The sequence below is a fragment of the Gemmatimonadaceae bacterium genome, from assembly GCA_035606695.1.
Taxonomy (GTDB): Bacteria; Gemmatimonadota; Gemmatimonadetes; order Gemmatimonadales; family Gemmatimonadaceae; genus JAQBQB01.
This window is the reverse complement of sequence record DATNEW010000009.1, coordinates 1-115,343: the sequence shown is the minus strand read 5'-3', so window position 1 is coordinate 115,343 and position 115,343 is coordinate 1. Positions and strand designations below refer to the sequence as shown.

At 65.7% G+C, this 115,343-nt stretch carries 106 protein-coding genes (1 of these 106 running past the window's edge); 62 read left to right on the top strand and 44 right to left on the bottom strand.

Features of this window, described 5'->3' with window-relative positions:
- Positions 1-26 carry the 5' end (the start) of a bifunctional DNA-formamidopyrimidine glycosylase/DNA-(apurinic or apyrimidinic site) lyase gene (gene mutM, locus VN706_02915; protein ID HXT14555.1) on the bottom strand. It extends 751 nt beyond the left edge of the window, so only the first 26 of its 777 coding nucleotides appear in the window; the start codon lies at positions 24-26; the stop codon falls past the left edge of the window.
- 91 nt (positions 27-117) lie between these two features.
- On the opposite strand from mutM, the gene VN706_02910 reads away from it, so the two are divergent.
- The 5 genes from VN706_02910 (at position 118) to VN706_02890 (ending at position 4,632) form a co-directional block, all read left to right on the top strand.
- The gene (locus VN706_02910; GenBank protein HXT14554.1) at positions 118-1,089 is read left to right on the top strand and encodes a cation diffusion facilitator family transporter; all 972 of its coding nucleotides are present in this window, start codon (positions 118-120) and stop codon (positions 1,087-1,089) included.
- A gap of 105 nt (positions 1,090-1,194) precedes the next feature.
- Complete coding sequence (locus VN706_02905; GenBank protein ID HXT14553.1) at positions 1,195-1,983, top strand: hypothetical protein; 789 nt, start codon at positions 1,195-1,197, stop codon at positions 1,981-1,983.
- 307 nt (positions 1,984-2,290) lie between these two features.
- Positions 2,291-2,443: a hypothetical protein gene (locus tag VN706_02900; GenBank protein HXT14552.1), complete on the top strand. Its 153-nt coding sequence runs from the start codon at positions 2,291-2,293 to the stop codon at positions 2,441-2,443.
- 100 nt (positions 2,444-2,543) lie between these two features.
- Positions 2,544-3,644 (top strand): putative zinc-binding metallopeptidase, encoded by a 1,101-nt coding sequence (locus VN706_02895; GenBank protein HXT14551.1) that lies wholly within the window; start codon positions 2,544-2,546, stop codon positions 3,642-3,644.
- A 4-nt stretch (positions 3,645-3,648) separates the two neighbouring features.
- A complete protein-coding gene (locus VN706_02890; GenBank protein HXT14550.1) occupies positions 3,649-4,632 on the top strand; it encodes an ATP-grasp domain-containing protein in 984 nt (327 codons plus the stop codon).
- A 356-nt stretch (positions 4,633-4,988) separates the two neighbouring features.
- On the opposite strand, the gene VN706_02885 is transcribed toward VN706_02890, so the two are convergent.
- The gene (locus VN706_02885; protein HXT14549.1) at positions 4,989-6,359 is read right to left on the bottom strand and encodes a TldD/PmbA family protein; all 1,371 of its coding nucleotides are present in this window, start codon (positions 6,357-6,359) and stop codon (positions 4,989-4,991) included.
- Positions 6,356-7,993, bottom strand: a complete 1,638-nt coding sequence (locus VN706_02880; GenBank protein HXT14548.1) for a TldD/PmbA family protein — start codon at positions 7,991-7,993, stop codon at positions 6,356-6,358. The genes VN706_02885 and VN706_02880 overlap by 4 nt, the downstream gene beginning before the upstream one ends.
- 163 nt (positions 7,994-8,156) lie before the next feature.
- On the opposite strand from VN706_02880, the gene tdh reads away from it, so the two are divergent.
- The gene (tdh, locus tag VN706_02875) at positions 8,157-9,182 is read left to right on the top strand and encodes an L-threonine 3-dehydrogenase (GenBank protein HXT14547.1); all 1,026 of its coding nucleotides are present in this window, start codon (positions 8,157-8,159) and stop codon (positions 9,180-9,182) included.
- Between the two features lie 249 nt (positions 9,183-9,431).
- Positions 9,432-10,640, top strand: coding sequence for a glycine C-acetyltransferase (locus VN706_02870; protein ID HXT14546.1), 1,209 nt, complete (start codon positions 9,432-9,434; stop codon positions 10,638-10,640).
- Here the strand turns inward: VN706_02870 and VN706_02865 are convergent.
- Complete coding sequence (locus tag VN706_02865; protein HXT14545.1) at positions 10,618-10,965, bottom strand: hypothetical protein; 348 nt, start codon at positions 10,963-10,965, stop codon at positions 10,618-10,620. The genes VN706_02870 and VN706_02865 overlap by 23 nt on opposite strands.
- A 94-nt stretch (positions 10,966-11,059) precedes the next feature.
- Between VN706_02865 and VN706_02860 the strand changes: the two genes are divergently transcribed.
- Positions 11,060-11,725, top strand: a complete 666-nt coding sequence (locus tag VN706_02860) for a hypothetical protein (protein HXT14544.1) — start codon at positions 11,060-11,062, stop codon at positions 11,723-11,725.
- 13 nt (positions 11,726-11,738) lie between these two features.
- Here VN706_02860 and VN706_02855 read toward each other — a convergent pair whose 3' ends face one another.
- The 3 genes from VN706_02855 to VN706_02845 all read right to left on the bottom strand — a co-directional run bounded on the left by VN706_02855 (position 11,739) and on the right by VN706_02845 (position 14,842).
- Positions 11,739-12,413 carry a DNA-3-methyladenine glycosylase gene (locus VN706_02855; GenBank protein ID HXT14543.1) on the bottom strand — a complete coding sequence of 225 codons (675 nt, stop codon included), beginning with the start codon at positions 12,411-12,413 and terminating at the stop codon, positions 11,739-11,741.
- Positions 12,410-14,329, bottom strand: a complete 1,920-nt coding sequence (locus tag VN706_02850) for an NYN domain-containing protein (GenBank protein ID HXT14542.1) — start codon at positions 14,327-14,329, stop codon at positions 12,410-12,412. Before VN706_02850 ends, VN706_02855 begins: the two co-directional genes overlap by 4 nt.
- Before the next feature lie 90 nt (positions 14,330-14,419).
- The gene (locus tag VN706_02845; protein ID HXT14541.1) at positions 14,420-14,842 is read right to left on the bottom strand and encodes a secondary thiamine-phosphate synthase enzyme YjbQ; all 423 of its coding nucleotides are present in this window, start codon (positions 14,840-14,842) and stop codon (positions 14,420-14,422) included.
- A gap of 101 nt (positions 14,843-14,943) precedes the next feature.
- Between VN706_02845 and VN706_02840 the strand changes: the two genes are divergently transcribed.
- From VN706_02840 to VN706_02820, 5 genes are read left to right on the top strand one after another with little or no spacing between them, the layout of a single operon-like run.
- Positions 14,944-16,188, top strand: a complete 1,245-nt coding sequence (locus tag VN706_02840; protein ID HXT14540.1) for a HAMP domain-containing sensor histidine kinase — start codon at positions 14,944-14,946, stop codon at positions 16,186-16,188.
- The gene (locus VN706_02835) at positions 16,178-16,465 is read left to right on the top strand and encodes a hypothetical protein (GenBank protein ID HXT14539.1); all 288 of its coding nucleotides are present in this window, start codon (positions 16,178-16,180) and stop codon (positions 16,463-16,465) included. Before VN706_02840 ends, VN706_02835 begins: the two co-directional genes overlap by 11 nt.
- 18 nt (positions 16,466-16,483) lie before the next feature.
- Complete coding sequence (locus tag VN706_02830) at positions 16,484-17,872, top strand: sigma-54 dependent transcriptional regulator (protein HXT14538.1); 1,389 nt, start codon at positions 16,484-16,486, stop codon at positions 17,870-17,872.
- 22 nt (positions 17,873-17,894) lie between these two features.
- Entirely contained in the window at positions 17,895-19,628 is a 1,734-nt protein-coding gene (locus VN706_02825) for a hypothetical protein (protein HXT14537.1), read from the top strand.
- A 2-nt stretch (positions 19,629-19,630) separates the two neighbouring features.
- The gene (locus VN706_02820; GenBank protein HXT14536.1) at positions 19,631-20,284 is read left to right on the top strand and encodes a hypothetical protein; all 654 of its coding nucleotides are present in this window, start codon (positions 19,631-19,633) and stop codon (positions 20,282-20,284) included.
- Between the two features lie 205 nt (positions 20,285-20,489).
- On the opposite strand, the gene VN706_02815 is transcribed toward VN706_02820, so the two are convergent.
- The 4 genes from VN706_02815 to VN706_02800 all read right to left on the bottom strand — a co-directional run bounded on the left by VN706_02815 (position 20,490) and on the right by VN706_02800 (position 25,822).
- Positions 20,490-21,110, bottom strand: coding sequence for an HNH endonuclease (locus VN706_02815; GenBank protein ID HXT14535.1), 621 nt, complete (start codon positions 21,108-21,110; stop codon positions 20,490-20,492).
- A 76-nt stretch (positions 21,111-21,186) separates the two neighbouring features.
- Positions 21,187-22,539 (bottom strand): amidohydrolase family protein, encoded by a 1,353-nt coding sequence (locus VN706_02810; protein HXT14534.1) that lies wholly within the window; start codon positions 22,537-22,539, stop codon positions 21,187-21,189.
- Between the two features lie 5 nt (positions 22,540-22,544).
- Positions 22,545-23,306 carry a hypothetical protein gene (locus VN706_02805; protein ID HXT14533.1) on the bottom strand — a complete coding sequence of 254 codons (762 nt, stop codon included), beginning with the start codon at positions 23,304-23,306 and terminating at the stop codon, positions 22,545-22,547.
- Positions 23,307-23,326: 20 nt separating this feature from the next.
- Positions 23,327-25,822, bottom strand: a complete 2,496-nt coding sequence (locus tag VN706_02800) for a PBP1A family penicillin-binding protein (GenBank protein ID HXT14532.1) — start codon at positions 25,820-25,822, stop codon at positions 23,327-23,329.
- 147 nt (positions 25,823-25,969) lie between these two features.
- Between VN706_02800 and tyrS the strand changes: the two genes are divergently transcribed.
- Entirely contained in the window at positions 25,970-27,247 is a 1,278-nt protein-coding gene (gene tyrS, locus VN706_02795) for a tyrosine--tRNA ligase (protein HXT14531.1), read from the top strand.
- A gap of 98 nt (positions 27,248-27,345) precedes the next feature.
- On the opposite strand, the gene VN706_02790 is transcribed toward tyrS, so the two are convergent.
- From VN706_02790 to VN706_02765, 6 genes are all read right to left on the bottom strand, one after another.
- Positions 27,346-28,497, bottom strand: coding sequence for an aminotransferase class V-fold PLP-dependent enzyme (locus VN706_02790; protein ID HXT14530.1), 1,152 nt, complete (start codon positions 28,495-28,497; stop codon positions 27,346-27,348).
- Positions 28,494-29,375 carry an ABC transporter permease gene (locus VN706_02785; GenBank protein ID HXT14529.1) on the bottom strand — a complete coding sequence of 294 codons (882 nt, stop codon included), beginning with the start codon at positions 29,373-29,375 and terminating at the stop codon, positions 28,494-28,496. Before VN706_02785 ends, VN706_02790 begins: the two co-directional genes overlap by 4 nt.
- A gap of 2 nt (positions 29,376-29,377) precedes the next feature.
- Positions 29,378-30,343 (bottom strand): lysophospholipid acyltransferase family protein, encoded by a 966-nt coding sequence (locus tag VN706_02780; protein ID HXT14528.1) that lies wholly within the window; start codon positions 30,341-30,343, stop codon positions 29,378-29,380.
- An 11-nt stretch (positions 30,344-30,354) separates the two neighbouring features.
- Complete coding sequence (locus tag VN706_02775) at positions 30,355-31,452, bottom strand: glycosyltransferase family 4 protein (protein ID HXT14527.1); 1,098 nt, start codon at positions 31,450-31,452, stop codon at positions 30,355-30,357.
- A gap of 82 nt (positions 31,453-31,534) precedes the next feature.
- Positions 31,535-33,367 carry an ABC transporter transmembrane domain-containing protein gene (locus VN706_02770; protein ID HXT14526.1) on the bottom strand — a complete coding sequence of 611 codons (1,833 nt, stop codon included), beginning with the start codon at positions 33,365-33,367 and terminating at the stop codon, positions 31,535-31,537.
- 64 nt (positions 33,368-33,431) lie between these two features.
- Positions 33,432-34,994: a response regulator gene (locus VN706_02765; protein ID HXT14525.1), complete on the bottom strand. Its 1,563-nt coding sequence runs from the start codon at positions 34,992-34,994 to the stop codon at positions 33,432-33,434.
- Between the two features lie 102 nt (positions 34,995-35,096).
- On the opposite strand from VN706_02765, the gene VN706_02760 reads away from it, so the two are divergent.
- The 8 genes from VN706_02760 (at position 35,097) to VN706_02725 (ending at position 42,274) form a co-directional block, all read left to right on the top strand.
- The gene (locus VN706_02760) at positions 35,097-35,513 is read left to right on the top strand and encodes a hypothetical protein (protein ID HXT14524.1); all 417 of its coding nucleotides are present in this window, start codon (positions 35,097-35,099) and stop codon (positions 35,511-35,513) included.
- Between the two features lie 68 nt (positions 35,514-35,581).
- Positions 35,582-36,433, top strand: a complete 852-nt coding sequence (locus VN706_02755; protein ID HXT14523.1) for a DnaB-like helicase C-terminal domain-containing protein — start codon at positions 35,582-35,584, stop codon at positions 36,431-36,433.
- Positions 36,434-36,442: 9 nt separating this feature from the next.
- A complete protein-coding gene (locus VN706_02750) occupies positions 36,443-37,795 on the top strand; it encodes a tetratricopeptide repeat protein (GenBank protein HXT14522.1) in 1,353 nt (450 codons plus the stop codon).
- A gap of 7 nt (positions 37,796-37,802) precedes the next feature.
- On the top strand, positions 37,803-38,918 hold the full coding sequence (locus tag VN706_02745; protein HXT14521.1) for a hypothetical protein: 1,116 nt from the start codon (positions 37,803-37,805) through the stop codon (positions 38,916-38,918).
- Between the two features lie 141 nt (positions 38,919-39,059).
- Positions 39,060-39,806, top strand: a complete 747-nt coding sequence (locus VN706_02740) for a YebC/PmpR family DNA-binding transcriptional regulator (protein ID HXT14520.1) — start codon at positions 39,060-39,062, stop codon at positions 39,804-39,806.
- A gap of 21 nt (positions 39,807-39,827) precedes the next feature.
- A complete protein-coding gene (gene ruvC / locus VN706_02735) occupies positions 39,828-40,352 on the top strand; it encodes a crossover junction endodeoxyribonuclease RuvC (GenBank protein HXT14519.1) in 525 nt (174 codons plus the stop codon).
- Positions 40,349-40,954, top strand: a complete 606-nt coding sequence (gene ruvA / locus VN706_02730; GenBank protein HXT14518.1) for a Holliday junction branch migration protein RuvA — start codon at positions 40,349-40,351, stop codon at positions 40,952-40,954. The genes ruvC and ruvA overlap by 4 nt, the downstream gene beginning before the upstream one ends.
- Before the next feature lie 141 nt (positions 40,955-41,095).
- Positions 41,096-42,274 carry an aminotransferase class I/II-fold pyridoxal phosphate-dependent enzyme gene (locus VN706_02725; GenBank protein ID HXT14517.1) on the top strand — a complete coding sequence of 393 codons (1,179 nt, stop codon included), beginning with the start codon at positions 41,096-41,098 and terminating at the stop codon, positions 42,272-42,274.
- Positions 42,275-42,412: 138 nt separating this feature from the next.
- Here VN706_02725 and VN706_02720 read toward each other — a convergent pair whose 3' ends face one another.
- From VN706_02720 to VN706_02710, 3 genes are all read right to left on the bottom strand, one after another.
- Positions 42,413-43,135 carry a carboxypeptidase regulatory-like domain-containing protein gene (locus VN706_02720; GenBank protein HXT14516.1) on the bottom strand — a complete coding sequence of 241 codons (723 nt, stop codon included), beginning with the start codon at positions 43,133-43,135 and terminating at the stop codon, positions 42,413-42,415.
- 133 nt (positions 43,136-43,268) lie between these two features.
- Positions 43,269-44,546, bottom strand: a complete 1,278-nt coding sequence (gene traF, locus VN706_02715; GenBank protein HXT14515.1) for a conjugal transfer protein TraF — start codon at positions 44,544-44,546, stop codon at positions 43,269-43,271.
- Positions 44,543-45,592 carry a hypothetical protein gene (locus VN706_02710; protein ID HXT14514.1) on the bottom strand — a complete coding sequence of 350 codons (1,050 nt, stop codon included), beginning with the start codon at positions 45,590-45,592 and terminating at the stop codon, positions 44,543-44,545. Before VN706_02710 ends, traF begins: the two co-directional genes overlap by 4 nt.
- Before the next feature lie 196 nt (positions 45,593-45,788).
- Here VN706_02710 and ruvB point away from each other — a divergent pair, with 196 nt between their 5' ends.
- From ruvB to VN706_02645, 13 genes are all read left to right on the top strand, one after another.
- A complete protein-coding gene (gene ruvB / locus VN706_02705; GenBank protein HXT14513.1) occupies positions 45,789-46,814 on the top strand; it encodes a Holliday junction branch migration DNA helicase RuvB in 1,026 nt (341 codons plus the stop codon).
- A gap of 298 nt (positions 46,815-47,112) precedes the next feature.
- On the top strand, positions 47,113-48,150 hold the full coding sequence (queA, locus tag VN706_02700; GenBank protein HXT14512.1) for a tRNA preQ1(34) S-adenosylmethionine ribosyltransferase-isomerase QueA: 1,038 nt from the start codon (positions 47,113-47,115) through the stop codon (positions 48,148-48,150).
- Positions 48,151-48,193: 43 nt separating this feature from the next.
- Entirely contained in the window at positions 48,194-49,348 is a 1,155-nt protein-coding gene (gene tgt, locus VN706_02695; protein HXT14511.1) for a tRNA guanosine(34) transglycosylase Tgt, read from the top strand.
- Positions 49,345-49,731 carry a preprotein translocase subunit YajC gene (gene yajC, locus VN706_02690; GenBank protein ID HXT14510.1) on the top strand — a complete coding sequence of 129 codons (387 nt, stop codon included), beginning with the start codon at positions 49,345-49,347 and terminating at the stop codon, positions 49,729-49,731. Before tgt ends, yajC begins: the two co-directional genes overlap by 4 nt.
- On the top strand, positions 49,728-50,288 hold the full coding sequence (gene def / locus VN706_02685; protein ID HXT14509.1) for a peptide deformylase: 561 nt from the start codon (positions 49,728-49,730) through the stop codon (positions 50,286-50,288). The genes yajC and def overlap by 4 nt, the downstream gene beginning before the upstream one ends.
- Positions 50,289-51,227 (top strand): methionyl-tRNA formyltransferase, encoded by a 939-nt coding sequence (gene fmt / locus VN706_02680; GenBank protein ID HXT14508.1) that lies wholly within the window; start codon positions 50,289-50,291, stop codon positions 51,225-51,227.
- Positions 51,228-51,232: 5 nt separating this feature from the next.
- Positions 51,233-52,618, top strand: coding sequence for a 16S rRNA (cytosine(967)-C(5))-methyltransferase RsmB (gene rsmB / locus VN706_02675; protein ID HXT14507.1), 1,386 nt, complete (start codon positions 51,233-51,235; stop codon positions 52,616-52,618).
- 8 nt (positions 52,619-52,626) lie between these two features.
- The gene (locus tag VN706_02670) at positions 52,627-52,944 is read left to right on the top strand and encodes a PASTA domain-containing protein (protein HXT14506.1); all 318 of its coding nucleotides are present in this window, start codon (positions 52,627-52,629) and stop codon (positions 52,942-52,944) included.
- Positions 52,941-53,606 carry a ribulose-phosphate 3-epimerase gene (gene rpe, locus VN706_02665; GenBank protein HXT14505.1) on the top strand — a complete coding sequence of 222 codons (666 nt, stop codon included), beginning with the start codon at positions 52,941-52,943 and terminating at the stop codon, positions 53,604-53,606. Before VN706_02670 ends, rpe begins: the two co-directional genes overlap by 4 nt.
- Positions 53,603-54,193, top strand: a complete 591-nt coding sequence (locus tag VN706_02660; GenBank protein HXT14504.1) for a TlpA disulfide reductase family protein — start codon at positions 53,603-53,605, stop codon at positions 54,191-54,193. Before rpe ends, VN706_02660 begins: the two co-directional genes overlap by 4 nt.
- A gap of 27 nt (positions 54,194-54,220) precedes the next feature.
- Positions 54,221-54,922 (top strand): hypothetical protein, encoded by a 702-nt coding sequence (locus VN706_02655; GenBank protein HXT14503.1) that lies wholly within the window; start codon positions 54,221-54,223, stop codon positions 54,920-54,922.
- Positions 54,922-55,968, top strand: coding sequence for a tRNA (adenosine(37)-N6)-threonylcarbamoyltransferase complex transferase subunit TsaD (gene tsaD, locus VN706_02650; GenBank protein HXT14502.1), 1,047 nt, complete (start codon positions 54,922-54,924; stop codon positions 55,966-55,968). The genes VN706_02655 and tsaD overlap by 1 nt, the downstream gene beginning before the upstream one ends.
- Positions 55,965-56,825 (top strand): prolipoprotein diacylglyceryl transferase family protein, encoded by an 861-nt coding sequence (locus tag VN706_02645; GenBank protein HXT14501.1) that lies wholly within the window; start codon positions 55,965-55,967, stop codon positions 56,823-56,825. The genes tsaD and VN706_02645 overlap by 4 nt, the downstream gene beginning before the upstream one ends.
- Positions 56,826-57,074: 249 nt before the next feature.
- On the opposite strand, the gene VN706_02640 is transcribed toward VN706_02645, so the two are convergent.
- From VN706_02640 to VN706_02620, 5 genes are read right to left on the bottom strand one after another with little or no spacing between them, the layout of a single operon-like run.
- The gene (locus tag VN706_02640; protein ID HXT14500.1) at positions 57,075-59,270 is read right to left on the bottom strand and encodes an FTR1 family protein; all 2,196 of its coding nucleotides are present in this window, start codon (positions 59,268-59,270) and stop codon (positions 57,075-57,077) included.
- A 58-nt stretch (positions 59,271-59,328) separates the two neighbouring features.
- Positions 59,329-59,709, bottom strand: a complete 381-nt coding sequence (locus tag VN706_02635; GenBank protein HXT14499.1) for a holo-ACP synthase — start codon at positions 59,707-59,709, stop codon at positions 59,329-59,331.
- Complete coding sequence (locus VN706_02630) at positions 59,706-60,440, bottom strand: hypothetical protein (protein HXT14498.1); 735 nt, start codon at positions 60,438-60,440, stop codon at positions 59,706-59,708. The genes VN706_02635 and VN706_02630 overlap by 4 nt, the downstream gene beginning before the upstream one ends.
- 9 nt (positions 60,441-60,449) lie before the next feature.
- Positions 60,450-61,172, bottom strand: coding sequence for a haloacid dehalogenase-like hydrolase (locus VN706_02625; GenBank protein HXT14497.1), 723 nt, complete (start codon positions 61,170-61,172; stop codon positions 60,450-60,452).
- Positions 61,169-62,089 carry an EamA family transporter gene (locus VN706_02620; GenBank protein ID HXT14496.1) on the bottom strand — a complete coding sequence of 307 codons (921 nt, stop codon included), beginning with the start codon at positions 62,087-62,089 and terminating at the stop codon, positions 61,169-61,171. Before VN706_02620 ends, VN706_02625 begins: the two co-directional genes overlap by 4 nt.
- A gap of 44 nt (positions 62,090-62,133) precedes the next feature.
- Here VN706_02620 and VN706_02615 point away from each other — a divergent pair, with 44 nt between their 5' ends.
- Entirely contained in the window at positions 62,134-62,553 is a 420-nt protein-coding gene (locus VN706_02615; GenBank protein ID HXT14495.1) for a hypothetical protein, read from the top strand.
- Positions 62,554-62,691: 138 nt separating this feature from the next.
- Here the strand turns inward: VN706_02615 and VN706_02610 are convergent, their stop codons facing one another.
- From VN706_02610 to VN706_02575, 8 genes are read right to left on the bottom strand one after another with little or no spacing between them, the layout of a single operon-like run.
- Positions 62,692-63,495, bottom strand: a complete 804-nt coding sequence (locus tag VN706_02610; GenBank protein ID HXT14494.1) for an SH3 domain-containing C40 family peptidase — start codon at positions 63,493-63,495, stop codon at positions 62,692-62,694.
- Positions 63,485-64,474, bottom strand: a complete 990-nt coding sequence (locus tag VN706_02605) for a P1 family peptidase (protein ID HXT14493.1) — start codon at positions 64,472-64,474, stop codon at positions 63,485-63,487. The genes VN706_02610 and VN706_02605 overlap by 11 nt, the downstream gene beginning before the upstream one ends.
- Positions 64,471-64,671, bottom strand: a complete 201-nt coding sequence (locus tag VN706_02600) for a hypothetical protein (GenBank protein ID HXT14492.1) — start codon at positions 64,669-64,671, stop codon at positions 64,471-64,473. Before VN706_02600 ends, VN706_02605 begins: the two co-directional genes overlap by 4 nt.
- Before the next feature lie 45 nt (positions 64,672-64,716).
- Positions 64,717-67,536 carry a PAS domain S-box protein gene (locus tag VN706_02595; protein ID HXT14491.1) on the bottom strand — a complete coding sequence of 940 codons (2,820 nt, stop codon included), beginning with the start codon at positions 67,534-67,536 and terminating at the stop codon, positions 64,717-64,719.
- A 5-nt stretch (positions 67,537-67,541) separates the two neighbouring features.
- Positions 67,542-68,447, bottom strand: coding sequence for a diacylglycerol kinase family protein (locus tag VN706_02590; GenBank protein HXT14490.1), 906 nt, complete (start codon positions 68,445-68,447; stop codon positions 67,542-67,544).
- On the bottom strand, positions 68,435-73,000 hold the full coding sequence (locus tag VN706_02585; protein ID HXT14489.1) for a translocation/assembly module TamB domain-containing protein: 4,566 nt from the start codon (positions 72,998-73,000) through the stop codon (positions 68,435-68,437). The genes VN706_02590 and VN706_02585 overlap by 13 nt, the downstream gene beginning before the upstream one ends.
- Positions 73,001-73,003: 3 nt before the next feature.
- Positions 73,004-75,361, bottom strand: a complete 2,358-nt coding sequence (locus VN706_02580) for a BamA/TamA family outer membrane protein (protein ID HXT14488.1) — start codon at positions 75,359-75,361, stop codon at positions 73,004-73,006.
- Positions 75,358-75,600 carry a hypothetical protein gene (locus tag VN706_02575; GenBank protein HXT14487.1) on the bottom strand — a complete coding sequence of 81 codons (243 nt, stop codon included), beginning with the start codon at positions 75,598-75,600 and terminating at the stop codon, positions 75,358-75,360. Before VN706_02575 ends, VN706_02580 begins: the two co-directional genes overlap by 4 nt.
- Positions 75,601-75,665: 65 nt before the next feature.
- On the opposite strand from VN706_02575, the gene VN706_02570 reads away from it, so the two are divergent.
- Together VN706_02570 and VN706_02565 are read left to right on the top strand one after the other, a co-directional pair.
- Positions 75,666-77,252: an ABC transporter substrate-binding protein gene (locus VN706_02570; protein HXT14486.1), complete on the top strand. Its 1,587-nt coding sequence runs from the start codon at positions 75,666-75,668 to the stop codon at positions 77,250-77,252.
- A complete protein-coding gene (locus VN706_02565) occupies positions 77,249-78,169 on the top strand; it encodes an ABC transporter permease (GenBank protein ID HXT14485.1) in 921 nt (306 codons plus the stop codon). Before VN706_02570 ends, VN706_02565 begins: the two co-directional genes overlap by 4 nt.
- 173 nt (positions 78,170-78,342) lie before the next feature.
- Here the strand turns inward: VN706_02565 and VN706_02560 are convergent, their stop codons facing one another.
- Positions 78,343-78,681, bottom strand: a complete 339-nt coding sequence (locus VN706_02560) for a MazG nucleotide pyrophosphohydrolase domain-containing protein (GenBank protein ID HXT14484.1) — start codon at positions 78,679-78,681, stop codon at positions 78,343-78,345.
- A gap of 1 nt (position 78,682) precedes the next feature.
- Positions 78,683-79,702 (bottom strand): NAD(P)/FAD-dependent oxidoreductase, encoded by a 1,020-nt coding sequence (locus VN706_02555; GenBank protein ID HXT14483.1) that lies wholly within the window; start codon positions 79,700-79,702, stop codon positions 78,683-78,685.
- A 37-nt stretch (positions 79,703-79,739) separates the two neighbouring features.
- Here VN706_02555 and VN706_02550 point away from each other — a divergent pair, with 37 nt between their 5' ends.
- The 14 genes from VN706_02550 to VN706_02485 all read left to right on the top strand — a co-directional run bounded on the left by VN706_02550 (position 79,740) and on the right by VN706_02485 (position 95,221).
- Positions 79,740-80,405 (top strand): cob(I)yrinic acid a,c-diamide adenosyltransferase, encoded by a 666-nt coding sequence (locus tag VN706_02550; protein HXT14482.1) that lies wholly within the window; start codon positions 79,740-79,742, stop codon positions 80,403-80,405.
- Positions 80,402-81,475: a 3-dehydroquinate synthase gene (aroB, locus tag VN706_02545; GenBank protein HXT14481.1), complete on the top strand. Its 1,074-nt coding sequence runs from the start codon at positions 80,402-80,404 to the stop codon at positions 81,473-81,475. Before VN706_02550 ends, aroB begins: the two co-directional genes overlap by 4 nt.
- Positions 81,472-81,963 carry a 3D domain-containing protein gene (locus VN706_02540; protein ID HXT14480.1) on the top strand — a complete coding sequence of 164 codons (492 nt, stop codon included), beginning with the start codon at positions 81,472-81,474 and terminating at the stop codon, positions 81,961-81,963. The genes aroB and VN706_02540 overlap by 4 nt, the downstream gene beginning before the upstream one ends.
- A 58-nt stretch (positions 81,964-82,021) precedes the next feature.
- Positions 82,022-82,255 carry a hypothetical protein gene (locus VN706_02535; GenBank protein HXT14479.1) on the top strand — a complete coding sequence of 78 codons (234 nt, stop codon included), beginning with the start codon at positions 82,022-82,024 and terminating at the stop codon, positions 82,253-82,255.
- Positions 82,256-82,631: 376 nt separating this feature from the next.
- Positions 82,632-83,516: an RNA polymerase sigma factor RpoD/SigA gene (locus VN706_02530; GenBank protein ID HXT14478.1), complete on the top strand. Its 885-nt coding sequence runs from the start codon at positions 82,632-82,634 to the stop codon at positions 83,514-83,516.
- A 186-nt stretch (positions 83,517-83,702) separates the two neighbouring features.
- Positions 83,703-87,032, top strand: a complete 3,330-nt coding sequence (locus VN706_02525) for a PAS domain S-box protein (GenBank protein HXT14477.1) — start codon at positions 83,703-83,705, stop codon at positions 87,030-87,032.
- Positions 87,033-87,036: 4 nt separating this feature from the next.
- Complete coding sequence (locus VN706_02520) at positions 87,037-87,930, top strand: diacylglycerol kinase family protein (protein ID HXT14476.1); 894 nt, start codon at positions 87,037-87,039, stop codon at positions 87,928-87,930.
- Positions 87,931-87,961: 31 nt separating this feature from the next.
- Positions 87,962-89,416: an FAD-linked oxidase C-terminal domain-containing protein gene (locus tag VN706_02515; GenBank protein ID HXT14475.1), complete on the top strand. Its 1,455-nt coding sequence runs from the start codon at positions 87,962-87,964 to the stop codon at positions 89,414-89,416.
- Positions 89,383-90,561 carry an FAD-binding protein gene (locus VN706_02510; protein HXT14474.1) on the top strand — a complete coding sequence of 393 codons (1,179 nt, stop codon included), beginning with the start codon at positions 89,383-89,385 and terminating at the stop codon, positions 90,559-90,561. The genes VN706_02515 and VN706_02510 overlap by 34 nt, the downstream gene beginning before the upstream one ends.
- On the top strand, positions 90,558-91,844 hold the full coding sequence (locus VN706_02505) for a heterodisulfide reductase-related iron-sulfur binding cluster (protein ID HXT14473.1): 1,287 nt from the start codon (positions 90,558-90,560) through the stop codon (positions 91,842-91,844). Before VN706_02510 ends, VN706_02505 begins: the two co-directional genes overlap by 4 nt.
- A 45-nt stretch (positions 91,845-91,889) precedes the next feature.
- Positions 91,890-92,576, top strand: a complete 687-nt coding sequence (locus tag VN706_02500) for an HAD family phosphatase (protein ID HXT14472.1) — start codon at positions 91,890-91,892, stop codon at positions 92,574-92,576.
- Positions 92,573-93,607: a glycine cleavage T C-terminal barrel domain-containing protein gene (locus VN706_02495; protein HXT14471.1), complete on the top strand. Its 1,035-nt coding sequence runs from the start codon at positions 92,573-92,575 to the stop codon at positions 93,605-93,607. The genes VN706_02500 and VN706_02495 overlap by 4 nt, the downstream gene beginning before the upstream one ends.
- 7 nt (positions 93,608-93,614) lie before the next feature.
- Positions 93,615-94,640, top strand: coding sequence for an NAD-dependent epimerase/dehydratase family protein (locus tag VN706_02490; protein ID HXT14470.1), 1,026 nt, complete (start codon positions 93,615-93,617; stop codon positions 94,638-94,640).
- Positions 94,622-95,221, top strand: a complete 600-nt coding sequence (locus VN706_02485) for a DUF1802 family protein (GenBank protein ID HXT14469.1) — start codon at positions 94,622-94,624, stop codon at positions 95,219-95,221. Before VN706_02490 ends, VN706_02485 begins: the two co-directional genes overlap by 19 nt.
- A gap of 83 nt (positions 95,222-95,304) precedes the next feature.
- Here VN706_02485 and VN706_02480 read toward each other — a convergent pair whose 3' ends face one another.
- Positions 95,305-95,592, bottom strand: coding sequence for a hypothetical protein (locus VN706_02480; GenBank protein HXT14468.1), 288 nt, complete (start codon positions 95,590-95,592; stop codon positions 95,305-95,307).
- A gap of 271 nt (positions 95,593-95,863) precedes the next feature.
- On the opposite strand from VN706_02480, the gene VN706_02475 reads away from it, so the two are divergent.
- The 4 genes from VN706_02475 to VN706_02460 all read left to right on the top strand — a co-directional run bounded on the left by VN706_02475 (position 95,864) and on the right by VN706_02460 (position 100,704).
- Positions 95,864-97,966 carry a molybdopterin oxidoreductase family protein gene (locus tag VN706_02475; GenBank protein HXT14467.1) on the top strand — a complete coding sequence of 701 codons (2,103 nt, stop codon included), beginning with the start codon at positions 95,864-95,866 and terminating at the stop codon, positions 97,964-97,966.
- An 88-nt stretch (positions 97,967-98,054) separates the two neighbouring features.
- Positions 98,055-99,524, top strand: a complete 1,470-nt coding sequence (locus tag VN706_02470; GenBank protein HXT14466.1) for a magnesium chelatase — start codon at positions 98,055-98,057, stop codon at positions 99,522-99,524.
- On the top strand, positions 99,521-100,060 hold the full coding sequence (locus tag VN706_02465; GenBank protein HXT14465.1) for a GNAT family N-acetyltransferase: 540 nt from the start codon (positions 99,521-99,523) through the stop codon (positions 100,058-100,060). The genes VN706_02470 and VN706_02465 overlap by 4 nt, the downstream gene beginning before the upstream one ends.
- Positions 100,061-100,062: 2 nt before the next feature.
- Positions 100,063-100,704 (top strand): cytidylate kinase-like family protein, encoded by a 642-nt coding sequence (locus tag VN706_02460; protein HXT14464.1) that lies wholly within the window; start codon positions 100,063-100,065, stop codon positions 100,702-100,704.
- On the opposite strand, the gene VN706_02455 is transcribed toward VN706_02460, so the two are convergent.
- Positions 100,679-101,782, bottom strand: coding sequence for a hypothetical protein (locus VN706_02455; protein HXT14463.1), 1,104 nt, complete (start codon positions 101,780-101,782; stop codon positions 100,679-100,681). The genes VN706_02460 and VN706_02455 overlap by 26 nt on opposite strands.
- A 112-nt stretch (positions 101,783-101,894) precedes the next feature.
- Positions 101,895-103,148, bottom strand: a complete 1,254-nt coding sequence (locus VN706_02450) for an MFS transporter (protein HXT14462.1) — start codon at positions 103,146-103,148, stop codon at positions 101,895-101,897.
- 206 nt (positions 103,149-103,354) lie between these two features.
- Here VN706_02450 and VN706_02445 point away from each other — a divergent pair, with 206 nt between their 5' ends.
- Together VN706_02445 and VN706_02440 are read left to right on the top strand one after the other, a co-directional pair.
- Positions 103,355-104,635: a VWA domain-containing protein gene (locus VN706_02445; GenBank protein HXT14461.1), complete on the top strand. Its 1,281-nt coding sequence runs from the start codon at positions 103,355-103,357 to the stop codon at positions 104,633-104,635.
- Between the two features lie 53 nt (positions 104,636-104,688).
- Positions 104,689-105,546 carry a glycoside hydrolase domain-containing protein gene (locus VN706_02440; GenBank protein ID HXT14460.1) on the top strand — a complete coding sequence of 286 codons (858 nt, stop codon included), beginning with the start codon at positions 104,689-104,691 and terminating at the stop codon, positions 105,544-105,546.
- 73 nt (positions 105,547-105,619) lie between these two features.
- Here the strand turns inward: VN706_02440 and VN706_02435 are convergent, their stop codons facing one another.
- The 6 genes from VN706_02435 to VN706_02410 all read right to left on the bottom strand — a co-directional run bounded on the left by VN706_02435 (position 105,620) and on the right by VN706_02410 (position 112,040).
- The gene (locus tag VN706_02435; GenBank protein HXT14459.1) at positions 105,620-106,723 is read right to left on the bottom strand and encodes a hypothetical protein; all 1,104 of its coding nucleotides are present in this window, start codon (positions 106,721-106,723) and stop codon (positions 105,620-105,622) included.
- A gap of 40 nt (positions 106,724-106,763) precedes the next feature.
- A complete protein-coding gene (locus VN706_02430; protein HXT14458.1) occupies positions 106,764-107,756 on the bottom strand; it encodes a hypothetical protein in 993 nt (330 codons plus the stop codon).
- Between the two features lie 57 nt (positions 107,757-107,813).
- Positions 107,814-108,272, bottom strand: coding sequence for a hypothetical protein (locus tag VN706_02425; protein HXT14457.1), 459 nt, complete (start codon positions 108,270-108,272; stop codon positions 107,814-107,816).
- Positions 108,273-108,695: 423 nt separating this feature from the next.
- On the bottom strand, positions 108,696-109,661 hold the full coding sequence (locus tag VN706_02420) for a serine/threonine-protein kinase (protein HXT14456.1): 966 nt from the start codon (positions 109,659-109,661) through the stop codon (positions 108,696-108,698).
- A 39-nt stretch (positions 109,662-109,700) separates the two neighbouring features.
- Positions 109,701-110,693, bottom strand: a complete 993-nt coding sequence (locus tag VN706_02415; GenBank protein HXT14455.1) for a threonine/serine dehydratase — start codon at positions 110,691-110,693, stop codon at positions 109,701-109,703.
- An 18-nt stretch (positions 110,694-110,711) separates the two neighbouring features.
- Complete coding sequence (locus VN706_02410; protein HXT14454.1) at positions 110,712-112,040, bottom strand: copper resistance protein CopC; 1,329 nt, start codon at positions 112,038-112,040, stop codon at positions 110,712-110,714.
- 193 nt (positions 112,041-112,233) lie between these two features.
- Between VN706_02410 and VN706_02405 the strand changes: the two genes are divergently transcribed.
- The 4 genes from VN706_02405 to VN706_02390 form a co-directional block, all read left to right on the top strand.
- Complete coding sequence (locus VN706_02405) at positions 112,234-112,866, top strand: hypothetical protein (GenBank protein HXT14453.1); 633 nt, start codon at positions 112,234-112,236, stop codon at positions 112,864-112,866.
- Positions 112,863-113,579 (top strand): hypothetical protein, encoded by a 717-nt coding sequence (locus VN706_02400; protein HXT14452.1) that lies wholly within the window; start codon positions 112,863-112,865, stop codon positions 113,577-113,579. The genes VN706_02405 and VN706_02400 overlap by 4 nt, the downstream gene beginning before the upstream one ends.
- Positions 113,580-113,602: 23 nt before the next feature.
- A complete protein-coding gene (locus VN706_02395) occupies positions 113,603-113,923 on the top strand; it encodes a hypothetical protein (GenBank protein HXT14451.1) in 321 nt (106 codons plus the stop codon).
- Between the two features lie 134 nt (positions 113,924-114,057).
- Positions 114,058-115,343 (top strand): citrate synthase (locus tag VN706_02390; GenBank protein ID HXT14450.1); only part of this gene is annotated, 1,286 nt, incomplete at its 3' end.

Here is a 115,343-nt window from a genome sequence, read left to right as displayed (position 1 = left end):
CTTTCGACTTCCGGTAGCTCGGGCATTCACGCTCCGCACCGGCACGAGCTCGCGCTTCGTGCGCGTTCATGGTTTTCATGGTTGACCAGCGATTCACGACCCAACCAACTTGCACGCGTGGACTCCTCGACTCAATCGGGCGCGGCGCGACCGCGACGCGGCGGCAGCGGGAACGGCCATGGCAGTCATGGCAGCCATGGCAGCCATGGCAGCATCGGCGAAGTCTCCGCCGCGCTCCGCGCTCCCGGCGTTCGACGAACGCTCATCGTCGTTCTCGTCCTCAACGCTGTCGTCGCACTGATCAAGGTCATCATCGGGTTACGCACCGGCGCGCTCACCGTACTCGGTGCCGCGCTCGAGTCGGCGCTCGACATGCTGAACAATCTCATCGGCGTCATGCTCGTCGACGTCGCGGGCCGCGCACCGGACGAAGATCACCCCTACGGCCACGACAAGTTCGAAACACTCGGCGCCCTGGGCATCGTCGGCTTTCTGTCGATCTCGTGCTTCGAGCTGCTGCGCGAAGGCGTGACGGCGCTCATGTCGCGCCGCCCGCCGCATACGATTCATTCGATCGACGTCGCCGTCATCACGCTCACGCTCGCCGTGAACTTCTTCGTCGTCGCGTACGAGCGGCGGCGGGCGAAACAGCTTGCCAGCGCGTTTCTGCTCGCCGACGCCGCGCACACCGCGAGTGACATTCTCGTCACGCTGCTCGCGGTCGGTTCGTTGGCACTCTCGCGCGTTGGTTGGCCCGCGCTCGACGCGACGCTCGCCATCACGGTTGCGCTCATCATCGCGTGGAGCGGCTGGCAGATTCTTCGACAGTCGATTCCGATTCTCGTCGACGAGCGAGCGATCGATGCCGGCGAGCTGCGCGGTGTCGTGCTGGGCGTGCCCGAAATCCGCGACGTGCGCAACGTGCGCTCACGGTCGACCGCGTCGGGCCAGCTCTTCGCCGAAGTGACCATCGCCGTATCCGGTGCGACGCCGGTGGACGAAGCGCATCGGCTGGCGGATGCCGTCGAGGCGGCGATCGAGCGTGAGTTCGGTACATCGCAAGTCACGGTGCACATCGAACCGGATTAGCGATGGGCGATGGGCGATGGGCGATGGGCGTTGCGATATCCGGCCTTGCATCGTCGGGACCGAGATCTACCTTACGCTCCATCTCTCCACCTTTCCCGCGGTAGCATGGGCTCTTCTCAACGACCGACACGCTCGCTCCGGCACGAATACGAGCTGTTTGTCGAACAAGAAATAGAGAACTACAAAGAGTCGGTGCCGCGCAGCGTTCTCCTGTGCATCGGTGACGAGGCGGTCTCGTCGTTGTCCGCGCAGCCGCAGTTCGCGCTCACCGAGTTGCTCTTGTGCGAGGAAGTGGATCGCATCATCGTGCGCCGTCTGCGGCTGCCGACGTACGATTCGTGGCGCCGTCGCCGGTTGAAGCTCATCGACGAGCTCCGCCGTCCCGAGCATTGGGGACTTCGGCCCGACGACGTCCTGGTGCGGGCGTTCCCGCGGTCTTCGCAGGGCCAGGTGCTCGTCGCCGGCGCCAACGACGAAGTCTCGGCGCTCTATCTCGCGGCCAACGGCTGCGACGTCACGACCATCACGTCCGAGTTCGATACGGTCGAGCGGGTCATGCAGGCCGCGATCGGCGCCGGCCTCGCGGGGCGGGTGCACGCGCAGATCGGCGACCTGTCGTCCTGGACGCCGGAGCGTCCGCTCAATGCGGTGATCGTGAATCTGGCGGCGCTCGACGAGTTGTCGTCGGACGAACGGGCCCGCGTTATCGAGGTGCTGCAGAGTGCAACGCTCGACGGGGGCGTGCATCTGGTGCAGACGCTTGCCGCGTCGGGAAAGTCGACCGGCGCGCCGTTGCTCGACGAGCTGCGGACTCGGTATCGCGATTGGGAGGTGACGGTGGAGCGGGCGGATGGGCGAACGCGGACGTTCGTGGCACGGAAGGGGGCGGCCTGAGCTGTGTGTCGTTTTGACACAAGCGTGTCAAAATGCTTGTGTCATTTCACTACAGCGCCGGCGCATTCCGCCGGCGATTTGATTTTAAATAACTGAAATACAAGCACTTACAACGCGTGCCATTCCTGGCATCGTCAGTGCTTTAGCTCCCACGCGCGACAGCACATTGAACACGTTGAAGGCCGCACCGCGGAATACCACCCGGTGCACCAGCGTGGCCCGATGCGGCGAACCGTTCTCGTCGCCGGGCCACGCTTTTCAGCTCGGTTCATCTCCATTTCATCTCGACCTTTTCGTCATTCTATATATGAAGGCAAACGCGGCAAACATCACCAGCGAAGAACCGATCGGCATCGTCATCTCCCGCGGACCGCGCCAGGAGCACACCCCCATGGTGCTTGCGTACGTCTGGGGCCCGGCGCCCGAAGGCGACGACTCGCCGGACACCAAGGCGGCCTAGCCCTAAGCCGGCGCGTTCGCACTCCGTCGAAGCAGACAATCCCAGCCCCACCCCTGGCAGCCCGGCATCCTCGCCGGGCTTTCGCTTTTCACGCCCTTTCATGGGCTCGGTCCTTGCGCGCACGACGGTCGTGATCGGTGAAACGCGCGAAGCGGGCAAACGGGATTCGACCAGCGAAACCAGCGAAACCAGCGAAACCAGCGATGCCGACTGGGAACGCGAACGGGCCGCGCTGCTCGGGCGCAGGATCTCGGACCTGGGTCTGAGCATTCGCAACTCGCGCGTCGAGCATCTCGTCGACGCGCTCTACCGCGAGCTCGGCGCCAAGGACATCGCCTTTCGTCCGCCGGTCTACCTCAGCGATCAGTGGGGCTGCCCCGACGGCACGCCGCTCATCGGCGTTCCCTTCTACCTCGCCGACGAGCGCCTCGAGCGCATCGAGGCCGAGATGTCGGCGGGCGTCGAGGACGATGCCGAGGCGATGCGGTACATGCGCCACGAATGCGGGCATGCGATCAACTACGCGTTCAGCCTGTACGAGCGTCCCGAGTGGAAGGCGGCGTTCGGCTCATTCGCCAAACCGTATCGCGAGCGCTATCGCGCGGACCCCTTCTCCCGCAACTATGTCCGCCACATTCTCGGCTGGTACGCGCAAAAACATCCCGACGAGGACTTCGCCGAAACCTTTGCCGTATGGCTGACGCCGGATCTCGACTGGCGCCGCGAATACGCGGGCTGGCCGGCATTGAGTAAACTCGAATATGTCGACGCCGTGATGCGCGAGATCGGTTCGCTCTCTCCCGCCGCGCCGTCGCCGACCGACGACGATCTGCCGGTGGAGGCGATGCGCTATACCGTGGCCGACCACTACGCGGAAAACGAGGACCGGGCACCGATCGAGGACGATCGCCAATTCGACGGCGATTTGCGGCGCATCTTCCTCTCCACGCCCGAGGCGCCGAGTGGCGAAGAGGCGCGTTCGTTCGTGCACCGGCACTATCGGGAGATCGTGTCACGCATCGCGTACTGGACGAGCGAGCCGCCGAGCGTGGTGCGATCGTTCGTCGATCATCTCGCGCGGCGGGCAACGGACCTTGGCCTGCGCGTCGGCGGGCTCGAGGCCTCGACGCTCATCGAGCTGACGGCGTTCGGTACGGCGGTGGTGATGAATCACCGGCACACGCGGACGATGGGCCGATGACCTCATGAAGCTCGTGCTGCTGCACACCGCGGACGCGCTGGAACCGCCGGTCGACCCCGTGATCGAACAATTGACGTCCACGCTCGAATCGCTCGGCCATACGGTGGCGGCGATCGTCGTGGACAAGGACGTCGAGCCGGTGGTCGATGCGCTCAGGCGCGAGCGCCCGGAGCTCGTCATCAACATCGCCGAGTCGTTTGGCGGCAAGAGCGCGCTCGAATCGAACGTCGCGGCGCTGCTCAACCTGCTCGGGCTTCGGTACACGGGATCGAGCCCCGCGGGATTATTGCTGGCCGGCGACAAGACGCTCACGAAGAAGGTGCTTCGCTTTCACGGAATTCAAACACCGGAGTTCGCGACGTTGTATCGCGGCGCTGTGGATTGGGCGGGCAACCTGTCGTTTCCGGTGATCGTGAAACCGCCGCAGGAGGATGCATCGCTCGGCATCACGTCGGCGTCGGTGGTGCGGGAGATCAAGGATCTCTTCGCGCGCATCGACGAGTTACAGTCGGAGTACCAGCAGCCGGTGCTCGTCGAGCAGTTCATCGATGGGCGAGAGTTCTACGTCGGCGTGCTCGGCAACGTGAGCGCGGAAGCGCTGCCGGTGATCGAGTTGGATTTCAGCGGATTTCCGGCGGACAAGCCGCGCATCGCGAGTTGGGAAGCGAAGTGGGGCGACGACGGCGAGGGATCGGGTGCCGAGTATGCCGGCACGCGATCGATCTTTCCGAAGGGGCTCGACGCGGAGCTCGAGGCGCGAATGCAGACCGTTGCCGTCGAAGCGTTTCATGCGCTGCGGCTGCGCGACTATGCGCGCATCGATCTTCGGGTGGCGGCGAGCGGCGAGATCTATGTGATCGAGGTGAATCCCAACTGCTATCTCGAGCGGGAGAGTGAGTTCTCGCGCGCGGCGCGGCAGCATGGGCTGGCGTACGACGGGTTGATTGGGCGAATTGTGGAATTGGCGGCGGCGCGGTATGCGCGTTGAGCGACGGCGAAAACAAGAAAGCCGGCGATTGCTCGCCGGCTTTCTTGTTCTTACAACCTGCTACGCGCGACTAGCGACGGCTCTTCTTGGCCGACTTGCGTCCGCCCTTCTTCGCGCCGCGCTTGGCGCCGCCCTTCTTCGCGCCCTTTTTCGCGCTCTTACGACCCTTTTTTGCAGCCATGATGAAGATCTCCGTAATGGAGGTTCTTGCTCTCGGCCGATTCCCCGGTGAATCGGCGAGACGACGGTTTTTCAACCGTCGCTACACTCATCTCCGCGGAGACGAGTGAAGTCTTGTGAGTCATGCCTTCTCGCTACGGCGCTACGCACCTTCGCTCGAAGTACCGTTGGTACAGTCAGACCGCATCACTGAGGCTCGTAAAGTTGAAGTCTCGGACTTTCAACGGCGGAACTACAATCGCCTGGCCCGGCTCGCCCCCTTCGCTTGCGCTCACGCGCTCGGGAACGCCCATCGCTTCCAGGTTGTTCAGCATGAAGATCGGCGAATCGTTGAAGCGAAGATTCTTCACCGGCTTCGTGATCTTGCCGTTCTCGATCAGGAACGTTCCGTCGCGCGTCAGGCCGGTGTAGAGAATCGTGCGTTGATCCACCGGCCGTAGATACCAGAATCTAGTTACCAACAAACCACGTTGTGTCGAGCGAATCAAGTCCTCGAGCGATGCGGAGCCGCCGTTCATCCTGATCGAACCACCGGCTCCGGTCGGCGCGCGTCCGACTTTCTGCGCCCAATATCTATCATAGTCGAGGTTTTTCACAACACCATTTTCAATCCATACGACGCGTTGCGTCGGCAGTCCGTCACTACTGAATGGCGAACCCGCCACTTCCGGATCGAACGGATCGGACGTGATGGTCACGCGTTCGTCGACAACTTTCTGCCCGATTTTATTCTTTCCACCGGGCGATGAGAAGAACGAACGACCTTCGTCGGCCGCGCGAGCATTGAGCGCGCGCGCGATGAATTGCACGAGATTTCCCACGGCGGTGGGCTCGAACACGACGGTGTAGCGTCCGGGTTCGATTGCGACCGGATTCGTCGACGTGCGCGCTTTCGCCGTTGCGCGAGCGCCGAGTGCGGCAGCGTCGATGCGGCTCCAATCGTGATGCGTGGCGCCGGCCCAACCCGATCCGGTGCCGTCGGGTGTGCGCACGGTCGTCGTGAGCACCGAAGCCGTTGAGCGATTGTAGGCGAAGAGTCCTTTGCCGTTCGCGATCGCCTGTGCGCCGGTGATCGCCTCCATGAATCCCGTCGAGACGAGTCCAGCGGCCTTCGCGGGTTCGGTGATGCGCCTTACCGCTGTCGCGCGCGAGGCGGGATCGAGCGATGCGGTTGCATCGCTCCAATTGACGCCGGGTTGATACGTCTGCGGTCCGAGCTCGGGCATCGCCTCGGGATCTTCGGGACTGAGCTTGGCGACGCGTTCCGACATCTGAACCGCGGCGCGCAATCCGGCATCGTCGAGCTGATTCGTCGACGCCGATCCGCTGCGTTTGCCGAACTTGCTGATGACGTTGACGACGGAGTCGAACGCATCGCCGCCGGTGGAGATCTGATTCACCGCGAACCGCGTGTTGCTGACGTTGCTGCTCGTGATCAGCACGCGGGTCTCGTCCGCGCTCGCGAAGGACAGGGCTCGCTTGGCGATCGCCTCGCATTCCTCACGCGAGAGATAGCGCGCGCTGATCGCGAGAGAGCGAAGCGTCACGCGCTGCGTCCGGTGTTGATGACGTTCACGTTGCGAAAGCGAGTCACGGGTGCGCCGTGGCTCACCGCGTTCACCTGCACCGGTTGCCCCTTTGCATCGCCGAACGCGCCACCCAGGTGGTAGCTCTTCGCGCCGCCGATCATGTCGAGCGAGCCCCAGAATTCGGGCGTCCGCATTTGATACGCGACGTCCTTGAGCATTCCGGTGATCTTCCCGCCCTTGATCTCGTAGAACACCTGCCCGCCGAACTGCGCGTTGTAGCGTTGCTGGTCGATCGAGAACGAACCGTCGCCGATGATCGCGATGCCGCGATCCGTCGCCGCGATCAGATCGTCCCAGCCGAGATCCTTGTCGCCGGGGAGCAGCGACACGTTCGGCATGCGCTGGAATTGCACCGCCGCCCACGTCTGCGCGTACGAGCAGCCGTGCGACCGCGTGGGTATCCCGCGCTTCTTGTAATACCAATCGAGCCAGAGCGCCTGCTCGCGCGTCGTGTGATAATCGACGAACGTGCCGCGCTTGACGATGTCGAAGTCTTCCGGCTGAACGCCTTCGTCATCCCACCCGCAGGCGGAGAGCGAACCCTGCTGGGTGCGATCGCCGCGAATGTTCATCAACTCCGAACCATACTTGAGGGTGCCGAGCACTTTCTCGGGCGGCGCGACGAAGCTGGTGCCGGCGTAGTTCGCCTCGTAGCCCATCGCGCGATCGAGCTCGGTCGGATGCGCCACCGACTCGTGAATCGTGAGCCAGAGATGCGACGGGTGCAGCACGAGGTCGTAGCGCCCGACGTCCACCGACTTGGCGCTCAGCTTCTGCACGGCCTCGTCGGCCCAGCGCGAGGCATTCTCGACGAGCCTGGCGTCGCGCACGTGCTCGTAGCCCAAGCCACGTGGCGCGACGTCCACCGATTGCCGTGTGGCGAAGTCACCGTTCCCGGTAGCGGTGACCGTCATGGACGGCTCGGTGCGATAGATGACCTGAAACGTGAACGATCCGTCGGTCGAGGCGAACGTTTTTTCTTCGCGCAGGAAGAACATGCTCGAGCTGACGAAGCGAGCGCCTTTGACGGCGAGTGCCGCCTTGTTCGCGGCGAGCAGCAGTCCGACCTTGTCTTCGATCGCGACGTCGAATGGCTCGATCTCGATGGGGCTCTTCCACACGCCGTTCGCGACGACGGGCGCCGGCGCGAGCACGACGGGCCGCACGAGCGCCGAGCGATTGGCGCGTGCTTGAGCGACGGCTTGTTTCGCGACGCGAGAGACTTCCTCCCGCGTCAGATCGCGGCTCGCGGCGAAGCCCCACGATCCATTGACGAGTGTGCGCACGCCGAAGCCGTAGGTCTCGTTGTCGGCGATGCCGGCGACGCGTTGTTCGCGCGTGGAGACGTTCTGATTGCGATTGCGGACGAAGCGCACGTCGGCGTAATCGGCGCCGGCGCTCTTCGCCGCGTCCAGCGCCACGGCCGCGAGCTCTTTGATGTTGGGCTCGGCGGCGATCGGCGCTGCGTACGGATTGAGCGGGGAGACGAGAGAGTCGGCCGCATTGCGACCGGTGAGGAAGCTGCCGGCGAGACCTGCCATCGCCGCGGATGTCGACGCCGACTTGATGAACTCTCGTCGCGTTTGACCCACCAATTATCCTCGTGCGCGGAGATAATTACTCTCACGCGAATATAGGAACGGCGTAAATCACATGCAATAGACGAACCAGTGCATCGCGCATGCGCGCCGACGCGCCTAGCTTTGTGGTGCACCACGTCATCATCGTCGCAGCACCCATCGACAGGAGAGCAGCGTGAAAGCGCTGGTGAAAGCATCGGCCGCGCCCGGATTCGTGTTGCAGAACGTTCCCGAGCCGGCCATTCGTGACGACGAAGTCTTGATTCGCGTGAAACGCGCCGGCGTCTGCGGCACCGACGTGCACATCTACGAGTGGGACGCGTGGGCGCAAGGACGCGTCAAGCCGCCGACGATCATCGGTCATGAATTCGCCGGCGAAGTCGTGCAGGTCGGCAAACTCGTCACCGACGTTCGCGAAGGCGATCGGGTGACGGCCGAAGGACACATCGTCGATGGACGCTGCCTGCTCTGCCGCACCGGCAACTCGCACGTCTGTCCGCACACGAAGATCATCGGCGTCGATCGCGACGGATGTTTCGCTGAATACATCAATATGCCCGCAACGAACGTGTGGCATCTCGATGACAACGTTTCGTTCGACGTCGGCGGCATTCACGATCCGATGGGCAACGCCTTTCACACGGCGCTGACGGCGGACATTCCCGGGGCGACGGTGCTCGTCACCGGCTGCGGACCGATCGGCATCTTCGCCGTCGGCATCTGCAAGGCGGCTGGCGCGTCGCGCATCATCGCGTCCGACGTCAACGACACGCGACTGGCGCTGGCGAAGCGGATGGGCGCGAACGACATCGTGCATCCTGACGAAGCGGAAACCGTCGTCAAGCGGTACACCGACGGACTCGGCGTCGACGTCGTGCTCGAGATGTCGGGCGTGCCCGCCGCGGTGCACCAGGCGTTCGCGCTCGTCCGCGTCGGCGGCCGCGTGCAGATGCTCGGCATTCCCGCCAAGCCGATCGACATCGATTTCGCGACGGAGATCATCTTCAAAGGTCTGACGATCTACGGCGTGGTCGGCCGCCGCATGTACGACACGTGGCTGATGATGACGCGCTTTCTGCGCTCCGGCCAGTTCGATCCGACGCCCGTCATCACGCATCGTTTTCCGCTCGAGGCGGCCGATGAAGCGATGCGCGTGATCAAGTCGGGTGAGGCGGGCAAGGTCATTTTCGAAATTGCGTGAACGGCGGAAACAGCGGGCGCACGCTGACTAACGCTGACACGGCACGGGCTCACGCGAACAACACCAGAACACCAGAACACCAAAAGAAAAGAGAAAACGATGGCCCGTGCGCCCCGCATCTCGACCGGTCACACCCATTCTGGTCTTCGTCCGCGTTAGCCCGCGAAGTGTCCGCGTGAGTCCGCGTGCGCTCGGTTTTTTGTTTTCGCTATAGAATCCATAGTTTGCGTACACCACCGGAGCACACTCTTGGCACTCAACACCGAATTCACCAACGGCCTCGAGCAAGTCATCGATCAGCTCAAGGCCGATCGCGTCTACAAGCGGCTCAACTACCTCGACTCCCCGCAGTCGGCGCACGTGCAGATGGAAGGCCGCGGCGACATTCTCATTCTCTCGTCGAACAACTACCTCGGTCTTTCCGACGAACCGTCACTGATCGACGCGGGCATCGACGGATTGAAGAAGTGGGGTGCCGGAACCGCGAGCGTACGCTTCATCTGCGGCACCTACACCATCCATCGCGAGCTCGAGCACGCGCTCGCGCGGTTCGTCGGCACGGAGGCATCGCTCTCATTCGTCGCCTGCTGGAACGCCAACGAGGCCTTCACCGCCACGATCGCGCAGGAGGGAGACTTCATCATCTCCGACGCGCTCAATCACGCGTCGATCATCGACTCGATGCGCCTCGCCAAAGCGATCAGCAAATGCACGACCGGTGTGTACAAACACGCCGACATGGATGATCTGCGCGCGAGGCTCAACGAGCAAAAGAGCGCCAAGCGCCGCTTCATCTGGACGGACGGCGTGTTCTCGATGGAAGGCGCGATCGCCAAGTTGCCGGACATTCTTCAGATCGCGCGCGACACGAACTCGATCGTCGTCATGGACGACTCACATTCGACGGGCGTCCTCGGCAAGAACGGCCGCGGCACCGCGGAGCATTTTGGCGTGGTCGGCGAGGTCGACGTGATCACATCGACGCTCGGCAAGGCACTCGGCGGAGCGGCCGGTGGCTTCGTCGCCGGGTCGGCGGCAGTCGCCGATTATCTGACGCAGCGCGCGCGCCCGCAGCTCTTCTCCAATGCGCTGCCGACGACCGTGGCGGCGAGCGCGTTGCAGGCGGTGCGCTACGTCGAAGCGCATCCCGAGCGCGTGCAGAAGCTGCGCGACAACACGACATATTTCCGCGAGCAGATCATCGAAGCGGGATTCAAGCCACTGGCCGGCGAAACGCCGATCGTGCCGATCATCGTCGGTGAAACGGCGGCGGCCATTCAGATGAGCGACCTGCTGCTCGAGGAAGGCGTGTTCGTCACCGGGTTTGGATTTCCGGTGGTTCCGCAAGGCCAGGCGCGCGTGCGTTGCCAGATTTCAGCCGGCCACAGTCGCGACGATCTCGATCAGGCCATTCGCGCGTTCAAGAAAGTCGGCGCTACACTCGGCATCGTACGGTGATGATGAGCCGCTTGTAGCTGGCGACGTCGTCTCCGCCAATCTGTGAGACGACGGCGCCACAGCGGCCGCCTTGCAGCATCCACGGCACCAGCCACGTGTTCACGTCCGGCGAGAGGTGCCCCACCACGTCGCCGCCCGGCGCGTGCACCCAGACGTTCGGTTCGTCGGTGCCTTCAGGATCGGGCACGAGAATCAATTGATCGCCGGCGCGCAGTCGATGCAGCACATCCGTGCGCTGGCCGAAGACCGTCCCGTAGACGGGCGTCTCGAATTGGCGGCTTCCGGGGAGGATCGACGACATCACTCGCAATGTGAGGTGGATCACATGGCGATGGGAGGTGGGCGTGACCCTTTGGACCCTTTTTCGTCCGATTCAGAGAGCCGAAAGTTCGGCCCGCTTCTCATCGCCGAGGTTCCGAATGCGAACGATCCGTGCCCTGACGATCGCCACTGCGGTGGTCATGGTGCTTCCGACAATTGCTGCCGCGCAGGGCGGGCGTCAGTTCAGAGATTCGTGGTTCTGGGGTATCAAGGGCGGCGGCTTCACCTTCGCCGACTCCGCCCAGAACACGAAGAACGCGCCGATGGGCGGCGTCGAGTGGCTCATCACGCGGTCGCACGGCGGACTGTACATCTCGGCGGGCCAGGCCTTCTTCACGACACAGACGCTGACCCTTCACGATCCGCTTGCGCCGCAGGACAGCGGCTTTCGCGCGATCGACCTGAAGAATTTGCGGAAGGTGGACGTGGCGCTCATGGCGTTCCCGGGCGACCACATTCACTTCCATCCCTATGCCGGCGCCGGTTTGACGCTCGATGAGATCAGCAGTGCGGTGCCGCGCCCGCCGTTCGGCACGCCCGATCAGTTGGCGTTTGCCGACACCGTGATTCAGAACCAGAAGGTTGGCTTCACGCCGTTCTTCGTCGCCGGCGCGCAGTGGCGTCTCCGCTGGTTCTCGGTCTTCGGCCAAGGCACGGCCAATCCAGCGCAGAAGAGCTTTCTCCTCTACAACGGCAAGCCGTGGAACTTCACGTATGAATTCGGCCTGCGGTACAACGTCGGCACGTCGATCGATCGTTCGTAAGTTCTAAAGCGTTCTACCCTTCGCCCGCGCGTCGCTCGCCGAACACGCGCCGCGGGAAATGCGATGGTGTCTTCGACACGTACGCATTTCCCGTCACGAACCAACGCAGATGGTGCTCCGCCCACTGCGTGATGCCGATGCGCGGCGTGACGGTCACGTCGCGATCGGCCACGGGCGCTCCGGCGCGGATCACGAGCGGCGGACGCTGTAACGGCGCCCAATTGTGATCGCGCGTAATGCCCAGTGCGAGACACAACTTTCCCGGACCGTTCGTGAGGTCGACGTCGCGACGGACCTTTGGCCGGCGTCGCCGCATCAAGTCGATGCCCCGGACCGGCTCGATCGCACGCACGAGCACCGCGCTCGGCTGATGCTCGGCGCGCGTGACCGCGTTGAAGCACCAGTACATGCCGTAGATGAAGTACACGTACGCGATACCCGGCGGACCGTAAAGCGGCGCCGTTCGCGCGGTGCGGCCGGCGGCGGCATGGCACGCGAGATCCTCTTCGCCGAGGTAGGCTTCGGTCTCGACGATGCGTCCCGACGCCACGCCGTCCGGCGTCCGACACTCGAGCACGGTGCCGAGCAGGTCGCGGGCAACTTGCTCGGTGGGGCGATTATAAAACTCTGATGGCAGCGGCGGCGTGAGACGAGAACGCCGCGCTTTGGGCGCGGCGTTGCTCGTCATTCTTCCGTCGTGGCGCTCGCACCCTTCTTGGCTCGGGCGCGAGTCGCGGTCTTCTTCGCGCCGCCCCGTGCACCGCGTTTGGCTTTTGCAGCGGGTGCAACTGCCGTTTCCGCCGCAGGCGGCGGAGCTGGCGGAGGTGCCGCGGCCGCCGTCTTCTTTGCGCCGCCTCGTCCACGTCCGCCGCGACTGCGCTTGGAGGCGGACTCCGGTGAACGCGCGCCACCGTTGTCCGCGGCCGAAGGTTGCGGCGCCGGCGGAGTGGCCGCCGGCTCTTCGACGATGCCGACCGACAGCAAATCGGCTGGCGGCACGGCCAACCGACCGCGTCCGCCGCCTCCGCGCGCACCGCCGCCACGTGGTCCCATCCCCAGCCGCGGCTGCGGGATGGCGGGATTCGCGGCGGCCGATGCCGCCTTGATGGCCCGTTCGTTCGACGCGACCTGATCCGCCACCGATCCTGACTCGGCCGAACGACCGACCTCGAAATCGTCGCCGCGGCGGCGAAGGTCGATGATGTTCTCATCGTGCGCGTCCTTCAAGATGCGCACGAACATCCGGTCGCTGAGACTCTCGGAGTCGCGACCGAGCAGTTGACGCGCGCGACGGCGAACTTCGCTCGCGCGAACAGACTCTTCGCCACGAACGAGATCGTTCACCGTGCGGCGCACCAGATCGAACGCTTCAGCGCGCGTGAGGCGCTCGCCGCCAACACCCGCGCCGTCCGACGCGCGCGACGGCTCGGACGCGAGCTCGAGTTGCGCCGGCCGCGGAGCAGCAGCCACCGGCTCGGCAGCGACTTTGGACTCGTCGCGGCTCGCGTCGGGTTCCGAAGTTTCGCGCGCCGGCTGCTCGGCACGATCGGTTCGCTCGCCACGCTCCGGCGGGCGATCGCCGCGCTCCGGACGATCGCCACGATCGCGGCCGCGACCACCACGACCACGCCGGCTGCGGCGCGGCCCGCGTTCCTCTCGACCTTCACGCTCTTCGCGGCCTTCACGGCCCTCGCGCTCTTCGCTCGTTGTCGCCGACGTTTCGACCGCCAAATCTTCGGCGTCACCGCGCGGCGTTTGCATCGCGGTCGACGTGGACGGCGTCGTGCTGGGGATATCCACCTCGAGCTGCCCGTTATCGAGCTTCGTCACCGAGAGCAGGCCGCGATGCGCGGCCTCCTGGCAGAAGCGCGAGAACTTGGAGATGCCGAGGTTTTTTTCGTCGAACGTGGAGTCGATCTCCTGCATCACCTGCTTCAGGCGGTCGGAGCGCATGACGTCGTTGTTGCGCTTCATGCGCTGCACCGCTTCGGTGACGAGCTCCCACGGATCGTACTTGCGGGCATTCTGCTCGTCGTCGCTCGACTTCACGAGGCCGGCGAGGGCGTTGTAGCTGTAGTACTCGTCGCAGTTCTGCACGAGCAGATCGCTGGACGATTCGCGAATGCCGACGCCGATGACGTACTTGCCGTATTCCTTGAGCTTGATGACGAGGCTCGAAAAATCGGAGTCGCCGGAGAGCAGAATGAACGTGCCGATCTCGGGGCGGGTGAAGACGAGCTCGAGCGCGTCGATCGCCAGGCGGATGTCGGTGGCGTTCTTCTTGGACGCGCCGTACGCCGGGGCGAAAATGAGATCGATGGACGCTTCGGAAAGCGGCACGATGTACTGCGGATAGCGCCGCCAGTCGGCGTACGCCCGCTGCACGGCGACTTTGCCTTTGATGATCTCGGACGAGAGCAGACTGCGCAGCTCTTTTCCGAGATCGGAGCGAATCCCCATCGTGACGTTGTCGAAGTCGATGAGGAGGGCCGCGTTGGGGGCGTGGATCTGCACGCCGTACTGCTGTGCGCTGACAGCTTGCGGACCGCGGGCAATGAGGGCGCTGGCCGACCGTGTCGGCGTGCGCGAATGTCTAGAATTCATGCATGATTGGCTCTAAGGATCAGACTGGGGAATTTAGGCCCACCCTAAGCGTAAAGCGATGGGCGGCTGCGCTGGGCGATGAGCCCACCGCTATTCGCCCATGGCTTTCAATATCACCCGCTTCTTCCGCTGCCCGTCCCATTCGCCATAAAAGATGCGCTGCCACGGGCCAAGGTCGAGGCGCCCTGCCGTCACGGGGACGATCACCTCGTGGCCGATCGTCAACGAGCGCAAATGCGCGGCCGCGTTGTCTTCACCCGTGCCGGTATTGTGCCGGTAGCGCTCCGGATCCCACGGCGCGATCGACTGCTCGAGCCAATCGAGAATGTCCTGCCACAATCCCGGTTCGTGATCGTTGACGAACACCGATGCCGAGATGTGCATCGCGGAGACGAGCACCATACCTTCGCGAATGGCCGCCGAGGCGCGGCAGGCGTCGACCTGGTCGGTGATGTCGATGATTTCCTGCCGGCGCTTCGTCTCGAACGTGAGGTAATCCGTATGCGTTTTCATCGCGCGTGAAGGGCGGTGTGAGGGTGGTTGGCCGTGCGGCGGGCCCGTATGTTTGACTCGAAACCGCTGCCAGACGCCATGCGTACGGGAGGAGAGTCTACGTGAAGCGTGTCGGATTTCGCGGCCGCCTCTTTCTCATCCTGCTGGCCTTCGCGCTCATTCCGTCGGTGTTGATCTCGTCCGCGTGGAGCACCATGGGTTCGGTGGTGCTGCCCTTGGCGGGAGCGACCGCCGCGTGGGATAGTCTCACGGCGACGGGCGAGCGGGCAATCGCCGCGGCACGGAGTGCGCCGCTGACCGCGGAGGAACGTCGTGCCGTTGATGTCCACGAACAAAACCTGCGGCAAAGTCTGGTGATGTCCAGGCGCGCCGACTTCGTCTTTCACGAACTGGCGCGCAAGCTGGCGCTCGCGACCCTGTTCACCGTGCTGCTCATCGGTATCGTGGCGTCGCGCGTCGCCGGACATCTCAGCCGCAATTTGAGTCGCCCCCTTCAAGACCTCGTCGGATGGACGGAGCGCATCGGCCGCGGTGAACCGTTGCCGACGACGCCGCCGCGCCGCGGCGCGCCGGAGTTCGAGGTGCTGCGACGCGGGATGCGCGCCATGGCGAGTGAGCTCGAGCTCGGACGCGCGCGCGCCCTCGAGGCCGAACGGGCCGCCGCCCTGCGCGAGAGCGCACGCCAGGTCGCGCATGAACTAAAAAATCCGCTCACGCCGATTCGCTTCGCCGTCGACCGATTGCGCCGCGACGCGCCGCCCGAATTGAGCGAGACGGTCGAAGTGCTCGCGATCGAGTCGGAGCGCCTGGAGAACATGGCGCGCAGCTTCGCGCAGTTCGGCCGGCTGCCCGAAGGACCAAGTGCCGCGGTGGACGTCGGCGAGCTCGCGCGCTACACGGCGCGCACCGCGATTCCACCGACGCTCGCATCGAACGTGAGCGTCGGCGACGACGTGCCGATGATCGAAGGACATCACGACGCACTCGCGCGCGCGTTGACGAATGTGATTCTCAACGCTGTTGACGCATGCGCGGCGGACGGTCGCGTCGACGTGAGCGTTCGCAAGACATCGATGCCGGGCGAGCACGAGGCAGTGGAGATTGCGGTCGCGGACTCCGGGTGCGGCATTTCACCAGACCGGCTCGCGCGCATCTGGGATCCGTACGTGACGTCGAAGCCCGGCGGCACAGGACTCGGCCTCGCGATCGCGCGCCAGACCGTGCTCGCGCATCGCGGAATGGTCCAGGCGGAAAGCGCCGTCGGGCGCGGCACCACGATTCGATTTCTCTTGCCGGCGGCGACCGGCACCACCGGCACCAACGGGAGGCGGACGAATGGTGATTGACCCGATTTCGATTCCGATCGTCGCAATCTGCGCCGCGGCGGTCATTGCGATCTTCGCACCGCTCGCGCGCGCGTACGGCAAGCGTCTGGATCGCGTGGACACACGGCCGCCGGCGTTGCCCGCCGACGTCGCCATGCGCCTCGAGCGCATGGAACAGGCGCTCGACTCGATCGCGATCGAGGTCGAACGGATCTCGGAAGGCCAGCGCTTCACCACCAAGCTTTTAGCCGAACGGAACAACTCGGGGGGCTCGGGCGTACCGGAAGCGAAATCCTAAACGGAGCCCACCCGCTTCATGCCCAGCGTTCTGATCATCGACGACGAGCCGAACATCCGACGCATGGTTGGTGCGTTGCTGTCGGCGGAAGGGTACGAGGTACGCGACGCGCAGGACGGAGCCTCGGGTCTCGCACGCGCGACCGAGGCCGAGCCGGATGTGGTGCTGCTCGATTTGATGATGCCGGGCGACATGGACGGGATGGCGACGCTCGCCCGCGTGCGCGAGTCGGTGCCCGAGGTGCCGGTGATCATGATGAGCGGCCGCGCCGGATTGAGCGACGCGGTCAAAGCCACCAAACTCGGCGCCTTCAATTTTCTTGAAAAGCCGCTGAGTCCCGAGAGCGTGCTGCTCGCGCTGTCGTCGGCGATCGAGTTGCGCCAGGCGCGGCGCGAAGCAAAAGTGTTGCGCGCGGATCTCGGCTTGAGCGGCGAGATGATCGGCGACAGTCCCGCGATGCAGCAGGTGCGAGAGCTCATCGCGCGCGTGGCGCCGAGTGACGCGCGCGTCGTGGTCACGGGCGAATCCGGAACGGGCAAGGAGCTCGTCGCCGCGGCGATTCACCACGACAGCACGCGGCGCGAACGGCCGTTCGTGCGCGTCAACTGCGCGGCGATTCCCCGCGACCTGGTCGAGAGCGAGATGTTCGGCCACGAACGCGGCGCGTTCACGGGCGCGACCGATCGGCGCATTGGGCGGTTCGAGCTGGCGCATCGCGGGACGCTCTTCCTCGATGAAGTCGGCGATCTCGGCGCCGAGGCGCAGGCGAAGTTGTTGCGGGCGATCGAGGCGAAGGAGATCGAGCGCGTCGGCGGCGGGAAGCCGATCGCGGTCGACGTGCGCATCGTGTCGGCGACGAACAAGGATCTGACGCGGGCGGTGGCGGACGGATCGTTCCGTGAGGATTTGCTATTTAGACTCAATGTGATACCAATTCACATTCCTCCACTGCGCGAGCGGCCGAGCGACATTCCGGCCCTCGTGCGACACTTCTCCGCCCTGCACCGCATGCGCACCGGCCAGCCGCTGCCGGCGTGGACCGACGATGCGATCGCCGCGTTCACGCGCTACGGCTGGCCCGGCAACGTCCGCGAGCTCGCGAACATCATCGAGCGCCTGGCGATTCTGCACGCCGGCAAGATCGTGGACGACGCCGCGGTTGCCGCCGTGTTGCCGGTCGAACGCGCATCACGTAACAATCATACGCCGTCGCCGCTCGCCGATCCCGTCGCACTGGATCACTCCTTGAGCGACACGCTCGACGATTATGAGCGTTTACTCATTTCACGCGCGCTGTCGATGGCCGGCGGCAACGTCGCCGAGGCGGCGCGCCGGCTCAAGACCGATCGTCCGAATCTGTACCGCCGCATGCGCCGCCTGGGTATTGGCGTCGGCGCGGCGTCATGACCATTTCCTTTCGGGAGTTGTGATGCGCAAGTCGACGCTGTCCGGGCTGGCCGCGTTCGCATTCGCCGTCGCGGCCGCGATGCTCGCGCGGCCCGCCACGGCCCAGCAGGCGCCGAGCGCCGCGCAGGCACTCCCGCGGGACGTGCGTCGCGAGGTGGTCGAGCGCTGGAACGGGCCGAGCGAGCTGCGCGCGACCAGCCGCACGGAGATCGATTCGACGGAGCAAGTGCGCGGCGACGTGAGCGTGTTGCGCGGTCCGCTGATCATCGCCGGACACATCACCGGCAACGTTCTCGCCATCAACAGCGACGTGATTCTGCGGCCGGGCGCGCGCGTCGACGGCAACCTGCTGGTCGTCGGCGGCGACGTCGACGGCCGCAACGCGGCGCGCGTCGACGGCAGCATTCGTATCTACCGGCAGGAGCTGGCGTATCGCGAGGAGGGCAATCGCATCGTCGACGTGGGCGAGATCGCCGCGGCTGACGATGAGAAGTGGTGGAGACGCCTGGAGCGCCAGCGCAGGCAGGATTGGCACGACGTGTTTCGCATCGTGCAGGCGGGCCCCTACAATCGCGTCGAAGGGCTGCCGATCGCGTTCGGTCCCGCGCTCAACGATCCCACCGCGTGGGGCAGCATTCGCCTCGACGCGGCCGCGATCATTCGCACCGGCAGCACGTTCGACGACGAGCACGGCGACGTCGGTGACAAGATTCGCACCGAGCTGCGCTTTGGGCACGACTTCGGCATCGGCGTCGGGGGGCGCGCGTACAACGTCGTCGAACCGGTCGAATCGTGGCAGTTGAGCGATCTCGAAACCGCGCTGGCCGCGTTCGTCGCGCGCCGCGACTATCGCGACTACTACGAACGGCACGGCGGCAACGCGTACATGACGGTGTTCGGCGCACGCAATCTGAGCTTCACCGGCTCGTACGGCGAAGAGCGCTGGACCTCGCGCACGCTGCGGAATCCATTCACGATCTTCAACGGCGAGCGGCCGTGGCGCGCGAATCCGACCGTCGACGAAGGCCTGTTTCACATGGGCGACGTGTCGCTCCGCTTCGACACGCGCACCGACCCCGACGATCCGTGGTCGGGCTGGTACCTCAACACCGACATCGAGCACGGCCGCGGCACGTTCAGGAGCGTCGCGCCCACGTCGGAGCCGCGGAACGTCGATCTCGGCGTGAACAGCTACACGCGCGGCTTCTTCGACATGCGGCGGTACAATCGCCTCGGCCCCAGCGCGCAGCTCAACATGCGCGTGGTGCTCGGCGGCTGGCTCGGCGGCGATCCGCTGCCGCTCGAGCGGCGGCTGTCGGTGGACGGACCCGGTGCGCTGCCCGGATTCGGCTTTCGTGAATTCTCACGAGGCGCCGACGTCGGCACGTGCACGTCGGGCATCGGCATCGTGAATGGAACGCCGGCGGAATGCGATCGCATCGCGCTGGCGCAGATCGAGTATCGCGGCGATCTCAAGCTGGACTTCACGGGCGATTGGGAAGATTGGCCGAAGCACTATCGCTCGGCGCATGGGGACATCACCTGGGTGTTCTTCGCCGATGCGGGCCGAGGATGGAAGGTCGGGACGCCGGACGAAGTGCTGACGTATGCGAGCAACAGCTTTCCGTCGCTGTCGTCGTTTCGTTCGGACCTGGGGTTGGGTCTCGACATCGGCGGCGTGGGGATCTACGCGGCGAAGGCGCTGTCGTCCGCCGAACCGGTGAACTTCTTCGTTCGGCTGAGACATCGCTTCTGATCGTGCGATTCCTTCTCGCCGTCGCGACGGTCGCTCTCGTTGCATCACTGGGCCCGCGGTCGCTTCATGCGCAGCGGGTCGCGAGCGATGCGCGCCGGCTGGACATCGTCGTCAACCCGCCGGCCGCGCTGACCGAGGGGCCGACGATCGCGAGCGAGAATCTGCTCGGCGATCCGAAGACGCGCGAGCATCTGCGCAACGGATTTCCGGCGCGCGTGCATTATCGGCTCGAGCTGTGGAAGAAGGGACTGTTCGATGAGCCGAACGGCCGCGCGGATTGGGACGTGCTCGTGGCGTACGATCCGTCGTCGCAGTTGTATCTGGTGCGGCGGACGAGCGATCAGAACGTCGTGGAGAATTTCGGCGGGTTCGCGACGCTGACGTCGGCGGAGGCGCAGTTTGGGCGGCCGTTCCGGGTCGGATTGCATCCGACGAAATCAGGACGGTATTATTACAATTTAGTGATCGAGATCCAGACGCTGACCGAGTCGGATCTCGACGCGCTGCAGCAGTGGTTGCGGGGGCCGACGGCGCCGGGCAAGGGCGGCAATCCGTTGACGTCGCTGCGGAGCGGGTTGGGGACGTTGTTTTCGCGGCTGCTCGGCGGGGGGTCGGAGCGGAGGGAGGCGCAGTCGGGGATTTTTACTGTTCCGTAGCGAGACGACAGCGTCCGAGCGAAGCCGGGGTCGCGGAAACAACGGTGAATTACGACAACGTCTGACAAGATCTGACAAGATCCGATAACTGCTCCTGCATGTGGAACAGCCTCGGGAAGCTCCTGTGAGCGTCCCGAGGCTGTTCTTCTCAAGTCTTTGGCGTCGTTACAGACGTGGTCAGATTTTGTCAGACGTCGTCGTCGTATCAGTGTGCGTGCGCATGCCCGTGCGCGTGGCCATGTCCCAGCGGATGCCGCAGCCCCCGTTGCTCGAGCTGCTCGAGATGGTGCAGGACTTCGCTGCCGTAGAACGTCTTGATGTAGCGCGCCTGCGTCGGCGTCAGGCGGCGCACCGCCCAACTCAGGTGCACGAAGTGCGGTTCGACCGGATGCGTCAACGGATGCATTCCGATTTCGTCGGGCAACCGATTGCCTTTGCGCGTGTTGCACGGGCTGCAGGCCGCGACCACGTTCGTCCACTCATTGCTGCCGCCGCGCGACAACGGAATGAGGTGGTCGCGCGTCAGCGCCTCGCGCGGCTTGAGCTCGGTGATGTGCCGTCCGCAGTATTGGCAGCGATAGTGATCGCGCGCGAACAGGAACGTGTTGGTGACCTGACGGCGGAAGCGGCGCGGGACGTGAATGAACTTCGTCAGCCGGATGACCGCCGGGCGCGGCATAGTCAGCCGCTCGGATCGAACGACGCGGTCGGTATCCGTCTCGACGATCTCAGCCTTGCCGTCGATCACGAGACGAAGCGCCCGCCGCATCGGAACCATCGTCAGCGGCTCATATGACGCGTTCAATGCCAGGCAACCAAGCACCATACTTGAAGCTAGGGTGGTGTCACGAGGGCGACAAGATACTGCTTCGATCCAGGCGCCTGCTTGCTCCGACGTGAGCTTAGACGACGCCCTTCATCTCACCGCCCGACGCAAGCCATTCAGCGAGCTTTTCACCCAGATCTCGCATTCGATCCGCCAAACCTGGTCGCGGCGCGACGAGAGTGCCGTCACGAACCAGCACCTGTCCCGCAACACTCACGAATCGTGCTCGCGCGGCGGCGACCGAGAACACGGCGGCGGTCACCGGATCCTGCGTCGGGCCGATGGCGTCGAGCGGGAACGCGGCGAGGTCCGCCTCTTTACCGACCTCCAGAGTGCCCACAACGTCACCGATACCGATCGCCTGCGCGCCGCCGATGGTCGCCAACTCCAGCATCTCGTTCGCGGTCGGCGTTTCGAACGACAGCGTGCGCGCGCGCTGCGACAGCAACGCGACACGCGCCTCCTCGAGCAGATCCATGCGATTGTTGCTCGCCATCGAGTCCGATCCCAATCCGATCGCGATCGCGGCGCCAAGCATCTCGTCGAGCGGAGCGACGCCGTGTCCGAGCTTGGCGTTCGAGACGGGGCAATGCGCCACGCTCGAACGCGACTGCGCGATGCGCGCGATGTCCTGCTCGTCGACTCGTACGCAATGAATGAGGAGTGGCTCGAGCTCGAGCACACCGAGCGCATGCAGCAGTTCGATGGACGACCGCGCGCGCGGCGATACGGCGATGCCGCGGCGGCGCAGTCCTTCGGCGAACGAGCCCCGCGCGTCGACGACCAGCTCGCGTTCGACCTCGCTCTCCGCGATGTGTACGGCCATACGCAGATGCTGCGTGCGCGCGAAATCGACGGCGGCGCGAAAGAGATCGTCCGAGACCGTGTACGGCGCGTGCGGCGATATGCCGACGCGCAGGCGCGGCGTCTCGAGATACCGCAGTCCCGCCACCTGTTCGCGGAGCACCGCCATCGACTCCGCAACCTGCGCCGGATCCGGCCCGAACACTTCCTGATACATGATCCCGCGCACGCCGGCTTCGCGCATCGCTTGCATGACGACGCCCGACGAGCACGTGTCGGCGTACGACGTCACGCCGCTCAGCAGGCCTTCCTCGATCCCGTAGCGCGCGGAATCGAGCAGCGCATCGCGATCGAAGAGGGCGCGGCGCGCGTTGGTCAGGCGCAGAATCCATCGCCGGAAATCGAGATCCTCGAGGAAGCCGCGCATTGCGGTGAGCTCGAGGTGACAGTGCGCGTTCACGAGGCCCGGCATGAGCAGGACGTCGCCCAAATCAGTCTCGTCGGCTGAAGGTGCATCGGCGGCGGTGCCGACGAACGTGATGCGGCCGCCGTCGACCGCGACCACGCCGTCGGCGATCGGCGGCTCGGCGATCGGAACGATCCAGCGAGCGCGGTAGCGGATCATGCGCTTTACGCGGCGCGGCGCGTCGTCTTCGATCCGTGGCGGCGCGGATCGTACAGATCCTCGTCGCGCACGCCGATCTTCCGGGCCAGCGCCAACGGCCGAGCGACGTCGGCGACCTGCTCGCGCGTGTGGCCGTCGGATCCGAGCGAGATTCGCACGCCGCGCTCGTGCGCGCGGCGGACCAGGCGCTCGTGCGGGGTGTAACGATTCGAGATCTCGAAAGCGATCCCGCCCTGGTAGAGCGCGTCGACGAGCCGTGTCTCGTGCGCTTCGGTCCACAGGTCGTGCGCGCTCACGGTGCGGAACTTCATCGCGACGAGCGTGGGATGCGCGAGAATGTCGACCGGCATCTCGCTCGCAAACCGCTCCAGATACGCGATGTGCGCCTCCATGTACTCGGCCGGCGAGAGATCGACCAGGTCCCGTCGCGAGAACACGTGCAACAGTCTGCCGTCCGGCAACCCGATCGCGTGGAGCGACCCGACGCGGTGGGTGAAGCGGCGGACGACGTCGTCCGGGATCTCGCGCCACAGATGGTCGTGATAACAGAACTCGCCACCGCGGAGGATGGGGTGCCGTTCGAGCGCGTCGAGGTATTCCCGCACTTCATCGACGCTCTCGATGGTTCGGGACACGTCGCGCGAGATGTGATCGGCGAGAGACGGCACGACGCCCAATGCGGCGGCGCGCTCGACCACCTCGTCGATGGTGAGCGCGCCGTCGGAAAACGTGGAGTGGGCGTGGCAGTCAACTGGCTGCCAGTTCATGATTGATTAATAATCGTTCTTTAATTCAACTTTAGTGTATCCGGCCGCGGCCGGATGGTGTCCGGCCGAGGGCGGGTGGTGTCCGGGCGAGGCCGAACGCGCGTCGTATCGATCCGCGTCGTATCACGCGGCCGCGGACGCGTCGTGGAATCGCGCGGCGGCAGGCTAAAGATGGAACTGTCGCGGTAGCGACGCGAGGTGTCGCGTGGCTGCGGCCGGCCCGGCTGGATCGGCGCCGTCTGCCCCGGCACGACCACCGTGGTACCCGGCGCGCGGCCGGAATCAATGCCCGGACGCGGCGGACCGCCCGTCGGATATGAGCCGGGCGGGTATGCACTCGGGGGATTCGTGCCCGGGGGATACAGCGCGCCGACGCCAGACGTATCCGGATACAACCCACCGGTGTGCACGTCGCACTGCAGAATCGGGTCGGTGCCCGGAATGAAGAACTCATTGCCGACCAGCGACCGCGGACAATAGGGCGTCGCGAGCATGTTGGTGCTGAAGTCGATCTGTCGCGTGACGATGTCGGCGGGCATTGGCCAGTCGCGCGGCGCGGGGCGTTTCTTGTAAACCTCGGTCATGAACGCCGTCCACACGGGCGCCGCGAGAATGCCGCCCTGCGCGTTCGCCTTGATCTTTTGCGGCTTGTCGAACCCCATCCACACGCCGGCCACGAGATCCGACGTGTAGCCGACGTACCAGACGTTGGTGCCGTCGTTGGTCGTTCCCGTCTTGCCGCCGGCGGGATAGTGGAACTGCGAGCCGACGCTCCCTGCCGCGGTACCGCGCTGCACCACGTCCTTCATGACGCTGACCATGAGCCAGGCTTCCTCGGGCGACAGCACCGGAGTCGTCTGCGGCTGCGGCTCCCACAGCACATTGCCCTTCTGATCTTCGACGCGTGTGATCGCGATCGGCGCGGCGCGGGTGCCCAGCGTGGCGAAGGTCGAGTACGCGGCGACGAGCTCGATCGGATACACGTCGGCCGCGCCGATGAAGATCGACGGATAGCCGGGGATCGGCGTCGTGATGCCGAACTTGCGCGCTTCGTCGATCACGCTCTGCGTCCCGAGCTCGATGCCCAACCGAATGGTCGGCACGTTGCGCGACTGATAGAGCGCGCGGCGCATGGGAATCTTGCCGGTGAAATCGTTCTCGTAGTTCTGCGGCGTCCACGTGTCGCCGGGGCCGATCTGCACGGTGAGCGGCGAGTCGTCGAGGATGTACGACAGCGGGCGGCCATTCTGAATGGCGTCGGCGTACACGATCGGCTTGAACGTCGATCCCGGCTGGCGCACCGCCTGAACGGCGCGATCGAACTTGCTGTCGTCGAAGTCACGGCCGCCGACGAGCGCGCGAATGGCGCCGGTCGTGGGATCCATCGCGATGAACGCGCCCTGCAGGTATGGCGAGTTGGCGCTCGGCTGATCCGCATCGGTGTTGCTCAGATGCGCGACGTAGCTCTCGTACGACCGGTGGGGATATGCGCCGTAGCGGCCGGCTTCGATCGCGCGAATCTGCCGCTCGAGCGCGCGCTCGGCGGCCGACTGCATGTCGAGGTCGAGCGTGGTGTAGACCTTGAGCCCTTGTTCGTACAGCTGCTTGCCGAACTTGTCGTCGAGCTGTTCGCGAATCCACTCGACGAAGTACGGCGCGATGTCGCCTGCTTCGACGCGCGCGGCGAGGCGCAGCGGGTAGGCTTGCGCCTGGCTTGCCGTCGAGGCGTCGATCACGCCGTCGTCGCGCATCATCGAGATGATGGTGTTGCGGCGCTGTACGGCGCGGTCGGGATAGAGGCGCGGGTTGTAGCGCGTCGGACTCTTGGGCAGCGCGGCGAGCGTTGCCGCCTCGGCGACATTGAGATCCTTCACCGATTTGCCGAAGTAGCGCTGCGCCGCCGTTTCGATGCCGTACGCGCCGCTGCCGAAGTTGATCTGGTTGACGTACAGCTCGAGGATGCGCTGTTTGGCGGCGGTGCGGCTGCCAAGCTCCTTCGTGTACCGCTGCTCGATGGCGCGGGCGACCTTGGCTTCCTTGAGCTTGCGAATGAGCGTCTTCTCACGCGACAGCCGCTCGGGAAAGATGTTCCGCGCCAGCTGCATGGTGATGGTCGAGAAGCCTTCGTCGAAGTTGCGCGACCGGAGATCGACGGCGAGCGCGCGAGGAACGCTGGCCCAGTCCACACCCGAGTGCTGATAGAAGCGTTTGTCTTCGGTCGTGATGAACGCCTGCCGGACGAGGGGAGGAATGTCGGCGAACTTCACGAGTGTGCGCTTCTCGAGGCCCAGTTCCGTGATGTAGCGGCCGTCGGCGGCGTAGAGTTTCGAGGTTTGATGCGGCTCGTAGTCGTCGAGCGCCGCGGCCGAAGGACACCGGCCGGCGCGACAGACCATGGCCCAGCTCGCGTAGGCGAAGCCCAACCCGAACGAGGCGAGAAAGCAGAGCGTCAGCGCCAGCCCGCGGGTGAAACCGGGGTGTCGCTCGCGAAAGCGTCGAGTGAAGGGGAATGCCATTATGCCATGATAATTGATCGTTCCTCACGGCGGCGCTTCGCGCCTTCGCTCGGAATTGCCTACACATCCTTCCTCACTGCGGCGCTTCGCGCCTTCGCTCGGAATTCCGCGTTTCCAGTTATTCCCCTCTCTGTCTAATTTTGTGCCATGCGATCTCATGCGCTGCTCGACGACCTGCAATGGCGCGGTTTGTTGTACCAAAGCACCGAAGAGGTCGGTGACCTCCTCAACAGCGGACCGATCAGCGGCTACATCGGGTTCGATCCGACAGCGCCGAGCCTGCATATCGGCACGTTGTTGGTCATCATGCTGCTGGTTCGGTTGCAGCGGCACGGGCATCGTCCGGTCGCGCTCGCCGGCGGCGGCACCGGATTGATCGGCGACCCCGGTGGCAAAACGTCCGAGCGTCCGCTGTCGGATGCCGCCACGGTGGCGGCGAATGCGGAATCGATCCGGCGTCAGCTCGAGCGATTCCTGGATTTCAGCGGATCGAACGCCGCGCGCATGGTGAACAACGCGGAATGGCTGGTCGAATTGCGCGCGGTGGACTTCATGCGCGACGTCGGCAAGCACTTCACCGTGAACTACATGCTGCAGAAGGATTCGGTGCAAGGCCGCATGGAGGCGGGCATCTCCTATACCGAGTTCTCATACATGCTGCTGCAGGCGTACGATTTTCTGGAGCTGCGCCGGCGGCACGACGTGCGGCTGCAAATGGGCGGAAGCGATCAGTGGGGCAACATCACGGCGGGCATCGAGCTCATTCGGCGCACGACGGGCCAGGACGCGCACGCGATCACGTCGCCGCTCGTCACGACCTCGGCGGGCACGAAGTTCGGCAAAACCGAAGCAGGCGCGGTCTGGCTCGATGCAAGCCTGACGACGCCATACAAGTTTTATCAATTCCTCATCACCGCCGACGATCGCGACGCGGGGCGTTATCTGCGGTATTTCACGCTGCTCGATCGCCCAACGATCGAGGAGCTCGACCGTGCGACGGCCGAACAGCCGGAAAAACGAGAGGCGCAGCGCGTGCTCGCGCGCGAGGTCACGACGATCGTGCACGGCGAACGCGCCGTCACTGCGGCGTCCGAAGTCTCCGAGCTGCTGTTTGGCGGCAAGGAACCGCAGTCATTGTCCCGAGAGGCATTGCAGGCGCTGGCGCTCGAGATTCCGGTGTTCACGCTCGAGCCGAAAGACGAACCGACGACGTACGATGTGCTCGAGGCGACGCTCGTCGGGCCCGACGCACTTTTCTCGAGCAAGGCCGACATGCGACGGATGCTGCAGCAGGGCGGCGTATATCTGAATGGCCGCCGCCTGTCGCCCGAGCGCGAGCCGCTGAAAAAAGAAGACCGACTCGGCGGGGAATTCGTGCTCGTGCGGAAAGGCGCGCGGTCGTACGGGCTGGTGAAGGTGAAATAGCGAGACCTCTGTCATCCTGAGCGGAGCGAAGGACCCCCTGTCGCTGCGGAACGCTCCTCCATCGGGGAACGGGTCTTTCCCCTTCGCTACGCTCAGGGTCAGGATGACATCAGGGCCAGAACGCGCCGTACCTCTTCTTCCGTGTTGTAGAAATGCGGCGACAACCGAATCGCGCCTTCGCGCACCGAATGCGCAACGTTCGCCGCATTGAGTCGCGCGCTCACGGCTTTCGCGTCTTTCGGACGCACCGAGACGATCGCCGCCCGCTTCGAGTTGTCCGCCGGCGTCGCCAGCTCGACGTCGTCACGATCGAGCGCCCAGTCGACGATCATCTGCGCCAGCCGCAGCGAGTGGCGCGACACATCGTCCGGCCCAAGCTCGTGAATGAGCTCGAGGCTCGCGTTCATGCCGGCGTAATCCTGATACGGCAGCGTGATGAACTCGAACCGGCGTGCATCGTCGCGCCATGTCAGATCGTAGTCCGTCAGCCGACTGAAGTCATCTGAATCCTTCACGGCGAGCCAACTCACGTCGTGCGGCTCGAGCTCGGCGATGAGCTCGCGGCGCACGTAGACGAACGCCGAGCCCCACGGTGACAGCAGCCACTTCTGCGCACCGCACGAAAAGATGTCCACGTGCGTCTGCCGCAGGTCGACGCGCAGCGGTCCTACGCCTTGAATGGCGTCGACCACGAAATACACGCCGCGCTCGCGACACACTGCGCCGAGCGCGGTGAGATCGACGGTCGCGCCGGACGAGAACTGCACCCAGGACACGGCCACCGCGCGAACGCGCTCATCCTCGAGCTCGCGGCGCAGCCGCTCGACGTCGAGGACGCCGCCGTCGCACGCGATCTGACGAAACTCGACACCGCGCCGCGCGGCGAGTTGCATCCACGGGTACACGTTCGCCGGAAACTCCATCGTCGGCGCGAGTACGACGTCGCCTTGCTTCAACGGCAGCGCGAATGCGGCGAGGTTGATTCCAAATGTCGTATTGGTCGCCAGCGCGATCTCGCCCGGCGTGGCGCCGATCAGCTTCGCGATCAGCTCACGTCCGCGCGCGAGCGTGCCGAACTGGAGCTCCTGCGGAATGCGCTGCGGGTTCGTGCGCAGTCTCGCCCACTCGTTGGTCGCGGCGACTGCGCGCGCCGGAAGCGGACCAGTCGACGCGTTGTTCAGGTAGATCGCTTCGCCCGCGTGCGCCCAGGGGAATTCGGTGCGGCGCAGCGCCTCGACGTCGTAGCTCACGGCCGCGAGATGTCGGGCAAGCCGGCGCCGCGCGGGATGGCGGCGCGGACCGCGCGCGGGTCGATCGCATCACGCAGCGCGTCGCCGAGCAGGTTGAATCCGAGCACCGCGGCGCCGATCGCGAGTCCGGGGAACACCGACGTCCACGGCGCGTGTCGAAGCTGGTACAAGTCGCGGCCGTCCGCGATCATCGAGCCCCAGCTTGGCGTTGGCGGCTGGACTCCGAGGCCAAGGAACGACAGCGACGACTCGGCCATGATGGCGCCGGCGACGCCGAGCGTCGCCGCGATGACGACAGGTGCCACCACGCTTGGCAAAATATGGTTGATGAGTATTCTCACATCACCGCTGCCCAACGCGCGCTCGGCCTGCACGAACTCGAGCTCGCGCACCACGAGCACCTGACCGCGCACCAGACGCGCCATGCCCGCCCAACCGACGACGCCGATCGTGATGAACACCACGGTGAGCGACGGCTGCAGCGCGGCGACCATCGCGATCAGCAGCAGCAGTGTCGGAAAGGCGAGCGTGACGTCGGCGAGCCGCATCACGATCTCGTCGATCCACCGGCCGTAATATCCGGCAATCAGTCCGAGCACCACGCCAAGCGCCAGGGCGATGCTCTGCGCTCCGATACCGACAGAGAGCGACACTCGCGCGCCGTAGACGAGCCGCGCCCACACGTCGCGCCCTTGAATGTCGGTGCCGAACCAGTGGCTCGGCGAGGGGCCCTCGAGCGAGTGAATGAGATCGATGCCGAAGGGATCGTGGCGGGCGACGATTGGCGCGCCAACCGCGAGCACCACGAGCAGCACGATCACGCCGCCGCCGAACCAGGCGCGTTTGTCGGTCTTCAGCCGGTCCGTAGCCCGGGACATGGTTATTTGCCCTCGCCCTGGCGAGGCATCAGCGGATCGCCCAACTCTGCCGGCGTTCCCGGCCGCTGATGCTTCCAGCGCCGATGATGCCAGAAGTATTGCTCGGGTGCGCGGCGAATCCAGCGCTCCAGCGTTTGCGTGTAATCGGCGACGATGCGCTCGACATCGGCTTCGCGGTCGTCCGTCTCGTCGATTTCGACCGGCTCGAACGTGAGTTGATAGCGGCCGGACGGCTGCCGTAGCGCGGCGCCGAACACGACCGGCGTCCCGAGCCGCAGGGCGAAGACCGCCGGACCGCGCGGTGTCTTCGCGTAGCGTCCGAAGAACGGCACCCACGTTGACGCGAGCCCCGCCGCGCCTTGATCGACGAGAAACGCGACCGCGCGTCCCGAGCGCAGCGAGCGCGGAACGCGACGAACCGCCGCGTCATCGTGAACGACCGTCATGCCAATGCGTTGCCGAGTCGTGGTGAGATAGCGATCGAAGAGCGGGTTGGCCATGTGCCGCGCCACCACGTCAATGGGCAAACCCCGTGCTGCGATATATGCGCCACCCAGTTCCCAGTTGCCGAGGTGGCCGCTGACCATGATCAGTCCTTTGCCGCGCGCCAGCCGCTCCTCGACGATGCTCCAGCCCTGCACTTCCTCGAACATATCGATGACCTGCGCCGCCGAATACGATGGCAACACGGCCGTCTCGATCGAGGTCCGGCCGAGGTGGCCGTAGCATGCGCGAGCGATCGCCAGCACCTCGCTCTCGCTCTTCTCCGGGAACGCGGCGCGCAATTGCCTCTCGACCACCTCCCGACGAATGCCGAGCGGCGCATAGCCGAAGCGACCGACCGTCTCGCCGAACGCGCCGGCGTGCTGAAAGCTGAGACGCTCCATCGCAGCGACGGCGCCGCGCAGCGCCGCATATTCCGCGCGATGCGCGAAGGTGGCGTGCGGCGCCGGAAGCGGCGCGGGCATGACGACGCCGCTCACCTCTTCGACCACTGACTGCGGTCTCCGCCCGCGTTCACCGCGCGCTCGAATGCGTCGATCATCGCCGACTCGGTAAATTCGCGCTGCACACGCGTGCGCGCGGCGTTACCCATCGCGGCCATTCTCTCGCGGCTCGCCAGGAACGCGGCGACGCTCGACGCGATGTTCGCCGGCTCGGCGGGCGGCAACAGTGTGCCCGTGATCGCGTCCGCGACGAAGTGCTGCGTCAGCGGCGATTTGTCGGCGATGACCGGAATGCGCATCGCCATGAAGTCGAGGCACGCGTACGCCGCGGTATCGCCGCCTGAAACGATCCAACCCGCTTCCGCAGCGCGCATCACGTCGAGCTCGTCCGGCGCATCGCCGACGAATGACACCAAAGCGCCGACGCCAAGCGCGGAAGCGTGCATCTTCAATTCCTCGTCGAGCGAACCTGGTCCGAACACGACGACGTGCATGTTGCGATGGCGCGGCGCGAGCAGCGCAAGCGTGCGAAACACGGTCGCGATGCGATAGCGTCCCGATTCATCGTAATGGCAGGCGATGATCATTCCTTCGGACGGCGCCTCGAGCAGCGCGCGCGAAACGGGCTCGAGCTCGTCGTACGCCGCGACGTCGACGCCGAGTGGAACAATGGCCGGTGGAAGCGCCCAACCGGCGCGCGGCAACTCGTCCAGCTCGCGCTGCGTAGTAATGATGAGCCCCGACGCGGCCAATCGCAGCGCGAGTTTGCCTCCGCGTTGCAGCTCGAGCGAATCGAAGCACGGTACGCGTCGCAGCACCGCGCCGCGGTCGGCGAACAACCGTGCCGAGCTCACGATGAGTTGGTCGCGTTCGGAGGTGACGACCGCGACTTCGATGAACTTCGATTGAATGACTTTGCGCAGATCCCACGCGCCACCGGCGGCGGATGCGTCGGCGTTCACCGGCACCGTTTCGATCTCGGCCGCGCGCGCCAGCTCGTCCAGGCGACTGTCGGCGCAACACGCGACCGTGACGAAGTGCCCGCGCGCGACGAGTCCCCGCGCCGCGGAGAGCACCGCGCGCGAGGACCCCGACCATCGCTTGTCCCCCACGTAGAACAAAACGCGCATTAGGTAACTCTGTACGGCGGAATTCCGAGCGTAGGTGCGAGCGGAGCGAACCGCCGAAGCGAGGAACAATGAACGCCCAACGCTACACACTCGCCGGAATTCTTTCGCTCCGCTCGTCGCGGAATTGCAACGAATGCAACCGGAAGTACGCGCCGCGTTCGGCCAGGAGCGCCGCGTGCGTACCTCGTTCGATGATGCGGCCGCGTTCGAGCACGAGAATCTGGTCGGCGTGGGTGACGGTAGACAAGCGATGCGCGATCACAAAGACGGTGCGGCCGGTCAGCAGGCGATCCACCGCCTCCTGGACGAGACGCTCCGATTCGGTGTCGAGCGCCGAGGTCGCTTCGTCGAGAATGAGCAGCGGCGGATCGACGAGCAGCGCGCGCGCGATCGCGATGCGTTGGCGCTGGCCGCCCGAGAGCCGCGTGCCGCGCTCGCCGAGCACCGTGGCGTAGCCCTGGGGCAGCGCCTTGATGAACTCGTGCGCGTTCGCGGCGCGCGCGGCGGTCTCGATCTGGGCATCGCTGTACTTGCCCGCCGCGCCGTACGCGATGTTGTTGCGCACGGTGTCGTTGAACAGCACGGTATCCTGGCTCACGATGCCGGTGAGTGCCCGCAGCGACGCGAGCGTGATCTCGCGCGTGTCGACGCCGTCGAGCGTGATGCGGCCGTCCGTCGGCTCGTAGAAGCGCGGGATGAGGTCGACGAGCGTCGTCTTGCCGGCTCCGCTGGCTCCGACGAGGGCGACGACGGAGCCCTTGGGCGCGGTGAAGGAAACGTCGCACAACACGGGCTCGGCGTCGTAGGCAAAGCTCACGCGCTCGAACGCGATACCGCGATCGAACGAGGTGACCACGCGTGTGCCGCGATCGCGTTGCGGTTCCGTCTTCTGGTCCAGCACCTCGAACAGCCGCTCCGCGGCCGCGAGCGATTGTTGCGCGGTCGTCGGCGCCTGCGACAGCTGTTTGAGTGGCGGCAGAAGGCGCATGACCATCGTCATGAAAACGATCAACGCCGCCGCGTCGAGACCGCCGCGGCCGTTGATTACCTCGGTCGCGCCGATCCACAAAATGAGCATCGCGATCGAGGTGCCGATCACTTCCGTGAGTGGTTGCGACAACGCGGCGACGCGGTTGATGCGCACCATGCCTTCGGAGTACCGATGGCTCGCTTCGGCGAACCGACGATCCTCGTACGCTTCCCCGCCGAACGACTTCACGAGTCGAATGCCTGAGGTGACTTCCTGGAGTACGCTGGTTGCCTCGCCGTAGTCGCTGCGGCTGCGTCGATAGCCATGACGCAACCGCCGCAGCAGTGGTTGGAGCGCGAGCGTCAGCACTGGCGCGACGACGAGAGACAACAATGTCAGCCGCACCGACATCACGATGAGCGTCGCGACATAGGTGATGATCTGCGCGGCATTCTGCACGGTGCGCGTCACGAGCTCCGTGATCAGCACCTTCGTCTGATCCGTGTCGGATACGATGCGCGAGATGATTTGCCCGGCCTTCATGCGATGGAAGTAGCCGAGCGGCAGCCGCTGCATGTGGCCGAAGACGCCATCGCGGAGATCGCGAGTCACGTACTCCTGGAGCGACGCGCCGAACTGGCCGGCGGCCCACACGAACACGTTTTTCACGAGCACGACGATGCCGATCGTGACGATCACGACCTCGAGCGCCTGCATGTGGGGGCGTCCGGTGATGAAGCGGCCGAGGACCCACTGGAGGACGCCGGTCACGACGCCCAAGTCGGGGAGCGGCGTCGAGTCGCCGTTGAGCTCCCGGAGGAATGGAATCAGCAGCGTGAACGAAAACGCGTCGAGGGCGGCCGCGATCACGTTGCAGATGATGTTGCCGGCCATTCGCCACCAGTGCGGACGGAGATAGCCCAGCAACCGCCGATACAGGACCATGGTTATCGCTCCTCCCTGCGGCGCTGCGCACCGTCGGTCGGAGTTCCGCGATGGAGCAGCATCCCTACCGCCGCGGCGTGAGAAGCGACACGGGCAGGATGCATTCCTCGGGCGTCACGCCGCCGTGCAGGAACGATCCGCGATACCGGCTCTGATACTCCCTGAGCTTCGTCGGATACACGAAAAACGAATCGCCGGTCGCGAGCAGCGAGTTGGCCCCGAGGCCGCGCCGGGGGAGTTTTAAAGAATCCTCATTAGTAAACAATAATGCCTGCTCCGGGTTCTCCGCCCGCAGGTCCTCGCCGAACTTGTAGCGCAGATTCTGCGTCGCGTCGCGCTTGGCGAACACCGTCGCCGGCGTCCGGCAGTGGATCGAGCCGTGATCGCTCGTGATCAGCACCTTCACCTTCCGCCGCGCCGCCTCCTGCAACACCGCGAACAGCGCCGAGCGCTTGAACCACTGCTGGGTGATCTGGCGCAGCGCGATCTCGTCGCGCGCCACCTCGTACAGGATCGCCGACTCCGAACGGCCGTGCGTCAGGAGATCGACGAAGTTGAACACGAACGCCGAAATCCCCTCGGGCGCGATGACGCGCGAGAGGCGCCGCTCGACGTCGTCGCCCTCGTTCGCCGTCGACACTTTTTCGTAGCGCACCGGCAGCTTGGAGCCGAGCTCGGCGAGCTGCGCCTCGAGCAATTGGCGTTCGTGCGCGTTGAGCGTCTCGTCTTCACGCTCGCCCCACCAGTCGGGGAAGCGCGCCGCGATCTCGGCCGGAAACAAGCCGCTGAACAGCGCGTTCCGCGAATACGGCGTCGCCGTGGGCAGCACGCTGAAATAGTGCGTCGTCTCGATGTCGAACATCGGCGCGATGATCGGTTCGAGCGCGCGCCATTGATCCAGCCGGAGACAATCGACGATCACGAAGAGCGCCTGTTTGTCCGCCTTGAAGATCGGCATCAGGAACTCGGGCACGATGTCGATCGACAGCGGCGGCCGGTCGCCCTCGAGGTCGCGCAGCCAGCCGGGATAAGCCGACTTCATGTAGATCGCGAACTCGCGGCGGAGATCGGGATAGAGGCCCTGGAGCGACTCGTACAAACCCGTTTCGTTCGCGGCCGCGAGATCGAGATCCCACTGCACGACCTCGATGTAGCGGTCGATCCATTGCCGCCAGGTCAGGCCGCGCAACGGCTCTTCCTGCAGGTCGCGGAAGCGCTCGACGAACTTGCGCGCCACCGCTTGCTGGCGAATACGCGAGCCCTCGAGGAGACGCGTGATCGCCGCATAGACCTGGCGCGGCGTGACCGGCTTGACGAGGTAGCCCTCGAGCGCATTGCCGATCGCTTCGGTCATCGTCGAGTCTTCCTCGCTCTTGGTGACCATCACGATCGCGACATTGGGGTCGGCTTCGCGCAGCTCGCGCAGCGCGTCGAGGCCGCGCTTGCCCGGCATCTGCTCGTCGAGGAGCACGAGGTTGAAGGGCTTGCGGCGGACCATCTCCACCGCGTCGTCGGCGTTGGTGACGGTTTCAACGTCGAACCACTTGTCCCGCAAGAAGATGCGGTGCGGTTCGAGGAGCTCCGCCTCATCGTCAACCCAGAGGACGGATTTCGCCGGTTGAGCCATTTGGGAAATATAGGGCGTCGGGGCGTCGGGGCGTCGGGGCGTCGGGGGGCGTATGGGCGTATGGGCGTCGGGGCGTATGGGCGAGTTTGCTATTATTGACGCGTGCCGTCGCTGCCATCGCTCAACCCGCCGTACGCCCTGGCGCCGAACTTCTTTCGGTTTCCGGCGCTCGCTGCGCTCGCCGGGCGCGCGGCCCTCGGCGGGCAGCGTGAAGTCGCGCTGGCGATTTATCTCGCCGCGAGACTGGCGCACGATACGCTGCCCGAGCGGGGGCTGAGCGGAGCGTTGCGTACGGATCGCGCGACAAGCGCCAAGACGTGGCTCGCGAATTTGGCGCTTCCGACTCCCGTGCGGCCCGCGATCGCCAAGCTGGTCGAAGCCTCCGCCGGGACGCCCGCCGCGGCCGCCGACGGCGTCCGCAATGTGATCGCCGTCACCGCGACGTTTCTCGATCCGCACGCACGATTGGAACTCGATCGCCTGGCCGCGACGCTCGATGCGCAAGCGCTTGTGGGATAAGCGCTAACAAGCGTCTCCCCGAGGTTCTGCTTCTTGCTCCGGCTCGATACAGGACCGTATTATGGCCCATGACGCGCAGCGCCGACATTTCCCCCCTTTCCGTCTTGCTGTCTCGTGTCGATGCCGTCAGCGACGGCGCACCAAGCCGTGACACCATCCCCTGCGGGTTCCCGAGTCTGGACAAGATGCTCGGCGGCGGATTCCGTCGCGGGGACCTGGTCGTGCTCGGGGGCGACGTCGGGAGCGGCAAGTCCGCGTTGGCGCTCGCCGTCGCGATTCGCGCCGCGTTTCAACCGTCGCGCGTCGCATTTCTCACCGCGGAGGCGAGTGTCGAGCGGGTGCTCGAGCGGGTCATCGCCATCGAGGCGCGGGCGCGCATCGACGATCTGCGCAACGGAACGCTCGACGAAGTCGCGCGGGCGAATGCCGGTGCGGTCGCGCTTCGGCTGCGCGATCATCTGCCGATCGTCGAGCGCATTAGCGGTCACTCGGTCGCGGAGCTCGAGACGCAGCTCCACGCGTTGCCCGAGGTCGATCTCGTCGTCCTCGATTCGATGACGGCGCTCGCCGGCGGGCAGCGCGATCTCGACGAGGAACTGTCGGTAGTCGTACGGCGCCTCAAGGCATTGGCCCTCGATCATCACGTCGCCATCATGACGACAGCGCCGCTGCCCCACCTCGTTGCCCGGCCGGATCGCCGCCCCACCCTCGACGACTTTGGCGCCTTGGGCTCCGTCAAGCAGCACGCCGACGTCGTGCTCGGCCTGTTTCGGCAGGACATGTATGAACCCGCGCGCGACATCGAAGGCGCGACGGAGCTGTTCGTTCGAAAGAATCGCAATGGGCCCACCGGGTACATCGATCTGTATTTCTACGCCCAGTGGATGCGTTTTGAAGACATGCTCGATCCCGACCGGTAGGAGTTTGTCATGCGAATGATTCGATCCGCGCTGCTCGTCGGCGCGGCCTTGTTCGGCTCAGGCTGCGCGGCCGCCATCTCCGGCAGCGGCGACAGCATTACGCGTCTCGAGAAGGCGCGGGCCGCTGACCCCCAGTCCGAGGCCGTCGAGCGGTCGCTCGGCATCGCGTACTTCAAAGGCAATCGCTACGACGATGCACGCGACGCGCTGAAGAAGGCCGCGGAGATGGATCCGCGAGACGGCGTCGCCGCGCTCTATCTGGGTCTTACCGCCGAAGCGCTGAACGACGTGCCCGGCGCGCGCGCCGCGTACCAGTCGTATCTCGCGGTCGGGAAGACGCGCGCGGCAAAGAAGCAAATCCAGGCGCGCCTCGAGGCGCTCAAACTCAAGGAAATTCAAGTCGAGGCGAAGGCCGCGCTCGCGCACGAATCGCAGCTCGACGGCGTCGTCGGGCCGCCGAACACCGTCGCCGTGATGCCGTTCACGTTCTACGGCAGCGATACCACGCTCAAGCCGATCGAGCGAGGGTTCGCCGAACTGGTGAGCACGGATCTGAGCCGCGTGTCGCGGTTGACGGTCGTCGAGCGCATGCGGCTGCAAGCCATCCTCGACGAGCTCTTGCTGCAACAACAACAGCAGCACGCGGGGCTCGCCGGCGGAACCGGCGTGCGCCTGGGCAAGCTGCTGCGTGTGCGGCAGATCGTGGCGGGCACCATTCAACAGCAGGGCAACGAGCTCACGGCGAACGCGATCGCGGTCGACGCCTCGAGCTCCACGGCGACGCCCGAGGCGCGCGATCAGCAGACGATCGACAATCTGTTCACGATGGAAAAGAACATCGTGCTCGGAATTCTGACGAACATGAGCGTGCAGCTGACGACCGCCGAGCGAAACGCGATCGAGCAGCGGCCGACGCGCTCGCTCGCGGCGTTCCTGTCGTTCAGCCGCGGACTCGAGCTCGAAGATCAGGGCCGCTTCGACGAAGCCGGCCGCCTTTTCGATAACGCGGTGCGACTCGATCCCGGATTCGGCCCCGCGCAGACAAAGAGTCAGGAAGCGAAGGGTGCGGCATCGGGTAACCAGGTGAGCGCGAGCACAGTCGAGTCGAGCCTTCGCGGGACGACGGAAGGCGCGGCGATCACGGCGGCGTCTCAGGGTTCGGTCACGACGAACACGTCGAGCGGTACGGCATCGACGGTGGCGGAAGGGTTGAACCCGTCGACGGCGGGCGGCGCGACGACGGGCGGCGGCACGACGACGACGCAGCCAGCGAAGGATCCGTCCTCGGGCACGGCGAGCGACAACCCGTCGACGAAGACCGCGAAGGTCACGATTCAGATCCATCAGCCGGGCCATCCGTGAGCGTTCTATGATTAGCGATCGCTCAACAACGGCCGTGGCGGCGCTCGCGCTGGCGATCGCATCGGCGGCCGGCGCGCAATCCTTCACGGACGTCGGCGCGCGAGTGGCGCCGCAGTTTCACTCGTACGACTTGCACGCGCCGTCGAACACGACAATCAGCGAATTCTCGGTCCCGGTCTTCGTGCTCGTTCCGGTGACGCCCTCGCTGAGCTTCGACCTGGGCTCGGCGTATGCCCGCTCGCAGGTGACGCAGACGAGCGGCGGCAAGTCGACGACGAGCACCATCTCGGGCGCCACGGACACGCAGGTGCGCGCGAACTACACGTTCGGCAACGACTTCATGGTGCTGACCGCCGGCGTGAACTTGCCGACGGGCAAGTCGACGGTGTCGGCCGCGGAGCAGTCGGCCGCGGGGTTGATCGGCAGCGACTTCCTGTCGTTTCCGATCTCGAACATGGGCAGCGGATTCGGCGGCACCGGCGGCCTTGCCGTGGCGCGCCCGCTCGGCGACTGGAATCTTGGATTTGGCGCGAGCCTGCGGCACGCGGCGTCGTACGAGCCGTTCGATGCGGCCGGCGGACCGGCGCTGCACTACCAGCCGGGCAACGAGTATCGGGTGCGCGGCGGTATCGACCGGGCGTTCGGTACGGGACGCATTTCGGTCGGGCTCACGTATTCCACTTTTGGAAACGACAATCTGGCCGGCTCGATCTACAACACGGGCAACCGGTGGATCACGCAGTTCGGCGCGAACAACACCGTTGGTCTCGGCGAGTTGGTGTTGTCGGGGTGGAATCTGTACCGAACCGCGGGCACGCTCGCCGACAGCTCGTTCCTGCCGCACGAGGACATCTTCAACACGGCGTTGTCCTACGGCGTGCCGGTGGGCTCGATGATTCTCGAGCCGAACGTCGAAGGGCGTGGTTGGTTTCAGAACAACGGCGCGGCGTCGAGCTACATGGCGACATTTGGCGTTCGTTCGCAGATGACGGTGTTGGGGTACGCCGTGGTGCCGAGCGTGGGCTATTCGGTCGGCCGCTTGGCCGCGCAGGATGCAACCGGCGCGAACGCGACGGCGGGGCTCACGGGACTGCACGCGACGCTGGCTGTGAGAATCCGCTAGCGCGGTCATCCTGAGCGAAGCTCTGTCATCCTGAGCGAAGCGAAGGACCCCTTTCCGCCGAGGAGAGGGGTCCTTCAGCGCTTCGCGCCTGAGGATGACATTCGCGTATATTCCATGCAGACCCTTTGCCCCGATCGTGCTATGGCCGGCCACAGTAAATGGAAGCAGATCAAGCACTACAAGGCGGCGACTGACGCCAAGCGTGGTGCATTGTTCACGAAGCTCATCCGCGAAATCACGATGGCCGCGAAGCTCGGCGGCGGCGATCCGTCGGGAAACGCCCGACTCCGCTTGGCAATCGACACCGCCAAGGACGCATCGATGCCCAAGGAAAACATCGAGCGCGCGGTCAAGAAGGGCACGGGTGAGCTCGAGGGTGTCGACTATCAGGAAGTGACGTACGAGGGCTATGGGCCCGGGGGCGTCGCGCTGCTCATCGACGCGGTTACCGACAATCCGACGCGCACCGTCGCCGAAGTCCGGAGCAAGATGACGCGACTTGGCGGCAACCTCGGCACACCGAACTCGGTGGCGTGGATGTTCGAGAAGAAGGGCCAGGTCTACGTCGACGCGGGCCGCATCGACGAAGACGCGCTGATGGAAAAAGCCCTCGAAGCGGGTGCCGAGGATGTGGCGCGCGAAGACGAGCGGTTTCTCGTCACCACGAGCCCCAGCGATTTTCACCTCGTGCAGGAAGGCCTTCGCAAGGCCGGCGTCGAGATCGCGGAAGCCGAGCTCGCCATGGTGCCGAAGAACACCGTGCAGGTTGCGGGCAAGGACGCCGAAGCGCTCTTCAAGCTGCTCGAGACGATCGAGGAGCTCGACGACGTGCAGAAAGTCTGGGCGAACTTCGATGCCGACGTCAGCGAGATGGCCGGCTCCGAGTGACGACGCACCGCGAGTGATCGCGTGATCGTTCTGGGGATCGACCCCGGCACAGCAAGCACCGGCTACGGTGTGGTCAAGGGAGACGGGCTCGGGCTCGTCTCCCTTGTCGAATGCGGCGTGATTCGCACGCGGCCGCGCGATCCGCTGCCCGTTCGCTTGCAGGAGATTTACGAGGGCGTCGCGGAGCTGCTCGCGCGCCACGCGCCCGACGCCATGTCGGTTGAAGATGTGTTCTACGCGAAGAACGTCCGCACGACCGTGGTGCTCGGGCATGCGCGCGGCGTCGTGCTCCTCGCGGGCCAGCAGGCCCACGTCGAGATTCACGAGATTCCACCCGCTGAGATCAAGAAAGCGGTCGTCGGTACGGGCGCGGCGACGAAGGAGCAAGTGCAGTTCATGTTGACGCGATTGCTGAAACTCAAATCAGTGCCGCAGCCGTCGGATGCGGCGGACGGCGTCGCGGCCGCGCTCGCGTGCCTGATGGCGGCGCGGCTGCCGACGCTGAGCGGTCTGCGTTCGACGCGCGCACGGACCGGACGCGCGTGATCGCGCAACTCAACGGGTCGCTGCTGAGCAAGGATCTCGATCGCGTCGAGATCATGACGCCGGGCGGCGTCGGCTACGAGCTTGCCATTCCACTCGGCGTGTACGAGAAGCTGCCGCGCGTCGGCGAGCCGGTGGCGCTGCACACGCATCTCGTCGTGAAGGAAGACGGTTGGCAGCTCTTCGGCTTCGCGACGCCATTCGAGCGGCGCGTGTTTCAGCGCGTGCTCAACGCGAAAGGTGTGGGGCCGGCGCTCGCGCTCGGGTTGCTCTCGACGCTGACGGCCGAGCGATTGGTGACGGCGCTTCGCAATCGTGACATCCCGACGCTGCAAAGTGTGCCGCGTGTCGGGCGCAAGAAGGCCGAACAATTGATATTGGATCTCGCCGACAAGCTCGACGATCTGCAAGTTTCTTCCGCCGCGGGACCGGGTGGACCGCGACCCGAGAGTGCGGGAGCCGAGGATGCGGTGCGGGCGCTGGTGTCATTGGGCTACTCGACGCAGGATGCCGAGCGCGCGGTGCGAGCGGCGATCGACGATAGTGGCGCGGGAATGGGAGCGGCTGAGCTCATTCGCGCGGCGCTGGGGAAAGTTCGGGGCTAGTTCAAAAACAGGAGCAGATCCTCGACTCCCCTTCGCTACGCTCAGGGTCGCGAGGATGACGGTCGCGCCGATTGGCGCGCGAGGATGACGGTCGCGCCGATTGGCGTGCGAGGATGACAGTCACGGGTGAGGAACTAACGAGTGCTTGCAGCCAATCGTACGGTCACGTTCACCGAGTCGGTGATTCGCGAGATGACGCGCATCGCGAGCATGCACAACGCGGTGAATCTCGCGCAGGGATTTCCCGATTTCCCGATGCCCGAGCCGATGAAGGAAGCGGCGTGCACGGCGATCAACGGCGACATCAACCAGTACGCCGTCACGTGGGGCACGCCGGTGCTGCGGCAAGCGATCGCCGAGAAGTATCGGCGGTGGTACAACATGGAGGTCGATCCGGATCGCGACGTCACGGTCACGTGCGGCGCGACGGAAGCCATGGCGTCCGTCTTCATGGCGCTGATGAATCCGGGGGACGAAGTGATCGTCCTCGAGCCGTTCTACGAGAATTACGGCCCCGACGCGATTCTGGCCGGTGCCACGCCGGTGTTCGTTCCGCTCGAGAAGCCGGACTGGCGCATCGATCCGGATCGGCTGCGCAAGGCGTTCAGCTCGCGCACGAAAGCGATCGTCGTGAACACCCCGCACAATCCGACGGGCCGCGTGCTGTCGCGCGCCGACATGGATCTCATCGCGAGCTTGTGCGTCGAGCACGATGCGTGGGCGATCACGGACGAGCCGTACGAGCACATGATCTACACGGGGCATCACCATCCGCTGGCGACATGGCCCGGCATGCGCGAGCGCACCATCACGATCTCGTCGCTGTCCAAGACGTGGAGCGCGACGGGGTGGCGCATCGGCTGGATCATCGCGCCGCCGGCGCAGACTGGTCCCATTCGCAAGATTCACGATTTTCTAACAGTCGGCGCGCCGGCGCCGCTGCAGACCGCGGCGGCCGTCGGCTTCGCGTTCGACGCCGATTATTACAATCACTTCACGCTCGAGTACAAGAAGCGCCGCGATTTCATGACCGGGGTGCTCCGCGAGCAGGGCTTCGAGTTCTGCGTCCCCGAAGGCGCGTACTACATCTTCGCCGACTTCTCGGCGATCAGTGATCTCGATGACGTGACGTTCGCGAAGTGGATGACGCAGGAGATCGGCGTCGCGACGGTGCCGGGGTCGAGCTTCTACTCGCGGAAGGAAGACGGGCGCACCTTCACGCGGTTCGCGTTCTGTAAGAAGCAGGAGACGCTGGATCGTGCGGCCGAGCGGTTGGCGGGGTTGCGGGCGGCGTTGGAGCGCAGGGCATCGGCGTCCTGAAGGAAGCATTGTCATCCTGAGCGACCCTGAGCCCAGCGAAGAGGAGTCGAAGGCCCCCGTCCCGACGGAGAAGCCCTCCGCTGTGAAGGGTCCCTCGACTCCGGCGCTTCGCGCCTCCGCTCGGGATGACACACGCACTCAACGCGAACTCCGCGTCCACACCATGATCAACCCGCAGTTCCCATTCGGCAGCGAATTCCGAAACTCCACCGGAATGTCCGCCGGCCCGGGATAGACCTCGATCCCGTAAATCTCATTGGCCGGAATGTCGTTGAGATTGTAGTTCGGTCCGAGAATCAACCCGTCGCGTCCGAGCGGCATCACGCACATGTCCGGCGTGACCAGCACGCTCACCGGTCCGCGGCGCGAGACGACCACCGTCTGCATTCCCTTCTGGCGCACGTCGACCGACGACACGCGGCGCAATAGATCCGCCGTCTGGATCGGCGGATTGTTCTCGATCTCCGCGCGCGTGATGAACGTTCCGCCGCCCTTCTGCTGCCGGCGGCGCTCGAAGTCCGAGAGGCGCGCCACGACCGGAACTGCATTCACCGTCACCGTGTCGAGCGTGCGCGCGGCAGCATGCATGATCACGTGCACGTTCAGCGTGTCGCGCTCGGGTACCTCGAGCGTCGTCGTGATTTCGTCGAACCCAAGGCGGCGAATGGTGAAGATGTTCGCGCCGGGACGGCGCACGGCGACGACGACGCGGCCGGTTGAATCGGATCGCCACTGCATTCGCTCACCGATCGCGGTGATGGTCGCGTTGGGCAGCGGTGCGTCGCTGGCGGCATCAGTGATCCGCAGCCGCACGACCTGCGCGCCGAGATGACCGGCGGCAAGCGTCATTCCCAGAATCATCACGCATGCGCGGACCCAATACATGCACCGACGATACGCCGTCAAAGCCCGCACGTCCAGAAAACGCGAACGCGGCGACCCGTGATGGGCCGCCGCGTTCGCTGAGACGATGGTCTGCGATCGAACGAGCGCTTTAGTGAATTGAAATCAAGTTCACCGTGACGCCCGGCTCCTTGCCGCCGTTCACGGTGCGCATCGCCAAGCCGGCACCCAGCTCATAGTGGCCGAGCTGAAGCCCGACGCCACCCGACATGCCCCAGCCATTGGTGATGTACGACGCACCCGCGCGCAGGCGCAGCAACGGCAGCCACTCATAGTCGATGCCGCCGCCGACCGACGTTTTCGGGCCGATGAGCAATGCATCGCCGGTCTGCTGCCGTGCATCAGCCGAGAGAATGATCGACCGACGCCATCCGTACGCCAGGCCAAGGCCGAGGATCGGCTTGAACTTGTCATCGGTGACCTGGTGGCGAAGCGAGGCAGGCGCCTGAGCATACGGACCGGCCGTGAAATCCGACGTGTTGCTGTTCCCGTCGAACAACGCCGTGCCGACCTTCGAGTACAGCTTGGTCTCATCCCACGCGAACGAGTTGAAGACGTTCTGCGCCGTGGCGCCGAAGCTCAGTTTTCCCTGGCTCCACGCGAAGCCCACGTCGACACCAACGCCCGAGCCCGCAACTTTGCTCGAATCAGGATTCGAGTACACGACCGGCAGGTTCACCGACACCGTGTTGCCCGCGGTGCTGCCCTGATCCTGCGCGATCGCGACCGCGTTGCCCGCGACGTACTTCGCGGTAACGCCGAGCGCCGCGTGGCTCGCCGACTTCGCGCCGCCGCCGAACGACAACGCATAGCTCAAACCGGCCGTTGTGAACGCACCGGCGTGCACGCCGGAACCAGCGAGGTTGAGCGTCGACACCTGTCCGGTGCGCCCGGCGTTGCCGAACATGATCGCCTGGAACGCATCGGGATTGAGCTTCGTACTGCCCGCGACCGACGATCCGACCTGGAGCGCGAGCGGACCCGCGCTCAACGCCAGGAACGTGACGCCCGCGTCGAGACGGCCGTTTTCGCCGCCCTTCGCGGTCACCTTCTGCAACCAGCTCTCGCGCTGCGCCGCGGGAAGATCCTTGCCGGAGTACGGCGCGACGTCGCTCAACGAAATCGGATCGAGACCCGACGAGCCGCTCAGCGCGAGCGCGGTGAACGAGAACGCCGGATTCCCAGGCATTCCGAGGTTCGCCGGATTCCACGCCACGGCGTCGTAGCCGCGCGCCCGCGCGGTGTACGCGTTGCTCAAACCGGTCGCGCTCGGGCTTGCGTTGGGCAGCTGCGCGCTGGCGGTCGCTGCAAACGCGACGAGAACGAGAGCGCTCGCCACGCGCGCGCCGCGATGGTTATTCGTGCTCATTGATTGCTCCCGGTATTGAGACCGATTTGCATGCGCGCGACGACGGAAACCGTCTGCCCCGGCGTGACGACAACGTTGCTTCCACTCACCGTGCCGGCGAAGCCAATGGCGACCTGATGGCCGAACAGCGCCTGGAGATCGCTCTTCGTCAGCGAGACCACCGGCGTCGTGGTGCCGGATCCCAGCACGACCGGTTTCGTGATCGTCGTGCCGTCCGCCGTGAGTGTGACGCTCAGGTTGCCCGTCGCGGCGAAGGGGTTCGTCACGGTGAGCTCGAGCGCGCCGTCGTTCACGCGATCGGTGATCGACTTATCGAGGCTGCTGAGATCGAACTGCGTGGCGCTCGACGACACGGTCTGATTCGCGAGACTGACCGACGCGCTCGAGAGATACAGCGGGCCCGTGCTGCCGCTCACGCTGATCGTGCGCGTCATGTCCATGGACACGGCGTCGCCGGCGGGCGAGCTGAGCGAGGTGACGATCTGCAGTCCGCCATTTCCGGCGATGGTGCCGGCGAGCGCGATCTTGCGAGTCACGACGCCGCCCGCGGGCATCGCGATCGCGCTGCCATCGAGCGAGTCGCGGCCAACCACCGTCGTGCCGCTCAACACGCGAACGACGTAATACCCACGCGCCGTCGGGCTCGGACGAATGGGATCGAAGTTGAAGCCGTTGTTGATCGTCACCGTCAGCGTGTCGCGCACCAGCGTGGCGCTCGCGACGCCGCTCGGCAGCGCGACGCTCGCGTTGCCCTGGCCGACGAACGCCGGCTTCGGAATGCTGAAGCCGTTCGACGCCGCGCACGCCGAGCAATCCTGCCCGAGCGAACGGCTGATGGTCGTCGACGACGGCGAGATCGTCGCCTGGAATGCACTGTTGTCCGCGGTCGCACTCACGCCGCTCGGCAGCAAGGAGTTCACGGAGATCGACGTGCTCTTGGCGGGAATGTCCCACTGCGTCGTGTACTTCGGCGCCGCGGTGGGAATGTCACACGCCGCCAGACTGCCGAGCACGACTATGCTCAGCCATGCGGACTTTTTGTGCATGGGTACCGTCTTCGGTTTTTGGGATTCGAGAACGGCCGCCGGCTTCGTTCATCGCGGCGGCGGGGGGATTCGATCAGAGTTTCGGCCGCGGTGACGCGGCGCTGCACTTCGGCGTCTATTCGGGGTATATTTTGATCGGACCGCGAACGCGGTTCACCGGTTGGCCGAACAACACCCCGCCTGATAGTGTGTAGCGATGTCGCGAGCCGAGATTACGACCCCTGAAGTCTTGAGCGACGAGTCGGTCGTCGAGCTCTCCCTTCGTCCGCAGCGGCTCGCCGAATTCATCGGCCAGCAAAAGGTGAAGGAGAGTTTGCGGATCTACATCGACGCCGCGCTGGCGCGCCGCGAGCCGCTCGACCACACGCTGTTCTTCGGACCACCGGGACTCGGCAAGACCACCCTGGCCGAGCTGATCGCGCGCGAGTTGGGCGTGAACATTCGCACGAGCTCGGGACCCGCGCTCGAGAAGCCGGGCGATCTCGTCTCGACGCTCACGAACATGCGGCCCGGCGACATTCTGTTCATCGACGAAATCCATAGGCTGCGGCCTATCATTGAAGAGTTCCTCTATCCGGCGATGGAGGATTACAAAATTGACATTCGCTTGTCCGACGGGCCGAAGGCGCAGACGATCAGCATGGCGATCGAGCCCTTCACGCTCATTGGCGCGACGACACGACTTGGCATGCTGACGGCGCCGATGCGCGCGCGCTTCGGCATCGAGCAGCGGCTCAACTTTTATCCGGCCGAGGATCTCGAGTTGATCGTGCGCCGCACGGCGGACGTGATGAAGGTCGAGATCGAGAGCGACGGCGCGTCGGAGATTGCGCGGCGCGCGCGTGGAACACCGCGTGTGGCGAACCGCCTGCTGCGCCGCGTGCGCGACTACGCGCAGGTGAAGGGCGGTGGTGTGATCACGAAGGCGATCGCCGATCAGGCGCTCGCGCTACTCGACGTGGACATGTTCGGCCTCGACGACATGGATGCGCGCATCATCAAGACGATCATCGAGAAGTTCGACGGCGGCCCGGTTGGATTGAACACGATCGGTGCGGCGATCGGCGAGGATGAGAACACGATTCAGGAAGTGTACGAGCCGTTTCTCGTGCAGCATGGCTTTCTGCAGCGTACGCCGCGCGGGCGTGTGGCGACGGCGCAGGCGTATCGGCATTTTGGATTTACGCCGAGGGAACCGCTGGGGCAGGAGTCGCTGTTCTAGGTCTTGAAGGGCGTTACTTCGAGAGGGTACCGCGGCCGCGCGTCGGCCCCGTGGGCGCGTCCGCGCGGTCTGGTCATCCCGAGCCGGAGCGTAGCGAAGGCGAGGGATCTAACGGCCCGGTCGCGTGGCCGGCCAATCCGCCGGGACGCCAGATTCCTCGCCGCGCTCGGAATGACACGCGCTCAGGATACACCACGGCCGGCCCGGAGCGCCTGGGCGCGAGACGCCGGAAGCGAGACGCCGCGAGACGTCCCCGGCTCTGAGCGCCACACCCTGATCGCCCGGCTAGCTTAGTCGCGTGACGCACGGCACCCGCACCTCCGACTACGACTTCGACCTCCCGCACGATCGCATCGCCCAACGCCCACTCGAGCGACGCGATGCATCGCGATTGATGGTCGTCGACCGCGCCGCGGGAACCATCGCGCATCGCACGTTCGCCGACGTCGCGCAGCTCATCGATCCGCGCGACGTGCTCGTGGTCAACCGCACGCGCGTCATGCGGGCGCGCCTCCTCGGCCAACGCGCCTCGGGCGCCCCCGCCGAAATTCTTCTCCTCAAACCGCTCGGCGGCGCGCGATACGAAGCAATGGTTTCTCCCGGTGGGAAGCTCAAGCCCGGCCGGCGCGTCGACATCGCGCCGGGATTCACCGCCGAAATTCTCGAGGTCACCGAGCGGCGGACGCGCATCGTGCGACTCGAAAGCGAGCTTCCACTCGACGACGCCATCGAGCGACATGGGCACATTCCGCTGCCGCCGTACATCGAGCGCGCCGACGCGCCCGAAGATGCCGAGCGGTATCAAACGGTGTTCGCGCGCGAGTCGGGCTCGGTCGCCGCGCCGACCGCGGGTCTGCATTTCACGCCCGAACTGCTGGAGCACCTCAGCGCGCAGGGCGTCGCGCGCGCCGAGGTGTTGTTGCATGTCGGCGCGGGAACGTTCAAGCCCGTCGAGGTGGACGACCCCGCGCAGCACGTGATGCACGAAGAGTGGTATGCCCTTTCGCCCGAGTCGGCGGCGCTGATCAACGCGCGCCGTGCAGCCGGGGGACACGTGTGGGCCGTGGGGACGACGAGCGTGCGCACGTTGGAAAGCGCGGCGGACGAACACGGCGTCGTTCGCGCGGGAGAGGGTGAGACGCGCATCTTCATTCGGCCGCCATATCGGTTTCGGGCGGTCGACCGCGTCATCACCAACCTGCATTTGCCACGTTCGACGTTGATCATGCTCGTCGCCGCGTTCGCGGGGTACGAGCTGACGATGCGCGCGTATCGCGAAGCCGTTGCGCACAGGTATCGCTTTTATTCGTACGGCGACGCGATGGCCATCATCTGACCGTATTCCACCGCCATTTACCGCTATAGCATTCTGCAGCCACGTGTCCGAATTCGCATTCTCACTCGAAGCACAACACGGCGCCGCGCGCGCCGGACGATTCACTACGCCGCACGGCGTCGTCGAGACGCCGGCGTTCATGGCGGTGGGCACGCTCGCCACGGTCAAGTCGCTCGACCCCGACGACCTGCACGCGATGGGCGCGCAGATGATCCTGAGCAACGCGTACCATCTCCACCTGCGTCCTGGCGACGAGCTCATTCGCGACTTCGGCGGCTTGCATCGCTTCATGCAATGGGACGGTCCCATTCTCACCGACTCGGGCGGCTTTCAGGTCTTCTCGCTCGAAGGGCTGCGCACCGTGAGCGAAGAGGGTGTCGAGTTTCGGAGTCACATCGACGGGTCGACGCACGTCTTCACGCCCGAAAGCGTCATGCGCATCGAGCGCAACCTCGGCGCGGACGTGATCATGCAATTCGATCACGTCATTCCCGGACAGAGCGAGGAGAGCGTTGCACGCGACGCCAGCGAGCGCAGCCTCCGCTGGCTCGTTCGCGCGTCGGCGGAGGTCGAGCGGCTGACTCGCGAAGAACCGCCGCGCGACAACAGCCAAGCGCTCTTTCCGATCGTGCAAGGTGGTATCCACGCATCGCTGCGGCGCGAAGCGGCGCGCGCCATTCGGGCCCAGGGGGATTGGGCCGGCTACGGTATCGGCGGTCTGTCGGTCGGCGAGGCCAAGCCCGAGATGTACCGCATCCTCGAGGTCGTGGACAGCGAGCTGCCGTCAGACCGCCCGCGCTATCTGATGGGCGTCGGCTTCCCGGAAGATCTCGTCGAAGGCGTTCTGCGCGGGGTCGATCTCTTCGACTGCGTGGCGCCCACGCGGATGGGGCGGAACGGCGCCGCATTCACGAACGACGGCCGCCTGAACATCAAGCGGGCGGAGTTCCGGACGGACAAGCGGCCATTGGACGAGCGCTGCGATTGTACGGCGTGCCGGCGCTTCTCGCGCGCCTACATTCGGCATCTCTTCACATCCGACGAGATCCTCGGCCTACGCCTGCTGTCCCTGCACAATGTACATTTCCTCGTCCATTTGATGCGCGACGCGCGGGCCGCGATTCGCGCCGGGACAATCGATGCGTGGAGCCGGGAATGGCTCGCGCGCTACCACTCTCGACCGGTCACTGCGGCATGATCAATCCGCTGGGAATTCCCTTCGCGCTCCTTCTGCAGGCCGCCGGCGCCGGTGGCAGCGCGCTCTCGCCGTTCATGTTCGAGTTCGTCCTCATCGTCGCGATCATCTACTTCATCATGTGGCGTCCGCAGCAGAAGCAGCGGAAGCAGCATGAGGATTCGTTGAAGGCGCTCAAGCGCGGCGACGAGATCGTCACGGCGGGTGGTGTCGTCGGCGAAGTCGTCCACATCCGCGAAGTCAGCAAGGACGGCGGCGGCAATCGTCTCGACGATCGCGTCACGATCAAGTCGGGCGAGTCGCGCCTGATCGTCGAGCGAGGGCGCATCGCGCGCATCATCGGCACCACTGCCGTCACTCCAGCCACCAACACTCCGCCGGCGTGAGCATTCTCGACATCCGCGTCCTGGGTGATCCCGTGCTGCGCGAGGAGACGAAGCCGGTCGGCGAGATCACCGATGAGCTTCGCACCCTCGTGAAGAACATGTTCGACACGATGTATCTGGCCAAGGGCATCGGTCTCGCCGCACCGCAGGTCGGCCGCACGGAACGCGTCGCGGTCGTGGACGTCGACGACAGTCCACTCGTCATCATCAATCCGGAAATTCTCGAGCGCGATTCGAAAACGGCAAAAGCCGAAGAAGGCTGCCTGTCGATTCCCGACGTGTACGGCGACGTCGAGCGGCCGACGCGCGTGCGCGTGCGCGCGCTCGATCTCGAGGGAAAGGAGTTCGAGGTCGAGGCGGGTGAGCTGCTCGGCCGCTGCTTGCAGCACGAGATCGACCACCTTCACGGCAAACTGTTCATCGATTACATGAGCGTGCTCAAGCGACGCTCGGCGATGGCGAAGTGGCAAAAAGAGAAGGACAAATATCCCGGATTCATTCGCAAGCTCGAGAGCGATCCAGCGCGTTCGCACGCGCACCCCGACGAGGAGCTCTGAATGCGCGTGCTCTTCTGGGGCACGCCTGATTTCGCGGTTCCGCCACTCAGCGCGCTGATCGGCGAAGGCTTCGAGGTCGTCGGCGTCGTGACGCAACCGGATCGCGCCGTCGGGCGCTCTCGTTCCACACTCGAACCGCCGCCCGTAAAAACCGTCGCACTCGCCGAGCAGATCCCGGTGTTGCAACCGGAACGTCCGCGCGGTGACGAATTCGTGTCGCGCGTGCGCGAGCTCGCGCCGGACATCTCGGTCGTCGTGGCGTACGGCCACATTCTGCCGCAGGAAGTCATCGACCTGCCGCGACTGGGCACCATCAACATTCACGCGTCGCTCTTGCCGAAGCTTCGCGGTGCCGCGCCGATTCAGGCGGCGATTCTTCAAGGCCTCGACGAAACCGGCATCACCATCATGCGGATGGTGAAAGCGCTCGATGCGGGTCCGTCGATTCTCCAGATGCGCACGCCGATCCCGGCGGATGAGACGTACGGCGAGCTCCAGATGCGGTTGGCCGAGATGGGCGCGCTGGCGCTCGTCGAAGCGTTGGCGTTGTTCACCGTGGGCGCCGTCGCCGAAACCGCGCAGGATGATTCCGCCGCGACTTACGCGCCGAAGGTCGATCGCATGCGCACGCGAATCGATTGGACCAAAGACGCACAGTCGGTCGCGCGAATGATTCGCGCGTTCGATCCCAAACCGGGCGCGTACAGCACCGTCAAGGGCGCCGACGTGAAACTGTTCGGCGGCCGCACGAGCGAACGCGAGCTCACGGGCACGTTCGCGCCCGGCGAAGTCGTCGCCGTCGATGCAAACGGGATGACGGTTGCCTGCCTGGGCGGCGCCGTGGAGATCGGCGCGGTGCATCCCGCCGGCAAACGCCGCGTGGCACCAAAGGAGTGGGCATCGGGACGGGGCATCAGCGTTGGGGAACGACTATCTTAGATAGTATGCCAGGCGCTGATCAGGATCGTCGTTCGAGCGAGGGTGGCAACGGCGGTCTCGCCGTTCCACACGGCGGAATCACCGACGCGCGCTACGCCGCGGCGGAGATCTGCACGGATCTTCGTGGCGGCGAGCTGCTCGATCCGTCGTTCGATCGGCGCACGGCGCGACTCGACGCGCGCGACCGGCGATGGGTGCGCGAGCTCGTCTACGGCATGCTGCGCCGGCGCGCGCGGCTCGACGCGTATCTCGACGCCCGCGTGCGCGGCGGCACCGTTCGTCTCGACGCCGACTTGCTCGATCTGTTGCGGCTGGGCGCGGCGCAGCTGCTCTACATGGAGAGCGTGCCGGCGTATGCGGCCATCGCGCAGACCGTGGAGCTGGCGAAGCGCCGGCATGGAATCGGCGCGAGCAAGCTTGCGAACGCGGTGCTGCGCCGCCTCGACCGCGAGCGCGATGCGCTCGAGCTTCCGCGGCCGGCCGATCCCATCGATGTGTTGTCGCTCGAGGGATCGCATCCGCGGTGGATCGTTGCACGCTGGGTCGAGCGTTGGGGAATCGCGGCAACGCAGAAGCTGCTCGACGCCAACAATCGCGAAGCGCCGCTGGTCGCGCGTCCGTATCACGCGGTGCGCGAGCAACTCGAGGCGATGCTCGAATCGGCCGGCGTTCACGTGGACGATGCACCGCTCGCACGCGACAGCATCGTCTTGTCGAGTCCCGTGTCGTCGCTCACCGAGCTCGGACCGTTTCGTCAGGGATTGTTCCATCTTCAGGATCCCGGTTCGACGCTCGTCACCCAGTATGCGTGCGTGCCGACGGGCGCGATCGTCGCCGATGTATGCGCGGCGCCTGGTGGCAAGTCGATCGAGCTGTCGCGGCAGGCCGGTCAGGTCTTCTCGAGCGACCTCTCGCCGGTTCGTCTGCAGCGCGTGATCGACAACGCGCATCGTCTGGAGATTCCGACGATGCACGCCTACGTCGCCGATGCGCGGATGCCGGCGATCAGACCCGTCGATCTCGTGCTCGTCGATGCGCCATGCACCGGTACCGGCACGTTCCGCCGCCATCCCGACGCGCGGTGGCGCCTCAAGATGTCCGACCTGGCGGTGATGTCGTCGGTGCAGCGCGGCATCCTCCGCGCCGCCGCGACGATCGTCAAGCCCGGCGGGCTGCTGGTCTACAGTACGTGTTCGCTCGAGCCTGAAGAGAACGAGGAGCACATCCAGCGCTTCCTATCAGAGAATTCTGATTGGCAGCTCGACCCGCCGCCCGAGGGTGTGGTGCCGGCTCAGGTGCTGGACAACGGTCTCTTGCGCGTGCTCCCGCAGCGCGACGGCACCGACGGCGCGTTCGCGGCGCGGCTCCGCAAGCGGGCGAGCGCCGTATGAGTCTTCGAATGAGGCTCCGCGGATCGCTGCCGTACGCGGCGGTGATCATCGGCGGGTTTCTGATCGCGTATCTCATCGTCGCGTTCGTGATCTTTCCGTCGGGCGTGGTGCCCGGCAACGCGAAGGTGCCGAACGTCACCGGGCTTCTCTTCGACGACGCGGCCAAGCGGCTGGCCGCGGTGGGATTCACGGCGTCGCGCGGCGACGCGGAGTATCGCGAAGCGACCCCCGTCAACACCGTGTTGAGCCAGGACCCGCCGGCCGGTACCAAAGAGGCCGAAGGGACCGCGGTGACATTGACGGTGAGCAACGCGAACAAGCCATGACGGTTCGCATCGCGCCGTCCATTCTCAGCGCCGACTTCGCGAGGCTGGGTGACGAGATCGCGATGTGCGAGGCCGGTGGTGCCGACTGGCTGCACATCGACGTCATGGACGGCCGCTTCGTGCCGAATCTGACGTTCGGCGCCAAGGTGATCGAGACGGTGCGGTCGCGCACGTCGCTGCCGCTCGACGTGCATCTGATGGTCGTCGAGCCGGAGAGGTACTTCGACGACTTCGCCGCCGCCGGCGCGAGCGGGCTGACGATTCACGCCGAAGTCGCGCCGCATTTGCATCGCCAGCTCAATCGCATTCGCGAGCTGGGGTGTCGTGCGGGTGTGGCGCTCAATCCGGCGACGCCGCTCAACTCGATCTGCGAGATTCTGCCGGAGATCGATCTCGTGTTGATCATGTCGGTCAATCCCGGTTTTGGCGGACAGAAGTTCATCGCGTATTCGATCGACAAGGTGCGGCGCGCCCGCCTGATGCTCGACGAAGAAGGCAGCGATGCCGCCCTCGAGGTGGATGGCGGCATCAATCGCGAGACGATCGCCGAGGTGTGGAAGGCGGGCGCCGACACGTTCGTGGCCGGGAACGCAATTTTTTCGGCGAAGGATTCGAAGGGCGAGATCAATGCGCTGCGTGCGCGCTGCGGAGTGTCGGTATGACGGCACGACAGCAATGGACGGTGGTGGCGGCGGTGATTGCGGTGCTGGGCCTCGGGCTCGCGATCGGCGTGCACTACATGGGCGGCGACCTGTTTCCCGTGGAGCCGGGTTCGCGCGCGCCGGAGTTCACCGCCAAGGTGCTGAACGGCAGCACGACGCGGACGTTCGCCGACTACAAGAACAAGGTGGTGCTGTTGAACGTGTGGGCCACGTGGTGCGGCCCGTGCATTCAGGAGATTCCGAGTTTAGAGAAATTATATAAGGAATACGGTCCGAAGGGATTACAGCTCGTTGCCGTGAGCATCGACGGGTCGCCCGGGTATCCCAAGGTGAGCGAGGATTCCATCGCGCGGTTCGCGCGGAATCTGGGCGTCACGTTCACCGTCTTGCACGATTCGACGGCCGCGATCGAGAAAGCGTATCAGGTGACCGGATACCCCGAGACGTTCGTCATCGGCACCGACGGCCGCATTCGCAAAAAGTGGATCGGCGCCGACGACTGGTCGTCACAGGGCAACCGCGCGCTGATCGCCCAACTGCTCGGCATCGAAACGCCCAAGGCGATCGCGGCGTCCGGCGGCCGTTGATGCACCTGCAAGACGCATGAACGACGCATGAGCGCGGCTCCCACGCCTCGGGTTACGGCAGCAGGCGGCCGCGCGCGTCGTTACATCATCGCGGCGTTCACGGAGCGACTCGGGCTCAAGGCCACCGCGTTGTTTCTCGCCGTCGTGCTGTGGTTCGTGGTGAACGACAAGGAGCCGCAGCTCGAGCTGGTCTCTGTTCGCTTCATGCCGGTCCTCGACAGCTCGCTCGTGCTGCGCGAGCCGCCGCCGCAGCTGCAGGCGATCGTCGCCGGGTCGCCGAAAGAGCTGATCAAGCTCAACTCCGACGGGCTGACGATTCGGCGCACGATCGCCGCCGATGCGCCGGACACCGTCGTGCTGGATCTGCGTCCCGACGACGTGGCGCTCCCCGAGGGCGTCGACGCCGTCGTGCGCGACGTGCAGCCGCGGAGCGTGACGCTCCGCTTCGAGTCCACCTGGACGCGCAAGGTCGCCGTGCATTCGGCGATCGACATCGCGACGGTACAGTATCAAGGGCCGGTGACGCCGGAGTTCGAGCCCGACACCGTGCAGGTGACCGGCCCGCGCCATCTGGTGCTGCGCATTCCATCCGTGCGCACGATCAAGACGACGCTCACGTATCCCGATTCCCTTCCACATCTCGTCGACATCGACACGACGGGATTCGGGCCGCTGCGCGTGAAGCCGCCGCAGGTCAAAGTGCAGCTCAAGCTGCTTCCACGTCCGTGATGCGCGTCCTCGGGATCGAGACGTCGTGCGATGAAACGTCCGCCGCGGTGCTCGATGGCACAGGCGACGACGTGTCGCTCGAGTCGCTCGTCATTCTGTCGCAGGATGTGCATCGCGTGTTCGGCGGCGTCGTTCCGGAGATTGCGTCGCGCGCGCATCTCACGGCGATCGTGCCGGTGGTCGAGCGTGCGCTCGCCGATGCGGGCGACGGTCGGATCGATGCGGTCGCCGTCACGAATGCGCCCGGGCTCGTCGGCGCGCTGCTCGTTGGCGTGAGCTACGCCAAGGCGTTCGCGTACGCGCGAGGCGTGCCGGTGATCGGCGTGCATCATATGGAAGGGCATCTCTTTGCGACCGCACTCGAGCATCCGGCCGCGGTGCCTCCGTTTACGGCACTGTTGGTGTCGGGCGGTCACACGCTGCTGCTCGACGTCGAGGCATGGGGACGGTATCGCCTGCTCGGTCGAACGCGCGACGACGCAGCCGGCGAGGCCTATGACAAAGTTGCGAAGCTGCTCGGGTTGCCCTATCCTGGGGGCCCGCACGTCGAACGTCTTGCCGCGATGAGCGATGCCGGGCGTCTGCGCTTCGCCCGGCCGATGCTGCGCCGCGACCAACGACCCGAGGATTCAGAGTTTTATGACGTCTCGTTCAGCGGGCTCAAGACCGCCGTGCTCAACGCGGTGACGAAGAGTCGTGCCGGCAACGGCAACGGCGAGGCCGATCGCGGCGCGATCGCGCGCGCCTTTCAGGACGCGCTGGTCGAGACGCTCGTCGAAAAAACCAATCGTGCGGCGCGCCAGTATGGACGGGGCCGAGTCGTATTGGGGGGCGGAGTCGCCGGCAACGCGACGCTCGTTTCGGCGATGCGGGAACGTCTCGCCTTGCGCGGGGTCGAGATATTCGCGCCGTCGCCACGTCTTGCGACCGACAACGCCGCCATGATCGCGCGCGCCGGTCTGTTCCACCTCGAGCGCGGTGAACGCGCCTCGCTCGATCTCAACGCTTACGCCAGCCAGCCCATTCCCGGAGTCGTCGCCGCATGACGCTCGCCGCCACACCGATCGTTCACCACGCGTTCAACTTCTCGATTCTCGGATTCAGCTTTACGGGATTCGGGATCGCGGTCCTCTTGGCGTTCCTCATCTCGCAGATCATCTCCGAGCGTGAGCTCGCGCGACGAGGCCGGGATCGCGAGGCCGCCGCGGTCGCCGACGTCCTGTTCGCCGCGCTCATCGGCACGTTGCTCGGCGCCAAACTCTATTACGTGATCGTCGTGACGCACGACATCAGAGATCTCTGGAGCCGCGGCGGGTTCGTGTTCTGGGGCGGGTTCATCGGCTCGGTGCTGCTCTGCTGGGCCACGATTCGCTACAAGAAGCTGAGCTTCGTGCGCTTCGCGGACGTGGCCGGCATCGCGATCGCCGCCGGATACTCGGTGGGCCGCACCGGCTGCTGGGCCGTCGGCGACGACTACGGCCGCGTGTACAATGGCCCGCTCGCGGTGAAGTTCCCGGAGGGCGCGCCGGTGTCCAGCGTGTATGAGATGCACAAGACCTTCCACGTCGACTTTCCGGCTGGAATGGATCCGAACACGATCGTCTCGGTGTATCCGACGCAACTGCTCGAGGTGGTGCTCGGGTTCGTGATGTTCGCCATTCTCTGGCGCCTCCGCGACCACGATCACGCCGAAGGGTGGTTGTTCGGCGTGTGGTGTGTGCTCGCGGGGGTGGAGCGCTTCATCGTGGAGTTCTTCCGCGCGAAGGACGATCGGTTTGCGTGGGCGTTTGGGCTGAGTATGGCACAGCTGATCGCACTCGCCGTGGTCGTTGTCGGCGTGGCGATCATGTCCGCCCGGAGCAAGATCAGCGAGGGGAAGTCAGGGATTCTCGCGCCCGCCTAGCCACCAACCTTTTTTGAACTGTTACCACGGACTGGGAACTGCGACGTTCACTGATCGGCACGGAGACGGCGGAACAGCTGCAACTGCAACTGCGGTTGAAGACTCTTTGAAAAACACCCTCGGGACGCTTCGTAAATCGAAGCGTCCCGAGGGTGTTCAAAAAGAATCTGTTTTGAACTGCTGTTAACTGCAGTTCACGCCGTCTCCGTGCCTGTCCGTGCACGTCGAGCAGTTTTCCGTGGTAAGGTGTTACGGTCTCGGCGACTGAACTGGCGACGCGAGAACAGCCTCCACCGCCGCGAGACGCGTCTTCAACGCCTCATTCTCCGCCCGCAACCGGTCGATCTCCGTGGCCAGCGCCGAGGACGGCGCCTCTGGCTGCACGGTCGGGAGCGTGACGGATCGCTTCGGCCAGAACGTCTTCGCCACCGCGAACACGAACAACGCGAGCAACACGAGTTGCGCGAGAATCGTCTGCCAGGTCGGATACAGTCCGAGCGCCTCGATCGTCGGCAGTCCACGAATGACGCTGATCGGAACGACGTTCCCTTCCTGGAGCTCCCGCACGCCCTTCCCCATGAACACAAAGGCCATGTAGTAGAGCAGCACGCTCGTCACCGTGAAGAACGGACGGAGCGGAATGCGCACGCCGTATCGATAGAAGAGCGTGAAGATCACGGCCAGCGCGACGAAGCCGAGCACGATCCCTAAGCTGATCGGCAGCGCGACGTGCGCGCCTTCATTGAACAACGCCTGGTAGAACAACGCCGTCTCGGCGCCCTCGCGATAGACCGCCAGGAACGCGACGAACGCCAGCGCGCGGCCGCCTCCATGCTCGAGCGCCGTGTTCACCTTCTCGCGAATGAACTGCTGCCACTTGGCCGCCTCGACGCGCGAGATCAGCCAATAGCTCACCGAAAACAGCACGGCGACCGCGACGAGCAGCGTCGCGCCTTCCACGATCTCCTGCGTCGCCGGAATCTCGCTGAGCACCGTGCGCAGGATGACCGCGGTGGCGCCGCTGGCCAGCAGCGCGAGCACGATGCCGATCCAGATCGAGCGCAGGCGCTCACGGTGGCCCGTCTTCAGCAGGAACGCCACGACGGCGCCGATGACGAGGATCGCCTCGAAGCCCTCGCGCAGGATGATGAGGAAACTCTGAAGAAATGCCTCGCGTCCGCTGCCGGACGGTCGCGTCAGCTCGATCACGCGCGGCATGTTCGCGTCGAGCGCATCGTATGCGCGCTGCGCGCCATTCAGATCGTTGCCGCGAATGGCGCCCTTGAAGTCGGCGAAGAGCCGCTCCATCGACGCGACGACGCCTGGATCGCGCGCGCGCGCCGGCGTTTCGATCGGCTCGAACGCGAGATACGCGTCGAACGCGCGATCGCCCGCTTCGCTCAATCGGCCATTGCGCGCCGAGTTGAGCGATTGCTCGAGCAGCGAGAGCGCCGCCGCGCCCGCCGCCGCGGCGCCGGTATCGGCCGACGCGATCGTTGCCTCCTGCGTGCGCGGCCGCGTCGGCAGCGATCGCAAGTACGCCACGATCGCGTCGACTTGATCAGGTTTCAGATTGTTCGCCGGCGGCATCGGCGAGCCGGGCACGCCATTCATCACCGCCTGAGCGAGCTGTTCGTCCGTCCGCTCGGCCTGCCACTCGAACGAGCCGAGCTCCGGCGGCAACTTGCTCAGCGCGCGCGCGATCGTTCCGTCGTCGAGACCCGTCATGCCATGACACGACACGCAATTCTGCGCGTATAATCCCTCGCCCTCGGCCACTCGCATGGATGGATGCCTGAGCGTCGCGAGATAGCTGACGATGCTCCATCGCTGATCGGCGGTGAGCGAGCTTCCGAACGACGGCATCGCGGTGCCGGTGACCCCGACGGAGATCTTTCGGAACATCATCGCCGGCGTGACGTCGCGCATGATCTGTTCGCTCGCGAGCGCGGTCGGCTTGGGGCTGAGCGCGGCCGCCGATGGACCATCGCCCATGCCTCGCGGTCCGTGGCAGGTCGAGCAATTCTTGGCGAAGAGGGATTGCCCTTCCGCGAGATCGATCGGTTTCTTCGGAAGATCGAGCTGTGCTTCGCGGCCGAGCGATGCGGTGAATCGCTGACTGAGCTCGGCCAGCGCGGGCGACGGGCGCTTCGCCTTGACGGCGGCGACGATCGAATCGAGCAGCGCGCGCGACGCGGCGGCGTTGCCCGGCAAACGCTGAGCGACCGTCTGCGCATCGACGAGGAATCCAACGGCTTCCTGATACTCGTCGTTCGAGATCAGGCGGCCCTTTTCATCGATGCCCTTTCCGTATTCTTCGACGGCCACGCTGACGATCGTCGCGACGCGCTGGACCGGACGATCCTGTTGCGCCGCGACTGTCGGCGCCCACAGCACCCAGGCCAGAACCGCGGCAGCGCGGCCGAGCTTGATTCCGTTATGCATTGCCGAGGGAATATATCGGGATTCCGAGGATGGGTGTAGGCCTCGGAAGGTAAAGCATTTAGCGCTCGACGATCACGACGGCGACAGCGGTTGTAACACTATGCGTGAGTGACACATGGATCGTCTGGCCGCCGAGCTCCGCGAATCGCTGCGCGGCGCGGCCGTGAAGGCGAAGCATCGGCGCGCCATCCTCGCGAGATACGACCTCCACGTCTCGCCAACCGATCCCGCGCGCCAGCTCGTTGCCGGCGAGCGCCTTGTAGGCCGCCTCCTTCGCGGCCAAGCGAACGGCGAGATGCTGCGCGGGCGCGATCTTGTCGGTGACGTACGTGAGCTCGTCGCCGGTGAACAGCCGATTCAACATGCGCTCCCCAAGCTCCGCGTACATGCGTTCGACCCGGTCGATCTCCACGGCGTCGATGCCGATGCCGGCGATCATGTGGTCGAGCGCACTCCGCTGAGCGCCGCGTCGAGCGCAATCCACACACGGTCCGCCGTCTCGAACGTGTTGCGCAGCTGCACCGACCATGCGCGCCACAATCGCAGATCGTCGATGGTGGCCGCGGCGTCGGCCGAAAGCCTAGCTAGCTCGGTAAGCGCCCCATCCAGCGGCTCGATGATCTCCTCGAGCTCCGCTTCGAGCGCACGGCGCGCGGGACCCGGCTGCGCGTATCTCGCCGCGGCGAATTCGTTCAGCGTGTCGGCAAGCGCCTTGGCGATTGCCGTCGCGTCGAACGCGGCGATCGCGCTCGCTCCCCTGGCGTGCATCGCGCCGCGGCGCGCCTCGAGCAGCGGCGCGAAGAATCGGCGCTGCTCGAGCGACGCGCGGTCCGCTTCGACGTCGGTCGCACGCCGCCCGCGACGACGTGAGCCGAACGACCGCAGCGTTCGCGTCAGCTCCGGCACTGTTTGACAGCGGCCCACGAGCTCGTCGGCAAGCTCGGGCAGTACGTCGATGGCGATCGTCGTCCCGTCGCGGAGCGTCAGCGCGAGCTCCGTCGCCGTCTGGCGCAGCGTGTCGATCGACGCATGCGTCACGCGCAGCGCGCGCGCCTCGCGATCGCCGTGCACCGCGAAGACGAGCGTGTCGTCGTCGATCGTCAGCACGGCGTCGCCGACGTCGGTGCGTCCAATGCGCAGTGCGCTGAGTTGAAACACGCGCTCGCTCATGCCAGAAATCTACGGGCGGTGCGTGCGCGAAACGATCACCTCGACGACCGCCGAGGTGTCCGACAGGTCGCGGAAGACAGCCGCGGGCCGATAGGCCAGCAGCTGCTCGACGGTGTAGTGCCCGGTCGCGACGCCGATCGCTCGCGCGCCGATCGCGATGCCGCACTGGAGATCGTTCGGCGTGTCGCCGATCACGACGACGTCCCGTCCCTGCACCTGCAGCCCGAGCTCATCACGCGCTCGGCGCTGTGCCACGGCGGGTAGCTCGCCGCGCGTCTCGTGGTCCGAGCCGAACGCGCCGACGCGAAAGCGATCGGGATCGACACCGACCGCGGAGAGCTTGGCACGGGCACCCGCCGCAAGATTGCCGGTCAGCAGACCGAGCACCACGTCGCTGCGCGCTTCAAGTGCGTCGAGCAATTCGACGACGCCGGGCAACACGCGGGCATGCGGCGGACGCTCGAGCTCCTCGTGGAGAAAGGCGAGGTATCGCTCGAGCAGCAGCGGCATGCGGTCGTCGATGTGCGGATCTGCATGGCCTTCGTGACGCATCAGCTCGCGCACGATCTGTGGATCGGTCTTGCCGTCGAAGCGGTGGTCCGCCGGCCCCGCGCTTCCGAATACTTCGACGAGCGCGCGCGTCACGGCGCGCTTCCCCGCACCACCGCCGGCGAGGATGGTCCCATCGATGTCGAACAGAACGAGCGTAACGTCGTCGTTCACTTCGCTCACGAACGCGTCAGGATGAGGCCCGCCATGATCGACGCGGTGCCGACGCCCTGCCACACCGTCGGCACTTCGCCGAGCATTCCCCACGCGACGAGCACCGCGATCACGGGTTGCAGGTTCGAGTACATCGCCGTGCGAGTGGGTCCGATCACGCGTACGCCGCGATACCAGAACAGGTACGCGATGACGAGCGAGAAGATGCCGCTATACAGCACCGATGCCCATCCGAGCGGCGGGAGGCCGACCCAGTTCGTGCGGACCATTGCCGGTGCCGCGACGAGCAGCAGCACGATCGCTCCGCCGATCATCGTCCACGTCGAGAGCTGCATGCCGGGAATGCGCTCGGTATACGGCTTGAGCAACACCGTGTAAATCGCCCACGCGAGCGAACCGCAGAGCACCAGCAAATCGCCGGAGATGGACGAATGTCCTTGCGCATTCTCGGTGCTGCCGAACACGACGAGCGCGATGCCTGCGATCGACAAGAGAATGCCGACGACGCCTTTGCGCGTCGCGCGCTCGACGCCGCGCACGCGGCTGATGATCGCGATGAATGCCGGCGACGCCGCCACGACGAGCGCCGCATCGCTCGCGCTCGTGCGCGAGATGCCGATGACGAAGAAAAACTGATAGATCCCGTTGCCGAGCACGCCGAGCGCCATGAGCGCGCCGATGTCGCGCCGCGACGGAAACGGCATGCGCGCGACACTCACGATGGCGACGAGGAGCACCGCGGCGAGCAGTGCGCGCGACGCATTGTACGCGAGCGGATCCACGAGCGTGGTGCCGAACTTCACGACGCTGAAATTCACGCCCCAGATGATGGCCATCAGGACGAGCGAGGCGTCCGTGAGCCAAACGCCCGGCCGCGTCGATGTCGCGTGGCCGGGCGTGACCGATTCTCCTGCAGTCGATGCCATCACCAAACCTAGGCGTGTCTTGCGCGCCCTGTCTATGTTGCATCATGCACGTGTCTTTCGCGCTCTTCGCCGACGCGGCGAATCTCTCTCAAGAAGGGAAGCTCAACATCCTCGGCGTGTTCGACGCGCTGCAGGTGGCGACGCTGCCCGCGGTTCATCCGCGCGCGCATCTCGTCGTGCATCTGAAAGGGACGGGCTCCGACGTCGGCCAGCATACGGTGAGCTTTCGTTGGCTCAGTCCGAACGGCCAGGAGTTGTGGAACAGCTCCGGCGATCTGAATGTCGGCGCACCGCCGCCTGGCGTGACGGAGATGGATCTTCCGTTGATCGCGCAGCTCGATCTGCCGATGGACGCGGCGGGTGCCTACGTGATGGCGATCGCGATCGACGGCGATCATACCATAGACATTGGCGTGCAGGTTCGAACGGCTGCGCAGATGACGCCGAGTGGGATGTTGAGCTGAGAAGAGCGGTCCGGCCCGCGGCCTATGGCCGCGAGAGGGGATGGCCGGCGCTCGCGCGCCGAGGGGATGGCCGCCGGCTTCGCCGGCGAGGGTCAACTCGCTTTCAGACGAGGCCTCGCGCCGCAGGCGCGACCGCCTTCACAAAAACCGTCTCGCGAACAAAAACCGCTCGCGCAGCCGGTCGACATAGGCATCCGCCCGATTATCCAATCGTTCGACGCAAAACCCTCCGCGTCCCAGCGCGAGGTGTACCATGCGCCGCTCGCCGAGCGCGATCCCCACGTGCGTGATGCGCTGATCCGGACGATCGGAAAAGAACAGCAGATCCGCCGGTTTGAGCTCGCCGATGTCGCGGCCCGCGTCGGTCCCGAGCTCGGCTTGCTGCCACGCGTCGCGCGGCAGCTGCATGCCGTGTAGCGCGTACACGCTCTGCACCAGACCCGAGCAATCCGCACCCCACGGCGTGACACCGCCCCAGAGGTAGCTCGTGCCGGCGAACAGCTCCTGCGCGCTGCGCGTGATCGCGATCGGATCGAGCGGAAAACGCTCGGCCGCGCGAACCGCTTCGACAACGTCGCCGGATTTCACTGATTCGTCGGGCGCGAGCAGCGCACGGAGTGGCAGCGCACGTCGATCGCCCGACGCGGTGTAGGTCGTGCAACCCAGCGAGATGCGCGTCGCCTGGCGGCTCTGTCGCGTGGTGTTGCGCGGTGCCCGCGCGAGAAAGCCGGTGTGCATCCAGCCGTCATAGCCGTCGGCGCCGCGCGCCCGCACCCAGTCGCCCTCTTCGTCGAGCACGTCGACGCGATGCCCGGCGAGCTGCTGCGAGATCATCATGCTCGCGATGCGCGGCTCGCTGTGCATCGGCGCGACGGGTGTCCGCACCGTCGCCTCGAACAGGATCGGCGCATCGGGCTCGGTGACGTGCGTCTCAGTAGCCATCAGCGAGTCCCGGAATGCCGTCGCGGCCGCGCGCCGTGCGCACGGCGCGCTCGATCGCTTGCTCCAGCGCCGCGACGCCGAGCGATTCGATCATCAGATTCGCCAGGTGCGACGGTTCGCCTTCGCAGGGCGAGACCGCGAACACCACGTCGCCGTCGAACGAGGTCCCGACCGGCGTGATCCGCCGGAACAGCGCCGCGCCGGCCGCGCGCGCCAGCTGCGTCAGACTCGCCGCGGCGAGCGGCACGCTCGACGCCACGACGCACAATGTCGTATTCTTTAATTTGAGTTCTCCAAATGCCGCCGGCGGCGGTATCTCGCTGCCGAGCATCACGCGCGCCATGTCGGCGAACCCGCGCCGCGCGCGCGCGCCGGCGATGATCAACCCGTCGCCGTCGCGGACGTCGCCGAACGCGTTGACCACGGCGACCGCGCCGACCGTGACGCGCCCGTCGCCGTTCGTGATCGTCGCACCGCCGAAACCGCCCTTCATGGCGCCCGCCGGCCCATAGAGATGACCGACCGTCGTGCCCGTGCCCGCGCCCACCGATCCCTCGGCGATGCCTTTCGTCGCGGCGGACTCGCACGCCTCATATGCCATCTGCGGCGTCGGTCGCGCGTCGAAGCGGCCGAATGGCAGGAGATCGAACACGACCGCCGCGGGGACGATCGGCACCACGCCCGGACCGACGTTGAACCCCTGGCCGCGCTCTTCCATCCAGCGCATCACACCCGCCGCGGCATCGAGCCCGTACGCCGAACCGCCGGTCAGCATGATCGCGTCGATACGCCCGCCAACGAGATGCTCCGCCGACGCCGTGTGCAGCTCGCGACTACCGGTCGCGCGTCCGAACAACGCGACGCCCGCGCGCAGCGGCCCATTCACACCGCGCACGACCGTTACGCCCGTGCCGCCCGCCTCATCGGTCGCATGACCGACGGCGATGCCCAATGCACTGAGATCGAGATCCGGTGTCACGTGGCCGCCGGCTTCGCGGCAGCGGCTGCCGCTGCCTCACGTTTCGCCTGACAGCTGCGACACCGCGTGATGCCGCGCATGTCGCAGATCACGCAGATGAACGTGCCGCAGTCGACACACGGATAGCCTTCCGACGCGCGCTCCTCGTTCCCGCAGGAACGACAGATCATCGCGTCGTGCTCCTCGATCTTGGTCATCACTCAGGGTTGGGCGTGGGCGAGCAAGCTCCCACAAAATAGCCCCTACGTCTCCGCTTCCGCGAGAACAACAGCGGCTAATTCATCCAACAAAAATGGTTTGCTGACCACCGTGCGTCCCGTGGCGCCGAGCGTTCGCCGCGCCGACTCGCTTTGTGTGTCACCCGTGACGAAAATGACCCGCGCCGGAACACGGCCGGCCATCTCGAGCTCGCGCAGCACCTCATCACCGGTCGCGTCGGGTAGACGCAAGTCCAGCAAGAGTGCGTCGTAGCTCTGCGACCTCGCACGCGCGATGGCTTCGCGGCCCGTTGCGACTGCATCGACATCGTGGCCGAGCGAACGGAAGAAGGTCGTGATCGCGCTGCGGATGGTCGCCTCGTCGTCGACCACCAGCAGGCGCTTGCTCCCACACACAGGCGTCTGCACCACCGGCTCGGCCGGCACGTCGCGGCCCGGCGGCTCGACGAACGGCAACTCGATGATGAAGGACGCGCCCTTGCCCGGCGCCGACTCGGCACGAATGCGTCCGCCGTGCTCGCGAATGATGCCGTCGGAGATCGACAACCCGAGACCGGTTCCTTCGCCGACCGGCTTGGTCGTGAAGAATGGATTGAAGATGCGCGACAAATTCTCCGGCGCGATCCCCGGCCCCGTATCCGTGACGGTGAGGAACAGATCGTCGCGCGACCGGCTGGTCGACACGACGATCCGCCGCTCCTCGGGCCACGATGCGAGCGCCTGCTCGGCGTTCGTCACGAGATTGAGCACGACCTGCTGCAGCTGGAACGAATCGGCCCACGTGATCGGCAGCATTGGATCGAGCCGCGTCTCGATCTCCACCTGCGCGACGCGCAACGCGTAGCGACGCAGCTCGAGCGTATCGTCGACGACGCGATTGAGGTCGGTCACCGTGCGTTCGGGCTGATGCTGGCGCGCGAACGTCAGGAGATTCGAGACGATCTTCGCGGCACGCTTCGCTTCCTGATTGATCGCGTCGATCGCGCGGCGATCCTGCGGCGCGTTCGCCGGCGCGGCCAGTAACAGCTGGGCAAATGCCATCACGCTCGCGAGCGGATTGTTCAGCTCGTGGGCCACACCGCTCACGAGTTGTCCGACCGCGGCGAGCTTCTCCTGCTGCATGAGCTGCTCGGTCATCCGCTTTTCGTCGGTCACGTCGCGCACGATGCCGAGCGCGCCGGTGACCTGGTCGCCTTCGGTGAGCGGCGTGAGCGTCAGCGAACAGAGACGCGCCGCGCCGTCTGGCGCCGGGTATCGCAGCTCGACGCGACGTCGCGCGCCGCCGAACGTGTCGCGAAACGCGCTCGCGAGCAGCTGTTGGTCGCGCGAATCGATGAGCGCGGCGAAGGGCGTGCCGATCAGCGCATCGCGCGTCTTGCCGCTCGACCGCTCGAGCGAGCGATTCACCGCGGTCATCGTGCCCGTCGGCTCGACGGTGAAGATCGCGTCCGACGCGGATTCGACCAGCCGCGTGTACCTGAGCTCCGACCGCTCGAGCGCGAGTGCCCGGTCCCGCTCGTCCGTTACGTCGCGCGCGACGCCCAGAATGCCGATCACCTTGTTGCCGTGCCGAATCGGAGAGTTGGTCACGGAAGCCAGACGCCGTGTGCCGTCCGGCCTCACGAAGTGGCATTCGTATCGACGCGCGGTCCCGGCGAGCGCGGCCTTGAAGTGCTCTTTCACGATGGCGAGCTCGCTCGCCGAGACGAACGGCAGCGGGCTGCGTCCCAACAGTTCGTCGCGCGAGCGGCCGGACATCTCGCACGTCGCTTCGTTCACGGACGTGAAGGCCGAGTGCGTGTCGAGCGTGTAGATCGCGTCGGTCGCGGTCTCGAAGAGATTGCGATACCGCGCCTCGGACTGCCCCACCGCGTCGCGCGCACGCCGCTCGTCCTCGACCGCTTGGCGATACCGATCTGCCGCGGCTTTTGCTTCTTCGTAGAGACGCGCGTTCCCGACAGCCACCGCGACCTGGTCGGCCAGTCGCTGCAGGACGGTCGCGTCGTCGTCCGTGAACGCCGTGTCGCGGTTGATCACCGACAGCACGCCGATCGCGCCGCTGCTCGAGTAGAGCGGCGCGGCGATGGTGCGATCGACGTTTGCCGCGATGCGCGTCGGCCCATAGGCCTCGGGCACGTTGGCATCATTGCAGATGATCGCCCGCCGTTCGCGAATCGCGCGGCCGCTGATGCTCGCGTTCAACGGAACCGGCGCACCGACGACCACGTCGCCGACGCCGATGCCGGCCACGATCATGATCTGATCGTCGCGCAACAGGCCGAGCGTTCCACCCTGCGTGCGCAGCAGCGCCACGGCATGGCGGAGGCTCAACTGCATCACGTCCGTGAGGCGAAGCGAGCTGCCAACCGCGCGCGCGATGTCGGACAGCGCCTCCCCGCGGCCGCGCTCTCGCTGGCTCTCCTCGTACAGCCGCGCGTTCTCGATGATCGACGCCACCTGCTGCGCGAACAGCTCCACGGTCCGCACCAGCTCGAGCGTCGGGACGCCCGACTCGGTGGGTTCGCCCAGCACGAGCGTCGCGACCGTCGCGCCGCCGACGGCGCGGAGCGGCACGATCAGTTCATTAGAATCCAGATATGCTGAATTGCTAATGAGCGCCAGCACGTTGGCGCTCTCGGGCATCGCGTATTCGTCGATCGTCTCGACGCGCGCGAAGCCGATGCGCTGAATCGCCAGCGCCAGCACGGCCAGGCGCTCTCGCAGCGTACGTGCGCGCTCGACCTCGGCCAACGCCTCGTGCAAGAGCAGCAGCTGGTCTCGCTCGCGCAGCAGGCGCTCGAGGGAGAACGCGCTCAAGGATTCCGGCGTCGAAATCGCGGTCACCGGGGTCAGCTCCTTCGCGGGACCAGGAGGCGCACCGCGAGCGGTTCGACCTCGACATTGAACGGCGTGGTTCCCATCAGCTCGCCGTCCGCTTGCCAAGCGAGTGGCGGATCGGTCTCGACGCGAATCGTCCGGCCGCGCGCGTACAGCATGCACGGATCGGAGCTGAAATCACGCCGCAACATCCGCCGCATGATGCGCAAGGCATCACGCAGGGTGTTCGGCGCGAAGATGCAGCCGTCGAGCAATCCGTCATCCGTCCGAATCTCGGGGCCAAGGGTAATGCGGTCGCCGAGCACCGCGCCGAAGTTGGCGATCATCACCGCCGCCGCGCGCCGCTCGTGCACCACGCCATCGATCGTGACTCGCGCCTGGAAGAAGTCTCGACGCAGGACCGCCCGAACTGCTGCCCGGGAGCCCATGATCGTGTACGCGAGCACACCCAATCGACGCTTGAGCCAGCCGGGCGTTTCAGCCACCATCGCGGCATCGATGCCAACCCCGGCCGCGATGGCGAACCGCCGGCCGTTGTCGAAGCGCCCCAGGTCGATCAACAGCTCCTCGCCGTCGAGCAAGGCATCCACGGCGCGGCGTACCGAGAGCGGTATCCCCAGCGCTCTCGCCAGGAGGTTCCCTGTTCCACCCGCGAGCACTCCGACGCGCGCTTGCGACCCCGAAAGCGCGCTTGCGATCTCCATGACCGTCCCGTCGCCGCCCAGCGCGAAGACAGCGTCATAATGCGGCGCGTGCAGCGCGGCGAGCTCCGCCGCATGGCCCGGCGCCGCGGTAAACACGAGATCGCACTCGACCGAACGGCCCGCCAGCGATCGTCGTGCACGCTCGGCGAGCCGTTTCCCTTTGCGCGATGCCGGGTTGGCGATGATGACGGCGCGTTTGATCAGAAGCGCCACGTGTGCAGGAACGAGAAGCCGGCCTGGTTGGGTTGCGGAATGATGCTCAGCACCTTGCCGCAGGTCGACGTCACCGGCGGTGGATCGTACGACAGCTGCAGCGCCAACTTGGGATCGAAGCGATACTCCAGCCGCGCGCCGAAGTTGTTGCCGGCGCTGAATTGACAGAAGTTCAGCGTGCCGCTCACGTACACGTTGTTCGTCAACTGCCGCCCCAACTCGACGGTCGACGAGTTCAGGTAATTCCCCAGATTGTTCGGCGCAAAGAAATTGGTGTTGCCGTTCACGTCACTCCCGGCACCGCCGAGCTGGAATTGGAAGGTGCTGAAGAACGAGCCGAACGCGCGGCGAAGCTGCTCCGATGCGACGGCGCTCACGGTCGGTGAAATGAGCGCAGCCAGGTCCGACCGCTGGCTTCCGATGTCGAAACCGGGCCGCCCGGTGAAGAGATAGCTGATCAGATCGTTCTGAGAGATCGGATAATCGGCCGTGCTCGAGAACGACAGTGTCGGGTTCGGCATGAGCCCGCTCAACGTCACGATGACTCCGAGTGCGCGGTCGCGCGCCTGCGGCACGTTGTACTGCGCGCGCACGTTCAGACGCGGCGTCGTTGGCGGGCCCTCGAACGTCACGGTGCCGTCCGACAACACCTGGAATTCGCGCTGCACCAGCCCTTCGTAATTCAGATTGTACGTGCCGCCAATCGTGGCGAGCGTGCCCTGAAGCTGCAGGCCTTTCGCACCGATCGAATTCGATTTCACGAGCGTGAGGTCGCCGCCGAGCAGCACGTTTGCATCGGCCGAGCGCAGCCGCACATCCCGGCCCAGGCTGATCGGCACGCCTTCTATTTGAAGGTTGTTCATCAATTCATTGATGAACGCCGAGCTGCCAAGGGTGATCGCGGTGGCGGCGGTGTCGGTGACGAAGTCGAACGCTCCGGATACGCCGCGCTTGTTCGCGAGATCCTTGTCCACGAGGAAGAACGAGCCGCGATCGATCGTCAGCGGACCGCTCAACACCGACGCGTTGATCGAGCCGCTCAGCACCAGCGAGTCGAGCCGGCCGCGGTCGTCGCGCGTCGAGATCGTGAGGTCGGCGACGGTGCGCTTGTTGAACGCGTGCAGCGAGTCGGCGACCAGCGCGAGATGGAACGCCGTTCGATGCTTCGACGGATCGAGCCCGCTGGCCCAACCGGTGAGACTCACGCTGTCCTGCCGCCCCTCCGTGCGCGCCCACATGCGGACGTTCACGCTGTCCTGATTCGCCGCATTCACGCCGCCGGTCAGCGAGCCGTTGATGTCGCGCAGCGTGATGCCGAGCGACGGGATCTTGGCCGACGCGTTCTTGAAGTTCACGCTGCCGTTATAAATCGGCGCGAGCGTCGTTCCCGTGACTTGCACGCCGCCGGCGACTTGCCCACTCAACACCAGCTTGTCGCCGACGAGCGGACGCAGAATCGACAAGTCGGTCGGCTCGGCCTGAACGCTCACCTGAAGAGAGTCACTGCGGCGCTTGAATCCGAGCAGCGTGATGTCCGCCGGAACGTTCGCGCTCGCGCTCGCGGTTGGCTTGCCGTCGCGCACGATCGAGGCCGTCATCGACGCACGTTCATTCTGGTAATTGGCATGCGCGTTGACGCTGTCCAATCCAACGCCCGCCCAGCGAACCGATGCCAGATGTACATCGGCGTTGATTTGCGGCCGCAGTTTCGTGCCCGCGGCATCCACCGAAAAACCAAGCACGCCGGACAACGAATCCTTGATTTGCGCGAGCGTGCGAACGTCGCGCAGCGGAATGCCCTGCGCGCGGAGACGAGCCATCGCGGCGCCGGAATCCGGTACGTTCGCGGCGAGCGCGACGAAGCCACTGTCCTGATTGCGCAGCAGCAATGAGTCGACGCGCCATCCGCCGGCCGTATCCCGTGACACGGTTGCCGGCGCGGCGAGCCGCCACACGCTCGGCGCGACGTTGAGCGCCGCCGTGTCGAAGCGGAATGTCTGCACCCCCGCGCCGCGCGACCACAGGCCCGATGCGACCGCGGTCGGTCCGGTGCGACTCAAGGCGCCAAGACTGAAGCGAGCGTGCATCGAATCGGTGAGCACCAGCCGTCCGCCGATCGTATCGAGCGCGACACCGAACAAGGTCACGCTGTCGACGCGCGCGCTGCCTGATCCGATTCTCCGATGCAGGATGTCATGCACGATGACGTCCGCCGCCAGTCGCTGCCCGCGATTCTGATTCCAATACAGATCGCTCGCCACAACGCGCGCATTGAGATCGAGCGAATCGAGCGTGCCTGTCAGCGTTCCGGTCGCGGTGCCGGCGCCCGACATCGAATCCGGAACTGTAGCCGCGGCGCCAAGAAGCGTGGTATCGAGCGGAGAGAGAATCGGCCGAAGACCGCCGAGCGAGTCGACGTCGACGGAGAAACGCACCGTGTCCGGGCGGCCGCGCGGAAGGCCAATGCCGCCGGTCGCGACCAGCGTCGCCGCATCGGTGCGCAGACGCAGTGTATCGGCAAGCCGGAGCCGGCCGTCGGCGAACCGCAATTGCGCGCGCGTGGGATAGACGCGCACACCCTCGAACGTCGTCCGCTCCACGGACACGTCGGCCATGCCGTTGAGCGCGGCGGCGGATTCACCGGCGACGTCGATGTCGTAGTGGCCGCTCAATGTGCCCCGCCGCAACGAAGCACCAGCCGACGCGAGCAGCTGCGAGAAATTCACACCGCTGAATTGCCCGCGACCACGCGCGCCATAGCCGCCGACCGAATCCATGTCGACGCGGCCGTCGAAGCTCAACGCACCCGCCGATCCTTGCCACGAGAATGCCAGCGCGAGATCGGGTGATTGTCCCTGCACGCGCAGCGGACCGCTGACGAGACCGAGCGCCGGCATCGTCGGGAACAACGACTTGCCGACCATCGACAGGTTGAGCGGCTGCATGTCGAGCGACATGTCGTACGTCATGTACTTCGTGCCGTACGTCACGCGGCCGCTGCCGGTAGCGTGCGTCGGATCGCCGGGACCGTCGCGATGATACAGGTTCGCGTTGGAAAACCGCACGTCGAGCCACGACGAGTCGAGCGTCGCCGTGCCGGACACGACGCCGCCCAACTTCGGGAACGCGGGAAAGAGATACTCGATCGTCCGCAGATCGAGCTGCGATGCATCGACATTGAACCCGTGAAACACGGTGAATGCCGGCTGCAGAATGTCGAGCTCGCCCTTCGCCGTCGCGCGCGTGACTGCACCGCGCACGTGGGCATCCTGGAAGGTGACGCGCGCGTCATCGACGTAGAAATGCGTCAGCGGACCGCCGCGTGCCTTCACCGTTCCGGTGAGCAGTCCCTGCCAATCCTCCGGAAACGGCTTGCCCGCCAGCGTATCCAGCAGCGTGAAATCCACCGGATCGGCGCGCAGGTCGACGTTGCGCACGAGCAGCACCGGCGCACCGGTGCCGAACCACATGTCGCCGATGAGATGCGACTTCGTGCTGCGCACGTCCATCTTCTTCAACTGGAAATCGACCAATCGCATCTTGTCGCGATCGGTATACGACTCGTTCCTGATCGCGAGATCGAGCGTGCCGCCGCCGTTGTGCGGCAGGTCCGGATACACCCAGTTCACGTCGTCGAGCGATACCGAGTCGCCGTGAATCAGCATGTCGTAGCGAACCGGAAGGTCGCTTCCCCACCACACTCGGCCCGCGCCGTGGCCAGTCGATTTCGGCATGTCGAAGTGCGGCACGTCCACGAACACCGTATCGCCGAGGTGGCGCGCCGTGCCGCGCAAATTCCGAAACTTGAATGTCGGCGAGAATTCATCCACCGACAGCGACGCGATCTTGAACTCCTGTCCGAACTTCTTGTCGCTGTCCGGATCGGCCAGTCGAATGTGCGACAACATGCCGTTGCCCTGGTGCCACGCGTACGTGCGCGCGAATCCGTCGAAGACGCGCGACACGGCTTTGTCGGGCGTGGCGAGATGGTAGCGAATCACGCTGTCGCGTACCGCGCCCTTGAGGTCGGGATCCGGCTCCCACGGCATCGACAACAGGAAGGTCGCGTTCCTGGGCGTCACCGAATCGAACACGACATAGTCGCCCCAATTTCGCTCGCTCGCCGGCTTTGGGACTTTCGGCCCGTTCGACGAGGGGAAAATCTCCTTGAAGTTCCAGCTGCCGTTCGCGTGCTGGATGATGTGCACGAACGGATGCGCCACGTCCACGCGGTGGAGCAGAACGCGGTTGTCCACGATGTCGCGCCAGTTGTACTGGACGGTCACCGGGCCAGTGGCCACGAAGATCTCGCCGCGCTTGTCGCGAATCTCGATGCTGTCGATCGTGACGCCGTTGATCAGGCTGCCGCTCAAATGCCCGATGTAGACCTTACCGCCCTTGACGGCATTGGTGACGAGCGGCGTGATCCACTCGCGAAGCCGGTCGCGGCCCACTTGCGTGCGCGTCACGAAAAGGCCCGTGGCGAACGCCACGAGCCCGATCGCGAACAGCACGGCGGCGCTGACGAGCGCCACGAGGCGGCGGCGGGTCATTCCCTAGAATTCACTACCGATATTGATCGTGAACACGATGTGCTGGCCAAAGTGGCCGAGCCCGAGTCGCTGGATGAAGTTTGACGCGGCAGGCGGTTGGTAGCTGCTGGGGCACGATGCGAGACCTTCCTGTGTGATCGCGCCCGTGATCGGCTGACGAATGAAAGTGACGGGGGTATCGCCGGGCGACGTCACACAGATGAGCGGCGCCAGGTTCGCCTTGCCGCTCACCGGCTGCGCGAAGTACGCAATGCCTGTGACCGGCGGATACGGGTTGTACCCCAGGTTCACCTGGATGGGCGCAAACGCCAGGAAGTAGCGGAAGCTGATGCCCGGCGTCACCCGCAGCTGGTCGACGTTGATGCGCTTTCCCGTCTGTGTCACCCACACCTGACCCGCGTCCACGAATGGCGCGATCTCGACGGCACTCGGCAAAATGCCCCCGCGAACACGCACCTCCGCATTCGCGACGAGCAGCACATTACCTCCGCTCGGCACCGCGCGCTGAGGCCGCTTGCCGTTGGACACGAGCTTTTCGGTCGTGCTGCCATCAGGGTTGAACGCGATGGTGTCATCCGAGAATGCATCGGGGTCGAGCAGATACACCTGCGGACCAAGCTCATTCTGGCCGAACCCGCGCACGGAGTTGTAGCCGCCGCCGTAGAGCCGCTCCTGCGGTGGCGGCAGCGTAGTCCCGCTCGCCGTCGTTCCGCCCGCGATGTACCCGCCGCGCAATCGCGCCGCGAAGACCGTTCTCGAGTTGAATGGATGAAACGCCGAGACGTCGCCGGTCACCTTGTTGAACGTGAGCGAAGGGTCGGACGCAGTCAGCGGACTGGAGGTGCGGAATTCCCCCGCCCAGGCATATCCGGTCGTCGGCGAGAGAAGATTGTCGGTGCGGTTGGATTGCAGCGATATGCTCGCGACACCGAAGGCCTGCCGCTTCTGCACGTCCTCGCGTTCTTCGGGGGTGCATCGATTGAAGACGCCGCACAGCACGGCATTGTCGGCGTTCACCTTTCCGTGTTCGAACGTGTAGGCGAGCGTGAGCGGTATGAACGGTCGCACCATCCGCGTTGCCGAGGGACTGAAGCCCACGTCGGTCGTGCGCAGGTAGGATCGATACTGGCCGCGACGTTCGGTGTACGCGGAGAACGCCGGCCGCCACTTCGTGCCGAGCAGCGTCGGGTACTGAATCGTGCCGCCGATGTAGTCGTTCACCTTCGAGCTGCCGAGCGAATCCGCGTTCAGGTAGCCGCAGAGATGCTTCTTCAGGAACTCGGTGCTCAGCGGATCACCGTACCCGAGCTTCGAGAAGCGCGCGGTGAGTGTGGCCTGCGCCGCGTCGCCATTAAAGTTTTTATATGTGTATTGTGTATTGGTGCGGAAGCAGTCGAGCGTGCCGAATCCCTCGTCCTGATCGATCTGATTCATCAGGTCTTCGCGCAGATCCATCGAGACCACGGCGACCGACTGGCCCCCCGGCCACGTGCTGTCCACGAGAATGCCGACATGCCGGTAGGTGCCGAGGTTGTAGAGATTGCGCGAGGCGCCGACCAACGCGGTGTCGCTGTAGACGTCGCCGGACTTGAAGCCGATCAGCTTGAGGACCACCGCGCTGTCGATCGACGGCGAGCTTTCGTGACCCGGCGGCCCCTGCCGGTGCACCGCGATCGTGCCGAAGTGCGAGAGCGGCCCCGTCGTCACCGCCAATCCGACCTCGGCGCGATGCTCGGCCTTGTGCGTGTCGAATTGTCGCAGTGCGTCCGCGTGCGGATAGCCCATGTTCCGCAACGACGTGATGAGCAATTCGAATGCTTCGGACAGCTGCTGCGGTCCGACGCGGCGCCCGACTTGCAGCGGCAGCTTCCGCAACAACTCGTCCGCGTTTGCCACGCTGTCCAACCCCGTGATGGACAACGTATCGAGAATGAGCGGCTGTCCTTCCTGAATGCGAAACGTGATGTCCACCGCGTTGCGGCCGGCGGGCGTGACGACGGTGTCGACGCGGGTGTCGTAGAAGCCATTCAGCCGATACAACAGCGTGAGACTATCGACGTCCGGCTTGAGCCCGACGTCCGGATAGCACCGCCGCGCGCCGCCGTGCGAGATGCCGATCTTCGCCAGCGTGCGTCGCGTGAGCGACGACGGCGTCGTGATGACGTACGACGAGAGCTGCGCATCGCTGAACGTGGTATTGCCCTCGAAGCGCAGCGCGTGCACTTCGGTGTTCGTCGATTCGCAGAGCACGTCCTGCGCGCGCGCGATCGATGCGCGGGCAGCGGTCAGCGCGACGACGGCAAGCGCGATCCGAACGGAGCTCAGGGCGCCACGGCCGACGCGGTGCCCGGCGCCTCTCACGTCGCGCGCGCTCGGCGAAGGTGCATCGCGTGCTTTGCACGCTTGCTGCGCCGCCGCGGTTCCAACCCTTCGGGCGTGAGCGGCGCGCGCTCGAGATACAGCTTCGTCAAATAGAATGCGGCCAGGCCCATCGCCACACCGACACCGATCGCGGGCAAGAGATCGCGCGCGTCGAGTGCGCGACGATAGAAATAGGTCGGGGCCGCCGATGTCTGTCGCGGATCGGTCTTTGCAGGCATGCTGTGATTTGACGCGTATCGGCGGGCTCGGGTAAGTTCTCGCGCCGACGCCATTTCCAGGGTCAATGAAAGATAGACGGCCGCTACTCGCTTTGGTGGTTGCTGGGTTGTGGTTGATGCCGGCGGGATGCGGTTCGTCCGGGGCACCTTCGCGCCACGAGCTGATCGACTCCCGCGACAACTACGATCCCAAATCCCTCGACCCGGCGGTCTCCACCGACGTGCCGACGGGTCGCGCTGTCGCCTACCTCTTCGACGGTCTGACACAGTTCACCGCCGACGGAAAGGTGCAGCCCGCCCTCGCCGAACGGTGGGACGTGAGCCCCGACGGCTTGCAGTACACCTTCCATCTACGCCGCGGCGTCACATTCCACGACGGCTCGCCGGTCACGGCGCACACCGTTGCCGCGAGCTGGGAACGCGCGCTGGCGCCCGAGACCAAGAGCGGCGCCGCGTCGTTTCTCTTCCCCATCAAGGGCGCGAAGGAATACAACGGCGGCACCGCGAAGAGCGTCGCCGGCCTGGCGGTGAGGGACGACTCGACGCTCGTCGTCACGCTCTCCGAGCCACTCGCCATTTTCGCGACCATGCTCGCGATGCCCGTCGCCGCGGTCGTGCCTGAAAAGACCGGAACCGATTTCGGCCAACATCCGATCGGGACCGGGCCGTGGAAGCTCGTCGAGTGGAAGCACGACGACTATCTGTTGTTCGCGCGCAATCCGAACTATTTCGGCGGCGCGCCGAAGACCGACACGCTGCGCGCGCGCATCATCGCTGAACCGAGTACCGCCGTGGCCGAGTACGAGAGCGGCAACGTGGACATCCTCGAGATTCCGGCGGCGGAAGCAGGCGACTGGGTCGAGGACGAAAGCAAGAAGCCGCAGCTCATGTCGATCGCCGCGCTCGAGCTCGTGTACATCGGCATCAACACCACGCGCGGCCCGCTCGCCGATCCTCGTGTGCGGCAGGCGATCAATTACGCCATCGACGTCGATCGCATCATCGAACGCCTCGTCGGCGGACGCGGCACCCGCGCCGCCGGTGTGATTCCACCCTCGCTCGGCGGATACGACAAGTCGCGCAAACCCTATCCGTACGATCCGCAGAAGGCCAAGGCACTGCTCGCCGCGGCGGGCCACCCGAACGGCATCGACGTCGAGCTCTGGACCAACATGGTGCCGACCTATCAGCGCATCGCGGAAACGGTGCAGGCGTATTTGAACGCGGTCGGCATTCGCACCAAGATCGTGCTGCGTGAGTCAGCGGCCGCGCGCGCTGCGGCACGCAAAGGCGACGCCGACATGATCCTCAAGGATTGGTACGCCGACTATCCGGACGCCGAAGATTTTCTGTATCCGCTGCTGCACAGTGCGAACCGGGGCGCGGGCGGCAACGTGTCGTTCTTCGCGAACGCCCGCTTCGATTCGGTCGTCACCGCGTCGCGCCGCGAGCTGGACCAGAACAAGCGCAACGCGTTGTACACCCAGGCCGACTCGATCGCGTTCGCCGAGGCGCCGATGGTCTTCCTCTATTTCTACGACGAGCTGTACGCCGTGCAGCCGTGGATCAAGCACTTCCAGCCGCCGGTCATCTTCAATGGACAACGCTGGCTCGACGTGACGATCGATCACGGAACTGGAACGAAGAAATGAGCCGCTTCATCCTGCGCCGCCTGTTATTGTCGATCCCCACGCTCTTCGGCGTGCTCGTCGTCGCGTTCCTGTTGTTGTATGTCGCGCCCGGCGACCCCGTGGAATCGATGATCGGCGAGCGCGCCGACAGCGCGACGATCGCTCGCTTGCGCGCGCAGCTGCGGCTCGACGATCCGCTTCCCGTGCGCTTCGGCCATTACGTGGGCAGCGTCCTCACGGGCGATCTCGGTCGGTCGTACATCACGAACCGCCCGATCACGCAGGACATTCGCGAGCGGTTTCCGAAAACGCTGCAGCTGGCCGGCGCGGCGATGCTGCTCGCCACGGTTCTGGGCCTGACGCTCGGCGTCTTGAGCGCGCGCAAACCGGGCGGGTTCGCGGATCGTTTTGCCCTCGGCGTCGCGTACCTGGGCATCTCGTTCCCGGTATATTGGGTCGGATTGCTACTAATTCTATTGTTCGCTGTCACATTCCGATGGTTGCCGCCGTCGGGGTATGGAAGTCTGCGTTTTCTCACGTTGCCGGCGCTCACGCTCGGCATGCGATCGATTGCGTTTCTCGCGCGCATGACGCGGTCGGCGATGCTCGAGTCGCTGAGCGCCGATTACGTGCGTACGGCGCGCGCGAAGGGGTTGAGCGAGCGCGTCGTCACGCTCAAGCACGCGCTGCGCAACGCGCTCATCCCGGTGATCACGGTGCTCGGCCTCGACTTCGGCGCGTATCTCACCGGCAGCATTCTCACCGAGACGATCTTCTCATGGCCGGGAATTGGCCGCTACGTCGTGAACGCGATCTCGCGCCGCGATCTGCCGGCGATTCAGGGGACCGTGCTCTTTCTCAGCACGGTGTTCGTGCTGGTGAACCTGATTACAGATCTCGCATACGCGAAGGCGGATCCGAGGGTGTCGTACGACTAGCGATGGCGCTTGGCGTCGGACGCTGGGCGGAACTGCAAGGGGGCTGGAGTAGCGCGTGTCATCCTCCTGAGCGAGCGCAGCGAGCGAACGGAGGATCTGCTCTTGGGAACGGCGTTCACAAAAGCAGATCCTCGTCTCACCTTCGGCTCGCGAGGATGACCACGGACAACACTCTACTCTTTCAAGCTCCGACTCCACTCCTCGGGCCCGCGCGCGGCGAAGCCATCGGGATGCCGCGCCTGCAACTTCTCGACATTCGCCTTCGCCACCTCGTCGAGCGACACGCCGAGTGAATCCGCGGTGATCGCAAGACACCACAGCACGTCGCCCAACTCCTCGACCAGCCGCTCGCGCGACACGTCGCGATTCTGAAACGCGCGCTTGCGGACGAGCCCGAGCACTTCCGCGGCTTCCTCCGCCAACCCGGCCGCCGCGTCCAGCGTTCGGTCGCGTTCATCGAGCGCGGGATTGATCGTGCGTCGCGCCGAGATCACATAGGCGTCGAGGTCCATGTCAGTCGTCCGTCTGACCGAAGATGTCCATGTTCGACGAGTGCCCCGGCGTCACCTTCTTCTCGGGGTAGATCCAATGCACCGCCTGATTCACGGCCGTCGCCGCTTCGGCAAACCCGCTCGCGATCAGCTTGAGCTTTCCCGGGAACGTGGTCACGTCGCCCGCGGCGTAGATGCCGGCGCGGCCCGTTTCCATCTGGCTGTTCACCAGAATCTCGTCCTTCTCGAGCTTCAATCCCCACTCGCCCAATGGCCCGATGTCGCTGACGAAGCCGAGCATCGGCAGCACGACGTCGGCGCCGATCTCGCGCGTCGTTTTCGCTTTGACGTCCCGCAGCTCGATGTGCGAGAACCTGTCCGGGCTCGTCGCGCATTTCACATCGTGTAATTCATGAAATGTGAATACGTCGGCGCGTCCGCCGGCGACCGCATCCTGAAACTGCGCGACCGTGGCGGCGTGCGCCCGGAAACGGTCGCTGCGGTGAACGATCGACACCCGCTCGGCGCGCTCGAGGAGCTGGACGCCCCAATCGAACGCGGAATCGCCGCCGCCGATGATCACGACGCGCTGGCCGCGGAAGACTTCGGGATCCGAGACGACGTCGAAAATGCCGCGGCCGTACCACGGCTGGGCGCACTGCTGCGGCAGCCGCCGCGGCGAAAACGCGCCGATCCCCGCGGCGATGACGATGGCGCGCGTCGGAAAACGGTCGGTCTCCGTCACCAGCACGAAGTGTCCGTCTTCTTCCTCGAGCCCCGTCACGCGCTGGCCGAGATGGATGGGCTGATCGAATTGCCTTGCCTGCTCGGCGAGCGACTTCACGAGATCCTTCGCGAGCACCTTCGTATATCCGGCGACGTCGAAGATGTATTTCTCGGGATACAGCGCGGTGAGCTGGCCGCCGACTTCCGGCAGCGCATCGACGATCTGCGCGGTTGCGCGGCGCATGCCGGAATAGAACAGCGCGAAGAGGCCGGTGGGGCCAGCGCCGATGATGGTAATATCTCGTAGTTCAGCCATGGGGAGAAAATAAAGGTGAGGCCCGCGCTGCGCGCGGATGGTTTGGGCCGCGGCCCGCACCATCGGCGCCGAAGGCGCCGGCCCCACCATCCGCGCGCGCAGCGCGGCGGGCCTCACCGCGCGGGCGCCCACGACTGTCCCTACATTCATCCTCGCCATGAAGATCTACACCAAGACGGGCGACACCGGCCAGACCGCGCTCTTCGGCGGTGGCCGAGTATCGAAGGACAATCCGCGCGTCGAAGCCTACGGCGACGTCGATGAGCTCAACGCCACCCTCGGCGTCGTTCTCGCGACCGATCCCACGCCGCGCATCGACACCGTCGTCGCGCCCATTCAACACGACCTCTTCGCCATCGGCGCACTCCTCGCCACGCCCGATCGCGACAAGATGCAGCGCCACCTCGAGAAGGCGAAGATCGACGACGCGCGGATCGCCGAGTTGGAGCGCGCCATCGACGCCGGCGACGACGAGCTCGAACCGCTCAAGGCGTTCGTGATGCCCGGCGGTACGCCCAAGGCTGCCGCGCTGCACATCGCGCGCACCGTGTGCCGCCGCGCCGAGCGCCGCGTCGTGCAGCTGGGCGCCGGAACGGAAATTCCCGCGATCGTGATCGTGTATCTCAATCGGCTGTCCGATCTCCTGTTCACGCTCGCGCGCGTCGCGAACAAGCGCGGTGGATCGCACGAGGTGACCTGGTGAGGCGCCGCACCGTCGCGCTGCCGACGTACGACGTCACCATCGCTGCCGACGCGCTCGACCAGCTCGGGCAGATCGTGCGCGCGTACGCGCCGGCGCATCGCTACGCGATCGTCACCGATTCCAACGTCGGCCCCGTCTATGCCGCGCGCGTGCAAGCCGCGCTCGACACCCGCGACGAGCCGCTGACGATCCCCGCCGGTGAAGCGCACAAGACGCGCGAGACATGGGCGCGTCTCACCGACTCGATGCTCGCCTCCGGCTACGGCCGCGATACGACCATCATCGCGCTCGGCGGCGGCGTGGTGGGCGATCTCGCGGGCTTCGTCGCCGCGACGTTCATGCGCGGCGTGGCGTACGTGCAGGTGCCGACGAGTCTCCTGGCGATGATCGATGCATCGGTCGGCGGCAAGACCGGCGTCGACACCGCGGCGGGAAAGAATCTCGTCGGCGCGTTTCATCAACCGGCGGCCGTCGTCGCCGACGTCAGCGTGCTCTCGACGCTGCCGCGCGAGCATCTGCGCGCCGGCATGGCCGAGGCGATCAAGCACGGCGTGATCGCCGATGCCGAATACTTCGATCGTGTGCAGTCGCTCGCCGCGGATTTGCGGGCGTTGGACGCCGCGCGACTCGAGGATCTCGTCGCGCGCAGTGTCGAGATCAAGGCCGACGTCGTGCGGCGCGACGAGCGTGAAGGCGGCGTGCGCAAGACCCTCAACTTCGGCCACACCATCGGCCACGCGATCGAGCTGCGCTCGGACTTCGAGCTGCTGCACGGCCACGCCGTGGCGATCGGCATGGTTTACGAAACTCTAATTGCCGAGCGGTTGGGGGTAGCGGCGGCGGGGACGGCGGCGCGGGTGCGCGACGCGGTGCGCGTTGCGGGACTGCCCGACGTGCGTCCGTCGCACATGGATGTCGACTCGATTCTCGCGGCGACGCACGGTGACAAGAAGGCACGCGCCGGCGCGGCTGAATACGCGCTGCCGGCGCGCGTGGGCGCGATGGCGGCGGCCGATCGCGGATGGTCGCTGCCCGTGGCTGACGGACTCGTGCGCGAGGTGTTGGGGTGAAGCGGGTCGTTGTCGCGGCCGGCCTGGCGCTGGCTGCATGCGCGAAGAACGATGCGCCGATTCGACTCCCTGCCGTCGTCGTGATGAGCGATTATCGGTTGCCGGCGGTCGTCGTGCGCGGCGCGGAGCGCGGCTGGTGGAAGCTCGCCGCGCAACCGGTCAAGTACGGTGATCCGGTCCCCGTGAAGGTGACGATGTACTGTCTCAAGGGCACGACCCGACGCGGGCGATACGTGCGGGCTGGAATCGTCGCCGCGGACCCGCACTTCTTTCCACTCGCGCGCTACCTCGAGCTGTACATCGGCCGCAGTTATCTCGGCCGCTTTCTCGTGGATGATACGGGCAAGCGAATTCGCGGGAATCGCATTGACGTCTGGACGAGCAGCTGTCGCGACGCGAAGCGCTTTGGGTATCAGTCAGGCACCGCGGTGCTCGTCCATCAGCCCCCGCGTCTCGACGTTCGCCAGGCAGGCTCGGCCCGGAAATAGGCGGGAGCGACACCATTTTTGCATTGATGACCGGCATCTTCAACACCAGGCCGGCACCATGTCCTCGTTCGCGTCGTATCTCATCGGCTTCGTCATTCTCATCGTTGGGCTCGCCATTGGCGCGTATCTCCTGAACGTGCCGACGACCTGGATTGCGGTCGGCGTGATCGTCCTGGTCGGCATCGGGGTGTTGAGCGCCACGACGCGCACGAAGATGCGCGATCCGGGCGCACCGGGCGGCGGAACGACGACCATTGTCGAGCGGCGTCCACCGTCGGGCCCGAATGGCTGAGATCGACCGGAAAGCGCGAGCGGGCCCGTTTCTGGGACGAGCCGCCCGCTGGCATATACCGCAGGCTGAAGCGCGATAAAAGCGGACTGAGCGCGAAGAGTAACCGAACCGAGGGGAAGATCGGTCGCCATGACCGATTTTCCCCTCTGCTCATTTTATCCAATTAGTAACCTGCAACTCACTGTGAATTCAACGACATAGAATCATTTCGACGCGCCGCGAAGCGACACGGCTGGAAATGTCTGTTGACCGATTTTGGAGCCAACATTATCCTGCCGTCCCTGCCTCTAGCTTGGGTCCACGCTACATCGAGGGTGAGCGGACGCACGCTCCCCAACTAACCGGCGTCAATCGGGAAGGAGCGTGTATGGAGCAAGTGACCGAGACCAGATCGTCGAAGGGATATTTCCGATCGTCTCCGTCTACCGCGTTCGATCAGTACCTGCAAGACATCCAAAAGCTCCCTCTCATTCAGGATCCCGAAGAAGAGCGACGTCTGGCCAGACGCGCGCAGAAGGGTGACGAGAAAGCGGCGGAACGCCTGGTGACCGCCAACCTGCGATTCGTCATTTCGTACGTGAAGAAGTACCAGGGTCACGGCCTCGATCTGAGCGAGCTCGTCGCCATTGGCAACGAAGGCCTGCTCAAGGCCGTCCGCAAATTCGATCCCGACCAGGGCGTGAAGTTCATCTCCTACGCCGTGTGGTGGGTCCGCCAGGCCGTGCTCAAGGCCTTGGCCGAGCAGACGCGCTCGGTGCGCATTCCGCTCAATCAGAATTCGCAACTCATTCGTCTGGCGCGTGCCGAGACGATTCTCGCGCAGGTGTTGAAGCGCGACCCGACGGAAGACGAGGTCAGCCGTCTCCTCGAGGATACGCCCGAGAACGTGCGGGCGGCGAAGCAGATGTCGGCCACCGAGGTGTCCCTCGACGCGCCCATCGACCGGTCGGATCGCGAAGCCTCGACACTCGGCGAACGTTTCGCCGGCGTGGATGGCACCGAGATCGAGGAAGTAACCGACTACAAGTTGATGCGCGAGTTTATCGATCGTGTATTCAAGAAGTATCTCACCCCGCGCGAGCGCAAAATCCTCTATCTGTACTACGGGCTCGAGGAAGGCTCCGAGGCGATGACGCTCGAGAAGATTGGCGCACTCATGGGTGTGACGCGCGAGCGGATTCGTCAGATTCGCGAGCGGGCGTTCGAGAAGCTGCGCGAGTCGCCGGACGGCAAGGCCCTCTGCGGATTCTGGGCGGCCTGAGCGATACGCGCTGGGCGGAACGGCAAAGGGCGACGGAGAAAACTCCGTCGCCCTTTTGTTTTCACGCCCACCGCCCAGCGCCCAACGCCCAGCGCTGTAACGTTTCTTGCAAGTAACGGCACGCCCCGGCAATCGTCCTTTTACGTGTCCCCACGCGAGAAAACCAGGCGGCGCCGCGCCGTAGCGGTGTCCCTCGCGACGCTTGCCGGCGTCGCGCTAGTCGGACTGCTGGCGCTCCACGCGCACGGCCTTCGCCAATCGGCGCTCGACTCCGCTCAGCGGCTGCTCACCGGGCGCGTTCAAGGCTCAGTGGCCGGCATCGACATGTGGTATCGCGACCACGAGGCCGACTCGCGCGCGCTCGCCGAAGTCGCGACGATCCACGCCAGTGATTCGCTGAACATCGCGCCCGCGCTCGCGCAGCGCGTGCTGCACGCGCAGATGCAGTCCCTCCAGCGCCGCGGCGCCTATCAGGCGATCTGGATGATCGACGGACACGGAACTGTCCTCGGCTCGGTCGGCGGTCGCGAGATGACCGGCGCGGAACGAATGTCGGCCGCGCAAGCAATAGCCTCCGGCACGACCACCGTCAGCCGCTTCGAGCAGCAGGACAGCCTGGTCACGACCGCGATCGCGACGCCGGTGATGTCGAGCGCGGGCGGAACGACGCACGGCACGGCGGCGCTCGTGATGAGGGCCGACCTGAATCGGTCGTTCAACGCCGGAACGCCGCCGGCGCCGGGCCTGCCGTTCACGGCGATCGTCGTCCGCGCGGACAACCAGATCATCGGCATTCGGCGCTGCCAGCAGTCACCGCTGCGCCTGTGCATCATCGACGCCGACAGTCTGGCGCGACTCGCCGTGAACGTCCCGAGCTTCGTGGGGCACTACGGCGCGCCAGACGGCGCCGACATGATCGTCGCCACGCGACGCTCGACACGACTGCCCTGGGGCGTGTACGCGGCGTGGCGCACGAACGACGTGTACGCGCCGGTGTCCGATCGCCTGCGCTCGGAAAGCCTCCTGCTGCTCGGCTTTCTCGGCGTGGCCGGGCTCGCGTTTTACGCCTACTATCGCTCGGCGCAGCTGCGGGCGCTGGTCGACCGCGCGCAAACGGAAGCGGGCTTCGCCGCGATCGTCAACACGGCGATGGACGCGATCATCATCGTGGACGATCGCTACGAGATCGCGGTCGCGAACAGCGCGGCCGAATCGATGTTCGGATATACCACGAGCGAGGCGCATCAACGGTCGGTGCTCGAGCTGATCGCGGACGTGAATCGCGACGAGCTGCGGCGCGCGCTCGATCAGACGCTGATCGAAGGCGAGCAGCCACGGTTGTTCAACGCCGACCGCTACATCTCCGGACGTCGCCTGGGCGGCACGCTCTTCCCCATCGACGTGAGCATCTCGCGCACGAACATGGACGGACGGCCGCATCTCACGATCGTCATCCGCGACATCACCGAATGGAAGCGTGCGGAAGACAGCTCGGAGTGGCAGCGGCGCGTGCTTGAATCGATCGCCACAGGTGTAGATCTGCGCGACGTCCTGGCGACGATCGTGCGCTTCCATGAGACGCAGACGCCCGGCGTCGAAGTGATGGTGCATCTCATCGACGACGACGGATTGACGCTCCGGACGCGGTGCGCGCCGTCGATGCGCCCCGAGTTCGTCGACGCCATGGACGAAATCGTCGTCGGGCCGACGGCATCGACGTGTGGGGCCGCCGTCTACCGCCGCGAGCTCGTGATCACGCCCGACGTCACGACGGATCGGCTCTGGAACGACTATCGCGCGCTGGCGCTCGAGCAGGGCTATCACGCGTGCTGGGGTGTGCCGATTCGCTCGCCGCAGGGCCGCATTCTTGGCGCGCTGGTCGTGTACGTTCGCGAGACGCGGCAGCCGCGGCCGCAGGAGCTTCGCGTCACCGCGGCCGCGACGCAGCTGGCGGGCATCGCGGTCGATCGCGCGCATGCGGCTGAATCGCTCAGACAATCAGAGGCGAGCTTCCGCTCATTCGTCGAGAATTCGCCGATCGGCATCTATCGCGCGACGGGCACCGGACGCTTGCTCGCGGTCAACGCATCGCTCGTGCAGCTGCTCGGCTACAACTCGGCGCTCGAGCTGCTGCAGGTGGACATGGCCCACGAGTTGTTCGTCTCGCCGGCCGATCGCGACCGTCTGCTCAAACAGCTGCAAGCGCACGGCGAGTTGCGCAGCGCCGAGATGGAATGGCGCAAGAAGGACGGCACCACCGTCACGGTCCGCATCAGCGCGCGCGCGTATCGCGACGAGCGCGGCGCCGTGTGGTTCTCGGAAGGCTTCGTGGAAAACGTCACGCCGCTGCGCGCGGCCGAATTGGCGCTGCGCCAGTCGGAGAAGCTTGCGGCGTTGGGCCAGCTCGTGTCCGGCGTGGCGCACGAGTTGAACAATCCGCTCGCCGCCATTCTCCACTTCGCCGAGGATCTGCTCGACGATGAGCGCAGCGCGACGGATCACGAAGCGATCTCCGTGATTCGCGATCAGGCACGGCGCTCGCGCGCGATCGTGCGCGACTTGCTGTCGTTCGTACGCTTCCGCGACGCGTCGCGCGAGCGCGTGCAGATCACCGAAGCGCTGACCAACAGCGTCAAGGCGCTGCAGCCAATGGTCGAAGAAATTGGCGCTCGTCTCGTCGTCGAGCTCACGCCGCCCGAGACGTTCGGCAACACCGATCGCGCCGGTCTGCAGCAGATCGTCACCAATCTCGTCGTGAACGCCGCGCAAGCGTCGGGGCGCGGTGGCTTGGTGCACCTGGTCGCGCGCATCGAGGACCAAAACCTCGTGCTCGTTGTCGAGGACTCCGGCCCGGGCATTCCGCCGAAGCTCATGGACCGAATCTTCGAGCCGTTCTTCACGACGAAGCCGCTCGGTCAGGGCACCGGCCTGGGACTGTCGGTCACGCTTGGCGTGGTGCAGCAACTGGGCGGAAAGATCGGGGTCGAAAATCGCGGCGGCGGCGACGGTCCGGGCGCGCGATTCACCGTGACGCTGCCCATTGAAGGCGGCGTCACTGAAGCACCGCGCGTGACGCCGCGACACATCGCCACGCCATCCGCTGGTACACCGGTCGTGGCGGGCGAGCCGGCCGTCAAGCCGCGGGTGCTCATCATCGACGACGAAGCACCGATTCGCGCGGCGTTGCGGCGCTTCTTCACGCGGCGCGGCTGGAATGTCTCCGAAGCGGAGGACGGCGCCGAGGGGTTGTCCTTGATGCTCGCCGGCAAGAACGATTTCGCCGTGGTGATCTCCGACTTGAAGATGCCTGGCTGCTCCGGGGTCGAGCTGCACGACCACGTCGCGACGATGGCTCCGGAATTGCTCGATCGCATCATATTCTCAACGGGCGACGTCGCGTCGAAGGACGCCGCCGAATTCGTGGCGCGCACGCGCTGCACGGTGATGCAGAAGCCATTCGAGCTTCGCGCGCTGGAAGCGGTGGTGGCACGCATGAGGGAGATGGCGACGGCTTGAGCACGTGATTCCGGCATTCATCAATCCTCTGTCCGGCAATGCGGACGCGGCGCGCTCGGCGCTGCGCGGCGCGGGCGGATACGACATCCGGGAAGTCGAGCCGGCATCGCTCGCCGCTCACGTTCGCACCGCGATCGAGAGCGGCGAGCGTCGCATTCTGGTCGCCGGCGGCGATGGATCGATCGGCAGCGCGGCCAACGTCATCGCCGGCACGGGCACGGAATTGTGTATCCTGCCGTGCGGGACGTTGAATCATCTCGCCAAGGACCTTGGTCTTCCGCTCGAGCTCGAGGAGGCCGCGCGCGTCGGGATGCGTGGCACCGCGATCCCGGTCGACGCGGCGGTGGTGAACGACCGGATCTTTCTCAACACGAGCTCGGTGGGCGCGTACGTGTCATTCGTTCGAGCGCGCGAACGGCTCGAGCATCGGTTGGGGTATCACCTCTCCTCCGTGTTCGCCGGCATCCGCCTCTTGATCCGAATGCCGACTTTTCGCGTGACGTTGCACGTGGAGGGAAAGGAACGCGAGTACATCACGCCGCTGGTGTTCATCGGCGTCGGCGAACGCGAGCTCAAGCTTCCCACGCTCGGTGCACGAGTCGAAGGTGGGCGCACCGGGCTTCACGTCATGGTCGTGCGCAGTCGATCCGGCGGCCGCGCACTCGCACTGGGGCTCTCCGCGGCGACTAGAGGCGTGCATGCCGTCGCGAAGACGCCGGCGCTCGACGCGTTCATCGTCGACGAATGCCGAATTCAGCCCCGTGTGCCGAGGATAGCAGTCGATGGCGAGATCGTGACGGTGAAGCCACCGCTGTCGTATCGGCACGTGCCTGGGCATCTCCGCGTCGTGGTCGACGCGAAGCATGCGGCGCGAGACGCCGAGCGCTTTCATGAGTGACACGTTTCGCGCGCCCGCGTAGCTTTCGGGCGTGACCTCCGTCGCCGCTCCACTCGCACCGGCAATCGATCAATCGCTCGCATCGCGTCTTGCCGGCATCGTCGGCGAACGCCGCGTGTTGTTCCGGCCAAGCGAATTGCTGACGTACACGTCGGACGGTCTTCCGTCGTACTTCAAGCAGCCGGGGCTCGCGGTGTTTCCGGGCACGCGCGACGAGCTCGTCGCGGTGGTGCGTGCGCTCGCCGAGCGCGGCGTGCCGTTCGTGCCGCGCGGCGCGGGCACCGGACTCTCGGGCGGCGCGCTCGCCGACGGCGTCGTGCTGATCGGCCTCAATCGCTTGACGCGCATCGTGTCCGTCGACGCGGAGAACGCGCTCGCGGTGGTCGAGCCGGGCGTGATCAACGCCGCGCTCAGTCGCGCGGTTGCACCGCTCGGTCTGCACTACGCGCCCGATCCATCGAGTCAGGCTGCGTGCACGATCGGCGGGAACGTCGCCGAGAATGCCGGTGGTCCCCACTGTCTCAAGTACGGTGTGACGACGAATCACGTCGTTGCACTCACGGTCGTGCTCCCCGACGGCGAGATCGTAACGCTCGGCAACGCGCAAGGCGAGAACGAGGGCTACGATCTCGTCGGCGCGTTCGTCGGCTCTGAAGGCTGCTTCGGCATTGCGCTCGACATTACGGTACGCTTGTCGCGCAACCCCGAAGCGGTGCGTACGCTGCTCGCCGATTTCATGTCGATCGACTCGGCGGCGCAGGCCGTATCGGCGATCGTCGCGACGGGTATCATTCCGGCCGCGCTCGAGATGATCGACCAGGCGACGATTCGCGCGGTCGAGTCGTCGATCTATGCCGCCGGATATCCGACGGATGCCGCGGCAGCGCTCCTCATCGAAGTGGACGGCGCGACCGCCGGCATCGAACATGACGTCGAAACCATCGAGGCGCTGTGCACGGAACATGGCGCGCGGACCGTTCGCGTCGCGCGCGACGACGCCGAACGCACGCGACTCTGGCAGGGACGCAAGAAAGCGTTCGGCGCCATGGGCCGCGTGTCGTCGCACCTCGTGGTGCAGGACGCGGTCGTGCCGCGCACACGCCTTCCGGCGGTGCTGGCGCGCATTCACGAGATCGCCGAGCGGCATCGCGTGAAAGTGTGCAACGTGTTTCACGCGGGCGACGGAAATTTGCATCCGAACATTGCCTACGATGCGAGCGACGCCGACGAAACGAAGCGCGTGCACCTGGCGATGGGCGAGATCATGCGCGCGTGCGTCGACGAAGGCGGTACGATCACCGGCGAGCACGGAGTCGGCCTGGACAAGCTTCCGTACATGCAGCTGATCTTCTCCGAAGATTCGCTCGCCACGATGTGCTCGTTGCGCGATGTGTTCGATCCAGATCGGCGCGCGAATCCGGGCAAGGTCGTGCCGATTCACTCCTGTCGAGAATGGCACGGCGTACCGTCGGCGCGACGCGGATGACGACGAGCGCCGCGCGGTCCGCGCGCATGTTCGCCGATCGCATACGCGACTCGGCGGCGCGGGGCGCGGCGTTGCGCATCGTCGGCCGGGGAACCTGGTTGAACGCGGGCCGTCCGGTGCGCGCGGCCGAGACGATTTCAACTCGCGATCACAGCGGGATCGTCGACTATGTGCCGGGCGATCTCACGCTCACGGCCCGCGCCGGGACGACGTTCTCTGAAATCAACGCAGCCACCGCGCCGCACAACCAGTGGCTCGCGCTTGACCCGCACGGGACTGATGACGGCACCATCGGCGCCACAATCGCGACCGCATCGTCGGGCCCGCTGTCAACGGGATTCGGACTTCCGCGCGACCTCGTGCTCGGCGTTGAATTCGCCACGGGCGGCGGAATGGTCGCGCGCGGCGGTGGCCGTGTCGTCAAGAACGTCGCCGGCTTCGATCTCACACGACTGCTCACGGGCTCGTGGGGCACGCTCGGCATCATTAGTGAAGTCTCAATACGTCTGCACGCGCGGCCAGAGGCCGACGTGACCCTCGGCGTGAGCATGTCCGGCGGCGACGACGATGCGAGCCGCGTGCGGCAATTCCTGCGGCGAATGCCCTTCAAACCATTCGCATGCGAAATACTGAATACGGCCGCGGCTCGCGTCGTGGCCAATCACGCATCGCCGGTGGCGATCTTTCGGCTGGGCGGCAACAGGGAATCGGTTCGCGCGCAGCGCGCGGCGCTGCAGGAGCTCGGCCACCTCGAGGAGCTCGATTCAGCGCTGTGGTTTCGCCTGCGTACAGCCGAACCTGACGATGCAATCGTGTTTCGCCTGTCGCAGCTTCCGTCGAAGCTCGGAGAATGCTGGAACGCGGCAATGCGTGTAGCCGCTGATTGTTCCGACACACTCATTCATGCCCGGCCGGCGCTCGGCGTGGTGCGCTGCATCGTCCCGCGCAGCGACGCCAACGTTGCGGCGCTCGCACGGATGTTCGCCGAGCCGCGAACGCAGACGCGCATCGGCGAACGATTGCCGGCCGCGTTGTGGGATGCGTGCGGACCTTCGGTGGCAAACGCCCCGTTGTCGCGCCGCATCAAGGCGACGTTCGATCCGAACACAGTGCTCAATCCAGGAATTCTCGGAGAGTCGAATTGAGCGCGCCCGTCGTCGTCCCGGCCGAGTGCGCGCTTCCCGGCAGTCCGCTCGACAAGGAGCGCGCGGGAATCAACACCTGCGTGCACTGCGGGTTCTGTCTTCAGGCGTGCCCCACGTACATCACGCTCGAAGACGAGAACGACAGCCCGCGCGGACGCATCGTCCTCATGCGGTCGCTGCTGGAAGGAACGCTCGCGCCGGACAACGAGAGCGTGCAAAAGCACATCGCGCAGTGTCTCGGCTGCGTGTCGTGCGAAACGGTGTGTCCGTCCGGCGTTCCGTATGGTCACTTGCTCGAGGCGACGCGCGCGACGTTGGCGCAGCATCGTCCAATTCCATTGATTGCGCGCGTGATTCTGTCCGCGTTCGAGCGCCCGTGGCTCTTGTCGCTCGCGATGGCGGGCGGACGCGTGACGCGCGCGTTACGCCTGTCGCGTCTCCTCGCGAAACTACCCGGCCGATTGGGATTCGCGATGGCAATGCTCGAATCGACGAATCGTGCGTCGAAGCTTGCGGCGTACGAGCCGGCGTCCGATGGAAGTCGAGGCACCGTCGCTCTGTTGACCGGGTGTGTAATGGAAGGCCTGTTCGCCGACACCAATCGCGCGACGGAGCGCACGCTCACCGCGAACGACTACCGAATGATCGACGCGCCGGGCCAGGTCTGTTGCGGCGCCTTGCACGCGCACGCGGGCGACGCCGATGCGGCGCGCCGACTCGCGCGAAAAAATATCGCCGCCTTCGAGCGATCGAACGCCGACTACTTCTGCGCGAACGCCGCCGGCTGTGGCGCGATGATGAAAGACTATCGGCATTTACTGCGCGACGATCCCGCGTGGCGTGAACGCGCCGAGCGAGTGTCGGCGAAGACGCGGGACGTGAGCGAATTACTCGCGGCCGCGGGTCCAAAGCGCGGCGGGCCGCTGCGAGTCCGCGTTGCGTACGATGCGCCGTGCCATCTCATGCATGCGCAGCGTGTCGTCGCGCCGCCGCTCGACGTCCTCCGCGCGATTCCCGAGCTGGAACTGGTCCCGCTCAATGAAAGCGACATGTGCTGCGGCAGCGCGGGCATCTACAACCTGGTCGAGCCCGACGTGTCCGACATCGTGCTGGACCGCAAGAAAACAAACATCGCCGCCAGCGGCGCCGAGCTCGTAGCGACGGGGAACCCCGGCTGCCTCATGCAAATCGGCGCGGGGCTCATCCGTTCCCACTCGGCCGCGGCCACCGTGCATCCGGTCCAGCTGCTCGACGAGAGCTACGCCAAGGCGCCGCCGCGCTGATCGCTGGCCGTGGCGCCGTCCCGGGGCCCACGTTTACTTACGATCATGGTAGACGCGGCGCTCCTCGAGATTGAAGGCGTGTTGTTCGATACGCGACGGCTTCGGCGCGCGAGCCTTCAAGACGCGCTGCTCGAGCACGGCATCGCCATGGACGTCGACGCGGATCTGGCCGACGCGCTGGCGCCGCGCACCGCCGCGGCCGCGTTGCTCGAGGCCGAGCAGGTGCCGTTCGACGAGGTCATGCTCGATCTCATCGCGGCGAGCGCGGAACGGCTGTTCGCGGCGCGCATTGGAGCGACGGGCGCGGCACTGGCGCCGGGCGCGCTCGACTTCGTTCGCGAGGGCGCCGCGATGGCGCGGCTCGCGATCGTCACGCGTGCGCGGCGCAGCGAGGCGGAAGCGCTGCTCCGGCTGGCATCGATCGAAGAATTCATCGGTGTCGTCGTCACGGCCGATGATGTGGTGGACGGGAAGCCGTCGCCGGAAGGACATCTTCTCGCACTCGAGCGATTGAACCGCCAGCGGCCCGTGGCGTCGGCATCCGTCATCGCGCTCGAGGACGGAGCGGGCGGCATCGCCGCGGCGCATCGCGCCGGCGTGCGATGTGTGGCGATCGGACCGTCTCCGGCGCACGTCGTCATGGAAGCCGATGCGTATGTCGAGTCGCTCGTCGGACATTCGGTGCGGTCACTCGACGTGCTGTCACGACCCGGCAGGGAGCGGGTGCAATGAGCAACCCCGACGTCATCATTCCATCCAGCGTATCGTTCGGCGACGTGAATGCCGAATACGGAGCGCTGCGCTCCAGCGCGATCGTGATCGACCGGAGTCATCGCGGACGCATGCGGTTCTTCGGCGACAAGGCCGGCGAAGCACTCACCGGGCTCGTCACCAACGACGTGCTGGCGATTCCTCCTGGACACGGCCAGTACGGCGCGGCGCTGTCGGCGAAGGGGCGCATCGTCGCCGACATGAGAATTCTCGCAAGCCACGGCTCGTACCTGGTGGACACGCCGCCGCGCGCCTGGCCGGGCTTTCAGTCGATGGTCAAGAAGTACGTGAATCCGCGGCTGTCGGGATATCGCGACGACTCGCACGCTATTAGAGATCTCGGAATATTCGGCACGGCGGCGCGGCGCGTCGTCGGGACCGTCGCCGGCGTGAATCCCGACTTGCTCGCCGCGCTCGTGCCGTACGGCCACGCGCAAGCGACCGTCGGCGGCGCGTCGATCACGATCCTGCGCTCGCCCGACATCAGCGTCGAGGGGTACGAGCTGCTCGTGCCGTTCGAGGCGTTTCCGCGACTGTGGGACGCCGCGGTCGCCGCGGGCGCGACGCCGGCCGGTCTCGCGGCCTGGGAGATCGCGCGCGTCGAGGCTGGACGCCCCGAATGGGGCATCGACATCGACGAGTCGACGATTCCGCAGGAAGCAAACTTCGACGACTTCGACGCGATCTCGTACACGAAGGGCTGTTACATCGGGCAGGAGGTCGTGGCGCGCGTGCACTTCCGCGGTCACGTCAATCGCCATCTTCGCGGTTTACGCTCGGCGAGTCCGGACGCGCCGCCGACTGGTGCGCAGCTGATTGACGATTCCGGAAACCATGTGGGTGACGTGCGGAGCGCGGTCGCGTCGCCGAGGCTGGGTGGCATCGCCATTGGAATGGTGCGGCGTGAGATCGCTCCCGGCACGAGTCTCAACGCGAAATGGGAGACGGGCGAGCGGCGCGTGGACGTGACGCCGCTTCCCTTCCCCGCGTAGCCAAGCGGTGCCGACCGCGCTCGTTACCGGCGCGACGGGACTCGTCGGATCGCACATCGTCGAGCGCCTGCAATCAGAAGCGCAATCACACTCCAGTGAATGGACCGTGCGCGCGCTCGTGCGCTCGCCGTCGTCGTGGCTCGAGTCGCGCGGCGTCGAATGCGTGCAGGGCGACGTGATGGACCGGGCGTCGTTCGTGCGCGCGGCGCGGCGAGTCGACGCGATCTTTCATACGGCGGCGGCGATCACGCAGCACGGCGGTTGGGAGACGTATCGCTCGTTGAACGTCGATGGCACCGCGAACGCGATCGCGGCGGCGGAGTCGTCGGGCGCGCGGCTCTTGCAACTCAGCAGCGTCGCGGTGTACGGACCGACCGGCCGCTATCGCGCCGCGGGTGAGAAGACGGATGAGACCACGCCGCTCGGTCCATTGCCGGAGCGTGCCTATTACGCGCGGTCCAAGCGGGAGTCCGAGGAGTTGGTACTCGGCGCACACGCGGCAGGGCGCATCTGGGCGACCGCGGTGCGGCCGGACGTGATTTACGGTCCGCGCGATCGACAGTTCGTGCCGCGCATTGGACGGCTGTTGTCGCGCGGTGTTGCGCCGCTCATCGCGGGCGGCACGTCGACGCTCGCGATCGTGCACGCGGCGAACGTCGCTGATGGCGCGGTGCGGGCGGTGCTGCACGATGACGCCGGCGGGCAGACGTACAATCTCGCGAACGACTACGACGTGACCGTGCGCGAGTTCTTCGCGCTCGCGATGGAGGGATTGGGGCGGCGCGTGCGATTCGTGCGCATTCCCGAGTCGGTGGCGCGCGGCGCGTTCGCGGTCGTGCGCGGGTTTTTCAAGTTGGCGACTGGCGGCCGAATGAGTGTCGTGTCGAATGCGTCCGTCGCGATGTTGACCGAGAACAATCCATTCACGTCGGAGCGCGCGCGGCGTGAGTTGGGCTGGATTCCGCTGGTGCATCCGCGCGAAGGAATTCCCGAGGCATTCCGGTGGTGGAAGCAATGCGCGACGCATCGTTGATGGAGCGCACGGCGCTCAAGGAGTGGGCGGTGCTCGTCGACGCGATGGCGCGCGGCGAGATCATCGCGATGATTCGGAAGGGCGGCATTCGCGAACAGCGCGCCGGGTTTTCCGTGAAGCACGATCGGTTCCTGTTCTATCCGACGTTCTTTCACGAGAAGGCGAACGAGCTGGCGCCGCGGTTTGTGGGTCAGCTCGATGCGGCGCATGCACGACAGCCCGAGCAGCGCGACGCCGGCCTCATTCGGCTGGAGTACGTGGCCGATGTCCTGGGCGTCTGGCCCGTGAACGAGCTCGAGGTGCTCCGCGCGATCGACCAGGAGCATGGACTCGACTGGAGCGCGGTGGAGTCGCGGTTCCACTACAAGAACAAGCCGGGTGTGCAGGTCGTCGCGGTGCGGGTGTCGCGGCTCGCGGCGCCGGCGGTCGTGCCGGAGGTGCGCCGGTATCGCGGCTGCGTCTCGTGGGTCGAGCTCGAGGACGACGTCGATGTCTCGAACGCCGAGCCGGTGCTGGACGACGCGAGCCTGATGATGCGCGTGGCCCGCCTGCGCGGCGTGCTGCCGATTTCCAGTTCCTGAATTCAACAACAGGAATAGCCGGCAAACGCGAAGGGCGCGACGGTGACGTCGCGCCCTTCGAAGCACCTGGCCCTACGAAGCGATTACTCGCCCTTCTTCTTCGCGGCCTTCTTGCCCGCCTTTTCACCGGCCTTCGCGCCGGCTTCAGCACCGGCCGCGGCGCCCGCGGCGGCACCAGCCTTCGCGGCGGTATCCGTCTTGGTCGAATCCATCTTGTGCGTGGTGTCCATCTTCATGCCGGTATCAGCCGGGGCAGCAGCGGGCGCGGGCGCGGGGGCCATCGCGGGCGCAGCGGTGTCCTTGTTGGCATTATCCGACTTCGAGCAGGCGACGACCGCGAAAACAGCGGCGACGAAAGCCAGGCGCTTCATGACATTCTCCTAAAGAGTAGGTCGAGTGGTTCTCCGCGTGGCCGTGCACGCGATCTCTGGGGCGCTCCTGTGAGCCGCGTAAAGTTTAGGGCTCCCGGAGTGGGTGTCAAGGCCGACATCGGTTAGGCAAGTTGCCATCCGGCAACGAGTTCCTGTCCGAACACGCGACATTACCGAACGTCTGGCCAACCCGCTGGGGTTTGCAGCTTCCGCGCCACTGGCCGAACGGACGTGTTTCTCCGTTAATTTCGAGCGATCCTCCGGAGGGAAAATGTCCACGCAACCGGCGCCGCAGCGGACCACCACCTCGCACGTCGTTCGCGGCGCATGTCCGCACGACTGTCCCGACACGTGCGCCATGCTCGTGACCGTGGAAGACGGCCGCGCCGTGAAGGTTGCGGGTGATCCCGACCATCCGGTCACGCGTGGATTTCTCTGCACGAAGGTGAACCGCTACGTCGAGCGGACGTATCATCGCGATCGCCTGCTTTATCCCATGCGTCGCATCGGCCGCAAGGGCGAGGGGCGGTTCGAGCGCATCTCATGGGACGACGCGCTCGGTACGATCGCCGACCGACTGAATGCCATTCGCGAGTCGGCGGAGGGCCCGCAAGCGATTCTTCCCTACTCATACGCCGGTACGATGGGCATGGTCCAGGGATCGTCGATCGATCGCCGGCTGTTCCATCGCATCGGCGCCTCGATGCTCGATCGAACCATCTGCTCGATGGCCGGGACGGTCGGTATGCGCATGACCGTCGGCGCGAATATCGGCGCCGACCCTGAAGGCATTCCGGAAAGCGATCTCGTGCTCCTCTGGGGCACGAACACGTTGACAGCGAATCCGCACCTCTGGCCGTTCGTGCTCGAGGCGCGCGAGCGCGGCGCACGCGTGATCGCCATCGATCCGATTTGTACGCGCACCGCCGCGCAGTGCGACGAGTGGATCGCCATCCGCCCCGGCACCGACGCTGCCCTCGCGCTCGGTATGATGCACGTGCTCCTCGCCCAACAGCTCGAGGATACCGACTTCATCGAACGCCACACCCTGGGGTTCGAGCAGCTGCGCGAACGGGTGCGCGAATATCCGCCCGACCGCGTCAGCGCCATCACCGGCATTCCCCAGGAGACGATCGTCTCGCTCGGCGAACGGTACGCGCGCGCACGGTCCGCCTTCATTCGCGTGAACTACGGGCTGCAGCGTCACGGCGGCGGCGGTATGGCCGTGCGAACGATCGCGTGTCTGCCCGCGCTCACCGGTCATTGGCGGCGCGCGGGCGGCGGCGTGCTGCTGTCGTCGAGCGCCAACTTCACGTTCGACAAGCGTACGCTCGAGCGCCCCGACCTCTCGCCGCCCGTGCGCACGGTCAACATGATCCGACTCGGCGATGCGCTCACGATGCCGGACGCCGGCGTCGGCGGCCCGCCGGTGCGCGCGCTCGTCGTGTACAACTCCAATCCGGCCGCGGTCGCGCCGGATCGCAATACGGTGCTCGCGGGCCTTGGCCGCGAGGATCTGTTCACCGTCGTCCTCGAGCATTTTCAGACCGACACGGCGGATTACGCGGACATCGTGCTCCCGGCGACGACGCAGCTCGAGCATTGGGACGTTCATCTCGCGTACGGCCATCACTACGTCACGCTCAACCGGCCGTCGATCGAGCCGCTCGGCGAATCGCTGCCGAACAGCGAGATCTTCCGCCGGCTCGCGGCGCGCATGGGGTTGCGGGACGACTGCTTCCGCGACGACGACCAGACCTTGATCGCGCAGGCGCTGGCATCGTCGACGGAAAAGCTCGTGGGTGTGACGCTCGATCACTTGATGGAGCATGGGTGGATGCGGCTCAACGTGCCGACGCCGTATCTGCCGTTCGCGACCGGCGCGTTCCCGACGCCATCCGGCAAGTGCGAGTTCTATTCGGAACGGATGGCGGCGATGGGATTGGATCCGCTGCCCGCCTTCACGCCGCCGTACGAGTTCCCGGAGTCCGTACCGGCGCTGGCGGCGCGGTATCCGCTGACGCTGGTCTCGTCGCCGGCACACCAGTTCTTGAATTCAACTTTCGTCAATATCGAATCGTTGCGCCGCGGCGCGCGCGAGCCCGAATGTCTCCTCCATCCCGTCGACGCGGAGCGGCGCGGGATCGGCGCCGGCGCGCGGGTGGTCGTGCACAACGATCGCGGCGCGTTCACGGCCGTCGCGCGCGTCGAGGACACGATTCGCCCGGGCGTCGTGTGGGCACCCTCGATCTGGTGGGGCAAGTTCGCCGCCGACGGCGCCAACGCGAACCAGACCACCTCGCAGCGCGAGACCGATCTGGGGCACGGCCCGGTGTTCTACGACAATCTGGTCGAAGTCGGCCTGGCGGACTGACGTACACGGCGCCTGCGACAGACTTGCGCTCGGTGGAACTCCGCGCCTTGATTGGGACTAAGACTCTCTAGCCGCAACCGGAGCATCCGTGGCCGCACATCCAGAAACGCTGGGCGCCCTCAAGCGCTCGCCATATGGCGTTCCCGACCGGGCATTTCGATCCGTCAAGGACGAGATGCGTCAAAACCTCCTCGAGCGCTTGTGTCAGGGAGGTCCGCTCTTTTCCGGCGTGATCGGATACGAAGAGACGGTCATGCCGCAGATCGTGAACGCCATGCTCTCGAAGCACAACTTCATCCTGCTCGGCCTGCGTGGACAGGCGAAGTCGCGCATTCTGCGCGCGCTCGTCACGCTGCTCGACGACGTCATGCCGATCGTCGCCGGCAGCGAGATCAACGACAATCCGTTCGCGCCGATCTCCAAGTACGCGCGGAATCTCATCAACGAAGCGGGCGACGACACGCCGATCGCGTGGGTCGGCCGCGAGAATCGTTACGTCGAGAAGTTGGCGACGCCGGACGTCACGATCGCCGATCTCATCGGCGATCTCGATCCCATTCGCGCCGCCCGCGGCGGACACCTGTTGTCCGACGAGCTCACGATTCACTACGGCATGCTGCCGCGCGCCAACCGCGGCATCTTCGCGCTGAACGAGCTGCCCGACCTCGCCGGCAAGGTGCAGGTGGGCCTGTTCAACGTGATGCAGGAAGGCGACGTGCAGATCAAGGGTTATCCCATCCGCCTGCCGCTCGACGTGCAGCTCGCGTTCACCGCGAACCCCGAGGACTACACGGCGCGCGGCAAGATCATCACGCCGCTCAAGGATCGCATCGGCAGCGAGATCGTCACGCACTATCCGGCGACGATCGACTTGGGGATGGACATCACGCGGCAGGAAGCGTGGATCTCGCGCGAGAACCGTCCGGTGCGCGTTCCCGACTTCATCGCGGAAGTCATCGAGCGCATCGCGTTCGAGGCGCGCAACGACAAACGCATCGACAAGCGGTCGGGCGTGTCGCAGCGCATGCCGATCACGGTGATGGAAAACGTCGTCTCGAACGCCGAGCGGCGCGCGATCATTTCGGGCGACGCGGAGATCGTTCCGCGAATCTCCGACATTTACGCGGCGCTGCCCGCGATCACCGGCAAGATCGAGCTCGAATACGAGGGTGAGCTCGTCGGCGGTCCGGCCATCGCGCGCGAGCTCATTCGACGCGCGGCGGACGGCACGTTTCACGATCGCGCGGGCGGCGTGAACACCGACGACATCATCATGTGGTTCGACGAAGGCGGCGCGCTGCAGGTGGCGGACGACGCGCGCGCCGATCTCGCGCTCCAAGGATTCGACGTCGTCCCGGACCTCGTGCATCTCGTGAATCACGTCGGCCTGGCGGCGCCGGACGATGCCGGCACGGGCGTAGCGGCCTGCGAGCTCGTGCTCGAGGCGCTCGTTGCGCGAAGAAAGATCTCGCGCTCGGACGGCGGTCAATACGGCCGCGCGACGCCGGAGCCGCGGCGCAGGCCGAATCAGGATCTGTTCGGCGGCGGCATGTCGTGAAACACGCGGTCGCGGCATTGGCGGTGCGGGCGGCATCACTCGAGGATCTCGATGCGATCGTCGAGCTGCGCTTGTCGCTGCTGCGCGAGTATCACAGCCACCCGTTCTACGCCGCGCTCAGGCCTGATCCACGCGCGCGCGCATATGAGTTATATCATAGCCAGCTCTCGTCGCCGTACGAGACGATCTTTCTCGCGGAACGCGCTGGCCGCGTCATCGGCGTATTGCGTTGTGTCGATACGCCGACGTCCCCGGTCCTGTTGCCCGAGCGCTACTGCTACGTGTCGTCCGTCTACGTGCTGCCCGACGAACGAAAGAAGGGTGTCCTGCGCGCGTTGCTCGGCGCGGCCGACCGGTGGTGTCTCGAACGCGACATCGGCGAGATGCGCCTGCACAATTCAGTATTCTCTCATGAAGCGCGGCACGCCTGGAAAGCGCTTGGCTTCGAGGTCGTGGAAGAAGTGCGCCGCCGCACCCTCGACGCTCCGGCCGCCGGCCGACCGAATACGCGGGCCTCGGCGCGGGTCAGAGCGTAGACATGCCGGTCATCACGGTCTCGCGCATGTACGGCTCGGGCGGCTCCGAGGTCGCGGAGCGCGTCGCGGCCAGGATGGGCTGGCCGGTGTTCGACAACGCCGTCGTCGATGCCGTCGCCGAGCGGTCCGGATTGACGCGCGCTGAAGTATCGGCGCAGGACGAACGCGTGCCGTCGCTCGTCGAGCGCATCGCATCGGCCCTCTCGCTCGGCTCACCGGAGATCATGCCGCCGGTGCCGACCGGCCCCATCGAGACGACAGAGGAGCGCATCGTCGCGGTCACCAAGCGCGTCATCGAGGAAGCGGTGCAGACGGGGCCGGCGGTATTCGTCGGCCGCGGCGCGCAATGTCTCCTCGCCGAGCGAAGCGACGCGCTGCACGTCTTCTGTTTCGCGCCGCGCTCCGCGCTCTGCAAATACGCCATGGACAAATTCAGCGTCGGCCGCGAAGAGGCCGAGCGAATGGTGCACGACATGAACAAGCAGCGCGAGGCGTACGTGAAGCGGCACTGGCATCGCAACTGGCTCGCGCACGAGAACTATCATTTGTGTTTGAACACGGCGTGGCTCGGATTCGACGGAGCGGCGGACCTCGTCGTCGAAGCGGCGCAGCGCCATTTCAGTCTGGCGGCTCCGTCGGCTTGAGCCGCGCCAGACGCGCGGCGGTCTCTTCGGGCACGAACAGATCGTCGGCGATGGCCGCGATCTCTTCCGCTTCCTTCCACGCGGCTTCGAGCACGGACAGCTCGCCCTCGAGCGCCCGGCGTTCGCTGTCCTCGTGCGTGGCCATCTCCAGCGCGAGACGAACTTCCTTCGGGAGGCGGCTCAAGGTGTGACCAGGCACGGGCGGCGGTGCGAAAGGATGTTTGGGGTCCGAGGGCATCCGCGTCGCGTAGCGCGAGAACAACGACGCGGCACCGTTCGCCTCCTCGATGATCGACACCGCGGACTGCACTTCGTCGCGCTTCGCTCCGGATTCATTGATCGCGGGCAAGAGCTTCGAGGCCGCCTGGATTGCCGCGTTGCCTTCGAGCACCGCGAAGTGTTCGGCGCCGGTATTCCAGCGTGAGCCTTGAAGTCGCCGACCATTCGAGAGGTTGACTGCCTCACCGCTTTCGATGGTGAACGGAATGCGAATGCCCCAGCCTTGGGACGCATAAACGACGGATACGCGATGGAGCTGCTTCGCGCGGATGTCGACCGGCGTGGCGCGCCCCGGCAGAACCAACCGCGCCCGCACGCGTCGCTGTTGATATGCCATGTTCGCATAGCTCGCGACATTCCAGATACCCCACGAGCTGCCGGCGATGATTCCTGTCGCGGGCCCGAGGATGACCAGTCCGGCCGCCGTTGCGATGCCGGCGCCAGTCCACATGAGATGTTTGCGCCGGCGGCGTCCGAATTGATCGCCGTAGCGCCACGCCGCCATTTCCGGGCGCTGCGGTTCGCCGATGCGCACGAGCTCGAGGCCTTCGCGAAGGCGCGCCAGCCCGATGTTGTCAGTCGAGACTCGGAGCCGTGTATCGCGAAACAGTCGCTCGCACTCTTCGATCGCCTCCCAGCGCTCGTCGAGCGGCGAGAGATTCCATCGCTCGCACTTTCTGCACACCGCCCACAGCCGGCCGCGCACGGCGTCGAACGCGAGACGCCGGCCGATCGGAAAGTGTTCGACGGCCTCGTTGGTCCCCAGATTCGCGTGGCAGAAGATGCAGGTGGAGTACATTAAGATTGTTCCTCGCTGCGGCGCTCCGCACCTCCGCTCGGAATTCCGCCGAGCGAGTTTCGAGATTGTTCCTCGCTGCGGCGCTCCGCACCTCCGCTCGGAATTCCGCCGCTCAAGCCTCTACACTCCGAAGTTCTGGCCGCCGCTCGAACGCCCAGTAGGTGTACACGAGCATGATCACCGCACCGCCGCCAATCGCCCACGAGACGCCGATCGCATGCGCGATCGATCCCGCGACGAGTGAGCCAATCACCGATGACAGCCCGACTACCACGAAGGAGTATGCCGCCATCAAGCGGCCGCGCAACTCGTTCGGCGCCAGATGCTGAAGCGTCGAGTTCGCCAGCGCGTTGTTGACGATCATCGTGAACCCGACGCCAAGCAGCAGCGGATAGGCGTATGCCGCGTGGCGCACGAGCGAGAAGGCCAGGAGCAGGGCGGCGAACGCATACGACGCGACTTCGAGTACCGTCGTTCGCTTGAATCGATCACCCGCCGCGGCGAGCGACAACGCGCCTGCGACTCCGCCAACGCCGACGCACGCCAACAACGCCCCATACCCGTCGGCGCCAAGGCCCAGGCGATTGCGCGCGACCACGGGCATGAGCGTGAGATACGGAATGCCGAGGATGGAGTAGATCGTGACGAAACGCATCAGCGCCGCGATCGACGGCGTGCCGCGCATGTAGGCGACGCCCTGGCGTATTCCCTCGAGCGGCGAGGAGAGATGCTCCGGCGGTATCCATTCAGGAAGTTGAATGAGGAACAAGCCGGCCAGCACGGTGATGTAGCTCGCCGCGTTGACGCCGAAGCACCACGCGATGCCGAGCTTCGCGATGACGATCGCGCCGATGCTCGGGCCGACGACGCGCGCGAGGTTGAACCCGCTGGAGTTGAGCGCGATGGCCCCCGGCAAATCCTCGCGGCCGACCAGCTCGATGACCAGCGATTGGCGCGCGGGAATCTCGAACGCGCTGATGATGCCGTTCGCCGTGGCCATGGTGAGCAACCACCCGATCGTGAGGCGATGCGACCACGTGAGCCAGAAGAGCGTGCTCGCTTGAACGGACAGCAGCGTCTGCGCGACACGCACGATGCGCAGCTTGTCGTGCCGGTCGACGAAGACGCCGGCGGGCAAGGACAATACAAGAATTGGTAACGACTGCGCGCACGCGGTGAGCCCGACCACGAACGCGCTGTTCGACAGCTCGAGCGCCAGCCAGCCCTCGGCCATGGTCTGCATCCACGTGCCGATGAGCGACAGCGTCTGGCCGAACCAGAACAGACGGAAGTTCCGATGGCGCGAGAGGGCGCGGAACGGGTTTAGCGACCTGTCAGTGATCTCGTGCGCGGCGAGCTCTGTCACGAACGAAAGCTACATCCCCCGCGCGGTGAGGCCGCGAGAGCTCCGCTTCGCGATGGTTGGGCCGCTTCGCGATGGTGGGGTCGAGCTTCGCTCGATGGTGCGGCCGCGCCTTCGCGGAGTTAGGCCGCGGCCCAAACCACCGGCGCATTCGCGCCGGCCTCACCCGCTGAATGGCACTTGCCCGCCACAAGGCGTATTGTTTCAATATGCGCTTCCACACATATGGCAAGTACAGCCCTGAGCTCGCCGACGCAATCGACCTTCAGTCGCTGCTCGACAAGCTCGCGGACTTTCTGCTCCAATCCGGCTTCGCCGGCGGGGACAACCAGTCCTATTACGGTTGGGACGCGGGCGACGACGGCAATCGCTCGCTCGACGCGCTGAAGCAGGCGATCCTCGACGCGCTCATGGAGAGCGGGCAGTTCACGCCCGAGATGCTCGAGGCGCTCCGCGGCGGCGAAGACGAAGAAGGGCAAGCCAAGCTCGCGAAGCTCCTCGACCAGCTCGTGCAGCGGATGATCGAGGAAGGCTATCTCAACATCGAGAACGCCCCGCAAATGCCGGCCGGACACCAGCCCGTGACCGGACCGGGTTCGCTCGCCAAGGCCGCCGCCCGCGACGTGCAGTTCAACCTCACCGAGAAAGGCATCGATTTCCTCGGCTACAAAACCCTGCGCAATCTGCTCGGCTCACTCGGCAAATCGAGCTTCGGCAGCCACGACACGGCGTATCTCGCCACAGGCATCGAGTCCGACGGGTGGAGCAAACCATACGAGTTCGGCGACGTGCTGAACATCGACGTCAACGAAACGCTCAAGAATTCGTTGGCGCGGACCGGCAAGATCGAAGTGCCGATGGACCTCGACTACAGCGACTTGATGGTGCGCCAGGCCGAGTATCGCTCGTCGTGCGCGACGGTGTTGATGCTCGACTGCTCGCACTCGATGATCCTCTACGGCGAGGATCGTTTCACGCCGGCGAAGAAAGTCGCGCTGGCGCTGACGCATCTCATTCGCACGCAATTCCCCGGCGACACGCTCAAAGTCGTGCTCTTTCATGATTCGGCCGAGGAGATCCCGCTCGCGACGCTGGCGACGGCGCAGGTCGGGCCGTATCACACCAATACCGCGGAAGGACTCAAGCTGGCCCGTCGGTTGCTCTTGGCTCAGAAGAAGGACATGAAGCAGATCATCATGATCACCGACGGAAAGCCGAGCGCGTTGACGATGCCCAACGGGCAGATCTACAAGAACTCCTTCGGCCTGGATACGACGGTGATCGCGCAAACCATCAAGGAAGTCGCCAATTGCCGCCGTTCGGGAATCATGATCAACACCTTCATGCTCGCGCGCGATCGCACGCTCGTCGAGTTCGTGAAGCGTGTGTCGGAGATCAGTCGCGGGAAGGCCTATTTCACGTCGACGATGACGCTGGGACAGTTCATTCTGATGGACTTCCTCAAGCGAAAGACGCGCAAGGTCAGCTGACAAGATTTTATCTTCGCGCGATAAAATCTTGTCTTCTCGCGTCACGCGCGGCGTTGGCGGCCTTTGCTCCGATGTTCGCCGCGATGTTCGCCGCGATGTTCGCCACGGCATTCTCTCCCGCGAACGCGCAGCGCGTTGACCGAGTTGAACGAGTTGAACGACTTGAACGAGCAGACAGCATCGTCGCGTACCCGGGGTTCGACGCCACGGCATATCCCGGCGACAGCGCCATGCGAGCCTGGGCGTATCCGTCGTCGCCGTATCGGTGGGTGGGATACTACCTCGCGTCGCCTTGTCATCGCGACAGCAGTTGGACGGGCCGTCGCGCCGCACTCGACGCTACGGGATGGGGGTTCGCCGCGATCTACGTCGGCCAGCAGGATTGGTCGCGTATGGCGATCGGCCGCGCGACTCCGCACGCACGCAGCGATTCGGCCGGCGCGCCCGTGGTCTGCTCGTCGGCACTGCTCACCACCGATCGCGCCAGGAGCGACGCGGCCGACGCCGTCGCTCAGCTGCGAGCCGAAGGATTCGCCGACGGTAGCACCGTATTCCTGGACGTCGAGACGGTGTCGGACGTGACGCCCGCGTTGCTCGCGTATGTTCGGACGTGGACGGCGAACGTGTTGAGCGACGGCCGGTATCGACCGGGCATCTATGCCGCGAAGACGAACGCGCAGCCGCTCTACGCGGCCGCGAGCTCGGTATATCACGTTGCGCGACGCCGCGATCGTCCCCCATTCTGGATCGCGAGCGCCGCCAACTTCTCGCTTGCGCGCCGCCCGAGCGCCGTCGGCATCGACTACGCTGAAATCTGGCAGGGCATCGTCGCGGTGTCGCAGCAGTTCAACGGCGTGCGGCTCACGGTCGACGTCAACGTCGCGGCGCGTTCGTCACCCAGCGCACCGTAGAACCGGAGACCGAGTATCGCCGGACAGCTGGTCGGCGACACTCGGTTCGCGTCACCGCCGGTCTATTGCACCGTCACGTTGACCTGGAGCGAGGTCGGCGCCTTCGAGCCCTCCACGGCAACGAGCACCGCGGACCAGTCGCCGAGAATTTGATGCGCGCCGTTGAAGATCGGCTCGTTGAGTGCGCGGGTAATCCGATCTGCGCGGGCACGCCCGCGGAAGGGCCGTGTGTGAGGATGATCTCGAACGCATTCGGATTCTCGACGCTCGTCACCGTCTTGGATTTGTCGGCGTCGGAATCGGCGACGTTGAACGTGTAGTCCATCCACGTCGCGTTCCCGCCGGCCCCGCTGTACGGTGCCTTCTCCTTGAGCACGAGGTGCCGCGACGTCACCACGGGTTGTGGCGGCGGCGGCGCGGCAGGCGCCTCGACGGTGCCGACGTCGATGGCGACCATCCGGAGTCCCTCCGCGAACAATTCCGCATCCTTCTGCTTGAACGCATCGGCGGTGAGCCCCGTGAACCAGTACTCGGCGCCCGTGCCCGCGTGCCACACTCCGGCGAAGTGGCCGCCGTTGTGGTCGATCGCGGTAAGTCGTAAACCCTCATTCAAGAATTGAATATTCGTATCCTTGAACACGGCGGTCGGCCCGCTGAACCAGCGCTGCACACCGGTGCCCGTTCGCCACACGGCGCAAAACTTTCCGGTCACATCGATGTCGATGGCGACCATGCGCAATCCCTGCGCGAAGTAGGCGTCGTCCTTGGCCTTGAACTCGTCCGCCGACAACCCGGAGGCCCAGTATTGCGTACCGGTACCCGGCCGCCAAACGCCGGTGAAGGTACCGTCACACGTATCGATGGCCGTCAGACGCAATCCGTCGGCGACGTGCTTCGCATCCGTCGCCTTGAAGTCTGCCGCGCTCAGGCCGGTGCTCCAGTATTGCGCGCCGGTTCCCGCATGCCACACGCCGGCAAGGCGATCCTCGTACTGGAAACCGATGGCGCCCGCCAAGCCGACGTTGCCGTTGTGCCGGTCGATCGCGACCAGACGAAGTCCTTGCTTGAAGAAACCGGCATCGGCCGCCGCGAAGGCGGCGGGCGATCCGGTGAACCAGCGCTGCTCGCCTGTGCCGGGGCGCCACACACCGGTGTACGAGCTCACGATCTGTCCCATGCTGTCCTCCCTGTCTGAGAGACCTGCTCCGCCGATTCGGTCAGAGATTGGCCGGATTCGGAACCGCGAAGTGCTTGATGAACACGTCATCCTTGTTCGTGATGTCGTTGTCGAGCACGACTACGTGCACCCAGCTGAACTGGCCGTTCGCGTGGTGAAGCTTCGCGATTCCCAGCCCCTCGACTTCTTCGCCGCTCACACCGCCCGGTGAATACGGAATGGCGGCGCTTCCCACCGACGCTCCCGTCGCCGCGTCATAGCCGTGCACGCGGCCGGTCGAGTCTTCGCTGAGGTACAAGTGCCCGTGTGCCGAGAAGCATCCGCCTTGCACGTTGTTGAGGGCGGGACCGCCGAGCGCGATCGATGAAACGTGCACGAATCCGTTCGCCGGATCGTACGCGTGCACTTGTGTCACGCCGGTGAACGTGGAGCTGTAGAGCAGTCCGTCCGCCGGGTTGAACGCGCACCACGGCATCTCACCGCCTTGCGGCGTCCCCTTCCCGCCGCCGAGTGGTGAGACGGAGATCGTGTTGAGCTGTTTGTCGAGCACCCAAACGCTCGGACCGCCTTCGACCGCGACGTACAACCGGTCCGTCGCCATGTGGTAGTCGAGCGCGCCGACGTGTGAGCCGGCTTGCGGGGGCACCGCGACTTTCGCGAACTCCGTGTTCAGATCGAGCGACAACCGGTGCACACCCTTGAAGTCGGCGTTGTTGCTCGAGACCAGCCACGCGCTGCCGTCGCACGTCATGCCCTGGCATTCTTCCGTCCACTCGGTGTTGTCGATCTCCTGCGAGTCGATGCACACCCAACCGCTCATTTGCGGATCCGCGGGTTTGGGCGGCGGCGGCTTCACCGGTGGATCGGCGAGCACGCGAATGGACGTCAGTCGCAGTCCGGAGTTGACGTATCCCACATCGGCGGTCGTGAACGTCGCGACGTCGACGTCGGCTTGCCACCATTGCGTGCCCGCGCCGGGTCGCCACACGGCGACGATGTTTCCGTGATGGCCGCCCAACGCGGAGATGCGCATTCCCTTGTTGAATTGAAGCTTGTCTTGCGCCGACACTTCGGCGAGCGAGCCGAACGTTCACCACTGCGCGCCGGAGCCGGGACGCCACAGCGCGGTGAACTTGCCGTTCAGCTCATCGACGGCGACGAGACGAAAACCGTCGGCAAAATGCTTCGCGTCCGCCGTTTTGAAATCGGCCTCGGAGAGTCCGACGTTCCACCACTGCACGCCGGTCCCGGCGCGCCAAATGCAAAACACTCCGGCGTCGTGGGCCGACAGCGCGGCCAGCCGCAGGCCTTGCGCCATGTGCACCTTGTCCTGCGCCAGGGCCGCGTCCACCGATCCCGAGAACCAGTACTCGGCTCCGGTGCCAGGTCGCCACGCCGCCGCGACCAGCCCGTCGGTGAAGTCGGCGCAGGCGATGCGCAAACCCTGCTTTAGATATTCCTGATTCTTGGACTCGAATGCCGCCGGCGTCAGACCGGAGGCCCACCACTGGTTTCCGGTGCCAGGCTGCCACACGCCCGTCATCTTCATCTCCGACTCCCCGCCTCATCGGCGCGCACGGCGGGATACGGGCGCGTTGGCGCCGTTCTCCCGCAGGCAGCGAATGAGCGCGTTCCCGCCAGCGGCCGCAGTAGCTCGCGCGCGACGGTGGAAGGCTCGGTCTAAGACGCTGTTGTGCGATTTCGGTAATGGCCCCACACCGGCAGCTTCACGGGAGGGGGTCCGGAGCAAGGGCGCACGGCGGCGCGAACCGAGGCTCGGAGCGCAATGTCGGGTTGCCGAGACGTGCTGTCAAGCATTATCGCGCGTCGGCTGCGATCGGATCTGGTCCGATTTCGTCGGATGTTGTCGTTGTTGCTTGTTGTTCGGCGCCACGAATTAGAACATTCACAACGACCGGATCTGGCCAGATCCGACAAAACTACGGCAACCATTTGTCCCAGTAAGAAACTTCTAAAACCCGCGACGGCCACGCCGAAGCGTTGACCATAGAAAGCCGAACACGCCCGCCAGCATTGCCCACCGCAGCCGCGTCGTCCGCACCATCGCCGAGGGCCGAATGCGGCCTTCCGCCGTCGCGATGCCATCGAGGACGTGGAGAATCGCCTCGGCGCTCGCCGGCCGATCGGCCGGATCCTTCGCCAGCATCTGCATCACGAGTTCGGCCAGCCGCGGCGGCACGTCCGAACGTCGGGCATCAATCGGCATCGGCACCTCCGTCGCATGGGCCGCCATCTGCAGATGCGGCGCGCGATCCGCGAACATCGGCGCACCTGTCAACATCTCGTACGCAACGGCGCCCACCGAATAGAGATCGGCGCGCGCATCAACGTTCGGATCGGCGGCCGCCTGCTCCGGCGCGCTGTACGCCGGCGTGCCGACCATCACCCCGCCGTGCGTGATCCGCGTTGGTGCCGGCATGCCCGCGTCCGACATCGCCTTCGCGATGCCGAAGTCCGCGAGCAACGCCCCACCCTCGGACAAGAGAATGTTCTCCGGCTTGATGTCGCGATGCACGACGCCGCGCTTGTGCGCATAGGCGAGCGCGCCGAGTACGTCGCGGAGAATGACGATCGTCTCGCCGGACGAGAGAGCGCCGCCGCGACGAAGCCGGTGCCGCAGCGATTCGCCCTCGACGAACGGCATCGTGTAGAACAACATGTCGTTCGCGTCGCCCGTCGCGAGCACCGAGACGATGTGCGTGTGCTGGAGCCGCGCGAGCAACTGCACCTCGCGCCGAAAGCGCTCGATGTTGATCGCGCTGGCCAGCGCGGGCGGCAACACTTTCACGACGACGGCGCGCCCCAGGGTGCGCTCGCGCGCGAGAAAGACGTGGCTCATCGCGCCGCCGCCGAGCTCGCGCTCGATCGTCAGCGAGTCGCCCACGCTGCGTTGCAGCTGTTCGACGAACCCGGTCATCCTCGCCCGGGCACCAACGATATCGGTGACCCGCCTCGGTCAGATCTCGTGCGAGAGAATACGCCGCAGCATCGCGGTGTCGATGTTCCCTCCGCAAAACACGACGCCGACGCGCTTGCCGGCCAGCCGATCGCGGAGCTTGGGCAGCGCGGCGACGCCCATCGCGCCCGCGCCTTCGACCAGATTGTGCGTCACCGACACGATCGTCCGCAAGCTCTCGGCGATCTCCGCATCGCTCACGGTGACCATGTCGGCAAGTCCGGCCTGGAGCGCCGGGAAAGTGAGGTCATACGTCGTGCGCGTCGCCACGCCTTCGGCGAACGTGTCGACGCGATCGGTGGTGAGCCGGCGGCGTGCGTGCCAGGAATCGTGAATCGCCGGCGCCCCCGCGGCTTGCACGCCGAAGACTTGAAGATGCGGCGCCAGCTCGCGCGCGACCGTGATCGCGCCGACCGCTTGCGACCCGCCGCCCGTGGCGATCACGAGCGCCTCGAGCTCGGGCTGCTGCTCGAGAATCTCGAGCGTCATCGTACCCGCGCCCGCGATGATCAGCGGATCGTTCGTCGAGTGCGCCACGATCATGCCGCGCTCCGACGCGAGACGCATCATCACCTCGACCGCCTCGTCGTAGTCGCGGCCCTCCTCGACCACGGTCGCGCCGAGCGCGCGCATCTCTTCGGTCTTCGCGGGATTGTTGCCCGCCGGAACACAGATAGTCGCGCGCGAGCCCAGGAGCTTCGCCCCGTAGGCAATCCCTTGCCCGTGATTGCCGGTCGAGGCGGCGACCACGCCGCGCCGCCGCTGCGACGCATCGAGCGCGGTCATGAACGAGAGCCCGTTTCGAATCTTGAACGAATTCGTGGGCTGATGATTTTCGTGCTTCACGAACACGCGGATGTCCGCTCCGGCGATCGCGCTGAGTCGCGGATACTCGCGCAGCGGCGTCGGGACGAGATACGGCGCAAGGCGCTCGCGCGCGGCTCGCGCGTCATCGAGCGTGATCGGCGAGTCGCTCACCGAAATCGTTGTCATGGAATCTTTATAGAATAGTCATAGGGGCAGCTGAGTCGAAACGAGAAGCGCCGTGAACGCCACGACCACCGCGGCGAAGACCAATTCAAACGCGGCCGAGCGCATGAAGCGGAAGCGGGTGTCCGTGTCCCAGTCGTGAATGACGACGCGCCGCCAATGGAAGAATCCGAACGCGAGCACCACCACGACGAACACCAACTTACGAAAGAGCATCGAGCCGTACGGCGTCGTCCACAGATCGCTCACGGCGCGCAGCCGAAGCGCGGCCGCGATCACTCCGCTGATCACGACGAGCACCACGCACTCGAGCGCCGACGCATGGTACGCGCGCACCAGCCTCGATCCGGCATACCGTGCGTCGGGATCGGGCAGGCGGCGGGTCGCCGGCAACCCCGCGAACGCGACGAACGCGAGCCCGCCAATCCATCCGCCCGCACCAAGCTGGTGCGCGACGTCCGCCGCCATCGCGAGCGAGAGATGCGCCGACGCGCCGCTATGGCCGGTGAGCGCCTCGCTCACGGTTACCGCGATGATGCCCAGCGTGGCGATGAGCCAGCCGGTGAGTCCGGCGCGCGCCACCAGCAGCCCGATGAACGCGAGGAGCGCGCCGACGCCGCCGATCGACCACGCAATGCCCCAGCGCGTGCTCGTTACCAGAATTCTAATTTCCGAGAGTCCCGATGCCGTCGGATCGGCGAGCAAGGTCGACTCGGCCATCGCGCGCGTGATGGTCGCGATGAGAAACAGCAACGCGAACGCAACCGCGAGCCGACGCCCGCGGTCGACCGCGTCGGCCGTCAATTCGTCAGGCCATTTGGCCGCGGGGACGACCACGAGACGAAACACGATCGCGCCGATCACGGCGAGCAGCGCGACGAATTCCGCCCACCGCATCGCCGTCGACGCCGCCACCGGCCGACCGGGCGCAACGAAGACGTTCGTCGCCGGCCTTCGAGACGCCGCCGTGTCACGACGCGGCGATGTGCCGGAGGCACCGGCGGCCGGCGTTGGTGGCGAACCTCCTCCCGGTGGCGCGGCGCCCGCGCTGTCCGGCTTCACCCGAAAATGAATCGTGCCGTTCGTCGCGTGGCCGTCCGACGCGGCCACGTGCCAGGCGATGCTGTATCCCCCCGGCGGCATCGGACCGACGATCGGAATGCGCAGCCCGTTCGGCGACACCGCGCGAATGGGCCCAAGCTCGATGCTCTGCGTGCCCTTGCGCAGCTGGACGCTGGCGAAATGAAGGTCAGGCTCTTCGGAGTACCAGAGCTGGATCTCCGACGGCGACGTGACTTCGCTATTCGCGGCTGGGCTGCTTCGCAGCAGTTGCGCGTGCGCGAACAGCAAGACCGGTGTGGCGAGGGCCGCGATGCCAACTACCGTGAGAATCCGCGAGAGCGGTCGGAAAAGTCGATGTCGTTGATATTGCACGACAATAGATTGGCCGTTCGCGGCGCGTCGCGCAAACGCTGCGCAAATGCCGCGCGGTGTAACCCCGCTGACGCCCGCTAGATTGGTGGATCCGCCACTCCGACGTCCGATGATTTCGTCCTTCTCCATTCTCCTGGTTGGGTTCCTGCTCGGCATGCGTCACGCGACGGACGCCGACCATGTCGTCGCGGTGACGACCATCGTCAGCGACCAGCCGTCGCTGTTGCGAGCGAGCGCCATCGGCGCGCTGTGGGGCATCGGGCACACGATCACGATCTTTCTGGTCGGCGGCGCCATCGTCGCGTTTCATCTCGTCATTCCACCGCGGCTCGGACTCGGCATGGAGTTCGTCGTTGCGTTGATGCTGATCGTGCTCGGCGCGCTCAACCTGAGCGGCCGCACGCTGCCGGCGTCGAGCGCGGCGCGGCCGGTCGTCGTGGGCCTCGTGCATGGCCTCGCGGGATCGGCGTTCATCGCCCTGCTCGTCGTGGCCGCGGTCCCCGGTGTGTGGCTCGGGTTGTTCTACCTGGCGTTGTTCGGTGTGGGGACCATCGCCGGGATGGCGCTCATCACGCTCGCGATCGCGCTGCCGTCGGCGATCACCGCGCGCCAGTTCGGCGCGATGCAACGCTATCTTCGCCTGGCGAGCGGCGTGGCGAGCGTCGCATTCGGATTGCTGCTCGTGCAGCACGGCATCAACGATGGCCTGTTCGCGGCGGCGCCGCGATGGACGCCTCGTTGAAGACTCGACGGGCCGCCGACATCTCGCCGGCCGATCGCGTCGAATTCGGCCGACGTCTGCGCACCTGGTATCGGCGCAACGCACGCGATCTTCCGTGGCGAAAGACTCGAGACGCGTATCGCATTCTCGTGTCCGAGTTGATGCTCCAGCAGACGCAGGTGTCGCGCGTCGTCACGTACTACGACGAGTTTCTGACGCGCTTCCCGACCCTGGCGCACGTCGCGCGCGCGAAGCCGTCGCGCGTCACGGAAGCGTGGGACGGGCTCGGCTACTATGCGCGCGCGCGAAACCTTCACAAGCTGGCGCGGCGCGTGACCGACAACGGGCGCGCGGCGGATCGCACGCTGCCCGCGGACGTGGAGTCGCTTCGTGATTTGCCCGGCATTGGCGCGTACACGGCGGGCGCGGTTTCGTCGTTCGCGTACGAGCGCCGCGCCGCGCTCGTCGACACGAACGTCGCGCGCGTGTTGGAGCGCGTCTTCGCTCCGGGCACGAAAGCGAAGACGACCGCCGGCCAGCGTCGTTTGTGGCAGATCGCCGAGTCCATATTGCCGAGAACGGGGCGCGCGACCTGGACGCACAATCAGGCGCTCATGGAGCTCGGCGCACTGATCTGTACGGCGCGAGTGGCGCATTGCTCGCGGTGTCCGGTGCGCGGGGTCTGCAAGTCGGCGCCGGAGACGCTGAAACCTGCCGCGGGACGCGTGTCGTAGGGTCAATTCAACCTGGAGATGACATGGACCCGATGAAGCTCAAGATGTTCGAGGAAATGCTCGTCTTCGCGGGCGGGATGGTCACCCTCGGCACGCTCTCGACCGTGGCCACGAGCTGGATCAAATGGCGCGCGCCGAAGCGGGCGGAGACCAAGGACGTCATGGACCGGCTCAACGAGATCACCGAACAGCTTTCCCGGCTCGACAACGCGGTCGAAACGGTGGCGGTCGAGGTCGAGCGAATCTCCGAGGCGCAAAGATTCACGTCGAAGCTCCTGGCGGAACGGTCGGCGGGCGCGCTTGCGGAGCGACCTCGCCCGTTGGGGTCGACGACGCCGCACTGAGCGGAGGTTACACCGGCACACCCGGTGAAATCGGAACAATTGCGGGGCCCAATGAGGATTTAGATTACTTCGCACGCTGAGACGGGTACCGCCGGTACTTGCCCCCGTCTCATTCTCACTGGGAGATAGTCAGCATGGCCACAACGACGCCGCCGTCGGGCGAATTGAAACAGACGGGCACACTCGACATCAAGGATTCACGGACCGATAAGTCCTATTCCGTTCAGATCATCCAGGGCGGCGTTGAAGGCGACACCGCGACCCGCGCCATGGATTTGCGTCAGATCAAGACCTCGCCGAGCGAATTCGGCTTGATGACGTACGACCCGGCGTTCATGAACACGGCGTCGTGCAAGAGCGCGATCACCTTCATCGATGGTGAGAAGGGCATCCTGCGCTATCGCGGCTATCCAATCGAACAGCTCGCGGAAAAGTCGACGTTCCTGGAAGTCGCCTGGCTGCTGCGCCACGGCGAGCTGCCGACGCAGGAGGAGTACGACGGGTGGGTGCACGACATCACCTATCACACGTACGTCCACGAGAACATCAAGACGTTTCTGCAGGGCTTTCGCTACGACGCGCATCCGATGTCGATGCTCTGCTCGGCCGTCGCGGCGCTGTCGTCGTTCTACCCGGAAGCGAAGAACATCCAGGATCCCGAGTCGCGGAACATCTCCATCATCCGCCTGCTCGCGAAGATGCCGACGCTCGCCGCGTTCTGCTATCGCCACAGCAAGGGACTCCCGTTTATCTATCCCGACAACGACCTGAGCTACACCGAGAACTTCCTCTCGATGGTGGCGCGCATGTCGGAGCCCAAGTACGAGGCGAATCCCGTCTTCGTGAAGGCGCTCGAGATTCTCTTTATCCTGCACGCCGATCACGAGCAGAACTGCTCGGCGAACGCGGTGCGCGCCGTCGGCTCGTCGCATGTCGATCCGTTCTCGGCGACCGCGGCCGGTGTCGCGGCACTGTACGGCCCGCTCCATGGCGGCGCCAACGAGCAGGTGCTCCGCATGATCAAGGAGATCGAGCATCCGAAGAACGTGCAGGGCTTCGTCGACGACGTGAAGAGCGGCAAGGGCGGCAGCCGTCTGATGGGCTTCGGCCATCGCGTCTACAAGTCGTACGATCCGCGCGCCAAGATCGTGAAGGCGCTCGCCGACCAGGTATTCAAGATTGTCGGTGTCGACAAGGATCTGGAGATCGCGCTCAAGCTCGAGGAAGCCGCGCTGAACGACGAGTACTTCATTTCGAGAAAGCTGTATCCGAACGTCGATTTTTACACCGGTCTCATCTACCGCTCGATGGCGTTTCCGACGGATTTCTTCACGGTGCTATTCGCCGTGGCGCGCACGTCGGGGTGGCTGGCGCAGTGGGAAGAGATGCTCAACGACAAGGAGCAGAAGATCGCGCGTCC

Coding starts and splice junctions, on each gene's coding strand:
- VN706_02905 (HXT14553.1), top strand. CDS start 1,195: ATGGGCTCTTCTCAACGACCGACACGCTCGCTCCGGCACGAATACGAG.
- VN706_02900 (HXT14552.1), top strand. CDS start 2,291: ATGAAGGCAAACGCGGCAAACATCACCAGCGAAGAACCGATCGGCATC.
- VN706_02895 (HXT14551.1), top strand. CDS start 2,544: ATGGGCTCGGTCCTTGCGCGCACGACGGTCGTGATCGGTGAAACGCGC.
- VN706_02890 (HXT14550.1), top strand. CDS start 3,649: ATGAAGCTCGTGCTGCTGCACACCGCGGACGCGCTGGAACCGCCGGTC.
- VN706_02860 (HXT14544.1), top strand. CDS start 11,060: ATGCGAACGATCCGTGCCCTGACGATCGCCACTGCGGTGGTCATGGTG.
- VN706_02855 (HXT14543.1), bottom strand. CDS start 12,413: ATGACGAGCAACGCCGCGCCCAAAGCGCGGCGTTCTCGTCTCACGCCG.
- VN706_02850 (HXT14542.1), bottom strand. CDS start 14,329: ATGAATTCTAGACATTCGCGCACGCCGACACGGTCGGCCAGCGCCCTC.
- VN706_02845 (HXT14541.1), bottom strand. CDS start 14,842: ATGAAAACGCATACGGATTACCTCACGTTCGAGACGAAGCGCCGGCAG.
- VN706_02835 (HXT14539.1), top strand. CDS start 16,178: ATGGTGATTGACCCGATTTCGATTCCGATCGTCGCAATCTGCGCCGCG.
- VN706_02830 (HXT14538.1), top strand. CDS start 16,484: ATGCCCAGCGTTCTGATCATCGACGACGAGCCGAACATCCGACGCATG.
- VN706_02825 (HXT14537.1), top strand. CDS start 17,895: ATGCGCAAGTCGACGCTGTCCGGGCTGGCCGCGTTCGCATTCGCCGTC.
- VN706_02815 (HXT14535.1), bottom strand. CDS start 21,110: ATGGTGCTTGGTTGCCTGGCATTGAACGCGTCATATGAGCCGCTGACG.
- VN706_02810 (HXT14534.1), bottom strand. CDS start 22,539: ATGATCCGCTACCGCGCTCGCTGGATCGTTCCGATCGCCGAGCCGCCG.
- VN706_02805 (HXT14533.1), bottom strand. CDS start 23,306: ATGAACTGGCAGCCAGTTGACTGCCACGCCCACTCCACGTTTTCCGAC.
- VN706_02800 (HXT14532.1), bottom strand. CDS start 25,822: ATGGCATTCCCCTTCACTCGACGCTTTCGCGAGCGACACCCCGGTTTC.
- tyrS (HXT14531.1), top strand. CDS start 25,970: ATGCGATCTCATGCGCTGCTCGACGACCTGCAATGGCGCGGTTTGTTG.
- VN706_02785 (HXT14529.1), bottom strand. CDS start 29,375: ATGTCCCGGGCTACGGACCGGCTGAAGACCGACAAACGCGCCTGGTTC.
- VN706_02780 (HXT14528.1), bottom strand. CDS start 30,343: ATGCCCGCGCCGCTTCCGGCGCCGCACGCCACCTTCGCGCATCGCGCG.
- VN706_02775 (HXT14527.1), bottom strand. CDS start 31,452: ATGCGCGTTTTGTTCTACGTGGGGGACAAGCGATGGTCGGGGTCCTCG.
- VN706_02770 (HXT14526.1), bottom strand. CDS start 33,367: ATGGTCCTGTATCGGCGGTTGCTGGGCTATCTCCGTCCGCACTGGTGG.
- VN706_02765 (HXT14525.1), bottom strand. CDS start 34,994: ATGGCTCAACCGGCGAAATCCGTCCTCTGGGTTGACGATGAGGCGGAG.
- VN706_02755 (HXT14523.1), top strand. CDS start 35,582: ATGACGCGCAGCGCCGACATTTCCCCCCTTTCCGTCTTGCTGTCTCGT.
- VN706_02750 (HXT14522.1), top strand. CDS start 36,443: ATGCGAATGATTCGATCCGCGCTGCTCGTCGGCGCGGCCTTGTTCGGC.
- VN706_02745 (HXT14521.1), top strand. CDS start 37,803: ATGATTAGCGATCGCTCAACAACGGCCGTGGCGGCGCTCGCGCTGGCG.
- VN706_02740 (HXT14520.1), top strand. CDS start 39,060: ATGGCCGGCCACAGTAAATGGAAGCAGATCAAGCACTACAAGGCGGCG.
- VN706_02720 (HXT14516.1), bottom strand. CDS start 43,135: ATGATTCTGGGAATGACGCTTGCCGCCGGTCATCTCGGCGCGCAGGTC.
- traF (HXT14515.1), bottom strand. CDS start 44,546: ATGAGCACGAATAACCATCGCGGCGCGCGCGTGGCGAGCGCTCTCGTT.
- VN706_02710 (HXT14514.1), bottom strand. CDS start 45,592: ATGCACAAAAAGTCCGCATGGCTGAGCATAGTCGTGCTCGGCAGTCTG.
- ruvB (HXT14513.1), top strand. CDS start 45,789: ATGTCGCGAGCCGAGATTACGACCCCTGAAGTCTTGAGCGACGAGTCG.
- yajC (HXT14510.1), top strand. CDS start 49,345: ATGATCAATCCGCTGGGAATTCCCTTCGCGCTCCTTCTGCAGGCCGCC.
- fmt (HXT14508.1), top strand. CDS start 50,289: ATGCGCGTGCTCTTCTGGGGCACGCCTGATTTCGCGGTTCCGCCACTC.
- rsmB (HXT14507.1), top strand. CDS start 51,233: ATGCCAGGCGCTGATCAGGATCGTCGTTCGAGCGAGGGTGGCAACGGC.
- VN706_02670 (HXT14506.1), top strand. CDS start 52,627: ATGAGGCTCCGCGGATCGCTGCCGTACGCGGCGGTGATCATCGGCGGG.
- rpe (HXT14505.1), top strand. CDS start 52,941: ATGACGGTTCGCATCGCGCCGTCCATTCTCAGCGCCGACTTCGCGAGG.
- VN706_02660 (HXT14504.1), top strand. CDS start 53,603: ATGACGGCACGACAGCAATGGACGGTGGTGGCGGCGGTGATTGCGGTG.
- VN706_02655 (HXT14503.1), top strand. CDS start 54,221: ATGAGCGCGGCTCCCACGCCTCGGGTTACGGCAGCAGGCGGCCGCGCG.
- tsaD (HXT14502.1), top strand. CDS start 54,922: ATGCGCGTCCTCGGGATCGAGACGTCGTGCGATGAAACGTCCGCCGCG.
- VN706_02645 (HXT14501.1), top strand. CDS start 55,965: ATGACGCTCGCCGCCACACCGATCGTTCACCACGCGTTCAACTTCTCG.
- VN706_02640 (HXT14500.1), bottom strand. CDS start 59,270: ATGCATAACGGAATCAAGCTCGGCCGCGCTGCCGCGGTTCTGGCCTGG.
- VN706_02635 (HXT14499.1), bottom strand. CDS start 59,709: ATGATCGCCGGCATCGGCATCGACGCCGTGGAGATCGACCGGGTCGAA.
- VN706_02630 (HXT14498.1), bottom strand. CDS start 60,440: ATGAGCGAGCGCGTGTTTCAACTCAGCGCACTGCGCATTGGACGCACC.
- VN706_02620 (HXT14496.1), bottom strand. CDS start 62,089: ATGGCATCGACTGCAGGAGAATCGGTCACGCCCGGCCACGCGACATCG.
- VN706_02615 (HXT14495.1), top strand. CDS start 62,134: ATGCACGTGTCTTTCGCGCTCTTCGCCGACGCGGCGAATCTCTCTCAA.
- VN706_02610 (HXT14494.1), bottom strand. CDS start 63,495: ATGGCTACTGAGACGCACGTCACCGAGCCCGATGCGCCGATCCTGTTC.
- VN706_02600 (HXT14492.1), bottom strand. CDS start 64,671: ATGACCAAGATCGAGGAGCACGACGCGATGATCTGTCGTTCCTGCGGG.
- VN706_02585 (HXT14489.1), bottom strand. CDS start 73,000: ATGACCCGCCGCCGCCTCGTGGCGCTCGTCAGCGCCGCCGTGCTGTTC.
- VN706_02575 (HXT14487.1), bottom strand. CDS start 75,600: ATGCCTGCAAAGACCGATCCGCGACAGACATCGGCGGCCCCGACCTAT.
- VN706_02570 (HXT14486.1), top strand. CDS start 75,666: ATGAAAGATAGACGGCCGCTACTCGCTTTGGTGGTTGCTGGGTTGTGG.
- VN706_02565 (HXT14485.1), top strand. CDS start 77,249: ATGAGCCGCTTCATCCTGCGCCGCCTGTTATTGTCGATCCCCACGCTC.
- VN706_02560 (HXT14484.1), bottom strand. CDS start 78,681: ATGGACCTCGACGCCTATGTGATCTCGGCGCGACGCACGATCAATCCC.
- VN706_02555 (HXT14483.1), bottom strand. CDS start 79,702: ATGGCTGAACTACGAGATATTACCATCATCGGCGCTGGCCCCACCGGC.
- VN706_02550 (HXT14482.1), top strand. CDS start 79,740: ATGGTTTGGGCCGCGGCCCGCACCATCGGCGCCGAAGGCGCCGGCCCC.
- VN706_02535 (HXT14479.1), top strand. CDS start 82,022: ATGTCCTCGTTCGCGTCGTATCTCATCGGCTTCGTCATTCTCATCGTT.
- VN706_02510 (HXT14474.1), top strand. CDS start 89,383: ATGGCACGGCGTACCGTCGGCGCGACGCGGATGACGACGAGCGCCGCG.
- VN706_02500 (HXT14472.1), top strand. CDS start 91,890: ATGGTAGACGCGGCGCTCCTCGAGATTGAAGGCGTGTTGTTCGATACG.
- VN706_02495 (HXT14471.1), top strand. CDS start 92,573: ATGAGCAACCCCGACGTCATCATTCCATCCAGCGTATCGTTCGGCGAC.
- VN706_02485 (HXT14469.1), top strand. CDS start 94,622: ATGCGCGACGCATCGTTGATGGAGCGCACGGCGCTCAAGGAGTGGGCG.
- VN706_02480 (HXT14468.1), bottom strand. CDS start 95,592: ATGAAGCGCCTGGCTTTCGTCGCCGCTGTTTTCGCGGTCGTCGCCTGC.
- VN706_02475 (HXT14467.1), top strand. CDS start 95,864: ATGTCCACGCAACCGGCGCCGCAGCGGACCACCACCTCGCACGTCGTT.
- VN706_02460 (HXT14464.1), top strand. CDS start 100,063: ATGCCGGTCATCACGGTCTCGCGCATGTACGGCTCGGGCGGCTCCGAG.
- VN706_02455 (HXT14463.1), bottom strand. CDS start 101,782: ATGTACTCCACCTGCATCTTCTGCCACGCGAATCTGGGGACCAACGAG.
- VN706_02445 (HXT14461.1), top strand. CDS start 103,355: ATGCGCTTCCACACATATGGCAAGTACAGCCCTGAGCTCGCCGACGCA.
- VN706_02435 (HXT14459.1), bottom strand. CDS start 106,723: ATGGGACAGATCGTGAGCTCGTACACCGGTGTGTGGCGCCCCGGCACA.
- VN706_02430 (HXT14458.1), bottom strand. CDS start 107,756: ATGCGCATCTCCGCGTTGGGCGGCCATCACGGAAACATCGTCGCCGTG.
- VN706_02425 (HXT14457.1), bottom strand. CDS start 108,272: ATGAAGATGACGGGCGTGTGGCAGCCTGGCACCGGAAACCAGTGGTGG.
- VN706_02420 (HXT14456.1), bottom strand. CDS start 109,661: ATGACCGGGTTCGTCGAACAGCTGCAACGCAGCGTGGGCGACTCGCTG.
- VN706_02415 (HXT14455.1), bottom strand. CDS start 110,693: ATGACAACGATTTCGGTGAGCGACTCGCCGATCACGCTCGATGACGCG.
- VN706_02405 (HXT14453.1), top strand. CDS start 112,234: ATGATTTCGTCCTTCTCCATTCTCCTGGTTGGGTTCCTGCTCGGCATG.
- VN706_02395 (HXT14451.1), top strand. CDS start 113,603: ATGGACCCGATGAAGCTCAAGATGTTCGAGGAAATGCTCGTCTTCGCG.